Source organism: Natronorubrum texcoconense, from assembly GCF_900100335.1.
GTDB lineage: Archaea > Halobacteriota > Halobacteria > Halobacteriales > Natrialbaceae > Natronorubrum > Natronorubrum texcoconense.
Map to the genome: position 1 here is coordinate 733,937 of NZ_FNFE01000001.1, position 112,079 is coordinate 846,015.

At 64.7% G+C, this 112,079-nt stretch carries 111 protein-coding genes (2 of these 111 running past the window's edge); 65 read left to right on the plus strand and 46 right to left on the minus strand.

Going from position 1 to position 112,079, the window contains the following annotated elements:
* Positions 1–443, minus strand: partial view of a pyridoxal phosphate-dependent aminotransferase gene (locus tag BLT08_RS03470; protein WP_090303375.1) — the 5' portion only. It extends 658 nt beyond the left edge of the window; only the first 443 of its 1,101 coding nucleotides appear in the window; it begins with the start codon at positions 441–443; its stop codon lies off the left edge, out of view.
* A 107-nt stretch (positions 444–550) separates the two neighbouring features.
* On the opposite strand from BLT08_RS03470, the gene BLT08_RS03475 reads away from it, so the two are divergent.
* The 4 genes from BLT08_RS03475 (at position 551) to BLT08_RS03490 (ending at position 3,563) form a co-directional block, all read left to right on the plus strand.
* Positions 551–1,063: a CinA family protein gene (locus BLT08_RS03475; protein ID WP_090303376.1), complete on the plus strand. Its 513-nt coding sequence runs from the start codon at positions 551–553 to the stop codon at positions 1,061–1,063.
* Between the two features lie 129 nt (positions 1,064–1,192).
* Complete coding sequence (locus BLT08_RS23325) at positions 1,193–1,909, plus strand: hypothetical protein (protein WP_090303377.1); 717 nt, start codon at positions 1,193–1,195, stop codon at positions 1,907–1,909.
* A gap of 163 nt (positions 1,910–2,072) precedes the next feature.
* Complete coding sequence (locus BLT08_RS03485; RefSeq protein WP_090303378.1) at positions 2,073–2,558, plus strand: metal-dependent hydrolase; 486 nt, start codon at positions 2,073–2,075, stop codon at positions 2,556–2,558.
* Between the two features lie 132 nt (positions 2,559–2,690).
* Positions 2,691–3,563, plus strand: a complete 873-nt coding sequence (locus tag BLT08_RS03490; protein ID WP_090303379.1) for a type II CAAX endopeptidase family protein — start codon at positions 2,691–2,693, stop codon at positions 3,561–3,563.
* A gap of 134 nt (positions 3,564–3,697) precedes the next feature.
* On the opposite strand, the gene BLT08_RS03495 is transcribed toward BLT08_RS03490, so the two are convergent.
* Positions 3,698–4,699 carry a cell division protein CdpA domain-containing protein gene (locus BLT08_RS03495; protein ID WP_090303380.1) on the minus strand — a complete coding sequence of 334 codons (1,002 nt, stop codon included), beginning with the start codon at positions 4,697–4,699 and terminating at the stop codon, positions 3,698–3,700.
* Positions 4,700–4,894: 195 nt separating this feature from the next.
* On the opposite strand from BLT08_RS03495, the gene BLT08_RS03500 reads away from it, so the two are divergent.
* Both BLT08_RS03500 and BLT08_RS03505 read left to right on the plus strand, forming a co-directional pair.
* Positions 4,895–5,179 (plus strand): DUF5789 family protein, encoded by a 285-nt coding sequence (locus BLT08_RS03500; RefSeq protein WP_090303381.1) that lies wholly within the window; start codon positions 4,895–4,897, stop codon positions 5,177–5,179.
* A gap of 6 nt (positions 5,180–5,185) precedes the next feature.
* Positions 5,186–5,884, plus strand: coding sequence for a CPBP family glutamic-type intramembrane protease (locus tag BLT08_RS03505; protein ID WP_090303382.1), 699 nt, complete (start codon positions 5,186–5,188; stop codon positions 5,882–5,884).
* Positions 5,885–5,958: 74 nt separating this feature from the next.
* Here the strand turns inward: BLT08_RS03505 and BLT08_RS03510 are convergent, their stop codons facing one another.
* From BLT08_RS03510 to BLT08_RS03525, 4 genes are all read right to left on the minus strand, one after another.
* Positions 5,959–6,660: a DUF7345 domain-containing protein gene (locus BLT08_RS03510; RefSeq protein WP_090303383.1), complete on the minus strand. Its 702-nt coding sequence runs from the start codon at positions 6,658–6,660 to the stop codon at positions 5,959–5,961.
* Positions 6,661–6,662: 2 nt separating this feature from the next.
* The gene (locus tag BLT08_RS03515; RefSeq protein WP_090303384.1) at positions 6,663–7,487 is read right to left on the minus strand and encodes a putative sodium/potassium/calcium exchanger; all 825 of its coding nucleotides are present in this window, start codon (positions 7,485–7,487) and stop codon (positions 6,663–6,665) included.
* 294 nt (positions 7,488–7,781) lie between these two features.
* Positions 7,782–8,873, minus strand: coding sequence for a helix-turn-helix transcriptional regulator (locus tag BLT08_RS03520; protein WP_090303385.1), 1,092 nt, complete (start codon positions 8,871–8,873; stop codon positions 7,782–7,784).
* A gap of 112 nt (positions 8,874–8,985) precedes the next feature.
* A complete protein-coding gene (locus BLT08_RS03525) occupies positions 8,986–9,246 on the minus strand; it encodes a hypothetical protein (RefSeq protein ID WP_090303386.1) in 261 nt (86 codons plus the stop codon).
* A gap of 239 nt (positions 9,247–9,485) precedes the next feature.
* On the opposite strand from BLT08_RS03525, the gene BLT08_RS03530 reads away from it, so the two are divergent.
* Together BLT08_RS03530 and BLT08_RS03535 are read left to right on the plus strand one after the other, a co-directional pair.
* Entirely contained in the window at positions 9,486–9,950 is a 465-nt protein-coding gene (locus BLT08_RS03530) for a DUF302 domain-containing protein (protein ID WP_090303387.1), read from the plus strand.
* Positions 9,951–10,203: 253 nt separating this feature from the next.
* Positions 10,204–11,280, plus strand: coding sequence for an AI-2E family transporter (locus BLT08_RS03535; RefSeq protein ID WP_090303388.1), 1,077 nt, complete (start codon positions 10,204–10,206; stop codon positions 11,278–11,280).
* Positions 11,281–11,357: 77 nt separating this feature from the next.
* Here BLT08_RS03535 and BLT08_RS03540 read toward each other — a convergent pair whose 3' ends face one another.
* Complete coding sequence (locus tag BLT08_RS03540; RefSeq protein WP_090303389.1) at positions 11,358–11,552, minus strand: hypothetical protein; 195 nt, start codon at positions 11,550–11,552, stop codon at positions 11,358–11,360.
* 140 nt (positions 11,553–11,692) lie between these two features.
* Complete coding sequence (gene nreA, locus BLT08_RS03545; protein ID WP_090303390.1) at positions 11,693–12,994, minus strand: DNA repair protein NreA; 1,302 nt, start codon at positions 12,992–12,994, stop codon at positions 11,693–11,695.
* A gap of 100 nt (positions 12,995–13,094) precedes the next feature.
* Between nreA and BLT08_RS03550 the strand changes: the two genes are divergently transcribed.
* The 4 genes from BLT08_RS03550 to BLT08_RS03565 all read left to right on the plus strand — a co-directional run bounded on the left by BLT08_RS03550 (position 13,095) and on the right by BLT08_RS03565 (position 17,187).
* Positions 13,095–14,975: a cation:proton antiporter domain-containing protein gene (locus tag BLT08_RS03550; protein ID WP_175529226.1), complete on the plus strand. Its 1,881-nt coding sequence runs from the start codon at positions 13,095–13,097 to the stop codon at positions 14,973–14,975.
* A gap of 236 nt (positions 14,976–15,211) precedes the next feature.
* Positions 15,212–15,391, plus strand: a complete 180-nt coding sequence (locus tag BLT08_RS03555; RefSeq protein WP_006090569.1) for an HVO_2753 family zinc finger protein — start codon at positions 15,212–15,214, stop codon at positions 15,389–15,391.
* A 7-nt stretch (positions 15,392–15,398) separates the two neighbouring features.
* Complete coding sequence (locus BLT08_RS03560; protein WP_090303392.1) at positions 15,399–15,665, plus strand: elongation factor 1-beta; 267 nt, start codon at positions 15,399–15,401, stop codon at positions 15,663–15,665.
* A 205-nt stretch (positions 15,666–15,870) separates the two neighbouring features.
* Positions 15,871–17,187 (plus strand): MFS transporter, encoded by a 1,317-nt coding sequence (locus tag BLT08_RS03565; RefSeq protein ID WP_090303393.1) that lies wholly within the window; start codon positions 15,871–15,873, stop codon positions 17,185–17,187.
* A 112-nt stretch (positions 17,188–17,299) separates the two neighbouring features.
* On the opposite strand, the gene BLT08_RS03570 is transcribed toward BLT08_RS03565, so the two are convergent.
* Both BLT08_RS03570 and BLT08_RS03575 read right to left on the minus strand, forming a co-directional pair.
* On the minus strand, positions 17,300–17,740 hold the full coding sequence (locus BLT08_RS03570) for a hypothetical protein (RefSeq protein WP_006090574.1): 441 nt from the start codon (positions 17,738–17,740) through the stop codon (positions 17,300–17,302).
* An 86-nt stretch (positions 17,741–17,826) separates the two neighbouring features.
* Entirely contained in the window at positions 17,827–18,516 is a 690-nt protein-coding gene (locus tag BLT08_RS03575) for an MBL fold metallo-hydrolase (protein WP_090303394.1), read from the minus strand.
* A gap of 133 nt (positions 18,517–18,649) precedes the next feature.
* Here BLT08_RS03575 and BLT08_RS03580 point away from each other — a divergent pair, with 133 nt between their 5' ends.
* The 3 genes from BLT08_RS03580 (at position 18,650) to BLT08_RS03590 (ending at position 21,170) form a co-directional block, all read left to right on the plus strand.
* Complete coding sequence (locus BLT08_RS03580; RefSeq protein WP_090303395.1) at positions 18,650–19,645, plus strand: terpene synthase family protein; 996 nt, start codon at positions 18,650–18,652, stop codon at positions 19,643–19,645.
* 157 nt (positions 19,646–19,802) lie between these two features.
* Positions 19,803–20,432, plus strand: a complete 630-nt coding sequence (locus BLT08_RS03585; RefSeq protein ID WP_090303396.1) for a phospholipase D-like domain-containing protein — start codon at positions 19,803–19,805, stop codon at positions 20,430–20,432.
* 6 nt (positions 20,433–20,438) lie between these two features.
* A complete protein-coding gene (locus tag BLT08_RS03590; RefSeq protein ID WP_090303397.1) occupies positions 20,439–21,170 on the plus strand; it encodes a phosphatase PAP2 family protein in 732 nt (243 codons plus the stop codon).
* Between the two features lie 18 nt (positions 21,171–21,188).
* On the opposite strand, the gene BLT08_RS03595 is transcribed toward BLT08_RS03590, so the two are convergent.
* The gene (locus BLT08_RS03595; protein WP_090303398.1) at positions 21,189–22,373 is read right to left on the minus strand and encodes a cystathionine gamma-synthase; all 1,185 of its coding nucleotides are present in this window, start codon (positions 22,371–22,373) and stop codon (positions 21,189–21,191) included.
* 69 nt (positions 22,374–22,442) lie between these two features.
* Positions 22,443–23,129, minus strand: a complete 687-nt coding sequence (locus BLT08_RS03600; protein ID WP_090303399.1) for a helix-turn-helix domain-containing protein — start codon at positions 23,127–23,129, stop codon at positions 22,443–22,445.
* A 277-nt stretch (positions 23,130–23,406) separates the two neighbouring features.
* Here BLT08_RS03600 and BLT08_RS03605 point away from each other — a divergent pair, with 277 nt between their 5' ends.
* The 6 genes from BLT08_RS03605 (at position 23,407) to BLT08_RS03630 (ending at position 27,896) form a co-directional block, all read left to right on the plus strand.
* Positions 23,407–23,715, plus strand: coding sequence for a 50S ribosomal protein L21e (locus BLT08_RS03605; protein WP_006090583.1), 309 nt, complete (start codon positions 23,407–23,409; stop codon positions 23,713–23,715).
* A 6-nt stretch (positions 23,716–23,721) separates the two neighbouring features.
* A complete protein-coding gene (locus BLT08_RS03610) occupies positions 23,722–24,078 on the plus strand; it encodes an RNA polymerase Rpb4 family protein (RefSeq protein WP_090303400.1) in 357 nt (118 codons plus the stop codon).
* 347 nt (positions 24,079–24,425) lie between these two features.
* Positions 24,426–25,022: a DUF655 domain-containing protein gene (locus BLT08_RS03615; RefSeq protein ID WP_090303401.1), complete on the plus strand. Its 597-nt coding sequence runs from the start codon at positions 24,426–24,428 to the stop codon at positions 25,020–25,022.
* Positions 25,023–25,086: 64 nt separating this feature from the next.
* Positions 25,087–25,938: a 16S ribosomal RNA methyltransferase A gene (locus BLT08_RS03620; RefSeq protein WP_090303402.1), complete on the plus strand. Its 852-nt coding sequence runs from the start codon at positions 25,087–25,089 to the stop codon at positions 25,936–25,938.
* A 108-nt stretch (positions 25,939–26,046) separates the two neighbouring features.
* Positions 26,047–27,264 (plus strand): mechanosensitive ion channel family protein, encoded by a 1,218-nt coding sequence (locus BLT08_RS03625; protein WP_090303403.1) that lies wholly within the window; start codon positions 26,047–26,049, stop codon positions 27,262–27,264.
* Positions 27,264–27,896 carry a HemK2/MTQ2 family protein methyltransferase gene (locus tag BLT08_RS03630; protein WP_090303404.1) on the plus strand — a complete coding sequence of 211 codons (633 nt, stop codon included), beginning with the start codon at positions 27,264–27,266 and terminating at the stop codon, positions 27,894–27,896. The genes BLT08_RS03625 and BLT08_RS03630 overlap by 1 nt, the downstream gene beginning before the upstream one ends.
* Before the next feature lie 147 nt (positions 27,897–28,043).
* On the opposite strand, the gene BLT08_RS03635 is transcribed toward BLT08_RS03630, so the two are convergent.
* A complete protein-coding gene (locus tag BLT08_RS03635; RefSeq protein WP_090303405.1) occupies positions 28,044–29,465 on the minus strand; it encodes a GntP family permease in 1,422 nt (473 codons plus the stop codon).
* 251 nt (positions 29,466–29,716) lie between these two features.
* Here BLT08_RS03635 and BLT08_RS03640 point away from each other — a divergent pair, with 251 nt between their 5' ends.
* The 5 genes from BLT08_RS03640 to BLT08_RS03660 all read left to right on the plus strand — a co-directional run bounded on the left by BLT08_RS03640 (position 29,717) and on the right by BLT08_RS03660 (position 34,718).
* The gene (locus BLT08_RS03640; RefSeq protein ID WP_090303406.1) at positions 29,717–30,718 is read left to right on the plus strand and encodes a 5-methyltetrahydropteroyltriglutamate--homocysteine methyltransferase; all 1,002 of its coding nucleotides are present in this window, start codon (positions 29,717–29,719) and stop codon (positions 30,716–30,718) included.
* Positions 30,715–31,791, plus strand: coding sequence for a methionine synthase (locus tag BLT08_RS03645; protein ID WP_090303407.1), 1,077 nt, complete (start codon positions 30,715–30,717; stop codon positions 31,789–31,791). Before BLT08_RS03640 ends, BLT08_RS03645 begins: the two co-directional genes overlap by 4 nt.
* A gap of 322 nt (positions 31,792–32,113) precedes the next feature.
* Entirely contained in the window at positions 32,114–32,731 is a 618-nt protein-coding gene (locus tag BLT08_RS03650) for a nitroreductase family protein (protein WP_090303408.1), read from the plus strand.
* 91 nt (positions 32,732–32,822) lie between these two features.
* Complete coding sequence (locus BLT08_RS03655; protein ID WP_090303409.1) at positions 32,823–33,605, plus strand: class I SAM-dependent methyltransferase; 783 nt, start codon at positions 32,823–32,825, stop codon at positions 33,603–33,605.
* An 84-nt stretch (positions 33,606–33,689) separates the two neighbouring features.
* Complete coding sequence (locus tag BLT08_RS03660; protein ID WP_090303410.1) at positions 33,690–34,718, plus strand: DUF7972 family membrane protein; 1,029 nt, start codon at positions 33,690–33,692, stop codon at positions 34,716–34,718.
* Positions 34,719–34,762: 44 nt separating this feature from the next.
* On the opposite strand, the gene BLT08_RS03665 is transcribed toward BLT08_RS03660, so the two are convergent.
* A complete protein-coding gene (locus tag BLT08_RS03665) occupies positions 34,763–35,599 on the minus strand; it encodes a DUF8054 domain-containing protein (RefSeq protein ID WP_090303411.1) in 837 nt (278 codons plus the stop codon).
* A gap of 200 nt (positions 35,600–35,799) precedes the next feature.
* Between BLT08_RS03665 and BLT08_RS03670 the strand changes: the two genes are divergently transcribed.
* The 14 genes from BLT08_RS03670 (at position 35,800) to BLT08_RS03735 (ending at position 49,785) form a co-directional block, all read left to right on the plus strand.
* Positions 35,800–36,876, plus strand: a complete 1,077-nt coding sequence (locus BLT08_RS03670) for a TrmB family transcriptional regulator (RefSeq protein WP_090303412.1) — start codon at positions 35,800–35,802, stop codon at positions 36,874–36,876.
* Positions 36,877–37,149: 273 nt separating this feature from the next.
* Complete coding sequence (locus tag BLT08_RS03675) at positions 37,150–38,619, plus strand: extracellular solute-binding protein (protein WP_090303413.1); 1,470 nt, start codon at positions 37,150–37,152, stop codon at positions 38,617–38,619.
* Positions 38,616–39,629 carry a carbohydrate ABC transporter permease gene (locus BLT08_RS03680; RefSeq protein ID WP_090303414.1) on the plus strand — a complete coding sequence of 338 codons (1,014 nt, stop codon included), beginning with the start codon at positions 38,616–38,618 and terminating at the stop codon, positions 39,627–39,629. Before BLT08_RS03675 ends, BLT08_RS03680 begins: the two co-directional genes overlap by 4 nt.
* A 1-nt stretch (position 39,630) precedes the next feature.
* Entirely contained in the window at positions 39,631–40,635 is a 1,005-nt protein-coding gene (locus tag BLT08_RS03685) for a carbohydrate ABC transporter permease (protein WP_090303415.1), read from the plus strand.
* A gap of 2 nt (positions 40,636–40,637) precedes the next feature.
* Positions 40,638–41,852, plus strand: coding sequence for an ABC transporter ATP-binding protein (locus BLT08_RS03690; protein WP_090303416.1), 1,215 nt, complete (start codon positions 40,638–40,640; stop codon positions 41,850–41,852).
* Positions 41,845–42,048 carry a DUF8005 family protein gene (locus tag BLT08_RS03695; protein ID WP_090303417.1) on the plus strand — a complete coding sequence of 68 codons (204 nt, stop codon included), beginning with the start codon at positions 41,845–41,847 and terminating at the stop codon, positions 42,046–42,048. The genes BLT08_RS03690 and BLT08_RS03695 overlap by 8 nt, the downstream gene beginning before the upstream one ends.
* 63 nt (positions 42,049–42,111) lie before the next feature.
* A complete protein-coding gene (locus tag BLT08_RS03700) occupies positions 42,112–43,188 on the plus strand; it encodes a Gfo/Idh/MocA family protein (protein ID WP_090303418.1) in 1,077 nt (358 codons plus the stop codon).
* A gap of 159 nt (positions 43,189–43,347) precedes the next feature.
* On the plus strand, positions 43,348–44,316 hold the full coding sequence (locus BLT08_RS03705; protein ID WP_090303419.1) for a sugar phosphate isomerase/epimerase family protein: 969 nt from the start codon (positions 43,348–43,350) through the stop codon (positions 44,314–44,316).
* A 91-nt stretch (positions 44,317–44,407) separates the two neighbouring features.
* Positions 44,408–45,001, plus strand: a complete 594-nt coding sequence (locus BLT08_RS03710) for a class I SAM-dependent methyltransferase (RefSeq protein ID WP_090303420.1) — start codon at positions 44,408–44,410, stop codon at positions 44,999–45,001.
* An 88-nt stretch (positions 45,002–45,089) separates the two neighbouring features.
* Positions 45,090–46,217 (plus strand): Gfo/Idh/MocA family protein, encoded by a 1,128-nt coding sequence (locus BLT08_RS03715; RefSeq protein WP_090303421.1) that lies wholly within the window; start codon positions 45,090–45,092, stop codon positions 46,215–46,217.
* A gap of 46 nt (positions 46,218–46,263) precedes the next feature.
* Complete coding sequence (locus BLT08_RS03720) at positions 46,264–47,100, plus strand: alpha/beta fold hydrolase (RefSeq protein WP_090303422.1); 837 nt, start codon at positions 46,264–46,266, stop codon at positions 47,098–47,100.
* 115 nt (positions 47,101–47,215) lie between these two features.
* Positions 47,216–48,544, plus strand: coding sequence for a cation:proton antiporter (locus tag BLT08_RS03725; protein WP_090303423.1), 1,329 nt, complete (start codon positions 47,216–47,218; stop codon positions 48,542–48,544).
* A 39-nt stretch (positions 48,545–48,583) separates the two neighbouring features.
* Positions 48,584–49,006, plus strand: coding sequence for an SHOCT domain-containing protein (locus BLT08_RS03730; RefSeq protein WP_090303424.1), 423 nt, complete (start codon positions 48,584–48,586; stop codon positions 49,004–49,006).
* An 83-nt stretch (positions 49,007–49,089) separates the two neighbouring features.
* A complete protein-coding gene (locus BLT08_RS03735) occupies positions 49,090–49,785 on the plus strand; it encodes a creatininase family protein (RefSeq protein WP_090303926.1) in 696 nt (231 codons plus the stop codon).
* A 63-nt stretch (positions 49,786–49,848) separates the two neighbouring features.
* On the opposite strand, the gene BLT08_RS03740 is transcribed toward BLT08_RS03735, so the two are convergent.
* The 6 genes from BLT08_RS03740 to BLT08_RS03765 all read right to left on the minus strand — a co-directional run bounded on the left by BLT08_RS03740 (position 49,849) and on the right by BLT08_RS03765 (position 57,756).
* Positions 49,849–51,393 carry an ABC transporter substrate-binding protein gene (locus BLT08_RS03740; protein WP_090303425.1) on the minus strand — a complete coding sequence of 515 codons (1,545 nt, stop codon included), beginning with the start codon at positions 51,391–51,393 and terminating at the stop codon, positions 49,849–49,851.
* Between the two features lie 14 nt (positions 51,394–51,407).
* Positions 51,408–53,642: a dipeptide ABC transporter ATP-binding protein gene (locus tag BLT08_RS03745; RefSeq protein ID WP_090303426.1), complete on the minus strand. Its 2,235-nt coding sequence runs from the start codon at positions 53,640–53,642 to the stop codon at positions 51,408–51,410.
* Between the two features lies 1 nt (position 53,643).
* Positions 53,644–54,573, minus strand: a complete 930-nt coding sequence (gene nikC, locus BLT08_RS03750) for a nickel transporter permease (RefSeq protein ID WP_090303427.1) — start codon at positions 54,571–54,573, stop codon at positions 53,644–53,646.
* Positions 54,570–55,517, minus strand: coding sequence for a nickel ABC transporter permease (gene nikB, locus BLT08_RS03755; protein ID WP_090303428.1), 948 nt, complete (start codon positions 55,515–55,517; stop codon positions 54,570–54,572). The genes nikC and nikB overlap by 4 nt, the downstream gene beginning before the upstream one ends.
* 495 nt (positions 55,518–56,012) lie before the next feature.
* Positions 56,013–56,270 carry a hypothetical protein gene (locus BLT08_RS03760; RefSeq protein WP_090303429.1) on the minus strand — a complete coding sequence of 86 codons (258 nt, stop codon included), beginning with the start codon at positions 56,268–56,270 and terminating at the stop codon, positions 56,013–56,015.
* A 274-nt stretch (positions 56,271–56,544) separates the two neighbouring features.
* Complete coding sequence (locus tag BLT08_RS03765) at positions 56,545–57,756, minus strand: S8 family peptidase (RefSeq protein ID WP_090303430.1); 1,212 nt, start codon at positions 57,754–57,756, stop codon at positions 56,545–56,547.
* 225 nt (positions 57,757–57,981) lie between these two features.
* On the opposite strand from BLT08_RS03765, the gene BLT08_RS03770 reads away from it, so the two are divergent.
* Both BLT08_RS03770 and BLT08_RS03775 read left to right on the plus strand, forming a co-directional pair.
* Positions 57,982–59,214, plus strand: coding sequence for an HD domain-containing protein (locus tag BLT08_RS03770; RefSeq protein WP_090303431.1), 1,233 nt, complete (start codon positions 57,982–57,984; stop codon positions 59,212–59,214).
* A gap of 366 nt (positions 59,215–59,580) precedes the next feature.
* On the plus strand, positions 59,581–60,285 hold the full coding sequence (locus BLT08_RS03775; protein WP_090303432.1) for a hypothetical protein: 705 nt from the start codon (positions 59,581–59,583) through the stop codon (positions 60,283–60,285).
* A gap of 66 nt (positions 60,286–60,351) precedes the next feature.
* On the opposite strand, the gene BLT08_RS03780 is transcribed toward BLT08_RS03775, so the two are convergent.
* A complete protein-coding gene (locus BLT08_RS03780) occupies positions 60,352–61,122 on the minus strand; it encodes an SDR family NAD(P)-dependent oxidoreductase (RefSeq protein ID WP_090303433.1) in 771 nt (256 codons plus the stop codon).
* Positions 61,123–61,235: 113 nt separating this feature from the next.
* Between BLT08_RS03780 and BLT08_RS03785 the strand changes: the two genes are divergently transcribed.
* From BLT08_RS03785 to BLT08_RS03795, 3 genes are all read left to right on the plus strand, one after another.
* Positions 61,236–62,249, plus strand: coding sequence for an alcohol dehydrogenase catalytic domain-containing protein (locus BLT08_RS03785; protein WP_090303434.1), 1,014 nt, complete (start codon positions 61,236–61,238; stop codon positions 62,247–62,249).
* Between the two features lie 268 nt (positions 62,250–62,517).
* The gene (locus tag BLT08_RS03790; RefSeq protein ID WP_090303435.1) at positions 62,518–63,285 is read left to right on the plus strand and encodes an NAD-dependent epimerase/dehydratase family protein; all 768 of its coding nucleotides are present in this window, start codon (positions 62,518–62,520) and stop codon (positions 63,283–63,285) included.
* Between the two features lie 91 nt (positions 63,286–63,376).
* On the plus strand, positions 63,377–63,592 hold the full coding sequence (locus BLT08_RS03795) for a DUF7535 family protein (protein ID WP_090303436.1): 216 nt from the start codon (positions 63,377–63,379) through the stop codon (positions 63,590–63,592).
* A 282-nt stretch (positions 63,593–63,874) separates the two neighbouring features.
* On the opposite strand, the gene BLT08_RS03800 is transcribed toward BLT08_RS03795, so the two are convergent.
* Together BLT08_RS03800 and BLT08_RS03805 are read right to left on the minus strand one after the other, a co-directional pair.
* Positions 63,875–64,882, minus strand: coding sequence for a glutathione S-transferase family protein (locus tag BLT08_RS03800; RefSeq protein ID WP_090303437.1), 1,008 nt, complete (start codon positions 64,880–64,882; stop codon positions 63,875–63,877).
* A 76-nt stretch (positions 64,883–64,958) separates the two neighbouring features.
* Positions 64,959–66,035 carry a calcium/sodium antiporter gene (locus BLT08_RS03805; protein ID WP_090303438.1) on the minus strand — a complete coding sequence of 359 codons (1,077 nt, stop codon included), beginning with the start codon at positions 66,033–66,035 and terminating at the stop codon, positions 64,959–64,961.
* A 185-nt stretch (positions 66,036–66,220) separates the two neighbouring features.
* On the opposite strand from BLT08_RS03805, the gene BLT08_RS03810 reads away from it, so the two are divergent.
* Complete coding sequence (locus tag BLT08_RS03810) at positions 66,221–67,294, plus strand: DNA methyltransferase (RefSeq protein ID WP_090303439.1); 1,074 nt, start codon at positions 66,221–66,223, stop codon at positions 67,292–67,294.
* 206 nt (positions 67,295–67,500) lie between these two features.
* On the opposite strand, the gene BLT08_RS03815 is transcribed toward BLT08_RS03810, so the two are convergent.
* Together BLT08_RS03815 and BLT08_RS03820 are read right to left on the minus strand one after the other, a co-directional pair.
* Entirely contained in the window at positions 67,501–68,163 is a 663-nt protein-coding gene (locus tag BLT08_RS03815; RefSeq protein ID WP_090303440.1) for a potassium channel family protein, read from the minus strand.
* A gap of 90 nt (positions 68,164–68,253) precedes the next feature.
* The gene (locus tag BLT08_RS03820; RefSeq protein ID WP_090303441.1) at positions 68,254–69,612 is read right to left on the minus strand and encodes a glycerate kinase type-2 family protein; all 1,359 of its coding nucleotides are present in this window, start codon (positions 69,610–69,612) and stop codon (positions 68,254–68,256) included.
* 322 nt (positions 69,613–69,934) lie between these two features.
* Here BLT08_RS03820 and BLT08_RS03825 point away from each other — a divergent pair, with 322 nt between their 5' ends.
* Together BLT08_RS03825 and BLT08_RS03830 are read left to right on the plus strand one after the other, a co-directional pair.
* Positions 69,935–71,371, plus strand: a complete 1,437-nt coding sequence (locus tag BLT08_RS03825; RefSeq protein WP_090303442.1) for an NCS2 family permease — start codon at positions 69,935–69,937, stop codon at positions 71,369–71,371.
* A gap of 99 nt (positions 71,372–71,470) precedes the next feature.
* Positions 71,471–71,716 (plus strand): glutaredoxin family protein, encoded by a 246-nt coding sequence (locus BLT08_RS03830; protein WP_090303443.1) that lies wholly within the window; start codon positions 71,471–71,473, stop codon positions 71,714–71,716.
* Between the two features lie 119 nt (positions 71,717–71,835).
* On the opposite strand, the gene BLT08_RS03835 is transcribed toward BLT08_RS03830, so the two are convergent.
* Positions 71,836–72,807: a transcriptional regulator gene (locus BLT08_RS03835; RefSeq protein ID WP_090303444.1), complete on the minus strand. Its 972-nt coding sequence runs from the start codon at positions 72,805–72,807 to the stop codon at positions 71,836–71,838.
* Between the two features lie 215 nt (positions 72,808–73,022).
* Between BLT08_RS03835 and BLT08_RS03840 the strand changes: the two genes are divergently transcribed.
* Entirely contained in the window at positions 73,023–74,300 is a 1,278-nt protein-coding gene (locus BLT08_RS03840; RefSeq protein WP_090303445.1) for a tRNA(Ile)(2)-agmatinylcytidine synthase, read from the plus strand.
* Positions 74,301–74,358: 58 nt separating this feature from the next.
* Here BLT08_RS03840 and BLT08_RS03845 read toward each other — a convergent pair whose 3' ends face one another.
* Together BLT08_RS03845 and BLT08_RS03850 are read right to left on the minus strand one after the other, a co-directional pair.
* On the minus strand, positions 74,359–75,657 hold the full coding sequence (locus tag BLT08_RS03845) for a hypothetical protein (RefSeq protein WP_090303446.1): 1,299 nt from the start codon (positions 75,655–75,657) through the stop codon (positions 74,359–74,361).
* 238 nt (positions 75,658–75,895) lie between these two features.
* Entirely contained in the window at positions 75,896–76,099 is a 204-nt protein-coding gene (locus BLT08_RS03850) for a VNG_1110C family protein (protein ID WP_090303927.1), read from the minus strand.
* Positions 76,100–76,409: 310 nt separating this feature from the next.
* Between BLT08_RS03850 and BLT08_RS03855 the strand changes: the two genes are divergently transcribed.
* The 4 genes from BLT08_RS03855 (at position 76,410) to BLT08_RS03870 (ending at position 80,699) form a co-directional block, all read left to right on the plus strand.
* Complete coding sequence (locus BLT08_RS03855; protein ID WP_245724140.1) at positions 76,410–76,682, plus strand: PRC-barrel domain-containing protein; 273 nt, start codon at positions 76,410–76,412, stop codon at positions 76,680–76,682.
* A 228-nt stretch (positions 76,683–76,910) separates the two neighbouring features.
* A complete protein-coding gene (locus tag BLT08_RS03860) occupies positions 76,911–78,020 on the plus strand; it encodes an OBG GTPase family GTP-binding protein (protein ID WP_090303448.1) in 1,110 nt (369 codons plus the stop codon).
* Positions 78,021–78,188: 168 nt separating this feature from the next.
* On the plus strand, positions 78,189–79,862 hold the full coding sequence (locus tag BLT08_RS03865) for a Na+/H+ antiporter NhaC family protein (protein ID WP_090303449.1): 1,674 nt from the start codon (positions 78,189–78,191) through the stop codon (positions 79,860–79,862).
* A 48-nt stretch (positions 79,863–79,910) separates the two neighbouring features.
* Positions 79,911–80,699, plus strand: coding sequence for a VOC family protein (locus BLT08_RS03870; RefSeq protein ID WP_090303450.1), 789 nt, complete (start codon positions 79,911–79,913; stop codon positions 80,697–80,699).
* A 141-nt stretch (positions 80,700–80,840) separates the two neighbouring features.
* On the opposite strand, the gene BLT08_RS03875 is transcribed toward BLT08_RS03870, so the two are convergent.
* Positions 80,841–81,938 (minus strand): hypothetical protein, encoded by a 1,098-nt coding sequence (locus BLT08_RS03875; RefSeq protein WP_090303451.1) that lies wholly within the window; start codon positions 81,936–81,938, stop codon positions 80,841–80,843.
* A gap of 539 nt (positions 81,939–82,477) precedes the next feature.
* On the opposite strand from BLT08_RS03875, the gene BLT08_RS03880 reads away from it, so the two are divergent.
* Both BLT08_RS03880 and BLT08_RS03885 read left to right on the plus strand, forming a co-directional pair.
* A complete protein-coding gene (locus BLT08_RS03880) occupies positions 82,478–84,799 on the plus strand; it encodes a BGTF surface domain-containing protein (RefSeq protein ID WP_217636364.1) in 2,322 nt (773 codons plus the stop codon).
* Positions 84,800–85,361: 562 nt separating this feature from the next.
* The gene (locus BLT08_RS03885) at positions 85,362–86,873 is read left to right on the plus strand and encodes a sugar transferase (RefSeq protein ID WP_090303453.1); all 1,512 of its coding nucleotides are present in this window, start codon (positions 85,362–85,364) and stop codon (positions 86,871–86,873) included.
* Positions 86,874–87,075: 202 nt separating this feature from the next.
* On the opposite strand, the gene BLT08_RS03890 is transcribed toward BLT08_RS03885, so the two are convergent.
* From BLT08_RS03890 to BLT08_RS03930, 9 genes are all read right to left on the minus strand, one after another.
* Positions 87,076–87,621: a hypothetical protein gene (locus BLT08_RS03890; RefSeq protein ID WP_090303454.1), complete on the minus strand. Its 546-nt coding sequence runs from the start codon at positions 87,619–87,621 to the stop codon at positions 87,076–87,078.
* 2 nt (positions 87,622–87,623) lie between these two features.
* Complete coding sequence (locus BLT08_RS03895; RefSeq protein ID WP_090303455.1) at positions 87,624–88,742, minus strand: DUF4330 family protein; 1,119 nt, start codon at positions 88,740–88,742, stop codon at positions 87,624–87,626.
* Between the two features lie 102 nt (positions 88,743–88,844).
* Positions 88,845–89,336, minus strand: coding sequence for a metal-dependent hydrolase (locus tag BLT08_RS03900; RefSeq protein WP_090303456.1), 492 nt, complete (start codon positions 89,334–89,336; stop codon positions 88,845–88,847).
* Complete coding sequence (locus BLT08_RS03905; protein ID WP_090303457.1) at positions 89,329–89,844, minus strand: OB-like fold-containing membrane protein; 516 nt, start codon at positions 89,842–89,844, stop codon at positions 89,329–89,331. Before BLT08_RS03905 ends, BLT08_RS03900 begins: the two co-directional genes overlap by 8 nt.
* 59 nt (positions 89,845–89,903) lie before the next feature.
* A complete protein-coding gene (locus BLT08_RS03910) occupies positions 89,904–92,360 on the minus strand; it encodes an MFS transporter (RefSeq protein WP_090303458.1) in 2,457 nt (818 codons plus the stop codon).
* Positions 92,361–92,460: 100 nt separating this feature from the next.
* Complete coding sequence (gene glmS, locus BLT08_RS03915; RefSeq protein WP_090303459.1) at positions 92,461–94,254, minus strand: glutamine--fructose-6-phosphate transaminase (isomerizing); 1,794 nt, start codon at positions 94,252–94,254, stop codon at positions 92,461–92,463.
* Positions 94,254–95,456 (minus strand): sugar phosphate nucleotidyltransferase, encoded by a 1,203-nt coding sequence (locus BLT08_RS03920; protein WP_090303460.1) that lies wholly within the window; start codon positions 95,454–95,456, stop codon positions 94,254–94,256. Before BLT08_RS03920 ends, glmS begins: the two co-directional genes overlap by 1 nt.
* A 244-nt stretch (positions 95,457–95,700) precedes the next feature.
* Complete coding sequence (locus BLT08_RS03925) at positions 95,701–97,026, minus strand: FAD-dependent oxidoreductase (RefSeq protein ID WP_090303461.1); 1,326 nt, start codon at positions 97,024–97,026, stop codon at positions 95,701–95,703.
* A gap of 82 nt (positions 97,027–97,108) precedes the next feature.
* Positions 97,109–98,404 (minus strand): TIGR00341 family protein, encoded by a 1,296-nt coding sequence (locus BLT08_RS03930; RefSeq protein WP_175529243.1) that lies wholly within the window; start codon positions 98,402–98,404, stop codon positions 97,109–97,111.
* Positions 98,405–98,569: 165 nt separating this feature from the next.
* Between BLT08_RS03930 and BLT08_RS03935 the strand changes: the two genes are divergently transcribed.
* From BLT08_RS03935 to BLT08_RS03950, 4 genes are all read left to right on the plus strand, one after another.
* Positions 98,570–98,854 carry a DUF357 domain-containing protein gene (locus tag BLT08_RS03935; RefSeq protein WP_090303463.1) on the plus strand — a complete coding sequence of 95 codons (285 nt, stop codon included), beginning with the start codon at positions 98,570–98,572 and terminating at the stop codon, positions 98,852–98,854.
* A 360-nt stretch (positions 98,855–99,214) separates the two neighbouring features.
* Positions 99,215–100,186, plus strand: a complete 972-nt coding sequence (locus BLT08_RS03940; RefSeq protein WP_090303464.1) for a transcription initiation factor IIB — start codon at positions 99,215–99,217, stop codon at positions 100,184–100,186.
* Positions 100,187–100,306: 120 nt separating this feature from the next.
* Positions 100,307–100,486, plus strand: coding sequence for a DUF7836 family putative zinc-binding protein (locus BLT08_RS03945; RefSeq protein WP_090303465.1), 180 nt, complete (start codon positions 100,307–100,309; stop codon positions 100,484–100,486).
* 266 nt (positions 100,487–100,752) lie between these two features.
* Positions 100,753–100,989: a UPF0058 family protein gene (locus BLT08_RS03950; RefSeq protein WP_006090682.1), complete on the plus strand. Its 237-nt coding sequence runs from the start codon at positions 100,753–100,755 to the stop codon at positions 100,987–100,989.
* A 202-nt stretch (positions 100,990–101,191) separates the two neighbouring features.
* Here BLT08_RS03950 and BLT08_RS03955 read toward each other — a convergent pair whose 3' ends face one another.
* Complete coding sequence (locus BLT08_RS03955) at positions 101,192–101,683, minus strand: DUF555 domain-containing protein (RefSeq protein ID WP_090303466.1); 492 nt, start codon at positions 101,681–101,683, stop codon at positions 101,192–101,194.
* A 165-nt stretch (positions 101,684–101,848) separates the two neighbouring features.
* Here BLT08_RS03955 and BLT08_RS03960 point away from each other — a divergent pair, with 165 nt between their 5' ends.
* Positions 101,849–102,730, plus strand: a complete 882-nt coding sequence (locus BLT08_RS03960; protein WP_090303467.1) for a DNA-3-methyladenine glycosylase family protein — start codon at positions 101,849–101,851, stop codon at positions 102,728–102,730.
* Positions 102,731–102,805: 75 nt separating this feature from the next.
* Here the strand turns inward: BLT08_RS03960 and BLT08_RS03965 are convergent, their stop codons facing one another.
* On the minus strand, positions 102,806–103,054 hold the full coding sequence (locus BLT08_RS03965) for a hypothetical protein (RefSeq protein WP_090303468.1): 249 nt from the start codon (positions 103,052–103,054) through the stop codon (positions 102,806–102,808).
* Between the two features lie 102 nt (positions 103,055–103,156).
* Here BLT08_RS03965 and BLT08_RS03970 point away from each other — a divergent pair, with 102 nt between their 5' ends.
* Positions 103,157–103,435 carry an acylphosphatase gene (locus tag BLT08_RS03970; protein WP_090303469.1) on the plus strand — a complete coding sequence of 93 codons (279 nt, stop codon included), beginning with the start codon at positions 103,157–103,159 and terminating at the stop codon, positions 103,433–103,435.
* A gap of 40 nt (positions 103,436–103,475) precedes the next feature.
* On the opposite strand, the gene BLT08_RS03975 is transcribed toward BLT08_RS03970, so the two are convergent.
* Positions 103,476–103,973, minus strand: coding sequence for a hypothetical protein (locus BLT08_RS03975; RefSeq protein WP_090303470.1), 498 nt, complete (start codon positions 103,971–103,973; stop codon positions 103,476–103,478).
* Positions 103,974–104,359: 386 nt separating this feature from the next.
* Between BLT08_RS03975 and BLT08_RS03980 the strand changes: the two genes are divergently transcribed.
* From BLT08_RS03980 to moaC, 3 genes are all read left to right on the plus strand, one after another.
* Positions 104,360–104,833 carry a hypothetical protein gene (locus BLT08_RS03980; protein WP_090303471.1) on the plus strand — a complete coding sequence of 158 codons (474 nt, stop codon included), beginning with the start codon at positions 104,360–104,362 and terminating at the stop codon, positions 104,831–104,833.
* Positions 104,834–105,010: 177 nt separating this feature from the next.
* Positions 105,011–106,438 (plus strand): NAD(P)H-hydrate dehydratase, encoded by a 1,428-nt coding sequence (locus BLT08_RS03985; RefSeq protein ID WP_175529227.1) that lies wholly within the window; start codon positions 105,011–105,013, stop codon positions 106,436–106,438.
* Complete coding sequence (gene moaC, locus BLT08_RS03990; protein WP_090303473.1) at positions 106,431–106,961, plus strand: cyclic pyranopterin monophosphate synthase MoaC; 531 nt, start codon at positions 106,431–106,433, stop codon at positions 106,959–106,961. Before BLT08_RS03985 ends, moaC begins: the two co-directional genes overlap by 8 nt.
* A gap of 13 nt (positions 106,962–106,974) precedes the next feature.
* Here moaC and BLT08_RS03995 read toward each other — a convergent pair whose 3' ends face one another.
* A complete protein-coding gene (locus BLT08_RS03995; RefSeq protein ID WP_090303474.1) occupies positions 106,975–107,379 on the minus strand; it encodes a VOC family protein in 405 nt (134 codons plus the stop codon).
* 132 nt (positions 107,380–107,511) lie between these two features.
* Between BLT08_RS03995 and BLT08_RS04000 the strand changes: the two genes are divergently transcribed.
* Positions 107,512–108,537 carry a DUF7351 domain-containing protein gene (locus tag BLT08_RS04000; protein WP_245724141.1) on the plus strand — a complete coding sequence of 342 codons (1,026 nt, stop codon included), beginning with the start codon at positions 107,512–107,514 and terminating at the stop codon, positions 108,535–108,537.
* 22 nt (positions 108,538–108,559) lie between these two features.
* Here BLT08_RS04000 and BLT08_RS04005 read toward each other — a convergent pair whose 3' ends face one another.
* From BLT08_RS04005 to phaC, 4 genes are all read right to left on the minus strand, one after another.
* On the minus strand, positions 108,560–109,312 hold the full coding sequence (locus tag BLT08_RS04005) for an archaeal proteasome endopeptidase complex subunit alpha (protein WP_090303475.1): 753 nt from the start codon (positions 109,310–109,312) through the stop codon (positions 108,560–108,562).
* 1 nt (position 109,313) lies between these two features.
* A complete protein-coding gene (locus tag BLT08_RS04010) occupies positions 109,314–110,111 on the minus strand; it encodes a proteasome subunit alpha (protein ID WP_245724142.1) in 798 nt (265 codons plus the stop codon).
* A gap of 171 nt (positions 110,112–110,282) precedes the next feature.
* Positions 110,283–111,026: a beta-ketoacyl-ACP reductase gene (locus tag BLT08_RS04015; RefSeq protein WP_090303477.1), complete on the minus strand. Its 744-nt coding sequence runs from the start codon at positions 111,024–111,026 to the stop codon at positions 110,283–110,285.
* 143 nt (positions 111,027–111,169) lie between these two features.
* A protein-coding gene (phaC, locus tag BLT08_RS04020) for a class III poly(R)-hydroxyalkanoic acid synthase subunit PhaC (RefSeq protein WP_090303478.1) crosses the window boundary here: on the minus strand, positions 111,170–112,079 show its 3' portion. It continues 668 nt past the right edge of the window; only the last 910 of its 1,578 coding nucleotides appear in the window; its start codon lies off the right edge, out of view; the stop codon is at positions 111,170–111,172.

The following is a 112,079-nucleotide window of genomic DNA, read 5'->3' on the forward strand; positions in this document are numbered from 1 at the left end:
TCGCTTGCGGCCTCGCGAACGTCGGCGGGATCGAGTTGCCCCTCGTCGTCCGTCGCGACGAATCGCTGGGTCCCACCCAACATCGTCGTCTTGCCGGGATAGTAGGGGTAGACCGGATCGGTGAGGATGACCTCGTTCCCGCGGTCGCGCTCTAACGCCCGCGCCATCGCGAGGTAGTTCGCCTCACCCGCGCCGTTCGTGATTACCACCTGCTCGGCGTCGACGCCCCGCCGAGCGGCGATCTCCTCGCGTAACTCGAGTAATCCCTCGCTCGGCGGGTACTGGAACTGTTCGGGCTCGAGGTCGGCGTACTCGTGCAGGCCGTCCCGAAGCGCCTGGGGCGGCTCCCAGTCGGGGTTCCCGCTGACCATGTCGATGACGTCGCGGTCGGCCCGCTTGGCGTACTGCATAACGTGGAAGAACAGCGGCGTCTCGTACTCCATGTAGGGTAGACTGGAGCCACGGACCGTCGTTCTTTCCGTTCGAACCGCGGATCCGCTCGCGCGAAACCCGTGCTTTGACACGTCGTCGGCCCCTCGTCTCGAATACGATGAACGACGACATCGACCGCGAACTGCCGATGGCCGTCGCCGACGCGCTCCGGGACCGCGAGGAGACGCTCGCCGTCGCCGAGTCCTGTACTGGCGGGCTGATCGGCGCCGCGATCACGGCCGTTCCCGGTGCGAGCGACTACTTCGACTCCGGCCTGACGACCTACGCCTACGACGCCAAACGCCGGCATCTCGGCGTCAGCCGCGAGGCGCTCGACGAGTACGGCGCCGTCTCCGAACCCGTCGCGTACGAGATGGCCCGCGGCGTGCGAGACGTCGCGGACGTCACGTGGGGGATCGCGACGACCGGCGTCGCCGGCCCGACCGGTGGCACGGAGGAAGATCCGGTCGGTACCGTCTACATCGGCGTCTCCTACGCCGGTCCGTGGGGGAGCGAGTCCTCGTTTTCCGCCGTCAACCGGTACGTCTTCGACGGCGACCGGGCGACAGTCCGGGCGAAGACCGTGAATCGGGCGCTCGAGGATCTGCTCGAGGCGATCGACGCTCAGTGATCGTCTGCTCGGTCGGTGAGTGTGTCCATCAGTCGCGAGGGTGTTTTCCGTCGACGATTTCGGCCGACCGGCGAGCGTTTTCGACAGCTAGACCAGAACCGGTTTTTGAATTAGCAGACTAGTGGCCGCATGAACCGTCAGCACGCCGTCTTTGCAGCAGGCGCTCTCGCACTCTTTACTGCGATCGTCCACCTGGTGTTCGGGATGGTCGATCTGTACAACTGGCTCGTCAACGGCGACTCCGTCTCGATACTGCCGTTTGCGTTCGTCGCGTTCTCGCTGATCGTCTTCCTCCTCATCTACACGTACTCCAAGGGACTGCTCCGAGAGGCGCAGGCGTACGCCGCGGGTGCGGCGGTCATGTTCCTCCCGATCGTCGGCTACGCCGACTGGCACGCGGCGGGAATCACCGAATCAGCCCTCGGTCTCGACGATGCCGGACTGGGACACGAGCACAGCCACGATGGGGATGGTCACGATCACAACGGGGATGACGACCACAGCCACGACGACGGTCACAGCCACGATGATGATCACAATGGTGACGACGGCCACAGTCACGATGACGACCACGACCACAACGGCGACGACGACCACGACCACAACGGCGCCGACGACCACGATCACAACGGAGACGATCACAGTCACGATGACGACCACGACCACAACGGCGACGATCACAGCCACGACGGCGACGCTGGCCACGAACACAGCCACGACGACGAGGGTGGTGTCATCGAGGTGACGATCGACCACCTGCGAGACGATATGATGGCCCTGTCGACCAAAGTCGCCGAGTTCGCGGCCTTCGTCCTCTTTACGGCGCTCGCGATCGCGGAACGATAACCGGATTCGGAATAGGCTGCCTCGAGCGAGCCGACGACACCGGAACTCGAGACGAGAACGGACTCCGACTTGCTCCCGTCTCGCACGTCACGACCAACCGACACGAGCCGATGACAGTCCTCGAGAGAAACCTTTTCGGCGGTCGCCTCTCCAGTAGCGATAGATGAACAAGAAGGGACACGTTCTCAACGCCGTTCTTCTGAGTCTCGGACTGGGCTACCTCCTCGAGCCGGCGGGCGACCTCGAGACGTTTCGGGCCATTATTATGATCGGCGTCCCGGTGACGCTGGGGGCCCTCTTTCCGGACGTCGACACGGCGTTCGGCAAACACCGGAAAACGCTGCACAGCCTTCCGGTACTGGCCGGCTTCATCGCCTTCCCGTACGTCTTCGGAAACCTCGAGTACGTCTGGATCGGCGTGTTGACCCACTACGTGCTCGACGTGGCGGGGAGCAAACGCGGCATCGCGCTGTTCTACCCCCTCTGGAAGAAGGAGTTCGGGCTACCAGTCGGCGTCGCGGTCAGCAGCAAACACGCGACCGCGGTGACGGTCGTTATCACCGTTCTGGAACTGGTGCTCGTCGCGGCGGTTCTCTACGAGGTTCCTCAGTGGGGCCTCGAGCTAGGGCGGCAGACGCTCGGCATCTAGCGAGTCCGTCGACGCTGCGTACCGAACACGGCCCCGCTGGAGGACGTTCGTGAGCGGTTACGAGTACTCGAGACGGACCTGGTGACGTCGGGGCGTAGCGCACGTTAACCGCGTGGGTGCAGTACGTAACGCATGACCACTACATCGCGTCGAACGATCGGTAACACGGCCGTCGCCGTCGGAAGCCCGTGGTTGTTCTTCGCCGTGTCGGTGGGGGCGACCTGGCTGTTCTGGCTGTCGGCTATCGCCTTCGGTCTTCGATTCGACAGCGCCGCGGGAATTCTGTTACTGCTGGCGGGACTCGCCGCTCCCGGGGTCGCCGGCATCGGGTTCGTCTACCTCGTCTACGGAACGCGAGGGCGAGCGGATTTCTGGGCCCGGATCACGGAGGTGCGTCGAATCGGAGTCCGGTGGTTCGCCATTATTCTGCTACTCCCAGTCGCGGTGACGCTCGTCGCAGCGGCCGTCGATCTGCTGCTGGGCGGTTCAGGCCTCGTGTGGGGCGAGGGAGTGAGCGAGTTCGGGACGAATCCGGCGGCGATTCTGCCGGCGCTGTTCTTCGTGACGCTCCCGCCGATACTCGAGGAGCTGGGGTGGCGAGGCTACGCGTTAGACCGGCTGCAACTGCACTGGTCCGCACTCGGCGCGAGCCTGATCCTGGGCGTCGTCTGGTCGCTCTGGCATCTCCCCCTATTCTTTATTCCGGGGTCGTTCCAGCACGATATGGTTGGGTTCGGGACGATCGGGTTTTGGCTGTTCACGATCGGAATCGTCTCGCTCTCGCCGGCGTTCACGTGGGTGTACAACCACACCGCGCGGAGCATCCTCGGCATCATCCTGTTGCACGGCTGGGTCAACTTCACCGCCGAAACGCTCGAGGTCGCGGATCCCGCCTACTACCTCCACTGGATACTGTTAGCCGTTGTGCTCACGGTGATCTGGGGGCCGAAGACCCTGACGAGGGCGGACGACGTACCGCATCCGCCGACCGATTCCGAGCGGTAGGTCAGCCGGTCGACAGGCTACTCTCACCCTCGCATCGGGTGGTGATCCGCGACCGTTACAGCCGCCATACGAGTTCGTGGTGGTCGGTTCGTCCACAAAGCGAAGGGCTCGAGTGCGAATCGGCGACCGGAAAATCAGTTGTTCGGCGTCCACTCCCGGCAGGCGTCCATGTCGTCCATCGCTTCGTCGTGGCGGCCGCAGTACGGGACCATTCCCTCGGACGAGCGAACGTACTCGAAGTGGCCGCAGTTCCCGCAGTACTGGTCTGTCGGTTCGTTCGGCGTGGCCGGCTCCGAGCCGACGATTTCGGCGTCGCGGCCGTCACCGGCGTCGAGCGGCGAGGAGAGATCCGACGTTGCCGTCCCGCCGTCGCTGGTCGGGGTACCGGCGGTCGGCGCTCGAGGACGTGCCGAGCCACTGGAACGGCCGGTGCCGGCACTGGTTCCCGTCGTCGACCGTGATTTCGATTCGGAGGCGGTCGAGGATTCGTCGTACGACAGTCGTGTTCCGTCGGACTCTGAATCGTTGGTCTGCGTCTCGACGTCGCCGTCCGGCGTGCCGCCGAAGAAGCCGATGCCGCCGAAGCCGGTCGACTCGTTCGATTCGGTGACTTCGACGACGGTCTGGTTGTGCCGGGTGACGTTCATCTCGAGTGCGCCGCCGGGGTCGTTGCGGGTCTTGAAGTTGACGACGGCGGTGAACAGGCTCCAGAGGGCCGTAAACAGGCCGAGCAGGTAGATTGCGGAGACGCGGAGCGTGTGGTCGTCGCCGTAAGATCGCCAGTCGTTGGGGTAGGCGCCCCAGAAGAGGACGACGCCGAGCAGACACAGGCTCACGCTGATCGCCGCGGCGGCCTGGACCCGACGGCCGGCCGGAAGGACGATGAAGACGCCGACGAGCGCGGCCGGGACCCCGAGGCCGGCGAGCACGCCGGCGACACGGATGGACGCGTAGTGGGCGTCGATGTTCGGAGAGAGCGATGCGGCGAGCCCGCTCCAGAGGTCGGTCGTCGCCACGAGTACGGCCGCGACCGCCAGGATCGCGCCGACGAGGACGAGTGCCGTCCCCGCGTACAGACGCTGGGGGCTCGCCACCTCCCCTGCGCTCCCGTCGTAGGCCTCGGTCAGGCTTGTCATGCACGGGTGTTCGGACTCCCACCACAAAACGATACGTCAGACACACGTCGTGCGATAGAGCGGTCACACGACGCCGAACCGTCGGGATTCCCACCGCTGTCGGGCCGATCGGCCGGTGAAGCGAACCGCCGACTCCGGAACCGCCTCCCCTCCGGAAACGAAAGCTTGAATCGACGCGCTCGCAAACCCCCGTTCATGAGCGACGAGGACGACGAGGAGCCAGCCGTGACACTCGGAGAGCCGACCCCCGTCGAGGGTGCCCCCCTCGCCCGCGTCACGTCCCGGCTGGTCTGGCCCAAAGAGAAAAGCGAGATCGATCGACTCGAGGGCGACAGCGTCGTCCGAACGCCCGACGGGCCACAGGAGCTGTCGACCATTCTCGAGGAGATCGACGAGACGTACTTCCAGCGCCACCAGGAGTTCGAAAATCACGTTCGAGCGGTTATCGGCACCGGACCGATCCCGACGGCGGACGAGTAAGTAGCCGTGGCGACCGAGGGTGCCCGGAGCGGCGGTCGGTGGCTTCGCGACCAGTTCGATCGGCTCTCGTGGTTCCAGAAGTCGCTGCTGACCGGTGCGATCCTGACGATTCTGTGGATGAACTACGTCCCGGGCGACCTCGAGCGACGGGTCTGGGTCGACGGACTGTTACTGATCGGCGGCCCGCTCGCTCTGGGCCTCACGCACGGGAACCACATCGGCTGGAACATCAACCGCGTCGCCGTCCGGAACGCGGTGTTGCTCTCGCTGTTCGTCCTCCCGTTCTACCTGATCGGCTCGACGCTGCCGACGATCCGAGCGTTCTATCCGATGTGGGAGACGTCGGCCGCACTGGGCGAATTCGTGCCCCACGCGGTCCAGCTATTCATCCTTGCGCTGGCCGCCGAGACGTACTATCGCGGCCTGCTCTGTGTCGGCGTCAGGGAGATCGGGTTCAAGGCAGTGCTCATCAGCCCCGTCGTCTACATGATCCACCACGCCGGGAAACCGCCGATCGAGTTCTTGCTGTCGGGACCGACGGACATCCTCTTCGGCGCGGTGGACTACGAGTCCAACTCCATTCTCCCCTCCGTCATCGCCCACGGAGCCGGGCTCGTGTTGCTCGACTGGCTCGTGGTTCACGATCCGCTGTTCGATCCGACGTCGGCGTTGCAACACCTCGAGTGGCTGCCGGTTCCGTTGTGACTCGAGTTCACAAACGAAGAAAATTCGTCGCGACCGATACCGGGACGGTCACGGTCCGATCAGCGATCGACCGATCAGTGACGATTCGCGGCGAACGAGGCGACGGCGAGACCGACGGCGACGAGTGCAACACCTCCAGTGAATCCGGGAGTTCCGTCGCTCGCGTCGTCGCTCGCCGTCGTCGCTCCCGAAAGCGTCAGCTCGAATCCGTCGAGATCGGTTTCGGCGTCCCACGTCGCCCGAGTCTCGTCTTGCGTCGTCGGTTCCGGTGTCGACGACTCGATCGTCGCCTCAGTTGGTGCGGTCACGACGAGTGATCGATCGGCGTCGAATCCGCTTGCGAACGGTTCCGTGACGACGAGCGTGTCGTCTTCGACTGCCGCCAGTCCCTCCCAGGTCACGGAGAGCGTCACGATTCCGCGGTCGTCGGAGACGGAAACGTCGGCCGATTCGGTAGCCACCGTCATCTCGCGCCCGACGTTGGCTTCCGCGTTTGTCGCAACTGAATCGAACCGATCAGCGCCCCGGTCCAGTAACTCATCTTGTGCCGATTCGTCCTCCCGAAGCGTTTCGAGCGCATCACGTTCGTCCGGGTCAGTGAGGTCGTAAATCGAAATCAACGACACGGTGGCATCTCCGTCTGCGTCGAGGTCGACGTGAACCGCTGATTCCTCGACGGACTCTCCGCTGTTCGAACTCGATGCGGCGACTGGCAGTGCGAACGCGCTCACGAAGAGGAGCGAAATGACGCCTACGGTAGCGAGTTCGCGCTGCATCGTTACTCGTCACCACTGTGGCTGTCGGTTTCTTCGTGCTCGGCTTCGTTCGCGGTTTCCGAGTCGTCGCTACCGGATTCTGGTTCGTCTGTTACGTTTGCGTTGTCGGTCGAATTGGTTTCGTCCGCGTCCTCGCCAGCCGATCCGTCATCGGCGTCGCGGTCTGGAGCGGTTTCGTTCTGCTGTGGGGCATCGTTGCCCCGATCCGTGCCCGGCGTGTCTATCGGTGCTCCCGGTTCACGGTCCGCGAAGGGTGACTGGCCGACGCTGTCACCGGCGATCGACTGTGCGATCGCGGCGACATCGCCACCGCCGAGTTCGGCGGCATTGGTTCGGAGCTCTGCAATCGCGCTCGCGTTGATCCCTCGGTCCTCGAGGACGGACTCGTTCAACTCACCCGCGGTAGCGCTGGCGTCTCCCGCGACGCGTTCGACCGTGGCCGTCTCCGCGGCGATCGTCGCGACTTCAGCTCGGTACTGTCCTTCGCTAATCTCGCCGGATTCGCGGGCTTCTTCGAGCGCTTCGAGGCGCTCTTCGTGTTCAGCGAATCGCTCTTCGGCGTCGGCGAACTGCTTTTCGACGACGTCCGCTCGCTCGTCGTCGGATTGTGCGTTCGCGAGCGCGATGCCGTAGGTTCGCTCCGAGAGCTCACCCTGAAGCTCCGCTTCCTGTACGCCGATGGCACCGGTTAGCTGTTCGCCGGGGGCAATCGATTCGTCGTCGCTCTGGTTCTGTTCGTTCGCGAGGGCACCCGCCGCGCCGAGTGGCATCGCTGCCAGCGAGACGACGAGTGCGACCGCCAGTATGATCGTCGTGAGTCGGTTCATGACAACTCATCCTATGGAGTAACCGGTGATATACACTCGAGTTGATTACTCCGGTTCAACGACCGTTTCCGACGTTTTCTCCCATTTTCGATCCGTTGCAGTCTGGCGATTTCTCGAGTTGGTCGGTCGAAGCGCGAGTGCGTGCTCGCCGGCGTCAATTTCCTCGAGAGCAGTTCGTGACCACTCCACTGCGTTTCTCAGATCGACGCCGACAGTACCGGCCGCTCACCGCTACCGGCGGCCCCAACCGTGGAATCCGTCGGTAACGGCTGGCGCCTCGTCGCCGACGATCGCTCACCCGTTTTGGATCGAGTCGGCTGCCGTATCGGAGGCCTCGTCGTCCGCCGGAAGCGACAGCACGTTCTCGCGTCCGAGACGGAACGACTCCAGTTCGCCCTCCTCGCGGAGGGTGCTTACGACCTTACTCGTCTTCGCGTCGGTCCACTCCAGTTCCTCGACGACGGTCTGCTGTTTCATCCGCCCGCCGTACTCCTCGAGCAGGCGGAGAACCTGTTCTTCGTTGCTGAGCAGGTCGTCCCGCGGATCGGGAGTGTCGTCGGTCCCCGCTGTCGCCGTCCGGGCATCGGCGTCGCTCGCCTCCGCAGCGGAGGGTGACGTGGGGGCGTCGGCGGGTTCGTTCGTGGCGGACGAACGAGTTCGGTACCACCAGATCCCACCGGCTCCGACGGCGACGACGACCGCGGCCGCACCGATGGCTATCGTTCCGAAGCCGAGTCCACCGGAAGAGACGACGACGCTGGGCTCGCCGGAGACGAAGTCGGTCTCGCTTCCGTGCCAGATGACGGTCCGGTCACGTTGGTCGTCCGGGTCGGGTTCGGCCGAGACGAGTTCGTACGCCTCGGGCCACCCGATCGACAACCGCGTTTCGTCGTCGAGGTACAGTCCCTCGATCGCGTCGCCCGCGTGGAGTTCGTCGCCGTCGACCGCGGCGAAGCCGTGCCACGTGAACGTGTATCTGACAACCCCGTACTCGGCACCGAACGACTGACGGGCGGTTTCGACGGTGAACTCCTCGGCCGACATCTCCCGATCCGTTGCGCTGACCGCCGTCGCCACGGTGTCGTCGATTCGATCCGCGAACTGGTCCCTGTACGCGTCCGGGTCCTCATCGATATCGTCTCTGATGGATTCGAAGGCTTCGGTGCTCTCGTCGTCGTCGAGACGAACCCAGAACTCGACGGACCACTCGGCGCTGCCGTCTTCCTCCAGCGAAATATCGAGCCGCGTCTCGTCGGCGTCGATCTCTTCCGGCTCTCCCGCGACGGAGACCGACTCCGAGCTGCTCGGTTGGGCGACCGCCATCGGCGTGGCAGCGACGGTCCCGACGCCAACGAGGAGGACCACCAGCACGACGCGGAGATTCATACGCCACCGTGCTACCAGCGGTGCTTAAAATAATCGGTCCTCGATAATTCTTGTCAAAACGGTAGCCAACGTGTTAGATGTTTCAACCCTCGGTACCCGAATCTACGACCGTTTACGCTCCGGATGGTGGAGCATCGCCGGCACCCGGAACGAAACGTTGGATGGCCTCGCCGAGTGCGGAGAGGACGCCGCTAACGAAGTCGTTAACCGACTGAAGCAGACCCGTCACGAAATCGGGAACCGGGTCGGGCAAGTCGACCGGCGGCCCCTCGCCCTGGGCTGTCGCCCCGTTAGTTGGCTGTGCCGTCGCTGCAACCGTCCCCCCGACGAGGACGACGAAGGCGATCGTGAGCACGAGTAAGTATCGATTCATCACACCAATTCGACGGACCCTCACCGGCATTAACCGGTCAGTTCGTTACCTCGGCTTGCACCGATTCTTCGGCGGTTTGTCGCCCGTTTTCCCCGGGTTTCCTCGAGATGCGTCGGTCAAGATCCGCACCGAGTGAGACTCCACAAACCGCGTCCGGTTCGCGCTCGCGGACACGAATCTACCGACTGCCAGCCGCGTTTCGACCACACGTATTTGAGCCACGACGGTGAAGAGTGGGTATGTCACTGCCAATAGACCCCGCGACGATCGACCCGGAGGATTTCGGCGAGAAACAGGCCGTCCTCGAGATGGACCACGAGGACGCGATCGAACACGTCCGCGAGGTCTGTGAGGACGTCGGCTTCGGCATTCCCGTCGAGTTCTCGCCCTCCGAGCTGCTCAACGAAAAGGTCGACGCCGACCGTGATCCCTACTACGTGCTCGGGGCCTGCAATCCCAACATCGCTGATCAAGCACTCGACGAGACGATGAAAATCGGCGGTCTCTTTCCCTGCAACATGATCGTCTGGCAGGAGGAGCCAGAACGCCAGCGGGTCTACCACCTCTCGATCATGAAGGTCGCCCGACTGCTGGGTACGGCACCGGACAACGAAGCGTGGGACGACATCATCGATACCACCGGCGATCTCACCGAGGAGGTTTTCGAGCGGCTCGACTCCGTTGATACCGAAGTCACCGACTGATACGGTCTGCTGTACCGATTTACCGGTGCAACCGCAGGACGGTTTCGGTTGCACCGGAACTGACTTCCAGTAGTCCGTACGACGCTGCGAGCGCCTGTCGACTGACAACCGCACTCCCGCTTGCGCTATCTCTGTACCGCCGCTCGCCACTGTTTCCACCGAGTCGACTCGCTCGAGCCGCCGTACTCGTGATTTCGAATCCGTTTGCGCCCCAAATGTCAATCTTTACGTATTGTTCGCCTCACGTGACAGTATGGACGCTCGAACCGCATTTTTCGCCCTCCTGCTCGTCGCTCTCGGCGTGATCTGCGCCCTGTTGGTCGCCCCGCTGTTGCAGTACGTGCTGGCTGCGGGCCTCCTCGCGTTCGTTCTCTACCCGGCCCACGAGCGACTCGAGAAGCGACTCGGTGCTCGTCTCTCCGCGCTCGCGCTCACCGCGTTCGCGATCGTCGCCGCCGTCGTCCCGCTGATCTACTTTTCGATCGTCGTGCTCCAGACCGTGTTCTCCTTTCTGGACGATTTCGACGAACTCGCCGCCGTCGAGGAACTCAGGGCCGCAGCCCTCGAACTCGGGATCGAGGCGGAGGTGCTCGACGAACTCGAGTCCGAACTCCTCGCGGAGATCGAAGGCTCGCTCTCCGGTTCCGTCGAGATCGTCCTACAGGAGCTGATCGGGCTTTTGAACGCGAGCATTCGGATGAGCTTCGGGCTCCTCGTGCTGGTGTTTCTCCTGTACTATCTGTTGGTTGACGGCGACCGGTTCGTCGCCTGGGTCAGCGACATCGCACCGCTCGAGGACGACGTTCGAGACGAACTGTTCGACGAGATCGAGGTCGTCACCTGGGCGGTGATCTACAGTCACGTCCTCGTCGCCGTCGTGGAAGGGCTGCTGGGTGGACTGGGCTTTTACTTGCTCGGCGTCCCGAACGTGGCGTTCTGGACCGTGGTCATGATCGTCGTCTCGTTCCTGCCGGCGGTCGGCGTCTGGCTGGTCTGGGGGCCGGCCGTCGTCTACCTCGCCATCACGGCAGATCCGCTTACCGCGGCCGTAATGCTCCTGTACGGGATTGCCGTCCTCTCGATCGTCGACAACTACCTGCGGGCGATCTTCGTCGACCGCGGCTCGGGACTGCATCCGGCGGTGGTCCTCGTGGGCGTCATCGGCGGGATCTACCTGCTCGGCATTATGGGACTGTTCCTCGGCCCGGTTCTGCTCGCGGTGTTCAAGGCCGGACTGAACGTCTTCAACACGATGAACCTGACCGTCGAAGAGGGTGACTCGCAGCCGGCCGATGCGGAGTCCGACGGACAGCTCGCGGAGGCGGAGTAGTCGTAGCGAGAATCTGGCGTCGTCGTCAGTCGCGTCTCGAGTCGCGTGCTCACTACCGCTCGTTCTCCCGGTCCCACTCACCGCCGTTCGTCGTCCCCGCCGACCTGCTCGCCCTCGCTCGCGTCGACCTCCTCGAGGTACTGTTCGGCGTCGAACCGAACGTACGCCGAGAAGACCGCGATCACGCCGACGACGAACAGCGGGACCCCGACGAGCAACGCGAGCATCGCGATCACGGTGAGCAGTTCGGTACTGACGAGTGCGAGCCACATACCCGATCGTACGGCGCTGGACGGTTTAGAGGCGCGGGTTCTCGACGGCGTGTTTCGAGGAGAATCATCCTGTCAGAGCCACTCGAGGAAGCAAAAGCGGTTCAGATCGAGTGGGATGGGTGGGCCGCCGGTCGTCGAGACTACCCGCCTCGAGAGAACGCGCTGAGGTTCGACTGCAACCCGGCGGCGAGTTCGGACTTTCGCCGGAGTCGGGCGTAGGAGACCGGTAACTGCGTCGAAACCTCGGCGACGGCCTCGTGGAACGTCTCGGCCTCGCCGTACTCGCCCTCGAAGGCGTTTCGGACGCTCTCGCGGACCTGCCAGACGCCGACGGGAGCCCAGTAGTCGTCGCTCACTTCCCGGAGGACCAGACACTTCGCCTGGCGGCCGATCGACTCGAGGTACTCCAAGACCCCCAACCGGGCGGCGTAGTAGGCTCCGGCCGTTTCCTCGACGTAGCTCGAGCGCCCTTCGTACCCCTCGCTCGCGCTCTGGAGCCAGACATCGTCGCCAGGATTGGGGTTCCAGATGCTGCCGGGGGCTTTCATTTCGACGAGCTCGAACTCCCAGTTGCCCGGCGCAAGCACGACCCAGTAGCGGTTTCCCATGTACTCGTTGGCCCAGACCTGCACCTCGTCGATGCTTGGTTTGCTTCGGATGCCACCGCGCAGGTACTGGCCGATCGTATCGTCGACGGCGGTGATCGACCAGCGCGTGGGGACGAGGCGGCGCTGTTTCGTCTCGCCGAGCGCGCCCGCCGAGAGGATCGAGTTGATCTCGTAGACGTCGAAGCCGCGACGATAGAGGTAGGTCATCGCGCCCTGGGCCTGCCAGTCGTCGTCCTCGAGAGTCTTCTTGACCTGCTTGGGGACGTAGGGATTTTCCCGCAGTTCGGCGTTGCGAGCGTTAGCACGGGGGCCGCGGGGCGTCGCGACGTCCGTCCCCGCGTCGAGTCCCAGATCCGGCGCGTCGTCGAGGCCGATCTCGAGGTCGACCGGCTTGCCGGCGATGGCGATCTCCCGCTGGACGCCAACGAAGCCGTCCCAGGTGTCGTGGACGGAGGGAGCCATCCGGCTCGCGATGCTCGGTGAATCGACGTTCGCGCGCTTGCTGGAGTTCAACAGCCCCGTGCGGCGCTGGAGCACGTCCGGAATGTCGTACCCCTGCTGGTACCAGTTGCCGTCGGTGACGTACTCCTCGGCCGCGTCCTCGTCGCCGACCGGCGAGAGGAGTCCCACGGGGATGTCGGGGTAGTTCGACCGGCCGACGAAGATCGACGGCGCCGTCGATCCCACGAGGGAGTCGCCGCTGAGCGCGCTGTCGAACCGTTGCTCGAACTCCTCGAGATGGTCCGTGATCGCGTAGGACTTCTCCTTCGCGAGGCGGCGTCGCTCGGCCTCCTCGTCGGGCTCGAGATCCTCGATGTAGTCGTCGAGGCGCATTCGGTTGCGTGTAGGAACGGACCGGGTTTGAATGTTGAGTTGCGAGCCGACGGTCGGCCCCAATCGGACGGTTTCAGGGACCGAAATCGTCCGAGTCGTTATGTACTGCTTCGTGGTACACCTCCGCACACCCGTGGATCTTCTGTCAGTCGTGATCGCGATCCTCGCGCTCGGCGTCGGCGCGCAGGTGCTCGCCAAACGCCTGCAGGTCCCCAGCGTGCTCTTTCTCATCGTCATCGGCGTTATCGTCGGCCCGGAAGGCTTCGGATTCGTCACCATCGAGACCTTCGGGGACGGACTCTCGACGGTCGTCGGCGTCAGCGTCGCCATCATCATCTTCGACGGCGCCTTTCACCTCCGGCGCGAGAAACTCGAGCAGGCCCCACAGGCCGTGGTCCGACTCATGACGATCGGTGCGGCGTTGACGTTTATCGGGACGGCGCTCGCGGTTCGATTCTTCCTCGGCACCGAGTGGGACGTCGCCTTCCTGATCGGCGCGCTGTTGATCGCGACCGGCCCGACGGTGATCACGCCGCTGCTCGAGGTGCTCACGCTCCGGGAACACGTCGGCACCGCCCTCGAGGCCGAGGGGATATTCAACGACGTCACCGCCGCCGTGCTCGCGATCGTTATCTTCGAAGTCCTCGTCGTCGGGGACTCGCCGGAGCTGATTCCGCCGGCGTTCCTCCAGCGGCTGGCGGCGGGGATCGGTATCGGGATCGTCATCGCGCTTCTCGTCCGCACGATTCTCGTTCACGCGACGACGCCGGCGGGGAACGCGCCGCAGTTGGCCCGGCTGGTGACGCTCGTCGGCGCGCTCGCCGCGTTCGGTCTCGCCGAGTCGGTGTTCTCCGAAACCGGCGTGGCCGCAGCCGCGACGGCCGGTTTCGTCCTCGGTAACGTCGACCTGCCCCACCGGGAGGAGATCCTCCAGTTCAACCGCGACCTCACGCTGATCGTGCTCTCGTTCGTCTTCATCTCGCTCGCGGCGCTGATCGACGTCGACTCGCTGCTCGGACTCGGACTCGGGGGTATCGCCGTCGTCGTGGCGGTCACGCTCGTCATCCGCCCCATCCTCGTCGCGCTCTCGGCGACCGATCGCCAGTTCAGTCGCGACGAGCGACTCTTCCTCTCGTTCGTCGGTCCCCGAGGGATTATTCCGGCGTCGGTGGCGACCCTGTTCGCCATCGAACTCGAGGCGGCGGGCCAGTTCGAGGCCGCCCAGACGCTCGCGGGCACCGTCTTTCTCGTCATCTTCATCACAGTCGTCCTGCAGGCGGGGCTCGCCCGCCAGATCGCGGAGTACTTTCAGGTCATTCCAATGCGCACCATCATCGTCGGCGGCGGCCGGGTCGGCCGGTCGCTCGCCACACGACTGGAGAATCGCGGAGAGAACGTCGTCCTGATCGACGAGAACCCGGACATCGTCGAGGATCTCCGACGGGACGGATTCACCGCCCACGAGGGCGACGGCACCGACGACGAAACGCTGCGAGAGGCCGGCATCGAGGACGCGAAGATCGCCGTCGCGACGACGGCGGACGACGACACGAACCTGCTGGTCTGTCAGCTCTCCCGGACGAAATACGACGTCGAGACCGTCGTTGCGCGGGTCAACACGCCCGGAAACGTCGACGCATTCGAGACGCTCGACGTCCGGGCCATCGACGTCTCGAGCGCGACCGCGTGGTCGCTCGACAATCAGATCGAACGACCCGCGCTCGCCCAGTGGATGACCCAGATCGGGGAGGGCCACGACGCCCAGGAGATCTCGGTCACCGCCAGCGATTTGGTCGGTTCGACCATCGCCGAGCTAGACGCCGAGATCCCCGACGGCTGTATCGTCGCCGTCATCGCGCGCGAGGGGGAGACGTACGTCCCCGGTGCTGACACGGTTCTCGAGGAGGGAGACAAGGTGACGTTTCTCGGGCGCGAGGATGCGGTGAAAGCAGCCGTCCGGCGGTTTCATCCGCACGACTGACGGCTGCAGTTTCGACCGCAGAATGTCAGAGGCAGAGGTCCGGGCTGGCGTTCACCAACCGAACCTCATCCTTCCCTTTCGGCTGGAATATAAAGTACCCAGCCGGGTGTTTTCTGGCTCAGAAAACGCTGGGGTGAATCGTCCCATACCACTCGTCAACACGCATCGTGGATAGCGTACCGGTCTCGAGCCCCCAAAAGACAACCGTTAAAAACGGCGGGCGGAAAGGGAGGGGTATGAGTACGACGGACGACAAGCAGACCCGATCCTGCGTCTCCTGCGGGATCAACATCGCGGGCACGAACGCCGCTGCGTTCAAGTGTCCCGACTGTGGCGCCCAGATCTACCGCTGTGCCAAGTGCCGCAAGCAGAGCAACCTCTACGAGTGCCCCGACTGCGGATTCACCGGCCCGTAAGATACCCATGGGAAAAGTAGCTGCCAAAATCAAGGTCATGCCGGACAGCCCAGAGATCGACCTGGACTCGCTCCAGGAGCGTCTCGAGAGCGCCCTTCCAGAAGGCGCGAAGATCAACGGCGTCGAACGCGAGGACGTCGCCTTCGGTCTCATCGCGCTCTACCCCACCGTGATCGTCCCTGACGGCTCGGGCGGGACGGAGACCGTCGAGGAGAACTTCTCGGAAGTCGAGGGCGTCGAGAGCGTCGGCGTCGAGAACGTCGGCCGTATCTGATCCGGTCTTCGGCCGAATTCTTCAGCAACCACACACGCCGAGGAGCCGTCGGCATCGCGCCGTTCGTTGCCGCCCCGTGACTCGTGAGTCGCCGTAGCGTGGCTCGAGAAACAGCCGCTGACGTGACGCTCTGGCCTCGAGTCGCACTCCTCCAGCCGCGCGGATCTCACAATTCTTACCATCCCGCCTGAGAAAGAGTGTCGACGTGAACGTCCTGTCGGATCCGACGAAACGCCGGTGGCTCGCGTGGGGAGCGCTAGTGATCGTCTTCCTGCTCGTCAATCTTCACCGGCTGTCGACGGCCGTGCTGTCGGAACGGCTGACTGCCGACTTCGAGACGACGGCGGCACAGCTCGGCACGCTGCACGCCTCGTTCTTCCTCATCTACGCGGCGATCCAGATTCCCACGGGCGTCCTCGCCGACCGACTCGGGCCGCGGTACGTCGGCTCGGCCGGTGCCGTCGTCCTGAGCGTCGGGGCCGTGGGCTTCGCGCTCAGCACTAGCTACCTCGCGGCGTTCGGGTCGCGCGCGCTCATCGGCCTGGGCAGCGGCGTCATCTTCGTCTCGATTCTGCGATTCTGTGCGAACTGGTATCGCGCAGACGAGTTCGCGACGATGACCGGATTGACCGGCAGCGTGGCCGGCCTCGGTGCGATTCTCGCGACGACGCCGCTCGCGGTCACCGTCGAACTGCTCGGCTGGCGGGAGACGATGTTCGGCCTCGCGGGCGTCGGGTTCGTCACGGCCGGAGCCGTCTACGTCCTCGCGCGTCAGTCGCCGGCCGACGCCGGGCTAGAACCGATCGAGGGCGTTCCCGAACAGCCGTCGGTCACGCTCGGAGAGATCGGCGGCCACCTGCGGACGCTCGTGCGAGACCTCGATCAGTGGCTGCTCTCGATCGTGTTCTTCGCGGGCAACGGCGCGATGCTGACGCTGGTGGGGATGTGGGGCGTCCCCTACATCGTCGTCGTCTACGACCTGAGCGTCACGACGGCGTCGTACTTCACGCTCCTCGCGTCGATCGGCGTGCTGTTCGGCCCGACGACCATCGGCTGGCTCTCCGACAGACAGGGCCAGCGGCTGCTGCCGATGACCGTCGGAATCGGGCTGTTCGCGGTTGCACTCGCTGCGGTTCCCGTCTTCGGCCGACCGCCGCTCGCCGTCGTCGCCGTCTCCTATCTGGCGTGTGGCTTCCTCTTCGGCGCCGCGATGCTCTCGCTGTCGGTCGTCAAGGAACGGTATCCGGCCGGCGCCAGCGGCGTCGCGACGGCGACCGTGAACACGGCGGGGTTCGTCGGCGGGACGATCCTCCCGACGGTGATGGGGGTAGCCCTCGACGCCTATCAGACCGGAGAAACCGTCGGCGGCACCGTCGCTTACACAGAGTTCGGCTACCGGATCGCCTTCGGCATCCTCGCTGGAACCGTCGCCGTCGGCTTCCTGTGCTCGTGTTGGTTGCTCGTCCGAGATCGTAGAGAGGAGGTGTCGCCGCCGAATCAGGCAGCCTCGAGTTCGGACTAGCGGTATCGGAGACAGTCGGTCGGTTCGATTCGGCCGTTACACCTCGACTCGAGCCGCCAGCGAAAAGCGGTTGCCGGAGCCGACCTCCCCGAGTCGACCGACCCGACGGACGCTACGGTTGTTTTTCGCGATCCGCGCCGAGACCGGCGCTGGAGATGATCTCCGCACCCTTCGGCGAGAGATCGACGGTGACGTCGCCGGGGACGGCCTTGCTGATCTCGTCGACGTTGCCCGCGAGCACCGTCAGAATGTCGTCGGGGTTCGCGTACAGCAGCATGTTTCCGTCCTGGCCCTCCGCGACGAGTTGCGTGTCGTTCAGGACGATCTGGTTGTTCTGGATCGTCGCCGCGACGACCGGCAGCGCCTCGGGTTTTCCCTGCTCGGTATCTTTGACCTTCCGGATGTGGACGTCCTCGAGGTCGAGGACGTCCTTGTGCTCTTGAATCACTTCGGCACAGGCGACCATATCCTGGAGGAGTGCCGACTTGTGGTGGCCGCCGTGTCCGTCGTCGCCGTCGAGACAGTGCTGGCAGACGCGAAGTTCGATTCGCATTGTGCGAGCGTTGTCGCTCGAGCCCGATGAGAATTCCGTTTCGGGGGCCCGGGACCCGAGAGCCGGATGGGGTGAGCCCGAAGCACTCACTCGCGGTGGCTCTCGGCGATCTCTCCGATCGCCTCGGAGCCGCGGTCGACGTAGCCGCCGTGGAAGCAGACGACGTGTTCGATCTCGAGGGCAGCTAGGTCGGCGACCGATCCGAGCGCGCGGTCCATATCCGGTGTGAACTCGGCCTTTGGACCGTCTATCGGGCTGCTTCCGTCCGCGACGAGCGCGTCACCGGCAAGCAGTAGGCCGTCTTCGGGGAAGTGTAACGAGACGTGGCCCGGCGAGTGGCCGGGGGTGTCGACGATGTCCATCGCTCCCGCGAGCGTCGGGATTCGGACGCCGCCGACGAGTTCCAGATCGACGGCCACCGGCGGATACCGATCGCCGTCGCCCTTGATCGGATCCCGTTCGCCCGTCACGTACGGCGCTTCCTTCCGGTGGGTCGCGACGACCGCGTCGACGTGCTCGAGCAGCTCCGCGAGACCCCCGGCGTGGTCGCCGTCGTGGTGGGTCAGGAGGACGAGCCAGATATCCGTGAGTTCGTAGCCGAGCGATCGAAGGTGAGTTCGGATGGCGTCGATCGTCCCTTGCGGGCCGACGTCGATCAGGACCGGCCCGCGATCGGTCTCGACGAGCGTCGGGGTGATCGTTAGCTCTCGGCCGCCGTAGTCGACCGTCATCGGAAGCGTGTGAACGCCCGCATCGCGATCTTCGTTCGTTCCCATACGCCAGACGTTCACCGCCAGAACGAAAGCGTTGTTCGTCGCTGACTGCAGTTCTCTTACCCGAACATATTCTGTGCGTGCGCTGATGCAATGATGAAAAATGATAAGTCCAATACGTTATATTGTTATAGTAATGAAAAATATATCCGACCGTCCTCTCCTCGAGGTCGAGACAGATCCGTTCGCCGACGCTGCTTCGCAGTCGCTCCCGGAAACCGTTCGGCCGATAGCCGACGCCTACGACGAGCGCATCGCGGATCGAGACCGCTCCCTCTGGCGCTGGTTCTACCGGGCGACGGCCGAGTTCGGCCTCTCGTGTGTCGATGCAGATTGCGTCCGGCGAACTCGCAGCGCGAAGACTCTCGCCACGATGTTCATCACCGTCGTCGACGACGTCGCCGAGCGGTACGGCGACCGGGAGACGCTCGCGGAACTGTTGAAAGTCCCCTTCGAACATCAGGACGCGGATCCGACTCGAGCGGGCGTCGCGGGCGAGTACGTCCGATTTCAACGGGAGCTCTGGGCACAGCTGCGAACCCTGTACGACGACGGGCCGCGGGCCGAAGAGTTTGCGGAACTGTTCCGGTTCGATCTCCGGCAGGCGTTCCAATCGGTCGACTACTCCGCGTTGGTGGCCCAGCATCCCGGGCTCGCCTCCGAGCGCGAACTCTGGACGTACGACGCGCACAACATGATGGTGCTCTGTTTCGCCGATATCGATCTCGCGTACTCGTCGTCGTTCGACGCGGCCGAACTCGCGGCGGTTCGGGAGGTCGTCACGCGGGCACAGCGGATGGCCCGGGTCGGCAACTGGATCGCGACGTGGGAGCGTGAGCTGGCCGAAGGCGACTACAGTTCGGGCGTCGTCGTCCGCGCGCTCGAGTCCGGTGTTATCTCGATCGACGAACTACGGGCACTCGAGGCGCGGCCGACGGACGACGCTGTCGAACCGATCGTGACGGCGATCCGCGAGTCCGATATCGAGGCCTATTTCGTCGATCGCTGGCGCTGCGAGTACGACGAGGCGGCGCAGTTCGTCGGCGCGGCTGAGAGCGTCGATCTCCGCGCGTATCTCGAGGGGTTCGAGACGATCTTTCGGGCGCAGTTAGCGAACCGCCCGTCGAACTAATCGCGGGGACGAACGGGAGAACGCTCCCTGGACAGTTGCGGAGTCGATCGACTTCCGTCTGCGACTCTGTGCCATTCATTTCAACGAAACAAAAAGTATATGCCGACAGAATCGAAGGTTGCTACACTGAATTGGATAGCTGAATGAGGTATCTCGAATGGAATTAATTAGTAACCAGTGCGGTGATACGACGGTCGTAGATGGGATTACACGGCTCTTCGACGAGGACGGAACGATCTATCTCGTGACCGGCTACTTCACCAACAGCGCGTACCGACTCATCCGCCCCGATATCGAGCGGTTTCTCTCACGGTCCCCGGAGAACGAACTCGTCGTCGTCGTGAGTCCGACCGCGGATCAGTTCACGCCCTCGATCGCCCGTGACCTCCAGCAACTCGACGACAGGATTCAGCTGTACAAGTATCCACACGGCTGTCTCCACGCGAAACTCTACGTTCGGACCGGCGACCACCCGACCGCGATGGTCGGCTCGATCAATCTCACGCGGGTCGCGTTCGAGCAAAACATCGAATTGAGCGTGCTCGTCGAGTCGGACGACGGCGACGCGGATATCGAGCCGTTCGTCGAGTGGACGGACGAACTCCTTTCGATCTGCGAACCGTTTCGGAAGCGGGACCTGTTCCGGCCGGTGATGCTCCTGAACACGATTTCGGTGTGGACGAACAAGGCGCGACTGCTCTCGGGACGCACCGTCGTTCACCAGCCGTCGGTGTACGTCGTCCTCGCGCTCCTCGGACTGTTCGTGCTCATGTCCTGGACGACCTGACCAGCCATGGCACGTGACTTCGGCGAGGTCGACGCCCTCCAGGAGATCGTCCCGGAAGCGCTGGCGTTTCCGACTGCGATGGCGACTCAGCTCGGCGCGATCTGGTTCGCGACGCTGCTCATCTGCTGTCTCTACTGGTTTCACGACCGCAACGACGCAGTTGTGACCGCCGGCCTGCTGGTCACCGGCACGGGGATCTGGCGGACGATCAAGATCGTCGCTCCCGTACCGCGTCCCGAACAGCCCCTGGTCGCGCTCGAGGCGCTCCCCTCGCTCCTCCGGCCGCTGTACGAACTGGCCGTCGTCGACAGCGGTGCGGGCTTTCCCAGCGGCCACGCGGTGACGACGACGATCGTCTACCTGTCGCTCGCGAGGTATCTCTCCGTCGGCAGCCGACGACAGCGGTACCTCGGCGCGCTCTCGATCGTCTCATTGGTCGGCCTGACTCGGATGACCCTCGGCGTTCACTACCTCGTCGACGTGATCGCGGGCGCGGTGATCGGCAACGCGGTCCTCCTCGTCGGCTTCTGGCTCTGCTCGAGGTATCCCGAGCGCCGAGTAGCGATCGCACTCGGCGGGGGCCTTTGCTCCGCCTCGGTGTGCTTGCTCGCGAGTCTGTTCGTCGGACCGTTCAGCTTCTGGGAACTCGGCCTCTTCGTCGCCGGCGTCGGCGGCTTCCTGTGGTGGCACGTCGCCGCAACGGACCGTCGGCCGGTCGGCGTCGGAGATCCCTCCTAACGACGCGTCGCGACTGGATCAGTCGAGCGCCGACTCGATCGCCCCGTCGAGGTCGTCGATCAGGTCGTCGACGTGTTCGATGCCGACGCTCACCCGGATCAGGCCGTCCGTGAGACCGGCGGCGATGCGTTCTTCGCGGGGGATCGCCGCGTGGGTCATCGGCGCGGGCTGTTCGATCAGGCTCTCCACGCCGCCGAGACTCTCCGCGAGCGTGAAGATCTCGGTGTTCGAGACGACCTCGCTCGCCTCCTCGAGGCTCGCGTCGAGTTCGAAACTCAGCATGCCGCCGAAGTCGTCCATCTGCTCGGCGGCGATCTCGTGGCCGGGGTGAGAGTCGAGGCCGGGGTAGTACACCCGGTCGACGTCGGGATGGTCGTCAAGCCACGCCGCGATCGCGCGGGCGTTCTCGCAGTGGCGGTCCATGCGGACGGGCAGCGTCTTGGTGCCCCGGAGGACGAGGAAGGATTCGAACGGACCGGGCGTCGCACCGACGGAGTTCTGGTAGAAGCCCAGTCGTTCGTCCAGATCCTCGTCGTTCGTCAGGAGGGCACCGCCGACGACGTCCGAGTGGCCGCCGAGGTACTTCGTCAGGGAGTGGGAGACGATGTCGGCGCCGAGATCCAGCGGTCGCTGGAGGTACGGCGTCGCGAACGTGTTGTCGATGGCACACAGCGCGTCGTGTGCGTGGGCGATCTCGGACGCGCCCGCGATGTCGACGATCGACATGAGCGGGTTGGTCGGCGTCTCGAGCCACAGCAGTTCCGTATTCTCCTGAAACGCGCCCTCGATCTCGTCGAGATCGGTCATATCGACGAACGTGAACTCGATATCGTACTCCTCGTACACTTGCGTGAAGATACGGTGGGTGCCGCCGTAGACGTCGGTTCCCGTGACGACGTGATCGCCGGCGGAGAGGAGGTTGAGGACGGTGTTGATCGAGGCCATGCCGCTGGCGAACGCGCGGCCGTAGTCGGCGTTCTCGAGGCTCGCGAGGTTCGCCTCAAGATCGGTTCGGGTGGGGTTCCCCGTTCGCGAGTACTCGTAGCCCCGATGCTCTCCGGGCGCGTCTTGCTCGTAGGTCGAGTTGGCGTGGATCGGGGTCATCAGCGCGCCCGTCTCCGCGTCGGGGTCCTGTCCGGCGTGGATCGAACGGGTCTCGAGTCGGTACTGGTCGTCGTCGCCGTCGCGCTCGCGGTCGTCCATACCGGGCCCAACGGACTGCAACGGGGTTACTCTTGCTTTCGGCGGCGATCGGAACGGTGTCGCCGGAACCTACAGTTGCTGGGGTGGCGTCGACTCGGAGATCGGTTCCGAGACGACGTGATCGACGAGTTTCGCCTCGATCTTCCGGAGGTGCTCGCCGACTGTGCCGCCGGCGATGCCGACCTCGCGGCCGATCTCGTCGTAGGTCGTCTCCCGGGGCGAGGCATAGTAGCCGAGATCGATCGCGGTCCGAAACAGTCGGCGCTGTTGGGAAGTGAGCGTCGCGAGGAAGACGTTCTCGTCGGGTTCGAACGGCTGTTTCGTCTCGAGTACGACGTCGACGCCGTCTGGAACGACGGCCATCGCCCGCTGGAAGGACGGCTCCGTCGCGAGGTAGGTCACCCGCAGGTCGCCGTCGCGGACGTAGGTCATCGGCGGATCGAGGAAGACCTGAAACTCACGGGTAATCCGGAGGAGCGCGCGAACGGTTTCGTTCGGGACGAACTGCGAGCAGAGCAGAATTCGGTCGCCGAAGGCCTCGAGCCAGTAGTCGAACGAGCCGAGTTCGTCGTCGACGAACGCCTCGACTCGGTCGAACTCGCCACCCAGTTCGTACAGCATTACCCCGAGTTCGTCGGTCGCCAGGCGGATCCGCTGGATCGCGACGCGTTCGACCCCCTCGCACTCGTCGATTCGCTTCTCGAACGGGTGAAACCACCCGTCCGCCGGGGAGAGCCGAACGTCGTAGTGGCGCATATCTTCTCAACTGGAGCCATCACGCATAACTATCCGTCCACAAACGGGCGGTTAAGTCGTGGTTTCCCGAACCGGCGAAACGATCCGTTTCGATAGCCAGAACGGGAGAGGACGGACGGATATCGGCTCGAATTGGACCCCCAGTGGGAGCGACGCTGACATGAGAGCGTCTGACCATTCCGGAGCGGCGGGTCCGTGTGAACGAGGGCCGAGGCGGAACTGGTAGCCGAAAGACGTGCGTTTTATAACGATCAGCGCTCAAGAGGGCCGTACGACTATGCCACACTCTAATGGCCCTCGTCAGGGAACCCGGAGGAAACTCGCGAACGCTCCTCGAGACCGCGGCACGTCGCCGCCACAGCGAGCGATTCAGGAGTACGAGAACGGAGAGAAAGTCCACCTGAAGATCGACCCAAGCGTTCCGAACGGACGTTACCACCCGCGCTTCGACGGACAGACCGGCGAAGTCGTCGGCAAACAGGGCGACGCCTTCAAGGTGCAGATCAGCGACCGCGGCAAGGAGAAGACGCTGATCGTCACCGCGGCACACATGCGCGCACAGAACCAGGACAAGAACCGGATCTGAGTTAGGATGACGATCTTCAAAGAGATCGTCGACGAGGAGTTCCTGACGATCTCGGAGACGAAGGAGCTGCTCGCCGACATCGAAGCCGAACGCGCGATGGACGAAGAGCGTGAACTGCGCTACGAACTCGCGCGAGCGATCGAACACGTCAACCGATTCACCGTCTTGGAGCCGGAAGAGGCCCAAAACCTCGTCGACGACCTGCAGGAACTCGAGAAAGTCGACGAAGCGACTGCGTACAAGATCGCGAACCTGCTGCCGCGCAACCGGGACGAACTCCGCTCGGTGTACGCCCAGCAGCGCTACACGCTCTCGGGCGACGAACTCGACGAGATTCTCAACGTCCTCGCGCAGTACGTCTGATACTGTCTGCTGTGAGTTATTTTCGGTGGGACTGCGAACCGTCCTGCGGTCCCACCGATACATCGGTACAGCAAACCGTCTGAGCCAGCGCCGTTCGAAACGTGCGTTTTCTGACGACGACGGTTCAGTACGACTCGACCAGTTGCATCTCGATCCGTTGGCGGCGACCGGAGTCGCTGCCGGTCGGTTCGATCGCCGCGTCCGCGAGCGCCCGGCGGATCGACCGCGCTGCTCGACTCGATCGGGTGTGCAGTCACGTTCAGTGGCTCCGATAGCCGGGCACGGCGCTTCCCGTCCCACGATGGCGGGCCGACTCTTTAAGTACGCCCTCGACGTATCCAAAACCAATGAGCGAAGCCGACAGCGACGGGACGGATATCCGCCGCGCAGTCGTGTTGGACTATCTCGCACACGGGCTCTCGGACGACGGCCGGCCACAGTACGAGAAGTCACCAGCAGGGTACGCCCTCGGGATCGACGATTTCCAGCTCTATCAGGTCGCCTTCGACGAGGAAGAGCGACTCACGATCGGGAGCGAAGTCGTCGTGGAACCACCCAGTGAGCGCGAGATCGTCACCGAAGCCCACCGGGTCGACTACGAGGATCTCTCCTCGGGCGCCCAGTCGGAACTCGAGTACGTCGTCGCCGATCTCGTCGAGGAGAACGAGCAGCGATTCGTCGACTTCTACAACGACGCCCAGCCGATCACGCTGCGTCTCCACCAGCTCAACCTCCTGCCGGGGATCGGAAAGAAACTCCGTAACGGCATCCTCGACGAACGAAAACGCAAGCCCTTCGAGAGCTTCGACGAACTCTCGGAACGCGTCTCCGGGCTCCACGACCCCGACGAGGTGTTAGTCGAGCGCATCCTCGAGGAGCTGCGCGACGACGACCTCAAATACCAGACGTTCGTCGGGCGGCGCGAGCAGGAACAGAATCAGTAGCTCATTTTCGCCGCCGAATCCGCGAGACGGTGCGTTTACACCGCCCCCATCCGTAGCGCCGGCAATGAGAGATCCAGACGGACTGATCGCCCGGGCGGGCGTCCGGGGCGATCCGGACCGCGATCAGCACTTTCTCGTCGACGACCGCGTCCTCGATCGACTGCCGACCCACTTAACAGAGATCGACGCCGACACCTCCCACCTGCTCGAGATCGGCGGCGGAACGGGCGCGCTGACGGACCGCCTGCTCGCGATGGGCGACGAGGACGACGAGGTGACGGTCGTCGAACGCGATCGAACGCTCGCCGCGTTCTTGCAGGAGGAGTTCCGCGAGGAGATCGATGCCGGACGGCTGACGGTCATCGAGGGCGACGCCCTCGAGGTCGACCTCCCCGATTTCACCGCCTCTGTCTCGAACCTCCCGTACGGCGTCTCGAGCGAGATTACGTTCCGACTCCTGCCCGAAAAACGGCCCCTGGTACTGATGTTTCAACAGGAGTTCGCCGAGCGGATGGTCGCCGAACCGGGGACGTCCGAGTACGGCCGACTCTCCGTCTCGACCCAGCACTACGCGGACGCCGAACTCGTCGAGTCCATCCCGAAGGAGGCGTTCTCGCCGCCGCCGGCCGTCCAGAGCGCGGTCGTCAGACTCGAGCCGCGCGACCCGGACTACGAGGTCGACGACGAGGAGTTCTTCCTGCGGTTCGTCAAGGCGCTGTTCACCCAGCGCCGGAAGACGATCCGGAACGGGATTCGAAACACGGCCCATATTTCGGGGCTCGAGGAGCCCGACGCGGTCGTCGAGGCGGCAGACGAAGCGGTCCTCCAGAAGCGTGCCGGTGCGATGGCACCGGCGGAGTTCGCGGCGCTGGCCCAGCTCGCAGCCGACGTCAGCGCGGTGGGTGAGGGACAGTAAGGCCGTGACGGCCATTTTCGGACGACCGAGAACTGTTGGCAGTGTCGACACCGACCGACGGATACTCGTAGCTACGCGGACGACAGCCTCGAGAGACGACGACTACCTATGTCCGAGATACTGACGGGGTTCGACTGGCTATCGAACGTCTTCGAGACGACCAACGGCAGGCTCGCGGTCACGTTCGCAGCGGTCGGTCTCCTCCTCATCGTTCTCCTCTCCTATCGCCAGCTACAGGACTGGCTCACCGAGCGCACGCGACCGCTGTACAGCGATATCATCTCGATGGGCGTGTTGATCTCGACCTGTCTCCTCAGTCTGGCCATCGTCCTGGGCGTCTGGGACCAGACCAGCGAAATTCAATCGATTTACACGGATCAGGATCTCGGCAGCGACGTCATCGCGCGCGGTGTGTTCACGTTCGTTCTCGTTATTGGGACGCTCATCGTCACTCGATTCGTCCGCCGAGTGCTCCGCGAGGTGCTCGGCTCGGCGACGGCCGTGACCGACCACCAGCGAGAGATCACGCACCGCCTCTCGCAGGTGCTGATCTGGTCGGTTTCGCTCATCATCGTTCTCGGCGTCTGGATCGACGACCTCGGTGGCCTGCTCGTCGGGGCCGGGTTCGCCGGTATCGTCATCGGTATGGCCGCCCGACAGACGCTCGGCACGGTTATCGCGGGCTTCGTCCTGATGTTCGACCGGCCGTTCGAAATCGGCGACTGGATCGAGGTCGACGACGAGGAAGGGATCGTCACCGACATCTCGATCGTCAACACCCGTCTCCAGTCGTTCGACGGCGAGTACATCATGATTCCCAACGACCTCATCTCCTCGAGTATGGTGACCAACCGCTCGAAACGCGGGCGACTCCGCGTCGAAGTCGACGTCGGCGTCGATTACTCGACGGACGTCGAGCGAGCCGCCGAGATCGCGAGAGCGGAAGTCGAGGCGCTCGAGGAGTCGCTGACGGCGCCGTCGCCACAGGTTATCACGAAGGAATTTGCCGACTCGGCGGTCATCCTCGGCGTGCGGTTCTGGATCGACAACCCAAGCGCCCGCCGATTCTCGAAGTCGAAGACGGCCGCGATTCACGCGATCAAGCACGGCTTCGAGGACGAGGGAATCAAGATCCCGTACCCGCAGCGCGAACTGACCGGCCGGGCCGAAACCGGCGGCCTTCGAATCGCGGAGGACGAGAACCGGGACGCGGGAGAATCGTCGCTGGATCCCCAGGACAACGATGTCGACGACTCGTCAGCGGACGACGAGGCCGAGGAACCGAAACGAGAGAGCCAGGCCGGAACGCCCGCGGAGGACGACTGATGGGGCTCGAGGACCGACGCGGCGTCGACACGGACGTCTACCAGCCAGCGGAAGACTCCCGCCTGCTCGCGCAGGCGGCCTGCGACCGACTTGCGGGGGCCGACGACGAGACGCGAGACAGCGAACCGCGAGGCGACGAACCACGAGACGGAGATACCGGACCGCTCGTCCTCGAGGTCGGCACCGGCTCCGGCTATGTCGCGGGTCGGATCGACGCGGAGACGAACGCGCGCGTGATTGCCGCGGATCTGAATCCCCACGCAGTTCGACAGGCCCAGGAGCGAGGCCTCGAGGCGGTTCGCGCCGATCTCGTCGCGCCGTTCGCCGACGGCGCGTTCGACGCCGTCGCCTTCAACCCGCCGTACCTCCCGACCGACCCGGAAAACGAGTGGGACGACTGGATGGAGCGCGCCCTGTCGGGCGGGGAGGACGGCCGGGCCGTGATCGACCCCTTCCTCGCTACCGTCGGTCGCGTGCTCGCGCCCGACGGCGTCGTCTACCTGCTCGTCAGCAGCCTGACGGGGGTCGACGAGGTCGTCGAAGAGGCCGGCGAACACGGGTTCAGCGCCGTCGCAATCGCGGACGACTCCTTCCCCTTCGAGACGCTGACGGTGCTCGAGTTAGTTCGATAAGTATCGGATTCGTTCGTCGCTGACTTCTCGTCGAGTCGGCCGATCGATACGGAGAGACGAGACGGTAACGCAGCCGGTCGCCACCGACTATCGGGCATCTGTCTACCGTTCGTCGAAATGAGTGGCGACGGAAACCGTCCGAATCGATCAGGCCGGCACGTTCGGAATCACCGTCGCCATTGCGATAATGATGATGAACGCCGTCACCGAGATGATCGTGGTCAGCACCGTCCAGATCTTCACCGTCTCGGCCTCCGTGAGCCCACCGATCTCCTTGATGAGCCAGAACCCGCTGTCGTTGAACCACGAGCAGATGTTGCCGCCGGCACCGATAATTAGCGCGAGGTAGACCGCGCTCACGCCGAGCTCCGGTACCTGCGGCGCCATGATCCCCGCCGTCGTGATCATCGCGACCGTCGCGGAGCCCTGTGCGATTCGAATCGCCGCCGCGATGACCCACGCCGAGATCAGCACCGAGATACCGGCGCCGCCGACGCTGATGAGTTCGACGATGTGATCACCGATACCGGACGCCGCGAGCAGGGCACCGAACGCACCGCCGGCGGAGGTGATCGCCGCGATGTGACCGCCGCTTTTGAGCGCCTCGACGAGTTCGTCGTTCCAGACGTCCCGATCGAGGTTCCGAATGCGCAGGTAGGTCAGTGCGGCCACCAGCGCGGCAGCGGTAAGCGCGAAGTTCGGATCGCCGACGAAGGCCGCGGCCGGCTGTGCCGCCTCGAGTGGTCCGTGGATCAGGTCGAACGGAAAGACGCCGGCATCGGCCAGATCGATGAAGTAGTCGATCGTCGTGTTCGACGCGACGAGGACGACCGCGAGCAGGATCGGCAGCGAGGCCTCGAAGACGCCCGGCAGCGCCGAGATGTCTCGTTCCGCGAGTTCGTGTGCCTCCTCGGCGGTCGATCCGACCGTCTCACGGAGCGGGATATCGTCGAGGCGTCGATTGATCCACTTACCGTAGAGGATTCCCGAAACGATCGCCGTCGGGATAGCGACGGTCGCACCGATAATCATCGTCCACAGGAGATCGGCTCCGAGCTCGAGCGAGACCGCGAGCGGGCCCGGCGTCGGCGGGACGAGGACGTGCGTCGTCGCCGCACCGGCGCCGATGACGGCGATGTACAGCGCGTAGTCGCGGCCGGTGCGGGCCCGCATCGATCGCGCGAGCGGGGTCAGCAGGAAGAACACGTTGTCGAAGAAGACGGGAATCGACAGCGCGGTACTGCTCCCCCACAGCGCCAGATAGGAGCGATCCTCGCGGAGCCTCGACTGGAACGCCCGAACGATCCGTTCTGCAGCGCCGCTCTCCATCATCGCTTTCCCGATGATGGCCGCCATCAGAATCGGAATCCCGACCCCTTCGAACGTCTCACCGAGGCCGACGGCCAACTCGGACGGGACGTCACCGAGCGGAACCTCGGCCGTCGCGATACCGACGATGAGCCCGGCGATAACGAGACCAAGCACGGCGGGTAATCGAAGCCACACGAGTAGCGCGATTACGGCAATCAACCCGATTGCAAAGACAATCAGGGGATTTTCGAACGCCATACGCTGCCATCCAGAACCGGGTTAATAACAACTAGGTAATCGAGACTGTAAAATTAGCTAACCGTTCATATTAATATAACAATGGCTCACGGATCCTCGTACGCTGCTACGATGTCGATCCCGCGTCGCTGATGGACGACAACGGTGACTGTGGAAGCGATATCGCACTCGATTATCCTCCTGGAGATTACTGCCACGTATTTATTGATATGGAAAATATTAAGCGTCGGTATAGCCTAGCCGAATCCACGATGACTGAGTACGTTTCGACCACGCCGGGGCTCTTTCCGCTCCCGGACTGGGCGAAAGACGACCTCTCGGACCTGAAAGGACACCAGAAACACGACCTCATCGGCGGCGACGAGGGCGGAGAGATCGCCGCGGCCTACGAGAACGCCCGCAGCGACGTGATCGAGGACCAACAGAACGCTGGACTCGACCGAATCGTCGAGGGACAGCTCCGGTGGGACGACATGCTCGCCCACCCGCTGGCCGTCCACGACGCCGTCGAAACCCGCGGAATCGTCCGCTACTACGACAACAACAACTTCTATCGAGAGCCCGTTGTCTCCGACGACCTCGAGTTCTCCGGTGACGTCGCGGACGAACTCGAGGCCGCGAGCGAGTTGACCGACGGCGACCTGCAGGCCGTCCTCCCCGGTCCGTACTCGCTGGCCGATCTCGCCACCGACGAGCAGTACGGCGACGAGGCGGCGTTCCTCGACGCCATCGCCGACTTCCTCGCGGGCGAGGTCGACGCCTTCCCCGCCCACGAGACGCTGTTCCTGCTCGAGCCATCCCTCGTCGAGGAGCCGCCCGAAGACGGCGCCGACGAACGAGCGAGCGAGGCGATCGATCGCGTCGCGAGCGCAACCGACGCCGACGTCGTCGTCCAGCCCTACTGGGGCGCACTCGAGGAGAAGGTCTACGCCCACCTGCTCGACGCGGACATCGACGCGGTCGGCTTCGACTTCGTTGCGAATCAGGACGATAACATCTACAACATTCAGGAGTACGGCGCGACCGGCGACATCTCGCTCGGTCTCGCCGACGGCCAGAACACGCTCGTCGAGGATCCCGAAGCGATCCGCGACCGCGTCGACTGGGTCGAAGACCAGCTGCAGGTGACCGAGTTCGAGACGGTCTACCTGACCACGAACACGGAGACGTTCTACCTGCCGTACGCGAAGTATCAGGAGAAACTCGAGGCGCTTGCCGAAGCCGCGGACCTCGCGGAGGTGACAGCCGCATGACCACGAACGAAAACCGAGACCAGTTCCGACCCGAGGACCACGAGAACGACCACTTCATTATGACGAGCGTCGTCGGCAGCTATCCGAAGCCAAAGTGGCTCAACCGTGCGAAGGAGCTGTACCAGGACCCCGATCACAGCTTCGACGAAGACGATTATCAGGAGGCCAAAGACGACGCTGCTCGCCTCATCACGAACGAACACGAGCGTGCGGGGCTCGATACCGTCGTCGACGGCGAGATGCGGCGCAACGAGATGGTCGAGTTCTTCGCCCACCGCATCGAGGGCTACGAGTTCAACGGCCCCGTCAAGGTCTGGGGGCACAACTACTTCGACAAACCCTCCGTCGTGTCGGAGGTCGAGTACACCGACTCCTGGCTCGTCGACGAGTACAAATTTACCGCCGAGGCGGCGGACCGACCGGTGAAGGTGCCGATCACCGGGCCGTACACGCTCGCCAACTGGTCGTTCAACGAGGCCTACGAGGACGACGACGAACTCACCCTCGCGCTCGCCGACCTCGTCAACGAGGAAGTCGAGAAGCTCGTCGACGCCGGCGCGCGCTACATCCAGATCGACGAGCCCGCGCTCGCGACCACGCCCGACGACCACGCCATCGTCGGCGAGGCGTTAGAGCACATCGTGGCCGACATCCCCGAAGAGGTTCGCATCGGTCTGCACGTCTGTTACGGCGACTACTCGCGGATCTACCCCGAGATCCTCGACTATCCCGTCGACGAGTTCGACCTCGAGCTCGCAAACGGCGACTACGATCAGCTCGACGTCTTCAAAGACCCCGAGTTCACCGCCGACCTCGCACTCGGCGTCACCGACGTCCACGTCGCGGAGGTCGAATCCGTCGAGCAGATCGAGGAGAACATCAAGAAGGGCCTCGAGGTCGTGCCGCCGGAACAGCTCGTCGTCTCCCCGGACTGCGGTGTGAAGCTTCTGCCCCGTGAGGTCGCCTACGGGAAGATGGCGAACATGGTCGAAGCAACTCGAAACGTCGAGGCCGACCTCGACGAGGGCAACGTCGATATCGAACGCGGTGCGCCGACGCCCGCCGACGACTGAACGCTCGAGCGGTTCGTTCACCGTAGCTTACTTCCCGTTTTTCGGCGGTTCCAGCGGTCAACCTATTTCCATAGCTTGTTGCATTTCGATCGTTGCCATCTCCATCGGTCACGACGATGGTCGGTGGGCTCTTGGACGGCCCAGTCAGGCGGAGCAAGCCGATCTGGGACGTTCGATCGACGGGTTCGGATCGGTAATTAGTATTTGAACAGACAGTTACGTACCGGTTGCCAAATGAACACACGGGACGGGGACGTGACCGTTACCTGGTAGCATCCATGTCTAAAAATAAATATGTAGTGCAGCTGCGAACGAGCGCGTAATGCAACGAACCGCACCGACGCAACCCGACCTCCGCGAGGAGGCCGCCGAGCACCGCGACCCCGAACACGACGTCGCTTCGCTCTTCGTCGATCGCTGGTCGCCGTACGCGATGACCGGCGAACCGCTCGAGGAAGCCGACTACCTCCCGCTGTTCGAGGCCGCTCGCTGGGCGCCCTCGGCGTTCAACAACCAGCACTGGCGGTTCGTCTACGCCGCTCGCGACGACGACGAGTGGGAGACCTTCGTCGACCTGCTCACCGAAGGGAATCAGGCGTGGGCAACTGACGCGGCCGTACTCGGCGTCATCGTCTCGAAGACGACGTTCGACCACAACGACGAACCGGCCCCGACGCACTCGTTCGACACCGGCGCGGCCTGGCAGAACCTCGCGCTCGAGGGCGCGCGCCGAGGCCTGGCGGTCCACGGAATGGCCGGCTTCGACTACGAGCGCGCGGCCGACGAACTCGAGGTTCCCGAGGAGTTCGCGGTCGAGGCCATGTTCGCAGTCGGTGAGCACGCACCGCCCGAAACGCTGTCCGAGGACCTTCGGGAGCGCGAACGGCCGAGCGGCCGCAAGGATCTCGAGGAGATCGTCCACCGCGGACGGTTCGAGTGACAGTCGTCACATCCTGAGGGACTTCCCGTGCCGTTCCCAGCGACCTCGGCCGAGGGCAATCGTCAAGCGTCCTCGTTCGGTTGTCTCCGGTATGGTCGACGAGACAGCCGACTCGAACAGGTGGGACGCCGACGACTACGACGGGAACCACTCGTTCGTCTCCGAGTACGGAACGGACGTGCTCGATCTTCTCGAGCCGACGGCCGACGAACGGATCCTCGATCTCGGCTGCGGCACGGGCCACCTCACGGCCCGGATCGCGGCCACCGGCGCGGCCGCAGTCGGCGTCGATAGCGCCGCCGAGATGATCGAACGGGCCCGCGAAGCGCATCCGGACACGCAGTTCGTCCGCGCCGATGCTCGCACGATGTCGTTCGACACTCCGTTCGACGCGGTCTTCTCGAACGCCGCTTTGCACTGGATTCCCGACGAGGAACAGGACGCTACCCTCCGGGCTGTTCGCGATGCGCTCCGACCCGGCGGTCGATTCGTCGCCGAACTCGGCGGAACGGGGAACGTCGAGCGGATCGTCGACGCGACGCTCGCGGAACTCGAGAGCCGCGGCTACGACGCCGAGAGCCCGTGGTACTTCCCGAGCGTCGGCGAGTACGCCGGACGGCTCGAGGACCACGGCTTCGAGGTCCGCTTCGCGCGCCTGTTCGATCGGCCGACCGAACTCGAGGCGGGCGAAGACGGCCTCCGGAACTGGCTCGAGATGTTCGGCGACAGCCTCTTTTCGTCGGTGCCAGCCGATGAGCAGGCGGCCGTGATCGGGGCCGTGGAGGATCGACTCGAGGAGCGGCTGTACGATCACGGGGAGGAGACGTGGACGGCGGACTATCGGCGGCTGCGGTTTCGCGCCGTCCGTCTCTGAGCCGTTCTCGCCGGCTCGTCCGACGGTCGCTCGAGCCCGCGATTCAGGCTCAACCGCTTTTCGGCCGCGTCCCGAACGGCCCGTATGGACGATCCGTTCTCGACCGATACGCTCCGGGGACGAACCGGCGAGAGCCGGGTCGCCCACTGGTTCCTGCTCGATGCGAACCGATGGCTCCTCGCGGGGCTGCTGTCCGTCGTCACGTTCGCCGCCTTCGTCGGGCTCGGTGCAGTCGCCGTGCCACTTCGCGAGGCGATGGCCCACGGGACGCCGGTCAACACGGCGTTCCAGGCGCTGATCGCGGCGATTCTGACGGGCGTGACGCTGGTCGTCTCGATCAACCAGCTGGTCCTCTCACAGGAACTCGGACGGCTGGGCGACCAGCAGCGGTGGATGGACGAGGCCATGGAGTACCGACGCAACGTCGAGAACCTGTTCGGATCGGTCGGCCCGCCCGATCCCTCGCAGTTCCTGCAGGCGCTCGTGAAGACGAGCAGCGATCGGGCCGAGGACCTGGAAGCAGCCGTCGCTGACAGCGACGACGACGTCCTCCGCCGCCGGACCGAGCGACTGGTCGAGAACGTCTGCCGGAACTCCGACGAAATCTACTCGCAGCTCGAGACGTCCGATTTCGGAGAGTTCGACGTTCTCCGATCGGGGTTGAACTACAACTACTCCTGGAAGATCTACGCCGTTCGGCGGCTCCGCCACGAGCACGAGGACACGCTCGCCGACGACGAACACGTGGCATTCGACGAACTGATCGACGTCCTGACGCTGTTCGGACCGGCGCTCGAGCACTTCAAGTCGCTGTACTTCCAGTGGGAACTCGTCCACCTCACGCGGTCGATCGTCTACGCCGGACTGCCGGGGGTGGTCGTCGCGACGGCGACGGTGCTCTACCTCGATCCGACGTCGGTTCTGGGGGCGACGCTCGGCGTGGACAACATGGTGTGGGTCGTCAGCGCCAGTACGACCATCGCGCTCGTCCCGTTCTTCCTGCTCGCGGCCTACGTCCTGCGGATCGCGACGATTTCGAAGCGGACCGGCTCGCTCGGGCCGTTCATCCTCCGCCACGCGGAACGAACGGACGCGATCGACTGGGAGGAGTAGGCGGCGGGTTCGATCGGCGGTCGCCGCTCTCGATCACACACTGATCAGCGCTCGGGGTCCTCGAACGTGTAGAACCGTTCGTCGCAGGCGGGACAGACCAGCTTCTCCGACGGGAGGCTACCGGCCGGCGTCACCTCGCCACAGCAACTCGAGCGACTGATGGTCACCGCCTCGTCACAGAGGGGACAGCGCTCGAGGACCGTTCGGAGCGGCCGACCCGCGGCGCGACGGATCGCGTCGGACTCGACGCGGGACTCGAGGGCGCGCGCGGCGGCGAGTTCGGCGATGGCGATTCCGCGCGAAAGCGTGACGGGGGCACCGGTCTCGGGCATGAGGACGATCACGGACCGGCCCCAACTGCGCCGCGACTGCGCGTCGACCGACGGGTCGGTTTGACGGTCGGCGACACTCGTGAGGTCGGCGAGATCGGTCTCGCGAAGCGTTCGCATCTCCCGTCGCCAGTCGTCGCGAAAGTCGGGATCGAGGGCGATCTCGTCGCCGTGAAACTCGACGACGCCGGCCTCGACGAGTCCGGCGACGATCTCCTCGCCGGACGGCTGTGCTCGCGTCGCGTCGTCGGGTTCGCCACCCGCATCCGAGAGCGAGCCGTCGTCGGCCGACACCTCGCGGTGGAACGGGTCGATCGGGAGCGCAGCGACGAGCCGCGGGGCGAACCGGGGCGTGTACGGCAGGACGTAGCCGCGAAGCGCGATTGCGGCAGCCCCGACGACGGCGACCGCACCGGCGAGGCGTCGACGCCCCCGGAGCGCGGCGACGGCGACGAGGACGGCGAGCACCACACCGTTGGTGATCGTACACGGCCAACAGCGATTCTCACCGGTGTACTCGGGTCGCCGAATCGGCTCGAGCGGATCGGACATACGCCGTGCGTACCGATCGAATCCCCTTCAGTGTACTGTCTCAACAACAAGTTTTTACAACACCTGTTATATTTGACTGCACATGGACGAGTACGCGAAGCGTATCAGAGAACACGTCCCGGCTGTACGCCAACGGCTCCGGCCGGCCCGCCGACGGTGGTCGAGCGAGTCGCGTGACGGCTTCGGGAGGATGAGAGCCGATGGACGCTGAGGAACTCGTCGAGACGCTCGAGGACGCGGGGCTGTCGCCGTACCAGGCCGACGCGTTCGTGACGCTGCTCGAGCTCGGCTCCGCCTCGGCGACCGACATCGCACAGGCGAGTTCGGTTCCCGATCCGCGGATCTACGACGTGCTGCGCGGGCTCGAGGAGCAGGGGTACATCGAAACCTACGAACAGGACAGTTTGCACGCCCGTGCCCACGATCCGGCGGAAGTGCTCACGGACCTCCGATCCCGCGCCGACCGGTTCGAGACGGCGGCCGGCGAGATCGAGGATCGCTGGAGCCAACCCGATATCGAGGAGCACAAGGTGAGTATCGTCAAGCGCCTCGACACGGTGCTGGCGCGGGCCGACGAACTGATCCGCGAGGCCAGCAATCAGGTCCAGATCGGCTTGACGCCCGGACAGTTCGCCGATCTCTCGGACGCCCTCGCGACGGCCCGGGAGAACGGCGCCGACGTCAAGGTGTGTCTGTTTCCGGAGGTCGGTACCGAGCCGGCGCTGCCGCCGACGGACGCGCTGGCCCACGCCTGTACGGAGGCGCGCTACCGCGACCTCCCGTCGCCGTTTCTGGCGTTGATCGACCGATCGTGGACCTGCTTTTCCCCCCACGGCGACTCGACGAACGAGTACGGCATGATCGTCAACGATCGGACCCACGCGTACGTCTTCCACTGGTACTTCCTCACCTGCCTCTGGGAGGTCCACGAGACGATCTACTCGGCCCGGCGCGACGAGCCGCCGATCACGTACGTCGATCTGCGGCAGTGTCTGCGGGACGTCGAACCGCTGCTCGAGGCGGGGGTGACGATCGAGGCGACGGTCGTCGGGTTCGAAACCGGGACGGGGCGGGAGGTAACGAAACGGGGGACGATCACCGACGTCGCGTACGCCGGCGTCTCCGCCAGTGACGAACGGGTGATGCCCCTTTCACAGCTCGCAGGGAAGGCAGCGATCACGATCGAGAACGGCGACGAGCGCACCACGATCGGCGGCTGGGGCGCGATGCTCGAGGATCTCGAGGCGATTCGGATTACGATCGAGTCGCTCGAGTAGTTCGTCAGTCGGTTCGATCACTGGTTTTCACGACTCGAATGCGGCTCCAACCCGGCGCTGTACGCGAGTTCTATTAGCGATACCGGCCACTAGAGCGGGCGCTAATCGGAACGCTGTGTTCGTATTCCGGGTGGATAAATCCGTCTGAGAGCCTTCGAGACGCACGAAACTCGGAGATAATCGCCTTCCAGTGAGTGTGTTGGTTGCGATTAACTACACCTGTTGTACACTGACCATTAAATATAAATAGTAATATCTATCATGTCTCCTTATATGTCTGGCAAGCACTCACAGGGGAGTCGTCGAACCGACTCGAACGTCTCGCGGCGAACGTTCGTCAAGGCAGCAGGTGCAGGCGGGGCCGCCGTCGGCCTGGCGGGCTGTATTTACGGGAGCGAGACGTCCGAGGACGCCGTCGTTTGGGGGATCGACCCGAACGCCGAGGAGGCGGTCGGCGACGAAATTCTCGACTTGCTGGCGGAGAACGGTGCCGACGGGATCGACGTTCGGCTACAGCCCGGCGACGAGGACACGGGCGACCGACGAGATGCCTACACGAACCTGCTTCAGGCCGAAGAAACCCAGCCGGACCTGTTCCTGATGGACAACGGCTGGGTGAACGTTTTCATCCAGCGCGGACAGATCGCCAACCTGAGCGAGGAACTCGACGACGAGGACCTCTCGCAGGTCGACGACGAGTACTTCGAGTCGTTCACCGAGACGGCTCGAGATCCGGACTCAGGCGATCTGTACGGGGTCCCGATCTTCCCGGACTACCCGACGATGCAGTACCGCAAAGACTACGCGCGGGAGGCGGGGTACGACGACGAGGACTTCGACGAGTGGGCCACCGAGCCGATGACCTGGTCGGAGTGGGCCGAGATCACCGAAGAGATCGTCGAGGCCTCCGACGCCGAGTACGGACTCGCGACCCAGTGGGACCAGTACGAGGGCACCGCCTGCTGTACGTGGAACGAGGTCATGTCCTCGTTCGGCGGCGCCTACTTCGGCGGCTTCGACAACCTGTTCGGCCCGGTTGGGGACCGCGACGTGACCGTCGACGAACCGGAGTTCGTCGAAGGGCTGGAGATGATGCGGACGTTCGTCGCCGAGGAGGCGGACGACTATACCCTCGAGGACGAGTACCCCCTCGGACTCGCGACGTCGAACATCACCTCCTGGCAGGAGGAAGACGCCCGCGAGGCCATCCTCGAGGGCGACGCCGTCATGCAGCGCAACTGGCCCTACGCGATCAATTCGAACCTCGAGAGCGAGGAACACGACCTCACGGTGGACGACTACGGCGCGATGCCGATGCCCTACGCCGTGAGCGAGGACGAGGCCGCCCAGCCGGGAACCGGCGGATCGACGTCCGCACTCGGCGGCTGGCACATCGTCCTCAACCCCAACTCCGAGAACAAGGAGGAGGCCCTCGAGGTCATCCGGGCGACGATGACCGACGAGTTCAACCTCGGCATGTTCGACCTCTGGGGCTGGATCCCGCCGAAGCCACACCTGTTCGAAACCGAGGAGGCAGAACAGGTCGAGCCGATGGGCAACTACATCGACACCCTTCGCGTGGCCGGTGAGAACGCCATGCCGCGTCCGGTGACGACGGTGTGGTCGAACCAATCCAGTCGAATCGCCGAGGAAGTCAACCTCGCCGTCGCCGGCGACAAGAGTCCTGCGGACGCCGCAGCGGATCTCCAGGACGCACTCGAGGACATCGAAGAGCAAGGATGAGCACCGAAGACCGGACGACCGGCCCGGCTCGACAGTCGAACCGCTCCGGGCCGGTCGTCGCGATCACGCGCTGGATGGAGAACCTCGGCGAAACCGGGTTCGCGTACCTGCTGTTGACGCCGGTAATGCTCCTGCTCGGTGCGGTCGCGCTGTATCCGCTCTTGCGGACGTTCGAGCTGTCGCTGTACCAGAACGTCCTCTCCGATCCGGAGTTCGTCGGCCTCGAGAACTACGCGCAACTGCTCACGGGGACGGCCGACTCGCGGTTCCCCGGATCGACCACGTTCCTTCCCGGCGTCAGCACCAGCGGGAGTTTCCCGTTCGTCCACTTCGAGGGACTGCTCCGGAGCGCGCTCGCGGTGACGATCATCTTCACCGTCGTGAGCGTCTTCTTCGAGACGATCATCGGCTTCGGACAGGCGCTCGTTCTCGATCAGGAGTTCCGGGGCCGCCGATGGGTCCGCGCTGCGATCATCATCCCGTGGGCGATCCCGATCGTCATTCAGGGGATGATCTTCTACCTGATGTTCCATCCGAGCGCCGGCTTCCTCACGGGGCCGCTGTCCGACTGGGGGATCATCGCCGGATCCAACACGCTCAACGATCCGTTCAGTTCGCTGCTGATCATCACGGTCGCCGACATCTGGAAGACGACGGCGTTCATGGCGTTGCTCATCCTCGCCGGTCTCCAGAGCATCGACCGAAGCCTCTACGACGTGGCGAAGGTCGCCGGCGCGTCCAAGTGGCAGCAGTTCAGGTACATCACGTTCCCGCTGGTTCTCCCGGCGCTCGGTATCGCGATCCTGTTCCGAACGATCGACGCGATGCGGATCTACGGGCTCATCGACTCGGTGTCGGGCTGTACGACCGTCCCGTCGCTGTCGTGTATGGTCGTCGCGACGTTCGACACGAACCGCGGTCTCGCGGCCGCCGTCGCGTTCGTGACGGCAGGGATCATCGGCATCGCCGTTCTGGGCGTCATCTACCAGCAGTACAGGGAGGGGTTCTGAAATGACGACCGCATCCGAACCGGCCGAGCAGTCGACGGATGAGATGGGGCCGCTCGAACGGTGGACCCACGGCGTCGTCAACGAGCCCGAAAAGCGAAAGCGGCTGTACCGGGCCCTGTTCTACGTCGCGGCGGCGTTTTTCCTCGTCACGACGCTGTTCCCGTTCTACTGGCTGTTGGTGCTGGCACTGACCCCGAGCGGCGCGATTACGCGTGGCGACTGGAACGTGACCGTCCCGCTTCTCGGCGAGATCCCGTTCCCGACGCCACAGGGATTCAACGTCGCCTCCTTCGTGGAGGTGTTCCAGCAGGTGCCGTTCCACCTCTACGTGTTCAACAGCTTCGTGCTCGCGACGGCGACGACGGTCATCGTCCTGATCCTCGCGAGTCTCGCGGGCTACGTCTTCGGTCGACTCGAGTTCCCCGGCCGCGGGCTGATGATGCTCGGCATCCTGGCGGTCTCGTACTTCCCGCCGGCGGCGTTCCTGATCCCGCTGTTCGACGCGTTCCTCGGGAACGCGGTCGTCGTTCCGTTCCTCGGGATCGAACTGTTCGAGCCGCCGCGGCTGGTCAACACGCCGGGCTCGATGATCATGCCCTTCAGCGCGCTGTTCCTGCCGTTGGCAATCTTTATCCTGACGACGTTCTACGCACAGATCCCCGACGGGTTAGAGGACGCGGCGCGCGTCGAGGGGACGACCCGACTCGGTGCGCTGTTCCGCGTGATCATGCCGCTGTCGGCACCCGGCGTCGCGACCGCCGCCGTGTTGACGTTCATCGCGGTCTACAACGAGTACTTCTTCAGCTCGATCATGGCGCTCCAGAACCAACCCGAGCAGTGGTCGCCGCTGGTTGGCGGGATCCTGAGCTACCAGACGCAGTACACGACGGATTTCAACCTGATGGCTGCAGCGAGCATCGTCGGCGTGTTGCCGATGTTGATCCTCGTGGTCGTCGCGCAGGAAAAGATCGTCAGCGGACTCACTGACGGAGCACTCAAAGAGTAACAATGGCACGAGTACGACTCAACGACGTTACGAAACGCTACGAAGACATCGTCGCCGTCAACGAGATGAACCTCGATATCGAGGACGGCGAGTTCATCTGTCTCGTCGGCCCGTCTGGCTGTGGGAAGTCGACGACGATGGAGACCATCGCCGGGCTCACGAAGCCGTCCGACGGGACGGTCCACATCGGCGACACCGACGTGACGAAACTGCCGCCGAAAGACCGCGGGGTCTCGATGGTGTTCCAGAACATCGCCCTGTTTCCGCACATGGACGTCTACGAGAACATCTCGTTCGGCCTCCGACTGCGGAAGTACGACACAGACGAGATCGACCGTCGGGTCGACCGGGCGTCCGACATCGTCCAACTCGAGGGGATGTTAGACCGGATGCCGAACGAGTTGTCCGGCGGCCAGCAACAGCGGGTCGCGATCGCTCGCGCGATCGTCCGCGAGCCGGACGTCTTCCTGATGGACGAGCCGCTGGCGAACCTGGACGCGAAACTCCGCGTCCACATGCGGACGGAACTCCAGCGACTCCACAAACAGCTGGACACGACGATCATCTACGTCACCCACGACCAGGCCGAAGCGATGACCATGTCCGATCGGATCGCGGTCATCAACGGCGGGAAACTCCAGCAGATCGACCCGCCGCTGGTCTGTTACAACGAGCCCGCGAACCTGTTCGTCGCGGGCTTCATCGGCTCGCCGTCGATGAACCTCGTCCGGGGAGAACTCGCCGCTAACGGCTTGCGGACCGATCACTTCGATCTCGAGTTCGCCGCCGACGGCCTCGAGTCCGCCGTCGGGGACGGCGTGACGATGGGGATCCGACCCGAGGATATCTACCTCACGAAGAACGCGGACTCGGTCGACAGCGCGTCCGAGGTGATCGAGGCGCGAACGGACGTCCTCGAGCCGATGGGCGACGAGATTTTCGTCTACCTCTCGCTCGACGACACGAGCAGCGAGATGATGACGAGCGAGGAGGTGTCGACGGCCTCGAACCAGTTGCTGATGAGCGTCGATCCCGACACCGTCATCGACGCGGACGAATCGGTGTCGGTCGTCTTCGATCGCTCGAAGATCCACCTGTTCGAGACGGCGTCGGGGACGGCGATCACGCACGGCATCGCGGACCTGTCGTCTCGGCCGACGGCCGCCGAGGCGGAGCCGACGCCGACGGAAGCGGAATCGGGTGGGCAGCATGAGTGAACTGGTGCCGATCGTCTACTACGGCGGACTGACCGTCCTGTTTTTCTTCTGGATCTACGGGATCGTCTCGTTCGCCCTCGACGTGAGGAACACGATCATCCCGGGACTCAGGCAGTATCGTCGCGGACGAAAAACGCAGAAACAGCAACAACGAGAAGACAATGAACGCAAAGAGAACGAAGAGCAGTTGTACTGAGCAGAACGCCATCGCCCGCCGTCACGCGGCCGCCGTCGACCGAACTCCCCTCACGGAGGACCGATGACGCGGGAATCGACGTCGCCGGCGGTTCCGACCGGAATCGTCGGTCTCGGAAACATCGGCCACCACCACGCCGAGCGACTCGTCGATCTCGGCGTGCCGCTTGTCGGCGGAATGGACGTCTCCGCGGAGGCGCGAGAGCGGTTCGCGACCCAATACAGCGCCACAAGCTACGCCGACCACCACGCGCTCTACGACGACGTCGACGCCGTCGTCATCACCACGCCAAACAAGTTCCACGAGGAGTACGCCGTCGCCGCGTTCGAACGCGACCTTCACGTCCTCCTCGAGAAACCGCTGGGACACACCGTCGAGAGTGCGGCGCGGATCAGCGAGGCCGCAGCGAAAAGCGACGGAACGTGCATGATCGGCTTCAACAACCGGTTTATGAACGCCGTGAAACTCCTCGAGAATCGGATCGAGCGCGGCGACCTCGGGAAGGTAACGCACGTCGAGGCGAACTACGTGCGTCGCCGAGGCATTCCCGGCCGCGGCTCGTGGTTCACTCGCGGAGAGATCTCCGGCGGCGGCGCGCTCATCGATCTCGGCGTGCACGCCATCGATCTCTCCCTGTACCTGCTCGGCTACCCCGAGGTCGAGGAGGTCTCGGGCGTCACCCGCTCGGAGTTCGGCTCCCGCGAGGAGTACTCCTACCTCGAGATGTGGGGCGACGACCAGGGCGCCGCCGCGTTCGACGTCGACGACTCCGCGAGCGCGTTCGTCCGCTGTGCCGGCGACCGGACGATCTCGCTCGAGGTCGCGTGGGCGACGAACCGGCCGCCGACCCACGAGTTCGTCGTCCGCGGAACGGAGGCCGCCGCGCGGTTCGACCTCCTCACGAACGAGCTCACCATCCACTCCGCGAGCGCGGACGTCACCGACCACATGCTGGATACGACGGTCGAGACCCGCGAGAACGACACGCACGGTGACGAACAGGCTGCGTTCTTCGACGCGATCGAGAACGGCGGCGACGCGGGCTCGTCCGTCGAGGAGGCGTTGACCGTCCAGCGGATCGTCGACGGGATCTACCGCTCGAGCGAGAACGGCCGATCGGTCGCACTCGACGACGCCTGACGGTTCGAGGGAGCCATCGCAGACGGCCGACATGGACCGTCGATCGATCGGCCGACAGGGACCGTCGGCCGATCGACAACGGCGTAGTCGCTACTGCGGATTTGTTTTTTACTACAAACGATGGAAATATATTTGCCAGTGGCGCCGCTACCGATTCGTATGGACATCGGTGTACACACGCCACCGCTGGCGGACGAATCGCTCGAGGGTGCCCTCGCCTACCTCTCCGATATCGGCGTCGACGCGATCGAACCGGGCGTCGGCGGCTATCCCGGCGACGACCACCTCGTTCGACGGGAGTACCTCGACGACGACGACGCACAGGCCGAGTTGGCGGAGCTGCTCGAGACCTACGGGATGCGAATCAGCGCGCTCGCGACCCACAACAATCCACTGCATCCGGACGACGAGCAGGCAGCCACGGCGGACACCGAACTCCGCGAAGCGATCGAGTTGGCCGACCAGCTCGACGTGAACACGGTCACCTGCTTTTCCGGGCTGCCGGCCGGCGGCCCCGACGACGAGGTCCCGAACTGGATTACGGCACCGTGGCCCTCCGAACACGCCGAGGCTCACGAGTACCAGTGGGACGTCGCCGTCGACTACTGGTCGGATCTCGCCGCCCACGCCGACGAGCACGGCGTCGACCTCGCCATCGAGATGCACCCGAACATGCTGGTCTACGAACCCCACGGGATGGCTCGGCTGCGCGAGGAGACGAACGAGCGCGTCGGCGCGAACTTCGATCCCTCACACCTCTACTGGCAGGGAATCACGATCAGCGACGCGATCCGGTATCTCGGCGAACGCGACGCAATCCATCACTTCCACGCGAAAGACACCAGAGTCTACGAGGAACAGGCCCGCGAGAAGGGCGTCCTCGATACGACGGCCTACGACGACGAGCCGAATCGATCGTGGCTGTTCCGGTCGGTCGGCTACGGCCACGGCGAGGGCCACTGGAAGGAGATCGTCTCGACGCTCCGCATGGTCGGCTACGACGGCGCGTTGAGCATCGAACATGAGGACTCGCTGACGAGTTCGCGCGAAGGACTCGAGAAAGCCGTCGATCTGCTCGACCGAGCGGTGTTCCGAGAACAGCCCGGCGAGGCGTACTGGGCCGAGTAACTACGGGTGACGCACGTCCTGCCCAGTACGGGGACGGACGTATCGGTCACCTCCGGTGAGATTTATCGCCGTGTGGTCGTAAGCCGTGTTCATGGACCGGTTTCGGAACACGAGACAACCCGATTGGGACTGGTGGGGAAAACTGTGGCCCACACCGGGAGAAACGCTCCGCGAACTCGGCCTCGAATCCGGTGACACGGTTGCCGAGATCGGAAGCGGAAACGGGTATTTCGCGCTCCCGGCTGCTCGAATCGTCGCGCCCGCATCGGTCTACGCGTTGGACATCGACGAGTCACTATTGGCGGAGCTATCGCACCTCGCCGACCAGCAAGCCATCGAGAACGTCACCGTGCTCACTGGTGACGCTCGAGAGCTATCACAGCACCTTCCCGAACCCGCCGATGTCGTCTTGATTGCCAACACCTTCCACGGCATCGACGAGCCGGACACGTTCGTGCAGCAGGCGTACGAATCGCTTCGCTCCGAGGGACGATTCATCGTCATCAACTGGACGGACCGCCCTCGGGAGACGACCCGAATCGCCGGTGAGCCGCGCGGACCGCCGACCGAGTTGCGGCTTTCTCCCGAAGCAACCGAACGGACGGTTCTCGACGCGGCAGCGTTCGCTCTCGACGAGACCGTCGAACTCCCGCCGTATCACTACGCGCTCGTGTTCGAACGATAAGTCGAGTGTGCGCGTCTTTCCCGAGTGTCCTGCGGAGAACGCCCCCGCGACGAAAACTTCTAACTACACTCGTTGTGAACGAGTACGTATGTCACTCGAAGTCGGGGTTCTCGGCTATCGGTTCATGGGCAAAGCACACGCGAACGCGATGGCGCGGCTGCCGATGTTCTTCCCGGACGCGCCGGACGTCGAACGCAGCGTCCTCGTCGGCCGCGACGAGGCGGCGTTGACCGACGCGGCGGACCGACTCGGCTTCGACTCGATCGCGACCGACTGGGCCGAGGTCGTCGACGACGTCGACGCCTTCTACAACCTCGGGCCGAACCACGTCCACGCCGAGCCTTCGATCGCGGCGCTCGAGGCCGGGACGCCGGTTTTCTGCGAGAAGCCACTCGCGCCGACGCTCGAGGAGGCCGAATCGATGGCCGAAGCGGCCCGGAACGCCGGGAGCGACGTGCCCGCCGGCTGTGCGTTCAACTACCGGTTCGTCCCCGCGATTCGGTACGCAAAACGGCTGCTCGAGGCCGGCGAACTGGGCGAGATCCACCACGTCCGCGGACGCTACCTGCAGGACTGGCTGGTCGATCCCGAGGCGCCGTGGTCGTGGCGCAACGACGAGGAACTGGCCGGCTCGGGCGCGCTCGGCGACCTCGGCGCGCACACGGTGGACCTGCTTCGATTCCTGGTCGGCGACGACGACCTCGCCGGCGAGATGGTCGGCGTCAGCGGCCACCTGCAGACGTTCGTCGACGAGCGGCCGGTTCCGGATTCGGACGAGACGCGAGCCGTCACCGTCGACGACGCCTACTCCGCCCAGATCGAGTTCGAAAACGACGCGATGGGGACGCTCGAAGCTTCTCGCTTTGCTACCGGCCATAAAAACGACCACACGATCGAGATTCACGGCTCCGAGGGGAGTCTGCGGTTCTCGCTCGAGCGACTGAACGAACTCGAGGTGATGCGAACGGACGCCAATCGCGGCTACGAGACGATTCTGGTCACCGACGAGGACGACCCCTACGTCGACCACTGGTGGCCGCCGGGCCACGTGCTCGGCTGGGAGCACACGTTCGTCCACGAGAACTACGAGTTCCTGAGCGCAGTCGAGAGTGGTGGCGAGTTCGAGCCGAGTTTCGAGGACGGCCTCGCCGCCCAGCGCGTGCTCGCGGCCATCGAGGAGAGCGACGAGGCTCGGGAGTGGGTCTCGCTCGAGTAGGGCCGTACCGAGAGTGCTTTGGCGCTTCCCATAACCGATACTTGGTATGGCGCACGACGAAGACGAACGGTACTGGGGTCGGCCGGCCGTGCTCGAGCGTGGCGGCTCGCAGATTCACTACTGGGTCGTCGGACCGGAAGACGGGCCGCTGGTCGTTTGCACACACGGTGCGACGATGGATCACCGGCTGTTCGATCCGCAGCTAGAAGCGCTGGTCGACGCCGGATACCGAGTGCTGGCGTGGGATATCCGGGGCCACGGGATCTCTAAACCCCTCGGAACGGACTTTACGGTGCCTCTCGTCGTCGACGACCTGATGGCGATCATCGACCGCCTGGGTGACGAGGAGTTCGTCCTCGTCGGACAGTCGTTCGGCGGGTACGTCTCACAGGAACTCCTCTTTCGGTATCCGGAGCGCGTGACCGCGCTCGGAATCATCGGTTCGACGGATCTACTGACCGTTCCGCCGAGGCTCGAGTATCTCGCCCTTCGACTCACGCCGTTCCTCTTTCGGCTCTGGCCCGCCGACCACCTGCGAAAAGTCATTGCGGAGAACACGGCGGAAACACCGGCGGCGAAACGCTACGCGTACAATGCGACCTGTCAACTGTCGAAGCGGGAGTTTCTCACCGTCTGGAAGGCGGTCGCCGTCTGCCACCACGCCGAACCCGGCTATCGTATTCGGAGACCGTTCCTGTTGACCCACGGTGAGCACGACGGGACGGGAACCATCGCGCGCGATGCACCCGCGTGGGCCGAGAGAGAACCCGACTGCCGGTACGAGGTGATCCCCGATGCCGGCCACAACGCGAACCAAGACAATCCCGACGCGTTCAACGAGATACTGCTCGAGTTCCTCGAGGATGTAGTCGAAACCGGGTAGCGCCGCCCGTTACACCGACTCGTCGCATCCCGATTCGTCTCGACGGACCCGACGAAGATCCGATCGTGGATACGCAAGCCGCTTCGTTTCTTCGCTGCCCGTCATACCGGCCTCGATGGACGGCTACGACGTCGCGCTCATCATCGTCGCGATTGGACTGCTGGGTGCGATTCTCTTACCGCGATTGCTGGCGAGCCGCCCGCTCTCGCTGCCGATGTTCTACGTCGGTCTCGGAGTCGCTCTCTTCGCGATACCGGGGACGCCGTCGATCGATCCCGTCGGCAACTCGGTCGCGACCGAACACCTCACCGAACTCGTCGTGATCATCGCGCTGATGGGCGCGGGACTGAAGATCGATCGCCCCTTCGGGTGGCGCAACTGGACGGCGACGTGGCGGCTGCTCGCCGTCACGATGCCCCTGACCATCGCAGCTATCGCGGTACTCGGCTGGGCGCTGCTCGGACTCCACCCGGCAACGGCGACGCTTCTGGGTGCGGTGCTCGCCCCGACGGATCCCGTCCTCGCCTCCGACGTGGATGCGGGCGCGCCGCTGACGGAACTCGAGGACGAACGCGCGTCCGTCCACCGATGGGGCTCCGTTCGATTCTCGCTCACGTCGGAGGCGGGGCTCAACGACGGCCTGGCGTTTCCGTTCACGTACCTCGCGATCGCCATCGCCGCGGCCGACAACGTCGCGGGTCGAACGTGGCTCCTCGAGTGGGCGCTTCTCGACGGACTGTACAGGATCGGTGCGGGGCTCCTGCTAGGGTACGTAATCGGCCACCTGATGGCCAGGCTCGTCTTCAACGCGCCGGTCGAAACCCATCGTTCGGAAGTGCTGGCGGGCGCGGAGGCGATCGTGACGACGCTGTTGGCCTACGGCGTAACGGAACTGCTCGGCGGCTACGGCTTTCTCGCGGTGTTCGTCGCGGCGCTGGAACTCCGACGCTACGAGTGGGAACACGACTATTACCGGGAACTCCACGACTTCGCGTCGCTCGTCGAACGGCTGCTGATGGCGGTCGTGCTCGTCCTGTTCGGCGGTGCGATCGCGGACGGGCTGTTGGCGGCGTTGACCTGGCCCGACGTCGCGGTCGGACTGGCGGCGATACTGCTCGTTCGGCCGCTCGCCGGCCTGCTCGGGTTCGTCGGCTCCGATGCGCCGCTGGGCGATCGTATGATCATCTCGGCATTTGGCATTCGCGGCATCGGCTCGTTTTACTATCTGGCGTTCGCGCTCGCTCACGCCTCGTTCGCGGAACTCGAACTCGCCGTCGCCGCCGAACGGCTCTGGGCGATCGTCGGCTTCGTCGTCCTCGCCTCGCTTTTCCTCCACGGCGCGACCGCCAGCGTCGTGATGGGCGCGTTCGACGCCCGCCGCGACCGAACGCTCGCGACGGACGATGGAACCGGCGACGAACGGACGGACGATCCCGGGCCGTAAGAACCACTTTATACAGTCCGGACGAATTGTTTGATCAGTATGGCAACCAGACTGGCGGAGTTCGTCGCCGAGGAGCTCTGGCTCCTGATCGGCGTCGTGACGTTCGCGCTCGTCAGCCTCGCCGGAATCGCCGGCTTCGCCGGACTTGCCGGGGCGATCTCGGTCGTTGGCTGGTTCCTACTCACACCGATCTTCCTGTTCTGGGGCGAAGAGATCACGGCGCTGCTGTTCGACGATGCCGACGAGTCGTCGGAGCCGTCGGCTCGAGCGACCGAGCCCGGTGCCCTCGAGGAACTCAAGCGACGGTACGCGGAAGGCGAGATCGACGACGAGGAGTTCGAGCATCGACTCGAGCGACTCGTGGCGGTCGAGAACCTTCCTGACGACCTCTTCACCGAAGGGGCGTCGACGAACGCCGACGAACACGGAGGTCTCGAGCGCGAGTACGAACGGGAACGATAGGCGTCCGCCCGCGGGTCGGTCGCGACTTTTCTCGCGAACTCGGATCGATATTTCTTATGCGGCGTCGCGAGTACCGAACGTCGATGCAACTCGAGACGAGTTCCTGGACGGACGTCGAGGACGCGGCACCGACGACGGCGCTTCTGCCTGTCGGCAGCACCGAACAACACGGCCCCCACGCGCCCGTCGGCACCGATACGATCATCGCGCGGGCGATGGCCGCCGAAGCGGACCGACGGTGTACAGTCGAGTCGGCCGTGCTGCCGACGCTGCCGGTCGGTATCGCGCCGTACCACGGCCACTTCGCGGGAACGCTGTCGGTCTCTTCGGAGACGCTTCGCCGGTACGTCCGCGACGTCGTCGAGTCGCTGGAAGACTCGAGCGTCGAGACGGTCGTGTTCGTCAACGGCCACGGCGGCAACGGCGGGACGCTCGGGAATCTGGCCCGCGAGATCGCCGATTCGCCGGCACTCGAGCTCGAGGCGTACTGCTGGGAGTGGATGCGCGCCGTCGACGAGCACGTCGGTCACGCGGGCGAACTCGAGACGTCGGTTCTGCTCCATCTCCGTCCCGACGACGTCGGGGAACCGGTCGCAGGCGATGCCGAAGCGTGGGACGATACCGTCGACGGCGGCGTCGTCCACCGATTCACGGAGGAGTTCAGCGAGAACGGTGCGGTCGGCGACGCGACGGCCGCCTCAGCCGAAACGGGCGAACGGGTGTTCGAGACGGCCGTCGACGCGCTCTGCTCGTTCGTGAATCGAGTCGAGGGGCGCTGATCGGACGCCGTCGACGGCGTGCCGGCCGAGTGACGCAAGGGTTTTCGACGGCGGTCCGTCAGCTTACTCGGAATCGTACTCGAGCGACTCGAGGCCGTATCGCGACTCCGTCGGGTGCGGTTCGTAGCCGCTCACGCCGGCTGCGGTCGCGACGACGTTCGCGTAGTCGGTGAGAACGACGATCGGGGCCTCGTCGACGACGATCGATTGAACCTCGTGATAGCGTTCCAGCCGTTCGTCGCGATCGGTGAGTTCGCGACCCTCCTCGAGCAACTCGTCGACCCTATGGTTCTCGTAGCCGTGATGGAGCGTTGCATCCGTCGAGTGAAACATCTCGGAGAGTCGATCGGGATCGGGATGCCAGAGCGTCCCCCAGGAGGTGAGATAGGCGTCGAACGCGTCCTGGCCGACGCGGTCGACCATCGCGCTGTACTCCATCGTCGTGATATCGACGTCGAACCCGACGTCGGCGAGTTGGTCCTGAAGCGTCTGTCCGATCAGCGGGAGACTCCTGGCGTCGAAGGTGACGAATTCGACGGCCAGCTCCTCGCCGTCTCGGCTACGAACGTCGTTCGAGTCGGCCGACCACCCGGCTTCGGAGAGCAGCGATCGAGCGCGGTCGGGGTCCGAGGAGTGGTCCTCGAGATCCGGGTTCGCCCAGTCGGTGACGGTGGGGGAGAACGGCCCGACCGCGGGGTCGTCGATCCCGTCGAGGATCGACTCGGTGATCGACTCACGGTCGACGGCGTAGTGGACGGCTCGCCGAACGCGCTCGTCGTCGAACGGCTCGGTTGTCGTATCGAACGTAAGGAACCTGATTCGCGGAATTTCGGGCGTGTAGACGTCGATATCGTCCTCGGCTTCGAGATCGTCGACCATCTCGTTCGGAAGGACACGAGCCATCTCGAGTTCGCCGTTCTCGAGTTTCATCCGCCGCGTCTGGTCGTCGTCGACGACCTCGTAGCGAACGGACTCGAACGACGGCGTCTCCCCGTAGTAGTCGTCGTGTCGAACGATTCGAACCTCGGAACCGGACCGAAACGACTCGAGGGCGAACGGTCCGGTGCTGATCGGATCCGTGATCGAGCCGTCGGCTTCGATCGCGTCAGGACTGAGAAGGACGGCCTCGTTTCGCGAGAGGTGCGACGGGAGCGGCGAGAACGCGGTCTCGGTCTCGACGTTGACGGTCGATTCATCGACGGCCTCCACGGTTTCGATCGGGACGGCCGCGAACGCCGACGAGTCGACGGTGCGGCGCAACGACTCGACGGCTGCCGCCGCGTCGAGGGACGTTCCGTCGTGAAACGTCACGCCCTCGCGCAGGTCGAACTGCCACCGTCGGTCGTCGAGTCGCTCCCAGTCGGTCGCGAGGCCTGGGGCCGGATTCGCCTCGTAGTCGACGGCGACCAGCGCCTCGGTGATCCCGAGTCGTCGAAGCGAGCTCCCCCCGTCGTGGGGATCCCTGTTGGGCTCCCAGGGGCCGCCGATTCGAAAGTCGGCCGTTTCGGGCTCGTCGGAGAGACAGCCGGCGACGGCCAGGGCCGTGGCTCCGAGCGTCGTCTTCAGTGCGGTGCGTCGGTTCATGTGGTAGTTCGTGTCGTGAGTCATGTCTCAGTCAGGTCTCAGTCAGTGTCGTGAGTCGGTCGTTCGACGGGCGGTTCGCCGGAGCGGTCGAATTCGGTCTCGGAGCTGTCGCTCTTCGCGGTCGCCTCGAGTCCCGTCCGCTCCGCGTCCGCCAACTCGCCGGCGTACAGACATCGCGAGCGAGCCTCGCCGACGGACTCGAGCGCCGGCTCGCGACGGGCGCACTCCTCCGTGGCGGCTGGACACCGCGGGTGGAACGCACAGCCCGACGGCGGATCGGTCGGACTCGGCGGCTCTCCCGCGAGCGCGTCTTGGGTCTCGGTCGCGATCGATCCCGCGTCGAATCGCTCTCCCGGCGTCGAATCCAGCAGCGTCTGCGTGTACGGGTGGGTCGGACTCGAGAGCGTTCGACGCGCGGGGCCGACCTCGACGAGTGTCCCGAGATACATCACCGCGACGCGGTCGGCGACGTGGCGGACGACGCCGAGGTCGTGAGAGATGAACAGGTACGCGAGATCGAGGTCTGCCTGCAGTTCGGCGAGCAGGTTGAGGATCGTCGCCTGCACCGAGACGTCGAGGGCGGCCGTCGGCTCGTCTAAGACGAGCACTGACGGCTCGAGTGCGAGCGCGCGAGCGATCGCGACGCGCTGACGCTGGCCACCAGACAGCTGGGTCGGGTACCGATCGACGGCGGCGGGCGAGAGTCCGACGAGCGAGCAGAGATCGTCGACGCGGTCGTTCCGCCGATCGGGCTCCCAGCCGGCCTCGAGCAGCGGTTCGCCGATCGACTCCCCGACCGTCCGCTTCGGATTGAGGCTCGCGCCGGGATTCTGGAAGACGACGCCGATCTCGGATAGCTGGTCGGCCGTCCGCGATTCGGCGCCCCCGACGGGGTGGCCGCGAAGTCGGACCGTCCCGTCGGTCGGCTCCTCGAGTCCGACGGCTACCCGCGCGAGCGTCGACTTCCCACAGCCGCTCTCGCCGACGAGGCCGACCGTCTCTCCCGGTCGAAGCTCGAGCGAGACGCCGTCGACGGCCGGGACGCGCTCGTCGGTTCCGAGGAGTCGATCGACCAGCGCGTCCGACCGTCGGAACGATTTTTCGACGTGCTCGAGTTCCAGCATCGGTCGGTCGGCAATCGCTTCGCCGTTGCCGTCCGTCGGCGCCTTCGTCGTCGTTTCAGCCTCGCTCCTGTTGCCGTCCGTCGCCGCCTTCGCCGTCGCTTCCAACTGCTCGACCATCGACTCGAGCGAGGCGTCGCGGGCGTCCGAGACGCCACACCGGACGATGTGGTCGTCGCCCATCGAGACGATCGGCTGCGCCGTGGCGCGACAGTCGTCCGTCGCGGACGGACAGCGGTCGGCGAAGACACAGCCCGTCGGCGGCGGCGCGCCGTCCGGCGGCGTGCCACCGATCGCCGGCAGCCGCGACTGGGGCTCCGAGCGGTGGGGGAGACAGCCGAGCAGCGCCTTCGTGTACGGGTGGGCCGGATTCGAGCGCAGTTCGTCGGCCGGCCCCTGCTCGACGACGACCCCGTCGTACATGACGACGATTCGATCGCACAGCGCCGAGACGACGCCCAGATCGTGACTGATCAGCAACACGCTCATGTCGCGCTCGGCGTTGAGTTCGGCGAGTCGCTCGAGGATCGCCGCCTGCGTCGTCGTATCGAGCGCCGTCGTGGGCTCGTCGGCGATCAACACCGACGGCTGCCGGGCGAGCGCCATCGCGAGCGCCACCCGCTGGCGCATCCCGCCGCTGAACTGGTGTGGATAGGCGTCGATCCGCTCGTCCGGACGCGGGATGCCGACCGTCTCCAGCAGTTCGAGGACGTCCGCTCGCAGCGCCCGCGAGCGTAGTCGCGAACCCGCGCCGATCGCGAGCTCCCTGAGGAAGGGCTGGTGGTCCGGATCGCGGCGGACTCTGAGCGCTTCGGCGATCTGCTCGCCGACGGTGTACACCGGATTGAGCGTCGTCGACGGGTCCTGAAAGACCATCGCGAGCTCCCGACCGCGGAGCCGTCGCAGCGTCCGGTCGTCGGCGGTCGTCAGCTCGCGGCCGTCGTATCGGACGCTCCCGCCGACGATCTCGCCCGGTTCCTCGAGTCGGACGATCGATCTCGCCGTGACGGACTTCCCGCAGCCGCTCTCGCCGACGAGACCGACGATCTCGCCGGGCTCGACCCGGAACGTCGCGCCGTTGACCGCGTGGACCGATTCCGAACCCGTTCGGAATCGGACGCGGAGGTCGTCGATCTCGAGTCTCGAGTCCATCTCAGGTTCGCCTCCGTTCGCTGTCGTCGATGTGGTCTGGATCCAGCACGTCCCGCAGGCCGTCGCCGAGGACGTTGAAGCCGACGACGGTCAACGCGATCGCGACGCCGGGGGCGGTGATGAGCCACGGCGCCGACCGGAGGTAGTTCCGGCCGTCGGCGACCATCGTCCCCCACTCCGCCGTCGGCGGCTGTGCGCCCAGCCCGAGAAAGGACAGCCCCGCGGCCGCGAGGACGACGGTCCCGAGGTTGAGCGTCGCGAGGACCACCACGGGTCCGGTGACGTTCGGCAACAGGTGTCGGGTGACGATCCGTCGCCGGGGCGTCCCGTAGAGCCGAGCCGACTCGACGAACGGTCGATCCTTCACGGCGAGGATGCTCCCGCGAACGACACGGGCGTACGTCGCCCAGCCGACGACCGAGAGCGCGATCACGACGTTGGTCAGGCTCGGTCCGAGCGTGCCGGCGATCACGAGCGCAAGCACGAGTCCGGGGAACGCCAGCTGGGCGTCGACCAACCGCATCAACGCGGCGTCGACCAGCCGGCTGCCGGTCGCCGCGAACAGACCGATCGTCGTCCCGATGCACAGCCGAACGAGCGTCGCGACGACGGCGAGTGCGAGCGAGATTCGCGCCCCGTAGGCGACTCTCGTCGCGACGTCGCGACCGAGCGCATCCGTCCCGAGTGGATGGGCGAGCGACGGTCCCTCGAGTCGAGCGCCGAGCGCCTGTGCCGTCGGATCGTACGGCGAGACCAGCGGGCCGACGATCGCGACGACCGCGAGCAGGCAGACGATCCCGCCGCCGAAGCGGAGTTGCGCGTTCGTTCGGAGTCCGCGGTCGAACCGACGTCGGAGCAGTCGTCGACTGCGCTGGAGGAGCGTCCGCGGCTGACCCGTCGACCTCGCTGGGCCGGCCTCGCGGTCGCTCATCGCCGTTCACCCCGTCCGCGTTCGATCCGCGGGTCGAGCGCGACGTACGCGAGGTCGACGAGTTGATTCGTCGCGACGAAGGCGAACGCGGTCACGAGCACGACGCCCTGCACGATCGGATAATCGCGCGCGAAGACGGCGTCGACGAGCAGCGTGCCGAGCCCCGGTCGCTGGAAGACGACCTCGACGACGACGGCCCCGTTCAAGACGAAGCCGAACTGGAGCCCGACGATCGTCACGACGGGAACGAGCGCGTTGCGTAGCGCGTGCTTGTAGACGACGAGCCGTTCGCGGACGCCCTTCGAGCGTGCGGTCACGACGTAGTCGGCCTCGAGGACCTCGAGCATCGACGTACGCACCAGACGGGTGACGATCGCGGCCATACCGGTGCCGAGCGTGAGTGCGGGGAGCACGAGGTGGCCGAGCGTACCGACGCCGGAAACGGGCGTCAGCCCCAGCCAGAGCGAGCAGACGAGGATCAGCAGGTAGCCGAGCCAGAAGTTCGGGATCGAGACGCCGATCAGTGCGGCGAGCTGGCTAGTGCGGTCGATCCACGTATCGCGGTGGACCGCGCTGAGGACGCCCGTCGGAACGGCCAGCAGCAGCGAGACGGCCATCGCCGCTAGCGCGAGTTCGAGCGTATTCGGCAGGTACTCGAGCAGCAGCGACGCGACGGGTTCGGACCGATAGTACGACGTTCCGAGGTCGCCCCTGAGGACGTCGCCGAGCCAGGAGAGATACTGGACGACGAACGGGTCGTCGAACCCGTGTTCGCTACGGAACGCCTCGACTTCGCGCTCCGACGGCGGACTCTGTCGTTGCTCTCGAAGGATCGTGTACGCTGGATCGCCCGGCGTCAGGAAGACGAAGCCGTACGTGACCAGTGAGACGAGCGACATGACAGCCGCGAACGACCCGAGCCGCGCGAGGAGCGTCCGGATCATGGCTGGAACGCTCGTCCGTGCGCGTCGCGCCGAAAGGTGGGTCGCCGTTCGACGCTCGAGTCACCCACGACCGACACCGGCGGGCCGTCGCACGCGCATGAACCATTGGTCGACTCCGGTGGGACCACTACTCGGGCGGCTCGGCACGTAGCAGTCGTCTCGATATGCACGGACTCGTACGACACTGACATCAACTCACATTTCATTACTGAAATCGAGTTTGTATATGTTGGGGATTTCGAGCGATCGGGACTGTCATTCTGTTGGCGGCGCCGGAGCCACGAACCCTGTCTGCCGGCGCGGTGTTAGTAAAAACTCTAGCCCTATTAATAAATAATGCTATTTGCGCCCTCTACTACAATAACTGAACGGAGTAAAACCACTCTCGTCGAAGCGGGGCGCGTTCGCGGGACGCCGTTGCTCGTCGGCGATAGGCAACCGAAGAATGCGGGACGGCTTAGCGTCGGAACGACGGTTCGAGGCGTCTCGCGTCGGTTACTTCTCGTCGGCCGTCTTCGCCCTGATGACCGTATCGATCTCGTCGTAGCGGATGCTCTTGTTCTCCGGCGACTGGCCGTCGATCTCGAGGTATGCCGGCTCGAAACTCGTCACCGCTCCCGAGTGTTCCGGATCGTCGGCGTCCGTCCGTTCCCGCTTCCAGATTTCGACAACGTCGCCGACGGAAATGTGCTCTCTGACGAGCGCCGCTGCTTCCTCTTCGTCGGCGTCCGGCGGGACAGTGAGTTCGGTCATGTCTCCGAAGAGACGACGGCGACGCGGGTAAGTGACTCCGCGTCAGTTGACGGTCGCTTTTATGTCGTCCGGCGGTAGTCGGCGAGTTCCATCGTCGCGGCGATCCCCTGAGGCAACGGTTACGGACCACCCTCGCCGAGATGGTCGATACGAGGGCGTAGGCGCGGAGAGTCGGCGTGGGGGCGCCGGCCGATGTCGTCCGTTTCGTGCCGAACGAACGCGCATCTAGGCACGAGTCGGCTCGAACTGAGGACCGAAACGGTTGCCGGTTCGGTTACGTGAGCGAGACAGTTTCGAGCGCGTCGATCCGCCCGGCACCGGTCTCTGGGTCGCCGCGTCCGCTCCCCTCCGCACCGCGTTCGATCACGTTCTCGACCTGGTTGACGGTGGCGCTAGGGTCGAGTTCGCGCACGAGCGCGGCGAGTCCGGTGACCTGCGGTGCGGACATCGACGTTCCGGAGGCGCTCGCGTACTCGGCTCCGGGAAGCGCCTCGTTGTCCGGGTCGAACGTCGAGAGGATACCGGCCCCCGGTGCACCGACCGAAATCTCGTTCGCCCCGTAGTTCGAGAACTCCGCGAGTTCGTCGTCTTCGGTCGTCGCGCTGATCGAGGAGGCTCGAGGGATACTTCCCCAGAGGCTGACCCACCCACCCTGCTGCAGGTTCTGGCTGTCGTTGCCCGCGCTCACCACTACCGACGTCCCTCGCTGGGCGACGCTGCGAACCACTCGCTGGCGAGCGATGCGGTATCCCTCCTGATTGTCTCGCGGCGGCTGCGGCGGGCTTCCGATGCTCATGTTCACGACGTCGAGTCCGCGCTCGGCCGCGTAGTCGAGGGCGAGGAGGGAGTCGCCCACGGTGGCGAGAAGGTCACCTTCCGCCGGAAAGACCCGGAGCGAGACGATCTCGGCGTCCGGGGCGACGCCGGTCACGCCCGACGCTCCGGTCGCCGCCGCGATGCCCGCGACGTGAGTGCCGTGATACTGTACGTCGCCGGTGTGATCGGACTCCTCCCAGTCGACGAACGTCCGACTGGCGTCCGTGTCGACGTTCCCCAGATCGGGGTGGCCGTCGTAGACGCCGGTATCGATAATCCCGATACGGGTACCCGATCCGGTCGCGTGCTCGTGTGCATCGAACGCGTTGATCAGCCGCTTGTCCCACTGCTCGTCCTCGAGTTCGCCCTCGGTGTCCGTCGCTGTCGGGCCTTCGGGGACGTCGAGTCCGTATGCGAAATCCTCGAAGGCGGCATCGACGCCGTTCGCGTTCGACGGGTCCTCGTTTTGGGGCCCCAGGACGAGGTACACGTTCGCCCCTGTAATCTCGTGGACGACCGTGAATCCCGCTCGCTCGAGCTGATTCGGATTGCCACCGCTGACGACGTATCGGGCTCGCTCTTCGTCCGCGCTCGCGGTTCCGATCGCCGTGAGGCCGATCGCAGTCGGTATTCCTGCTACCACCGTACGCCGGTTGGGATTGTGTGACATACGGAACGGACGATAAAGTTGTCGAAATATAATTATTTACTTGATAACTATTTGTAGTTAGCATCTTCTCTGAACGTGTGTGAAGGTAGACGGGTACAAACGTCATCACGGGGTCGTCGCGCGGCGAAAAGCGCGTGTGAACTGCGTTCCTCGGGTCCGTCGAAGGGAGCCGGACCACCGGGATTCAGACGACAGTTTTTGTAGGATAGCGCCGAACCGGGGGGTATGACCACGATCAAGGACAGCGTCCACGACCACATCCGGGTCGACGGCGTGGCGCGCGACCTCCTCGATACGCCCGCCGTCCAGCGGCTTCGGAACATCCGCCAGCTCGGAACCGTCTCGCTGGTCTACCCTTCCGCCAACCACACCCGATTCGAACACAGTCTGGGCGTCTACCACCTCGCTTGCGAGGCCCTCGAACACCTCGGAATCGACGGCCAACAGGCCGAACACGTCCACGCCGCGGCGCTCCTGCACGACGTCGGCCACGGCCCGTTCAGTCACAACCTCGAGGCGGTCACCCACCGACGGACAGGTCGGTATCACGACGACGTCCACGGCCTGTTAGCGGAGGGGGACGTCGGCGACGTCCTTCGTAGCCACGACCTCGAGCCGGCCGCCGTTGCAGACCTCGTCGCGGGCGAAGGCCGGTTCGGACAGCTCGTCTCGGGCGAACTCGACGTCGATCGGATGGACTACCTGGTGCGAGACGCCCACCACACCGGCGTTCCCTACGGCACCATCGATCACGGCCGCCTCGTCCGCGAACTCACCTTCACCGACGGCGAACTCGTGCTGGACGAGGGGAACGTCCAGGCCGCCGAGAGCCTGCTGGTCGCCCGGGCGCTGATGAACCCGACCGTCTACAGTCACAGCGTCGCCAGACTCACCAAGGCGATGCTCCGGCGCGCGAGCGAACGGTTGCTCGAGTCACCCGAGACCGATGTCGACGCCGGAACGCTCCAGCGGATGGACGATCACGACCTGATCGTCGCCCTGCGGACGTGTGCGGAGACGACCGAGTTCTCGCGGCGGTTAGACCAGCGTGACCTGTACAAACGGGCGGTGTGGGCTGAGATCGACGACGTCCCCGGCGGGATCATCGAGTCCGATCACGAATCGATCCGGGAGTTCGAACGCGAGATCGCCGATACGGCGGACGTCGATCCGGAGTGCGTGATCCTCGACGTTCCCGGACGGCCGTCGATGACGGAGTCGACGACGCGCGTGCTGGTCAACGGCGACATTCGTCGGCTGGGCCAGCAGTCGCCGCTCGTCGAGGCGCTGCGGGCCGCCCAGTACTCCCAGTGGCGACTCGGCGTCTACTCGCCACCGGAGATGCGCGAGCGCGTCGGCCGCGCGGCCGTCGACGTGCTGGGCCTCGATATCGAGGGGGCGCTCGTACGCGAGGTCCGAAACGGGCTGGACGCGACGCTCGATCAGTTCGTCGACTGAGGTCGCCGATGGCGAACGGGGTTCGAACCGCTGCCGAACTCCTCCGCTGAGTCATCGCTCTGACAATTCAACGAAACGAAAATACGGGATTGACGGACAGTAGTGACCGCCATCCGGATCGTTTCGTCGACGATTCGGCTCCCACAGCCGTCAGGTCATCGCCGTCTATCCCGGCTACGGTCGCCGAAAACACGACTACGACTGTCGGTTATTAGCGGTCGGCGGTCGAGGCATCTCGAGAACTCTCAGCCGAGAGTGACCTCCGTTCGTTACGAACTGATTCGCCCACTAACTCCAGAGTAATCGGTTCCTGTGGTAGTGTAACGGTCTGGTAGCTTTTCTACTCTTATCGTGGCGAGACCAGTCATGGACGAACACAGTCCACAGCGACGAACCGTTCTCAGAGCCGGTGCGGTGGCAGCCTTACTCTCGGTCGGCGGGAGTTCCGCGATCGGCGCACAGGAGACGGCTGGCGACAACGAACGAGCTGCGAAGATGCTCCGGGAGTTCTACGACGGCTACCTCGAGGGTATCAGCCAGGCGGTCGCAACGGACGTTCAGATGGAGGCCTCGATGATCGAGGACGGCCGTGACGAACCGTGGCCGCTCGCGGTCTGGGACGACGTCGAAGATGCGCGCAGCGAGGGGATCACGCTGGGCGCAAGCGAGGGCGGTTCGCAGCCGTTCTGGGACGAGTACCAGTCGTTCGATCGCGACTTCGACGGCGGTGACGGCGGCGATGATACCGACGACGATGTCGGCGACGGCGAGATATCGGTCGCCCTGCTCGAGACCAACGACCCCGTCCCCGCGGGTGAGACGCTCGCGGTGACGGCCGAACTCGAGACCGACGCTGATTCGGCGACTACGGCCGAGGTCGAACTCGTCGTCGGACACGATCCGACGGTGGTTGATACCGCATCGAGAACGGTCGATCGGACGGAGACGGTGACGCTCGAGTTCGAGACCGCAACGGTCGCGAACGGGCAGACGTTCCCCGTTCGGGTCGAGGGATCGGACGATTCGGCGGAGACGTCGATCGACGTGATCGGAACCGACGAGACGGTGTAGACCGCCCTCGAAACTGGCGAACTTCGGTGGGCGGATCGTCCAAATCCGGCCGAGAACCGTTTCCCCTCAGTACCAGGCGCCGCCGGAGGAGACGTTGATATCCTGCCCCGTCACGTGCCGAGCGTCCGGACTGGCGAGTTGGACCGCCAGCGCGGCGACCTCCTCGGGCGGAACCAGTTCGCGGATCGCGAGATTGTCGAGCACGTCGTCTTTGGCCTCCTCGAACTCGACCCCCCGTTCGTCGGCCTGTCGCTCGAAGACGCTCCGGATGCGCTCGCCCTCGACCGGACCTGGACAGATCGCGTTCGCCGTGACGTCGTCTTCGGCGAACTCGAAAGCCAGTGCGCGCGTCAATCCGATGACGCCCATCTTCGAGGCCGCGTAGGGCGTCCGATTGGGGTAGGGCCGTTTGCCGCCGATCGAAGAGAGGTTGACGATGCTGCCGTGATCGGACTCGCGGAGGTGTGGCGAGGCTTCCCGAACCGCTCGAGCGATGCCGACGACGTTGACGTCGAGCGTCTCGAGCCACTCCTCGTCGGTCGTTCCCTCGACGGGGGCCGTCGGTCCGGCGATGCCGGCGTTGTTCACCAGACAGTCCAGCCCGCCGAACTCGTCGACGGTGGCCTCGACGGCGTCGGCGACGGAGTCGGCGTCGGTCACGTCCGTTTCGACCGCCAGCGTTCGTTCGGGCGCGTCGATCACCGCTTCGGTTTCGTAGATCCCGTCGCTGCGGGCCGCGAGGGCGACGTTTGCACCCGCGTCGGCGAACGCGACGGCGATTTCGCGGCCCAGTCCCTGACTCGCACCGGTGACGAACGCTGTGGTATTCTCCAGCATACTCGAGTCGTCGGGTAAGAGCCTCTAAAGCGTTCCTGCCGGCGAACCGCCACGTCGCTATCGACGTTCCGCGGCCCTCACGGTCTTTACCCTCGAGACCGACTCCTGTACCGATGCGAGCCGCAGCCTTCACCGATCTGATCGGCCCGGACGGCGTGAGCGTGATCGACCAGCCGGAGCCCGACCCCGGTCCGGACGAAGCGATCGTCGACGTCGAAGCGAGCGCGATCAACAGACACGACCTGTGGATTCTCGAGGGCGACTCGGCGATGGTCGACGCGGCCGATCTCCCGTTCGTCACGGGGCTGGACGTCGCGGGCGTCGTCGAGGACGTGGGCGACGGCGTCAGGAACGTCGAACCGGGCGACAGGATCGTGCTCTGCCCGAACGAGACCTGTGGCTCCTGTCGATTCTGCAGCGAGGGTCCCGAAAACACGTGCGAGCGGTTCTCGCTGTACCACGGCGGGCTAGCGGAGCGGGCTCGAGTGGAGGCCGATCGACTCGTCGTCTTGCCGGACGGTGTCGATGCGACCGCGGCCGCCGCGCTACCGACGGCGTACATGACCGCCTATCACATGCTCCGACGGGCCGACGTCGGGCCGGGCGATCTCGTCTTCGTTCCCGGTGCGACGGGCGGAGTGGGCGTCGCGACCGTCCAACTCGCCGATATCCTCGGCGCGCGAACGATCGGTACCTCGTCGTCGGAGACGAAACTCGACCGCGTCGCGGAACTCGGCCTCGATCACGCGATACAGGCGACGAACGTCGACGTCATCCGGCAGGAACTGGCGGACATCGGCGACCCCGACGCGGTCATCAACCACCTCGGGGGCGAGTACACGAAACTCGGCCAGCACGTACTGGCCCGCGGCGGAACGATGGTGATCTGCGGCCGCACGGCCGGCAACGAGTCGACCATCGACGTGACGAACCTCTTCCTCGGACACAAGCGCATCGTCGGCTCGACGATGGGAACCCAGGACGACCTGCGACGACTCGTCGAGTTGACGGCTTCAGGAGAGCTGTCGCCGGAAATCGATCGCACGTTCTCGCTCGAGGAGACAGCCGACGCCTTCGCGACGATGCAGGATCGCGAAAGCATCGGCAAACTGGTCGTCCAACCGTAGTTCAGCACCCATCTTTCAGAGCGTTTCGGCTGCCCGGCCACCCACCGCCGGGTGGGAATGAAAGGGGCTTCCGCTCTGGACGAACCCGGGCGACGTAAGCACGCGACCGACGGGAGCGCGCGCAGCGAGCCCCGGGAGTCCAGAGCGGAAGGGGCTTTCAGGGTGTTCGCGTCCGCGTTCACGCAATCGGTATCAGTTCACATCCCCTCTAGTACTAGCCGGAACGCGCTGGCCGGAGCTATTTCCGCCGCCCCGATGTCGACCGTCTATGACCGATATCGCCATCACCGGCGCGTCAGGACGGGTCGGGAGGGAGGCTATCGAGGCGTTCTCCGACGCAAATCTCACGCTCTTTTCGCACAGCGAGAGCGAGGATCTGGACACGACGCCGATAGACGTCGCGGACCGCGAGACGTTCGTCGACGCTCTCGAGGGCCAGGACGTCCTGATTCACCTTGCGGCCAACCCGAACCCGCGGGCGGAGTGGGACGAGCTCTCGGGACCGAACGTCGACGGGGCGTACAACGCGTTCGAGGCCGCAGCGGAGAACGACCTCGAGCGAGTCGTCTTCGCGAGTTCGAATCACGCGGTGAACATGAAAAACACCGTCTCGCCCATCCGGCCGGAGTCGACGGTCGGCAAGCCCGAGATCGTCCGACCCGACGACGAGATGGATCCGGACACCTACTACGGCGTCACCAAGGTCTTCGGGGAGGCGATGGGCCACTACTACGCCAAGCGCCACGGGATCGACGTGGTGAACCTGCGGATCGGCTGGCTGCTCTCGGAAGCCGAACTCGAGCAAGAGGTCGCAGACCGAGACGGCGCGGGCGAACGTTTCGCTCGCGCGATGTGGCTCAGTGACGGCGACTGCCGCCGGGTGATCGAGGCCGCGGCGACGACGAGCCTCGAGTCGAATCCGACGACCGCCCACGGTATCTCGGACAACTCCGAGCGGTTTCTCTCGCTGTCGGAGACGATGCTCGAGTTGGGGTATCGCCCGCAGGACGACTCGGCGAACGTGTTGGGAGAGTGAGGTGACGGCGGACTCGAGGCGAGTGGGCCGTTCGGTGTCCGCCGATTCGCGGACCGTAAGACCGATTAGCGACTGGTCCGTACCGAGACATATGACACGGGTACGCGAGTCGACTGGCTACGGACCGAACACCCAGATGTCCCTGTTCGGGTACATCATGGCGGCAATTCTCGTGATGATCGCGCTCCCGTTGCTGCCGGTGCTCATCCCCGCGTACATCATCTGGCGGGTGTTCTACGCCGACGAACCCGAGCACAGCTTCGAGTCGTGGCGAAAGGAGCGGGGACGACCGCCGAGCAGTTCGTAAGCGGTCAGTACCGTCGCAGTTCTCACGATCTCCGCTGCGATCCGAGAACGGAGGCGAGCGGGACGCTGCTCACACTGGCAACTATGAGGGCCACGCCCTCCCCAACCGATTCGCTCGGTCACTTCGTTCTCTCGCTCATCCACAGGAAGACGCTTCGCGTCTTCCACGCCTTCGCTCACAAGTTTGCGAAGACCTCGCGCAGTGGTATCGCTCCCCCTCGCTATCGCTCGGGCGGAGCGATAGCGTGCGCCACCGTACCGCACGCGGGGCGTCCACCGAGTCTCAGTCGTCCGCGCTCGCGCCAGCTAACGCCGACGGCGGGCCGCCGGGCAGTTCGTCGCGATCGTGTGGGGCCTCGAACGCGAGATCCGGGCCTCGAGCGATGATCCGGTTCGGATTCACGTCGGGGTGGGTCGTGTAGTAGTGTTCTTTGATGTGGTCCATGTTCACCGTCTCTGCAACGCCTGGCGTTTGATAGAGGTCGCGCAAATACGGCCAGAGGTTCTCGTACTCGCGGACGTACTGGACGTTACACATGAAGTGCGTGTGGTAGACGTTGTCGAATCTGACGAGCGTCGTGAACATCGCGATATCGGCTTCCGTCAGCCGATCACCGGCGAGATACCGCTGGTCCGCCAGCACGTCGTCCCAGTGGTCGAGCGCGGCGAACAGATCGTCGACCGCGTCGTCGTAGGGTCCCTGTTTCGTCGCGAAACCCGCCCGGTAGACGCCGTTGTTGATCGGCTCGTAGATCTCGTCGATAATTCGGTCCACATCGTCCTGCAAGTCCGCCGGGTAGAGATCGACGTCTCGGTCGGCGACCTCCCCGAACTCGGTGTCGAGCATCCGCATGATCTCCTTCGACTCGTTGTTGACGATCGTGCCCTCCTGGGTGTCCCAGAGGACGGGCACCGAGACGCGGCCGGTGACATCCGAATCGGCCTCGACGTACAGCTCTCGCAGGTAGTCGGCGTCGAGGACGGGATCGCGCGTACACCCCTCTTTGTCCGGGGTAAACTGCCAGCCGTCTTCGTCGCGATAGGGGTCGACGACCGAGACGGAGATGGCGTCCTCGAGCCCTTTCAGCGCTCGCACCACGAGCGTTCGGTGCGCCCACGGGCAGGCGTAGGAGACGTAGAGGTGGTACCGGCCCGCTTCGGGCTGGAACCGGGCGTCCGGATCGTCGCGGATCCGGTCGCGAAACGTCGTCTCCTGGCGTTCGAACGAGCCGTCGTCGTCGGTGTACTCCCCAGCGTCCGTTCGCCACTCGCCGTCGACGAGCATGTTCATACGCGTGGTACGGCTCGAAGGTACAAAGCGTCTCGCTGACATCTGTGTTACCACCAGGAAAGGTCACTGCCGGCGGTCAGCTCACGGCAGTCGCGACCCAGTAGCTCACGCCGATAGCGACGAGGAGCGCGCCCTCGAGTCGCGTTACGCGTCTGCCGGTCGCGAGCAGCCCCGTCGCGACGGCGGTCAGGGCGACCAGCCAGACGACGCCGGGAAAGACGGCGGGATCGACGGTCATCGGGCGCACGACCGCCGCGAGTCCCAACACGCCGAGGCAGTTGAACACGTTCGAGCCGATGATGTTGCCCGCCGCGATGGCGACCCCGCCCCGTCGGGTCGCAACGACCGACGTGACGAGTTCCGGTAGCGACGTTCCGCCGGCGACGATCGTCACGCCGACGAGCCACGGCGAGATCCCGAGCGAGAGCGCGATGGTCGTCGCCGAGGTGACCAGGACGCGACCGCCGACGACGACGAGTGCGAGGCCGACGAGCAGGCGAACGCTCTCGCGACCGAACCGTACGGGATCGTCGGCTGTTGCGGTCTCGTCGGTGACGGGGCCGTTCTCGTCCGCCGTCCCGCCGATCGCTTCGATCTCGGGACTCTCGATCGCCTCGATTTCCTCGATCTCCCCATCCTCCTCGATTGCCGCCCCACCGTCCGAACTATCGGCCTCCGTGCTCGAGTCCGTACCCGACGACCGACGGATCGCCACCCCGAGCGTCACGAGATAGCCGAGCAAGAGGACGAGGAGGAGCGCACCCTCGAGTCGCGACACGGACTGATCCGCCAGTACGAGCGCGGCGACGACGGTCGCACCGGCCATCACGAGCGCGTCGCGCCGGAGCAGCGTCGTCGTGACCCGGAACGGGGCGAGGACGGCGACGAGCCCGAGGATCACACCCAGGTTGAACACGTTCGAACCGACGACGTTCCCGACCGCGACGTCGCTCTGACCCTCGAGCGCCGCGGTCGTCGAAACGGCAATCTCCGGCGCGGAGGTGCCGAAGGCGACGACGGTGAGACCGACGACGAGCGGCGAGATCCCGACCGATTCGGCGAGCTTCGAGGCGGCCGCGACGAGCCACGCGGCACCGAGCCAGAGGGCAGCCGTACCGACGACCAACAGTGCGACGCTCTCGAGAACTCCCATCAGTTCCTCCCTCTCCCGGAACCGACAAAAGCACCGGGTCAACTCGATGGCGGCGGTCTGCGGTTCGCCGACGGACGGGCCGGCTCCGCCACCCGGTGGCTTCGGTTCGGATCACGCCGTCTGCGGTCTATCGTTCCTCGAGGAGAGACAGGCATTTATGCGGCTGCAATCCTCACTCGAGGTATATGGCAGACGACGGGGGCCGGCACCGACAGAGTCGCCTGTTCACGGACGACGACGGTTCGTTCGACGCCGAACGCGCTCGAGACGAGTCGCTCCCGGTCGAGGGCGGCGAACTGATCGATACCGACGAACTCGCCGACCACCAGCGCTACGTCGAGGGGCGGGGGATCTACGACGAGCGCAATCGGGTCAACGACCTCACGGGCAAGGAGTGGAAGTACGCGACGAAGTCGGTGATCGCGGAGAGCTACCCGCCGGACGTCCAACACGACCTGCGCAGCGAACACGGCGGCCAGAAGCCGCCGCGGCTCTGTGCCGACCTGATCGATCGGTTCAGCAAGGCCGGCGACACCGTCCTCGACCCGTTCGCTGGCGTCGGCGGCACCCTGCTGGGCGCGAGTTTCTGCGAACACGAGGGGACGGGACTGCGCGAAGCGATCGGCTTCGAGCGCACCGAACGCTGGATCGAGATCTACGAGACGGTCCTCGAGCGCGAGAACGAGGCGCGACGGAGTCGCGGCGAGCCGCCGCTTTCCGAACAGGACGTGCGCCACGGCGACTGTGGGGAGTTAATCGAAGCGGTTCCGGAGGACTCGGTCGACCTGCTCCTGACCGACGTTCCCTACTGGCACATGGACGAACTCGAGCAGACGCGAAACGAGCGCGCGACCCGGGAGAGCAAACTCGGCGCGTTCGATGTCGGTGACGACGCTGCGACCGACTCGACGGACGCGGTCGCCGACGCTGAACGCGACGGCACGCCGGCCGACGAATCGGACACGCAGACCAAAGCCGAGTGGCTGGCCGACATGGCCGCGAAGTTCGACCGCTTCGCCGACGCTGTCGCCCCCGACGGCCACCTGGTCGTCTTCATCGGCGACATGTATCGCGAGCAGTCCTACGAGTTCCTCTCGGCGGATCTCGCTCGAGCGATCGAGTCGACCGCGCCGGTGACGCTCGCGGCGAACCTCATCTGGTACGACCCGACGAAGGATCTCCACGTCTACGGCTATCCGTTCTCGTTCGTCCCGTCGATGGTGCACCAGAACGTCCTCGTCTTTCGGCCGGACGATTGACATTCTCGCGAGCTGACCCGTGTCATTCGGGCGTCTGACGCGGTTTTATTGGCTCTCGAAACCATTGGTTCAACTGGCGCGCTCTGGCGGAAATCGCTCCCCATCCCACTCCAACCCACCCCATCCGCGCGCCAGCATTCCTCCCCTCTCGCTTTCGTAAGGACGATCGACCACTCCAGAGACGGCTGTCTCCGCGACGAAGCCCGTCAGGCGCTCGCCGGCAACAGCGCCGACCGAACGTCGTCCGCCCGATCGGTTTCGGTGATGATCGCGACCTCGTCGCCGCTCGCGAGCTCCGTTCCGGGCAACGGAATCGTCAGCGACTCGCGTTCGCGACCGTGCGCGTAGATTCGCGCGTCTGCGGGTAAGTCGAGTTCGCTGATCCGCTTGCCGACGGCCGGGGAGTCCTCGGTGATCTCGAGGACGGTCAGTTGGAGGTTCGCGGCGAGGTCCGCGACGACGTTGAAGTCGCCGCCGAGCATGGCCGTCTTCGCTCCCGCCGCGCCGAGTCGCTCGGGGTAGACGATCTCGTCGACGTCGGCGGCGTACCGCTCGTAGATCTCCTCGCGGTAGTCCTCGTCGATCCGCAAGACGGTGCGACAGCCGTGGTGTTCGCCCACCATACAGGCCGCGAAGTTGACGTTGAGATCCGGCGTGAACGCGCCGATGGCGTCGGCGGTATCGATCCCCGCGTCGATCAGGACGTCCTCGTCGGCACCGCTTCCCTGCGTCGTCTCGAACCCGTCGCCTTCCGCGCGCTCGATACGATCGGGATCGTTGTCCACGATTATCGCTTCGTGACCTTCGTCGCTCAGAATGCGTGCCGTTCGCGAACCGACCCGTCCGTAACCCACGATGACGAATCTCATGGTACAGTAGTACACGCCCCGAGGTGAAATACGTTGGCTCGAGGACGGGAAGACCGAACGCAAGCACCGTGTTGTCCGTAATCGCGCCCGTCAGTCATCGCTCGTCGACGCCGACTCGACGACGACCACCCGTAGATCGTTCAGATTCGTACCGGTCGCGCCGGTTCGGATCAGTTCGCCCCGCTCGGCCAGATACGGCGAGACGTCGTTGTGTCGTAACGCCGCTCGAGCGGTCGCTCGCTCGTCGACGGTCGTCTCGTCGACGAGCGCCCCCGCGGCGTCGGTCGCGCCGTCGATCCCGTCCGTGTCGACGGCTGCAACGGTGATCCCGCCAGTGAGTTCGATCGCTGCACTCGTCGCGAACTCCTGGTTCGGCCCGCCACTCCCGTCGCCGGTGACCGTCACGGTGGTCTCGCCGCCCGAGAGGAGGACGGCCGGCGGCGACAGCGGGACTCCCGTGGCCAGCACCTCTTCCGCAACGGCGACGTGAGTCGTGGCCGCTTCGCGAGCCTCCCCGCGGACGCGCGAGGAGAGGACGAGCGGTTCGTAGCCGCGGTCGACGGCGACGTCGCGGGCCGCCTCGAGCACCGTCATTCCGTCGGCGACGACGTGCGTCGAGACGGCGTCGAAGGCGGGATCCTCCTCCCCCGGCGTCTCCGGAATATCGCCACCGTCGCCGCGCTCGAGCCGATCGGCGACCGCTCCCGGAACGTCGATTTCGTACCGCTCGAGCACCGCGATCGCGTCCGCGTACGTCGATCCGTCGGGGACCGTCGGTCCGCTCGCGATCACGCTCGGATCGTTGCCGACGACGTCGCTCAGGAGCAACGAGACGACGGTCGCGGGGGCTGCGCGACGAGCCAGTTGGCCCCCTTTCAGCGCCGAGCAGTGTTTTCGGACCGCGTTGATCTCGCGGATGTCCGCACCGCTCTCGAGCAGCGCGGTGGTGACCGTTCGAAGATCCTCGAGCGAGACGTCTCCCGCGGGCGCGGGCATAAGTGCGCTTCCGCCGCCGGTGATCGCCGCCAGCACGAGCGTTCGTTCGCCCGCGGCGTCGGCGGCCGCGAGCAGTTCGCGCGTGCTCTCGACGCCGCGCTCGCTCGGCACCGGGTGGTCGCCCTCGAGCACCGCGATGCGGTCGGTCTCGACCGGATCGTCGGTGACGACGACGCCGCCGTCGATCCGATCGCCGAGGACGTCCTCGAGCGCTACAGCGACGTGTGCGGCGGCGTTCCCGCCGCCGAGCACGGTGATCTCGTCGTACTGGGTGAGGTCGTACTGTGCGAGATCGTCCGTCCCGTCAGCGACGCGAAGGCGATCGCGTCCCTCGAGCGAGACGCTCTCGCGGATCACTTGCCGCGGATGGCCGGCCGCGATTCCCGCTTCGACACAGTCGAGAGCGAGGTCGCGAGCGTCGGTCGTCGCCAGCCGGTTTCGGTCCTGGATCACGGGCGATCACCAGGCGAACGGTCCGATGGCCGTCGCAGCAAACGGTCCGGTAACCGTCGCCGTGGTCGGTCGTCGATGTGGCGCGGTGCGATAGCCGAATCGCCGGCGAACGGCTCGTATACCGTCTCCTCCATAGTCAGGCGTTTCTCCCGGAGCCGATAAAGCTGATCCCGATCCGGTCCTCTCGAGCCTTCGTCGGAAGCCCGACCGGGAGTCGTCGAACGCGGTTACCGCGGAATCATTGCACGAACGTGTCTATTAGCTATCGACTTTCGGACGGGAAGCTTTAACTAATCGCTCTTGTTATGCTCGATCGTCCAATATGGGGGCTTCCGATACACTCGCGGCCTACTTCGGATTCGACGAACACGAGACAGACTATCGAACTGAGACGCTCGCCGGCGTGACGACCTTTCTGGCGATGGCCTATATCATCGTGGTCAATCCCGCGATTCTGGCCGAAGCCATCACGATCGACGGCTACACCGACGCCCAGACGCGGGACGTGATCGCGATCGCGACGATCCTCGCCTCCGTCCTGGCGATCGGCGTGATGGCGTTCTGGGCGAATCGCCCGTTCGGACTCGCCCCCGGGATGGGGCTCAACGCCTTCTTCGCGTTCACCGTCGTGATCATCCTCGGCGTGCCGTGGGAACTCGCCCTCGCCGCCGTCTTCGTCGAGGGGATCATCTTCATCGCACTGACGGCCGTCGGGGCCCGTAAGTACATCATCGAACTGTTCCCCGAACCCGTCAAGTTCGCCGTCGGGGCCGGTATCGGTGTCTTCCTGCTCTTTCTGGGACTCCAGGAGATGGAGGTCGTCGTCGGCTACGACGCGACGCTGCTGACGCTCGGGAACGTCCTCGAGAGCCCCGTCGCGGCGCTCTCGCTCACCGGTCTCGCGCTCACCTTCTTCCTCTACGCCCGGGGCACCCGCGGCTCGATCATCATCGGGATTCTCACGACCGCGGTCGCCGGCTGGCTGCTGACGCTCCTCGACGTCGTCTCTCCCGGCTCGCTGGTGCCGGAACCCGCCTACGATCAGGCGACGAACGACGGGCTTCTCAGCATGCTGCTCTCCGTCGAGTACGACATCACGCCGCTGATTTCGGGCTTCGTCGACGGACTCGGAATGATGGCCGACGATCCGCTCGTCTTCGCGCTCGTCGTCTTCACGTTCTTCTTCGTCGACTTCTTCGACACCGCGGGGACGCTCATCGGCGTCTCCCAGATCGGTGGCTTCCTCGACGACGAGGGTGACCTCCCCGAGATCGAGCGCCCGCTGATGGCCGACGCGGTCGGGACGACGTTCGGCGCGATGATCGGGACGTCGACGGTGACGACCTACATCGAGTCCTCGACGGGTATCGAGGAGGGCGGCCGAACCGGCTTCACCGCACTGATCGTCGGCGTGCTCTTCCTGGCGGCGCTGCTGTTCGTGCCGCTCATGCGAGCGATTCCGCAGTACGCGACGTACATCGCGCTCGTCGTCGTCGGGATCATCATGCTCCAGGGCGTCGCCGACATCGACTGGCAGGATCCCGTCTGGGCCATCTCCGCCGGTCTGACGATCACGATCATGCCGCTGACCGCCTCGATCGCGAACGGACTCGCCGCGGGGATCATCAGCTACCCGCTCATCAAGGCGGCTATCGGTGAGGCACGCGACGTCAGCCCCGGTCAGTGGGTACTCGCCATCCTGTTCGTCGGCTACTTCGCGATCTACTTCGCCGTCGAAGCCGGCCAGATCACGTTCTGATCGGCTCGCGCCGTTGCTTTCTGCCCGTTCGTCTTCGATTCCGGCAATTCGACACCCGACCAGTGGTCTCTTAGGGCTCAGTCGACTATCCGTATCCATATGGCCGACATTACGATGTACGAACTTCCCGGCTGTCCGTACTGTGCGAAAGTCCGCACGAAACTCGACGACCTCGAACTCGAGTACGACATCATCGAAGTCCCCCGGTCACACGGCGAACGGACCGAAGTCGAGAAAGTCAGCGGCCAGACCGGCGTTCCCGTCATCACCGACGAGGCAAACGGCGTCGAGGGAATGCCGGAGAGCGACGATATCGTCGAGTACCTCGAAGAAACGTACGCCTGAATCCTCCCTACCGTTCGATCGTTCGAATCGGGTTCCGGTCTTGTGTCGACTCGTGAGCAACGGCTCGCGCGTCGTCTCGAAGCCGCCCATCGAACTCGGACCGCGTCGCAAAAACCGATTCAGGCCGCCTCTTCGCGTTCGGCGCGCTCCCGGATGACCTTCCGGAGCTCCGCGGCGTCGCGAAGCTCCTCGAGTTCGTCGCGTTCGACCAGCGCGGTGCCGTCGACGGATTCCTGTTTCGCCCGATCGACGACGTAGACGGACTGCGTGTGGGTGACGTGGCCGATGGAGCTCATGATCCGAGCCCGTTTCTCGGCGGCTTTCGTAAACTCGGAGTGGCCCGTGAGCACGACCTCTTCGTCGTCGTCCTCGTCGTCGCGGCTGACGGCTTTGAACGGCGAGCGTAGCGTCGGGTGGACGCTGTAGCCGGCCCGGGTGAGGACGGCGACGACCTGTTCGTCGTCCGGATCGGCGTCGGGGTCGTCCGGCGTCGAGTCGCTCTCGTGGACCTCGTCGGCGCCGTCGAGCACGTCGACGGGGCTCGTCAGCGGCGCGTCGAACAGTTCTTGCAGGGTCATCGCGACCTCGACGGAGGCGTTCATCCCGTCTTCGTACTTCGAGACGGTTCGCCGGGAGACGCCGAGTTCGGTCGCGAGTTGGCCGAGACTCCACTCTCTGTCCTGGCGTTCGTCGGCGAGTAAGTCGCCGTCGATGTTGACGTAGAGGCCGCCGGGTGCGGCGTAGATCAGCGGCGGAACCTCCTCGATAAACAGGTTGTACGCGGTATCGGGACTGAGGACGGGGACGCCGTGGCGGAAGTAGGTCACGTCGGGTTTGAGATCCTCGTCGCGACTTCGGAGACCGATGACCAGCGGCGTCGCCCGAAGGTAGGTCCCCAGACGACGCATCTCGTGGCCCGTGGCCTCGTTGAACGCGTCGATGTTGCCGAGGATCTTGACCAGAATGAGGTCTTCACCCCGGCGTGCGGCGATATCGAAACTCTTCGGTCGGATCGCACACCGGTCGCTCACCACGAATCCCGCGTCCTCGAGCATCGCGGTTACGTTGCCGACCAGTGCGGAGCGGGACATACGGGGATGTAAGCGATTCCTCGTATAAGACGTTTTCCCCGGGACATCCGGGTGCCGTGTCGCGGTTCGGATACGTACCGGCAGTATACTTTTATACTGGGTATCGGCCCCGCCGGTGATAGGTCGCTTCCGTTGATCGGTTCGATCTATTTCGAGCGGGCGACTCGAGGAACCATCCCGAAAGCGGTTACTCGCTCCCGTCCCAACTCCGGGCGATGACCGTCGTCGGCCTCGACGATACCGACTCCCGCGAGCGCGGGATGTGCACGACCTACGTCGCCGCTCAGATCGCAGCGCGACTGCGCCGACAGGGAGCGACGGTTTCGAGACTGCTGCTCGTTCGGCTCAACCCCGCCGTGCCCTACAAGACGCGGGGCAACGCCGCGCTCGCGGTACACACCGACGCCGATCCCGATCGGGCGTTCTCGATCGCTCGAGGCCGCCTCGAGTCGCTCTCGGAGACGGCCGACGAGCGCACCAATCCGGGGCTCGTCGTGGCCGAAGGCGGGATCGAGGACGTTTCGGACGACGTGAGCGCGTTTTCCCGTCGAGCGATCCGCGAACACCTCGAGATTGCAGAGGCGGCGACAGTGGTCGAGCGCCACGGCTACCGCTCGTGGCACGCGGGCGACGGACGCGGGCGGATCGGCGCGCTGGCCGCGATCGGCAGCCGGCGGGCGCTCTCGGAGTGGACGTACGAACACATCTCCTACAGAGACTCGAGCAGATGGGGAACCCCACGCGACGTCGACCGCGAGAGCGTCTTCGACGCGGCCGACTGTGGCTACCCCGACGTCTGGGACACCGTGGACCGCGGCGAGAACGAGACCGTCTGCGTGCCCCATACCCCCGGCCCGATCCTGTACGGCATCCGGGGTGACGACCCCGGCACCGTTCGCGATGTCGCCGGGATGATCGAGAGCGAACCCGCGGCCTCGAGCCAGCTGTTCGTGACCAATCAGGGGACGGACGTCCACCTGCGAGAGGGGGACCTCGAATCGGTCGCGGACGGCCGGGCATATCGCGTCGACGGACGGGTCGCGAGCGAGCCCGAAACGCGTCGCGGGGGGCACGTCTTCTTCGATCTGGCGGCTGGGTCGGCCGACGCCTCTCGGCTCGAGTGTGCCGCCTTCGAACCCACGAAACGGTTCCGTGACCGCGTGCGAGCGCTACGGGTCGGCGATCGGCTCACCGCCTGCGGCGAGGTGTCGCGGGGAACGCTCAAACTCGAGAAGTTCGCGGTCCGCGAGCTGGTGACGACCGAGCGCGTGACGCCGACCTGTCCCGACTGCGAGCGAACGATGAAAAGTGCGGGGCGGAATCAGGGCTATCGCTGTCGGGACTGTGGGACCAACAGGGACGAAAAAGTCGAACGAGGACTCGAGCGCGACCTCGAGACGGGCTGGTACGAAGTGCCCCCGTGCGCACGGAGGCATATCTCGAAGCCGCTGGTCCGCGGCGGGTTCGATGCGCCGACCCACCCCGAGCGCTAACCCGTTCGTTGGCGGATTGGGTTCGTCATCGCGTTCTCGCCCCGACCGAATAACTCGATCAGATCCGCTTCTTGAGCGATCCGTAGACGGGGTACAGCGAGTTGTAGACGGGATACGGAATGTTACGCGCGACGCCGCGGATGACCTTGCGGTGTGTCGCTTCGGTGGCTGACTCCGTGATCGAGTCGATATCGACGGTTTCCAGCCACTGGAAGAATTCGGTCGCGCTATCGACCGGGAACTCCCGATCGTAGCGAACGTGGTCCTGAATGTCCCGCCAGTGGAAGACGGTGTGATCGTCCATCACGAACGTTCGCCGTTCGAAGCCCTCGCGAACCTCGTGGAACGTCCGCTCGTCCATCTCGTAGCCGAATCGGTTGGGATCGAGCCCCGCGAGGACCATCCCGACCATCGTCCGGTAGCACTTCTCGCACTCGTTGCAGTTGCCGCCGCGGTCCGCGTGCACGCAGGTTCGTATCGGGAACGTCTCCGCTTCGGTCTCGGCGTAGTCGGCGATGAGTTCGACCTTCTTCTGTCTGCTCAGTACGTAGCCGTCGTGGTTACCGCTCGTGTACGTCCAGCGGACGTTGTCGTCGATGCTGGGGTGTGATCCCCAGGGCTGGTCGAACTCGTCGGTGTGGCTCGAGGCGATGTGGATCGTCCCCAATCCGAGCGCGTGCGACAGGGGGGCACAGAGCGCGACGAGGCCGATGCCGTGGCCGACGGAGCTGTACCACGCGCCGTCGACGTAGCGCTTGTAGTGGGCCTGCAACATCGGCATGTCCAGACAGGAGAGCATGTTCGAACGGACGTTCTGCACGTCGAGGCCGCGATCCGCCGCGAACGTGTCGATATGCGTCATGGCTCCTTCCCACCGATCGTCCTGTTCAACGCCGACGACCCAGCCCTGAATGCTGATCAGGGTCGGCGTCTCCTCGCGTTGTCGCACGTAGCTCGCGACCGAGTCGATACCGCCGCTGAACAGCAGTCCGCTGTCGTCGAACTCGTCCGGCGAGCGGTCGGCTCGCGTGTCGACGACCTCGCCGACGCGAATCTCGCCGCCCTCGATGAACGACGGATACATCCGCCCCAACACCTCGCGGACTTCCTCGAGCGACTGGAGGAAGGTCTCGTCGACCGCCGACACCTCCACGTCGACGCCGTTAGCCCACGCGACCGGGCAGACGTGTGCGAGTGCGGGGATCGTCGCGATCTCCGTCGGCAGGCCCTCGAGATCGACGTCGTACTCCACGCGAAACGGCTCGCCGCTGAAGAACCGTCGCAGGTGACGCGGCGGGGTGATCTCGCACTCGATCGTCGAGCCCTCGACCGTGGGATCGTGTACGACGAGGCTCATCGGTGGCTCTGTCGTCGACTGTGCTCTGTGGCTCGCGACTGAATCGATCTCTCTGGTACAGGTATTGTCATTACAACCGCCGTCGAATGTCCAGTCTCGCTATACGCACTAAGTTAGCGGCGAACTACGCAATGTATTGATACGGACTACATATTACTGAGGAAACAGGACGAACAGGACGATCCGTTTCGCCGGGTATTGCGATCGGTTAGGCCCGTTGGCGCGTGTCGGTGATATCTCACTGCACCGAGATTCCGCGACGAACGAGAAACTCGCTGGCCGCTTTGATCTCGACGGGGCTGCCGATGATCCGACACCGATCCTCGCCGTCGGCGACGATGGTCACGGTAAACTCGTCGTCCAGCGGCGGCTCGAGGCCCTCGAGGACCGCTCGAGGGAGCACGATCTGGGTGCTATCGCGCAGCCGCGCCGCGTTTGACATCGTGTGAACGGTGCGTCGCGCGTCGTTTATTTGTGTCGAAGTCGTCGCCGTCGGTGCCGGAATCCGGTGGTAGTACCGCGTGTCGTTCGTGGTGTCCGTAGATACCATCCCGTTCGATGCGTCTCACCGACGAGAACGGTCACCAGTGTTCGTCCCGAAACTGGACCGGAGCGTCTCGCTCACCGCTCGCGCCGGCTCTTCAGGGCCGCCATCGTCGCTGCCGTCGATCCATAAGGCCCTCATATCGTCGCTTTCGGACAGTGAAACTGTCGAGTGAAACCGTTGCACCGTCCTAAGCGTCCGGGTAGTTATGAGTGATACCGACGGCTCGAGAGTCATGGTCGAACTGCTCGCGAAATCGCTGACGAAGAAGTCCGTCGTCGGTGTCGACGGCGTCGACTTCGGAACCGTTCACAACCTCACGCTGAACACGACGTCCGGGAAGCTCAACGATCTCGTCGTCGACCCATCTGCGCGGATCAAGTCCCGGTCGCTCGACTTCGAAACCGACGAGAACGGTCGGCTGCTCGTCCCCGTCGATCGGATTCGAGTCGTGAAAGATACCATCGTCGTCGACTACTGATCGAAGCGGATCGGCTCGGAGTTCCCAACGCCCGCCCTCGAGCGGCGATGTCGCATCGGCTGATCGCCGGTCCGAAGAGAACCGTCACGTCGGCCGCCAGTCCGCCAGAAGAGCGGCGACTACACGGCGAAGGCGGTGTGCGACGATCGAGCGCACGACGGCGCCGCCGCCACCGCACTGCGGAGGGGTCGAAAGTGTTTTTCGGCACGGGCGGTTGGGTACAGACAAATGGGGCTCGAGGAGGAGATCGAGAAGATCGAAGACGAAATCGCCAACACGCCCTACAACAAGTCGACGGAGGCCCACATCGGCCGGCTGAAGTCCAAACTCGCGGAGAAAAAGGAGAAGCTCCAGAATCAGAGCTCGGCCGGCGGCGGCACCGGCTACTCCGTCGAGAAACACGGCGACGCGACCGTCGCGCTGGTTGGCTTCCCGAGCGTCGGCAAGTCCTCGCTGTTGAACTCGCTGACCAACGCCGAGAGCGAGACGGGCTCCTACGAGTTCACGACGCTGGACGTCAACCCCGGCATGCTCCAGCACCGCGGGGCGAACATCCAGATGCTGGACGTGCCCGGACTGATCGAGGGCGCAGCGACGGGGAAGGGTGACGGCCAGCAGGTGCTGGCGGTCGTCCGGAACGCCGACCTGATCATCTTTACCCTCTCGGTGTTCGAGATCGAGCAGTACGATCGGCTGCAGGAAGAGCTGTACGACATCAACATCCGCGTCGATCAGGAACCGCCGCGGGTGACGGTCCGTCCGAAGATCAAAGACGGCATCAAGATCACCTCGAGCACCGAGCAGGACTTAGACGAGAAGACGATCTCGGACGTGTTGCGCGATCAGGGCTACGTGAACGCGGACCTCAACCTCCAGGAGAACGTCGACATCGATCGACTGGTCGACGGCCTGATGGAAAACCGGGAGTACATCCCGTCGATCACCTGCGTGAACAAGGTCGACCTGATCGAACCCTCCTACAAGGAAACCGTGGACGAGCAACTCCGCGAGCGCGACTTAGATCCCGAGGAGGTGACGTTCATCAGCGCCGAGGAGGAGAAGGGACTGGACGTCCTCAAAGATCGGATCTGGGACAACCTCGGACTCATTCGGGTTTACATGGAGAAACCCGGGCGCGGCATCGACTGGGAGGAGCCGCTCGTCATCGAAGAGGGCGCCACAGTCGAAGAGGCCATCGACAAACTCGGCGGCGAGATGGAAGAGCGGTTCCGCTTCGCTCGCGTGACGGGGCCCAGCGCGACTCACGACCAGCAACAGGTCGGCAAGGACCACGTGCTCGAGGACGAGGACGTGCTGAAACTGATTCTGCGGCGATAGCCTCCGCGGTGTCGAGACGGTCCAGACGTAGCGGTGGTTTCGTCCGATGGTAGTGTGGACTCGAGCGACTGTCCACTCGATCGTTCAGTCTCTCAGGAATTCATTAGCAAGACGAGTGTACCGTTCCGATCGACTAGCGTTATTCGCCAGCACGATGGCTCGTCTACTATGTCCGAATTCGGTGCACTGTCGCTGGTTCCGCCGCTGCTCGCGATCGTCCTCGCGATCGTGACCCGGCGGCCGATGCTCTCGCTGTTCCTCGGCGTCTGGTCGGGGGCCGTCATCTACACCGAGAGCCTCGGTATCGCACAGACGTTCGACTGGATCGTCGGCGCGATCATCGCCGACGAGGGCTTTCACGTCCAGATCCTGCTGTTTACGATCCTGCTCGGCTCGGGCGTCGCGCTCATCTGGCGCCTCGGCGGCGCGACTGCGGTCCGTAACTGGGCGACGGCTCGACTCGAGACCCAGCGGACCGTCGGGTTGACGACGTGGGTGCTTGGGCTGCTCATGTTCTTCGACGACTACGCGAACACCGCGATCGTGGGGAGTACGATGCGCGAGATCTCGGACCAGTTCCGCATCTCCCGCGAGAAGCTCTCCTACATCGTCGACTCGACGGCCGCGCCCGTGGCGACGATCGGACTCTCGAGTTGGGTCGCCTTCCAGCTCTCGCTGATCGCCGCCGGCTACGACGACCTCGGCGTCGAGGAGGAGGCGCCGACGGCGTTCGAGACGTTCGTCTGGTCGATTCCGTACAACACCTACTCGCTGCTCGCGATCGCGATGGTCGGCATCGTCGTCTACACCCGCCGGGACTTCGGCGAGATGCTCGACGCGGAACACCGCGCGTGGACGACCGGGAAGGTCAGCCGCGAGGACGCCCAGCCGCTACAGGAAGTCGAGAAGGACCTCGGCGAACCGATCGACGACCGGCCGATGCTGCGGACGTTCTTCGCCCCCGTCGTCGTCCTCATCGCCGTCACGCTGGCCGGCGCGCTCTGGACCGGCTACGACGGGTGGACCGCCGAGCAGGCCGAGGAGGGGGCGCCGACGGCGGTCGGCGCTGCCGCGGGCGAGGACGGTTGGCTCCAGGTGCTCGTCGATATCGTCGGCGCGGGGGACTTTGCGGGTGCACTGGTCTGGGGCTCGTTCGCCATGGTCGCGACCGCGATCGCGATCGGCGTCGCCTACGACCTCTTCGATCTCGGCGACGGCGTCGACACCGTCATCGACGGCTTCCGGCTCATGGTGACCGCGGTCACGATCCTCGTCCTCGCGTGGGCGATCAGCGACGTCGCGTCGGCGCTCGAGACGGGCGACTACGTCGCGGGCGCCGTCGGGGATGCGATTCCGATCGCGCTGTTCCCGATCGCGATCCTCCTCGTGGCGGCCTTCATCGCGTTCACGATGGGATCGTCGTGGGCGACGATGGGGATCGTGACGCCGCTCGCGATCGAACTCGCGTACAGCCTGACCGGATCGTTCGACCTCATGCCGGTCGTCGTCGGCGCCGTCTTTTCGGGGGCGATCTTCGGCGACCACACCTCGCCGATCTCCGACACCTCCGTGCTGTCGTCGACGTTCACCGGGGCCGACCTGATCGACCACGTGCGCACGCAGATCTACTACGCCTCGACCGTCATGGTCGTCGTGATCGTCTGCTACCTGCTCTACGGCTATCTCGACGTCTCGCCCGTCTTCTTCCTCCCGCTGGGGGTCGCACTCCTCTACGCGCTCGTCCGCGGGCTGTCCGAACTCGACGGCGCGCGCAAGGGACTCGATCCGATCGCGTCGCGAACGGACGCAGAGCGCACCGACGGCGACCGCGGGGGCGAGTAGACCGCCGGCTTCGCCACGCTTTTTGATCCCGCAGGCGTCGTGTCGCGTATGGACGGAACGCTCGACCACACGATGATTCGCGTCGAGGATCTCGAGGAATCCCTCGACTGGTATCAGACGCACCTGGAGTACGAGGAGAAAGACCGCTACGAGGGCGACGGCTTCACCATCGTCTACCTCGGGCCCGAGGAGATGCACGAGGAGGGCGCGATGCTCGAGCTCACCCACAACGAGGGTGCGGACCTCGAACTGGGCGACGCCTGGGGGCACGTTGCGGTTCGCGTGCCCGAAGGCGAACTCGAGGAACACTACGAACAGCTGATGGACGGGGGCGTCGAGGACTACCGCGATCCCGAGAGCTGCGGCGGCCGCTACGCGTTCGTCAAAGACCCCGACGGCCACGAGATCGAGATCGTCCAGCGCGATCAAGGGGCGACGTGGTCGCTCGACCACACCATGATCCGCGTCGAGGACGCCGACGAGGCCCTCGGCTTCTGGACCCGGAAGTTCGAGTACGACGAGGTCGGTCGCTGGGAGTCCGACTCGTTCGCGAACTACTTCGTCGAGCCGTCGGACGCCGCCGAGGAGGCGATGTCCGTCGAACTGACGTACAACTACGACGGGCGAAGCTACGAGATGGGCGACGCCTGGGGCCACCTCTGCGTTCGGATGGACGACCTCGAGGAGGACTGGGACCAGTTGCTCGAGCGGGAGGCCGAGGACTACCGGGACCCCGAGAGCAACGACAACATGTACGCCTTCACGAAGGATCCAGACGGCCACGAGATCGAACTGATCGAGCGCGACCTCGAGGCCGACTCGCTGTTCCCGTTCTGAGCGGCGACGCGTTCGGAAGGACAGTCGATCGGGACGGCAAGACGGAGACTGACGCTATTTTTGCGAGGATACTCGAGCCGTCGACGAACCGTCGGTGCGGCGACGAGCGCGGTTCGACCTCGAGGCGAGGTGACTCTGTGACTACTCGAGCGCCTCGTTATCCGCGTCCCACGACGCCCACGCGGTGACCCGATCGTCCTCGATATCGAGGGTTCGGTCGTCGGCCGTCGCGCCGAGTTCGGTCTCGAGTTCGCTTTCCGTTTCGTCGTCGATCGTCTCGAACGTCGCCGCGAAGTCGCCCTCGGCGCCGCCGTCCGCGTCGAACGTGAGCGAACTGACGATCGTGTTCGCCTCCTCGACGTCGTCGAGATCCTCCTCGCCGCCGTACCCGCCGAGGACGACGTGGCCCTCGCCGGCCGTCTCGAGGGTCCAGTCGAACTCCTCGCGCTCGTCGGTCGCACGCTCGCGGTCGCCCTCGGCGGCCTCGAGGACAGATCGAACGTGATCGACGCCGTCGACGTCTTCGGAGTCGTTGGCGAGAAGTATCGCGTCCGCGCCGACGGCCACGGCCTGACTCGAGGCCGCTCCGAACCCGTCGTCGTCGGTCTCGCTCTCGTAGAGTTCAAAGTCGCCGACGTCGTCGACGTGGTCGAACGTCGCTCCGGCGGCGTACGGATCGTCGTCAGGCTCGGTGAGCGCGTCGACGACTTCGTCGGTCGCGACGTCGCCCAGGAAGAGCAGCGTCTCGTTGACGAACAGCAGTTCGTCGAGCGTCGTTTCGGCGTCGTCCGCCGCCAGCGTGTCGTCTTCCAGATCGACGATCGGGCCGAGTCCGGCGCTCGGAGCCGCAAAGCCCGCAGACATCGCCGCGATGAGCGCGCCGACCATCGGCAGTTCGATCATCGGATCCTCCACGTCGGCGTCGTCCTCGTCCGGTACTGGTTCGTCATCGTCGTCCTCGAACTCGCCGAGCCCGGCCCAGTCGACGTAGCTGAACAGCAGTTCGCCGTCGGCGTCGCTCGTCAGCCACCGCTCGTAGTCGTGGAGTCCGGCGGACTCGCCGGTCTCGTCCTCCGAGTCGGTTTCCGTCTCGGTGTCGCCGTTTTCGTCGTTGTCGTCGGCCCCGTTTTCGTCGTCATCATCGCCGTCGTCGGCGCTCGTACAGCCGGCCAGTGCGGCCATCGAGGCGGTCGCGGTCGCCCCGGTGAGTCGTAGCACGCGTCGTCGGTCCAGATCCATAGCGTCCGTGTTCCGAGGGAGTTAGTAAAACGATTCTGGTCAGGACTGTCTCCGTTCGTTACTAGATCGAAGCGGTATCGTCGCGACGATTGTAGGTTGGTGTCGCCTCGCTCGAGGCAGGGGTCAGTTGTCGTGAACGAAACTGGTGTTCGTGTCGGTTCTCGAGGTAGTAATCAGAAGTTAGGCGAAACGGACTCGCGAGTGTGGGGCGATCAGAACGAGTAACAGTGAGTGAATATCTACACCAGCTCGAGATAGTCAGAATTCTTTATGAGTAATACTGGGTTAGAATCGATGTTCACGAGGTGGTATCAATTGGTGGCTCGAGCCACCGACAATCGCCACGTCATGCGATTTCGTGTAATTACACTCGAAGTAATCGAACACTGAGTGTTCCAGAAAGCTTATTACGTGATGCTTTATACATTTCTGATACCCCTACCCGGTGCGAGACAGTGCGGCGGTTTGCACTGGTCGCTCACTCGCACTCCTGTCGTATCGATCGCAGACCAACCAACACAAAACACAAGACAACATAAATGACAAACGAAATCTCATATCGCGAAAAGGGACGCGCAGTGTTCCTGGCCGCGCTTATGGTTATGTCGGTTGTTGCCATGTCCGCAGCGTTTGCGGGGGCAGCGGCGGCAAACCATGCTGACGAAGAATACGAAGTCAGCGACAACGGTACCGCGTGGCAAGGACAAGCAGTTCTCGTAACTGGCGTTGACGAAGGCGACGGAACTGCCGATCTGTACCAAGGCACTCCGGATAATGGCGGCGACTTCATCCGTGAAGTTGACGTGGATTCCGATGGTGTCGAACTTGACACGAGTGACCTTGAACAGGATAGCTATTACATCACAGGTGACGATGGGGAAGATACGGTATTCAACATCCGAGGTCAGAGTCTGGATGCCTCCTTCGATGTTGACTCTGTCTCTGCAGATGGTGACGCAACTCTGGACATCGACTCCAACCGTGGTAATTTCCACGCTGAAGTGAGTTCAGAAGCGTTCAGCCAGAGTGAACTCAGTGACCTGTTCGAGAGCTATAACAGCTCGGCAACTGATGAACACGACGATGAAGATTACATCGTTGTCGACGCACGTGACGAGTTTGACCTCGACTTCAGCAATGTCGATGTCGACGATGGTGATGAGATCGAGTTCACCATCGAAGCAGCCGACACGACTGCTGAAGACACTGCCTCGGTTCAGATCATCGACGCAGATATCGATTACTACTTCGTCGACGTTGACACCGTCTCTCAGGGAGACCTCGCTGAGATCACCATCGGTGTCGAAGGTACTGACGAAGCCGCTGTGATGCTCGGTTACGAGGATGACTTCTCGACGGTCGCTAACATCACTGGAATCGAAGACGACGAAGTCGTTCTCCAGTACAACACGTACAACACTACCGACGCGTGGAGCGTCGTTGAGGGTGCAGACGGAATTGACACCCAGAACACGAGCGGTCAGCTCGGCGAGCACGAACCACTCCCTGCATGGGACTGGAACCTGAACGTCGGTAACGCACTGGACGAGTCCGAGACCGGTCTCGAAAGCGATTTCGACCGTGACCGTCTCATCGTTCAGGACCGTGAAGACATCGGTGGTGTCTCTACCCACACCGCTCCAGCTGACGATGATGTCTACGATGGATTCGACAACTACGATGATGCAACGGTCACTGAGACCGACACGTTCGCAATGGAAGATGGCATCATCTTCGTTCTCGAAGATTACGGTGCAGCGGGCGGACTCGATAACATCGAGAACGAAGGCATTAGCTTCGAGGCTTCACCACAGAGTACTGGTCCTGTCGACAGTAGCGAACCCGTCGACCTTGACCTTGAACTGCTCACCGACGACCTCGAAAACTACGATGGCGACCTGGTTTACGCTGTCAACCTGACAGCGGCAGACCTTGTTGCTGGTCAGACCTACGACGGTGAGCTGACCATCGATGCCGACGCAAACACCTTCATGAGCGCAGACGATGACAACGTCACTGAGGAATTCGAGTTCTCCGTTGTCGACCGTGAACTCGAGTGGGACGACATCGACTCGCTCCCAGCTGACTCGGATGCAACCGCAACGGGTACGACGACGATCGCACCCGGTACGGTAATCGACGCTAACGCAGACTCCGCAAGCGATCAGGGTGGATTCGTTGACTACACCGACACTGTCGTTGACGATGACTACGCGTTCGCTGCCGAGTTCGATCTCGAAGGCGAAGAAGTCGGTGTCCTCTTCGACATCACCGCCGAAGACCTTACGGTCGATAACAACGCAGATGACGCGGTTCTCGAGGGACTGACTCTCACTTCGCCATCTGATGAGGATGCATCCGGCATCGACCTCGGCGCTGACTACGACGCAGAGATCACCACCGAAGAGTCGACCGACATCGACGCAGTCGTTACGAACAACGACGGCGACGAAGTGACGGTCGACCTCGAGCTCGAGCTCGACGGTGAGGTCTACACGGACGAAGTGACGGTTGACGGAGACGACTCCGAGACCGTGACGCTCACCACCGCCGACGGCGCAGACCTCGGCGAGGGTGACTTCGACTTCACCATCACCGCAGAGAGCGGCTCTGACGACGCCTCCTACGACGGTACGCTGACCGTCACCGAGGCTGACGATGGCGAAGACGACTCTGACGACTCGGACGACTCCGACGCTGACGACGGCGACGCCGACGACGGCGACGCTGACGACGGCGACGCTGACGACTCCGACGACGACGCTGACGACGACGATGACGGAACGCCCGGCTTCGGTGTCGCTGTCGCTGTCGTCGCTCTGCTCGCAGCCGCCATGCTGGCCCTGCGACGCCAGAACTAAGTCAGCTGACTAACCACCGGACTTCGTCCGGCTCCGACGCACTTTCATTTCTTTCGGACGCTACACCACCCAGCGACAGCCATCGCTGTCGGCTCTGGTTCGTCTCGAAATTTGATCTTCTTCTCGGATAGATTCGCTACTGCTCGAGTCAGTCCAGCGTACCAATTTCGAACCGGATACGCGAGCCGAGTCAACTCGAGTGCTCGAGCCCGCCGCGTCGATCGAACCACTGTTTTCGATCCGAGACTCGAAGTCCGTCGCCGACGACAGCGGAGCGCGCGGTTCGGCCACGCTCACCGTCCGGCGACGATAATTCTATCACATTGGATACTGATAAAACATGTTTGGTTATTGGTGTACTGCATCCGTGGGATGAATAATTACCGTGTCGAATTTCCAGATGGTTGCGTTAGTAGCCTTCTACCTTCGACGGAGGCCACTGTAGATGATTCGGATCACTCAGAACGGTGCCCGAAAAGCGACCGTTGTGACACCGACCCATTCCCGGATTGACACTGCTTTCAACAAAGTTATGACACTGCCGACTCGTTCATCATAACGAATGCTTACTGGGTGGCGGTATCGGATCGCGAGCGTCCTCGGCGTGGTCGGGTTGACCATCGCCGCCGTGGTCGCCACCAACCACCCGTTCGCCCAACACGTCTTCACGACGTACGTCCCGCTGTTCAATCGCCTCGAGGTAACCGTCCTCTCCGGCGGCTCGCTCTACTGGGCGATTGCCCTCTCCGTCGTCGCCGTCACGGCGTGTCTCCTGCCGCTCTATCGACCGCGGCCGCGCCGACTCCTGGATACCGTCGTGCTAGCCCAGAAACGGCTGCTGGTCGCCGGACTCGCGCTCGCGGCCCTGGGCTACTTCAAGTGGTCCCATAGGCTGCCTCGAGCGACGCTGGTCATGATCGTCGGGCTCCTGGCGATACTGATTCCGGCGTGGTTCGTCTGGATCCGTCACCGACCGACCGAGTCGGACGGCCGTACGCTGTTCGTCGGCGACGATCTGGCCCAGATCGAGCGCATCGCGCCGGCCGTCGACGCCCCCGTGTTGGGCTACCTCTGCCCGTCGAACGTCGGCTCCTACGGCTTCGACGAGGACGATATCGACGGTCACACCCCCCGAGCAAGAACCGGTGACGTCAGGGCCGACGGTGGCGTCGCCGTAGAACGCCGCGAGTCGATCGGTGGCGCCGGACCGAACGACCGGCTCGAGTCGACGCCCGACGAGCCGCGAGCGCTCGCCGGACTGGCACGACTCGGTGGGCTCTCGCGACTCGAGGACGTGCTCGTCGAGCGCGACGTCGACACCGTCGTGCTCGCGTTTCGAGAGGCCGACCGGGCGGAGTTCTTCGGCGCGCTCGACGCCTGTCACGAGCACGGCGTCAACGCCAAGGTCCACCGGGAGTACGCCGACAGCGTGCTCGTCTCCGCGGGGGACGTCGGCGAACTGGTCGACGTCGATCTCGAGCCCTGGGATCCGTTGGACCACCTGTTCAAGCGCGTGTTCGACGTTCTGTTCGCGACGGTCGGGTTGCTCGTCTTCGCACCGCTAATGCTGGTGATCGCCGCCGCGATCAAGTACGACAGTCCGGGTCCGGTCCTCTACAGCCAGGATCGGACGGCCGGACTCGGCGAGACCTTCTCGGTCTACAAGTTCCGGTCGATGGTTCCCGAGGGCGAGGACGCGACGCCCACCGACGACGAAACCAACGACCGGATCACGCGCGTCGGCCGCGTGCTGCGGAGGACGCACCTGGACGAACTGCCGCAACTGTGGTCGATCTTCGTCGGCGACATGAGCGTCGTCGGCCCGCGCGCCGTCTGGACGGAAGAGGAGGTGTTGCTCGAGCGGGACGCGCCGGCGTGGCGCAAGCGGTGGTTCGTAAAGCCGGGGCTGACCGGGCTGGCACAGATCAACGACGCGAACAGCACCGATCCGAACGCGAAGCTGCGGTACGACCTCGAGTACATCCGCCGACAGTCCTTCTGGATCGACGTAAAGATCGTCCTCCGACAGGTTTGGAACGTGCTCGCTGACGTCCGGGAGATGATCCGCGGGTAGCCCCGAATCGAACCGGAATACGAGTTTACTGACCCCGAGGAGAGACGGCTCGATACCGGCCACCGATTTTGCGGATCGCGTCCCCCCGAATATCGACGGCCGTCTCGAGCCGCGTGTGACGACGTCAGTCGTTCGAAAACGAGGGTCGGTTCGAGAGCGGATGTCCGGGGTGGTCGGGGCGTATCCGCTCGTGATGGTGACTCTATCGCTTTTCGGGCGGCTCGGGTGGCTCGAACGCGGCAGCGAGCACCGTCCACGCCCGCGTTTCGGTAAGTTCCTCGAGCGTCCGCTCCGAACGCAGACCCAGAAGTGAAACCAACACGAGGGCCGCGTGTGTGACGAGCAGCGCCGTCCCCAGTCGACCTAGCGCGACGGAGACGAGCAGCGAGACGAGTACTGTCACGGCCGTCGCGAGTCCGACGACCGTCAGCGGCCGATTCCGAAACGCCGTCTCGAGTCGAGCGACGACGTCGGCCGTTTTGGAGTCGGTCGCGGCGTCCGAAAGCCCCTCGAGACAGCGGTCGAGAAGTCGGATGAACGGGCCAACCGTGTACGTCTCGCGAAGGTCGATGACGATCACGTTCGGCTCGGGCTCGGTCGTGAACCAGCGGTAGAGCCGCGAGTGGCGAACGAAGCGTACGAGCGTTCGAACGCCGCCGCCGAGCCGTGACGCCGAAAGTCCCTGGCGAACTCGGTCTCCGAGGGTTTCGAGCGTTGATCTGGGAGTTCCGGGGTTCGAATCGACCATGGTCAGCCCTCGACGAGCCAGATCCGTTCCTCGATAGACGTCACGCCGAAGTCGAGGTAGACGGTGTCTCCGTTGTTGAGAGACGCGCCCTGGAATCGGGGCCCCAGTTCGGTGTTTCGAGTCTGTAGCTCGACGGTGAGCGTCACGTCGTCTCGCGTCGGATGGTCGTGCTTCTGAAGCTCGCCGTCTTCGCTTTCGACGACGACCGACGCGGGTTCGCGCTCGACGTCCTGGATCGTCGCCCACGTCTCGCTGCCGGCGGTCTCGGTCAGCCCGGGTTCGAACAGACTCGCCTCGCGGTCGCTCAGTTTCTCGAGGTCGATCTCGACGGTCGTCGTCGCCGGTTCGCCGGCCTCCTCGATGACCCCCGTCTCGAGCACACCGAGCGCGAGATCGTAGTCCGCCGTCGAGATCGGAATCATCGATTCGGATTCGACTGGTACGTGTCCGTACCGGAGATCCGCTCCACGTTCGAGCGTCGTCAACGTCGCGCCGACGAACACTCGGTGGTGCTCGTCACCGACGGGGTAGACGGAGACCGTTTCGACCGTCGCGACGGTCTCCTCACCGAACGCGACCTCGTCGCCGGCCCGAACGTCCGCGGCGGCGGACGGCGAGAGCGTCGCCTCGAGCAGCACATCGGTCTCGGTTCGCGGGAGTTCGGCTCCCTCCTCCTCGACGGTCTCGATGCTGCCAGTCGTGGCGTACTCGCCGGTGTCGATCGAGACGTTCTGTCCGGCTGTGAACTCGTCGTCGCCGAAGGCGTACGCGCCGTTCTCGAGGTGGGTTCCCGAGACCTCCGCGCGGACGGTTACGTGGGTCTCGCCGCTCGAGACCGGCGGCGCGTACACGTCGGTGACGGTGAGCGTGTGGGGGTGGTCGTCGTGAGCCATCTCGTCGCCGACCGAGACGTCCTCGGCCGTCGACGACGGCTGCGTCCCGAGGTCGATGGTCGCGTAGCGGATCTCGTTCGCGGAGTCGTCATCGGCGTCGGCTCCCCCTCCGAGCGCCCCGACGGCCGCGACGCCGGCGACGAGGACCGCGAGGACGAGACAGACGGCGAGCGCATCGACGACGTTGACGGTCCCGAAGAGGTTCCCGTTCTCGTCGATTAGCTCCATGGCACACCCGAGTCGTTCATATCAGTGGTGAGTTTCTTGCATCCACATAGGTATTGTGACCTGACGGGAGACGCGGCTTCGCGTCCGTTCCGACGACCGCACCTACCGCTCCTCGCCTCGAGTGCGGTCAGTCCACCAGACGAGAAGCGCCGTAACGCCGACAACCGCGAGGACGGCCGGATCGGACGAGACGTATAGGTTCGGGGTCGGGTGGCGGGCCCAGGTCACGGGATAGAGCCACGCGCCGGCAGCACCGTCGGCGTACGCCTTGACCGCGTCAACGAGCAGATGCGAGAGCGCGCCGGCGAGCAACACGCCGAACACCCGCCGGTGCTGGTCGGCGACGACCATCGCGCCGATAGCCGAAAGCAGAACGACGCCACCGAGCGTGTGGATCGCGTCGACACTGAAGGGGACGCCGAGGACGCTCTCGAGCGTCGCATCCGTGACGAAGAGTCCGATGCGGTTGAGATCCGGCAGGAGCGCGCCGATCATCGCGACGGCGACCCAGCGCTTTGTCACCCACTCGAGACGCCAACTCACGACGGTACCGAGGGCGTAGGCGGCGAGGACGTGCGAGAGGAGTTCAGCCATCGTCTGCCCCCTCCACGAGTTCGGTGGTCTCCGTCTCTCGCGGTTCGACGGCGAGCGTTCGCGGGTTCACGGTCCAGTGGCGACCGAAGTAACCGATCGCGAGCAGGACGCCGACGATGGAGGTCCCGAGTTTGTAGCCGTACGCGTTCGCGTCGCGGTCGACGACGACCGTTTCGTCGGCCGTCATCGTTCGATCGGACTCGAGCACCCCGTAGACCTGGACGGTCCCGCCGGGGGCCACCGGCTCGTCGACGCCGTCGATCTCGAGTTCGGCCGCGACCTCGTCGGCGGAGTCCGTGACGTGAATCACGATCGTCTCGCCGTCGACCGACTGGACGCTCCCGATCAACAGGACGCGTTCGCCCGCGTAGGCGTCGTACTCCGCTCCCAACTGATCGCCCGTCGGATGGGGCCAGTTGTCGTCGTAGGCCCCACCGTAGTGGACACAGAGGCCGAAAAGTGCCGCAAGTAAGAGCGTGGAGACGACGATTCTGACGACGAGACGCATTCGTCTCCGTGTTGGGCCGTCGTCGTCTTGATGATATCGATCGAATCGCGATCAGCGACTCAATTCGAGTCCCCGTCGCCGTCCGCACCGACCTCGAGGACCGCCCCTTCCAGCACGTCCGACTCGCTGACGTCGACGTCGTCGTCGCCGACCGCGTACGTCCCGTCGTAGGGAACCGTCGCCTCGAGTCGGCCGTCGTCTCCGACGGTCACGTCGCGTTCGTACGTGAGCGACTCGCCGTCGACCGAGACGGACGTACTGACGGTCACCGTCTCGCCCGGTTCGGCGTCCGCTTCGATCGTCGCCCCCGGAACGACGGCGAACGCCGCTACGGACCGATCGTCGTCCGCGTAGAGCAACTGGTAGTGGACGAGCGCCTCGCCGCCGTCGCCGCCGGTTCCGAGGTCCTCGAGCAGTTGCGCGTGCGTGCTCTCAGCCGGTAACTCGGTCTCTCGCTCGGTTACGACGACGTAGCCGACCCTGTCCTCGAACTGGCTGTAGTTGCCGTCCGGATCGTCGCCGAACCGGAAGTCGTCGAAGTTCGCCATCGCGTACGCGTAGCTTTCGGACTCCCCACTCGCGTGATAGTTGTACATTCGGTTGTCGCCCCACTCGCTCAGCACGAAGCTGTCGGGGTATTCCCGATCCGCGCCGGCCGCGTGCTCGTCGATCGTCAGCGCGGCCTCGAACGCCGAATCGTCGTGGGCGACCTGCCCGGAGAGTCCGGGGACGTAGAGCAGACTAAAGCCGCAGACGAGGAGCCCGATGCCGAGGACGTACCCGAACTTCCGTGCGTCGGGCAGCGTGATCGAGGGCTCGTCGCGGCCGCCGTCCGCGGCCACCGCGTTCGGTCGTTCGGTCCCTCGTCGGAACGGGAGCGGTCGCCGCGCGAGGTCGACCGTCGATAGGGCGTAGACGAAGCCGACGCCGCCCAGAACGGACAGCGGAACCGCGAACTGTGCGGCGAATCGCACCTGAATCGCGGCGAGTAGCATGAGAGTCGACGTGTACACCGCGAGAAGCAACCACGCCGGTTCGTACTGTCGAGAGACGTGCCAGACGGCCCAGATCAGTACCGCGACTCCGAGATAGAAGCCGACCCCGAGCTGGATCAGCGGTCCGAAAATCACCGCGTACTCGGGAGTGAACAGCGACGACGTCTCCGTGATGCCTTCCCGGAGGAGCAGATCGTCGGCTCGAGACCGCGCCTCCGCCCAGTCGCCCGGTCGAAGCCGGCGGAGCGCGTAGAGTCCCGCAGCGACGACGGCCGCCTCGAGCGCGAGGAGTCCGCCGACGTGGAGCTCGAACTGTCGCCACAGATCGCCGAGCGCGAGCACAACGACGGCACCGCCGAGGACCATCGCGGGCGTGTAGGCGACGAAACCGGAGTGCCAGCCCCAGTTGGTGTGGAGCCAGACCGAGATCGCCGTTCCGATTCCGATCCCGACCAATACGGGGAGGTTCGCCAGCGTCGGCGAGATGTCCTCGCGGGCGTCGATGACGGCCCGAAGCCCGACGTAGGCAGCCAGCGGCACGAACAGCAGGGAGGAGCCGCCCCACAGATGAGCCGACGCACCCAACGCCACGCCCAGCCCCACCGCGACGAGCCACGTGGCCGGCGACGAGAGGTGGTCGCGAACCGCGTCCCGATCGGCGCTCGTCTCGCGTCGCCGCGTCAGATCGACGGCGAGCCACGCCAGCGCGAGGAGCGTCGCACCGAGCCAGAAGTACTGGTGGAGCCGGTGCTCGAGGAATCCCACCTGCGTGTACACGGCGTGGACGGGCGTAACCGCGAGCAACACCACGGAGGCGATGCCGACCCTGACGTCTCTCGTCACCACGACCGCCAGCGCGTAGATAACGACCGCGAGCGCGACGGAGGCGACGACGGGGAGCCAGGCCGCGACCGCGTCGGCGGCCCACTGGTCCCCGCCTAGCAGCGTCGCGAACCACCAGTTCAACGCGTGGGTCAGCGGCCGCCGAGCGGCGGCGCCGGCCGGCAGCTCCGCGAGAACGCCGATATCCGTCGGACTCGTCGACTCGGCCAGTAACTCGTTCGTCCAGTACCGGTAGTAGTACGGATCGTTCCCCGGCGAGACGACGTGGTCGCCGCGGAACACCGACCGAAACTGCGTGAGCCGCATCGCGACGACCAGCAACAGCGCGCCGGCGAGTCCGGCGAGGGCCCGTCGATCGCCCCAGATTCCGAGGTCGACTGCCGAACGGAAGTCGCGGGAGCCACTGTCGCCGGTATCCGACTCCACGGCCTCCCCCGACAGCACGGCCCGGACGACCGCCGCGTCGGCGACCCGGTACTCCCCGTCGGCCTTCTCGACGATCCCTCGAGAGACGAGTTCACCGAACGTTCCCGAGTCAAGGGGAACGTCGTCGAACGTCCAGGTTTCGGCTTCGGAGTCGACCTCGAGCACGGTCTCGAGCGCCCGTTCCGCCTCGTCGTGATCCGCGAGAAACGAGGCGGTCGCATCGGCGAGCGCGCTCGAGTCGGCGTCGGTCATTGGCCATCATGTGAGTGTACGGACTCATCACGTTTTCGCTCCGAGTCGGTAGCGACGACCGCGTTTCGCCGCGTTAGGGCGAGGACTTCAGTCCGAGCCATCACTCCACCGTGACGCTCTTCGCGAGGTGTCGCGGTTTGTCGATCGACCGACCCAAGCGATGGGCGACCCAGTAGGCGAGCAACTGCAACTGGACGTTCGCGGTGACCGCCGCACCGATCTCGTTCGACGCCGGTACCTCGAGGACGTGATCCGCGTAGCGTTCGACGTCGGTCCGGCCGTCCGTCACCGCCACGACGGGCGCGTCGCGAGCCTCGACCTCCTTGACGTTACTGACCGTCTTGCGCGCCTGTTCGTCGTCGCCAGTGACGAGCGCGAACACCGGCGTCTCCTCGGTTACCAGTGCCAGCGGGCCGTGTTTCAACTCGCCCGCGGCGAACCCCTCGGCGTGGCGGTAGCTAATCTCTTTCAGTTTGAGTGCACCTTCGAGCGCGACGGGATACTGGTAGCCCCGGCCGATGAAAAAGAAGGCGTCCGACTCGGCGTACTCCGCGGCGATCTCGGTCGCCTGCGACGTATCGAGGACGGTCTGGACCTGATCGGGAACGTCGCGCAACGCACGAATCACGCCGTGGCACGACCCGTTGCTCAGCCGACACGCGAGCAGCGTCAACGCCACCTGCTGGCTCGCGAACGTCTTGGTCGCGGCGACGCCGATCTCCGGTCCGGCACGAATGTACAGCGCGTGGTCACACTCCCGCGCTGCCGAACTCCCAACGGTGTTCGTCACGGCGACCGTCTCCGCGCCGGCGCGGTTCGCCTCGCGTAACGCGCGCATCGTATCTGCAGTCTCGCCGCTCTGCGTGACGCCGACGACGAGCGTCGACGGGTCGACGGGAATCCGGTCGGTCGAGTACTCGCTGGCGAGAAACGACTGAGCTGGAACGCCGCGGTCGCGTAACAGCGTGGCCCCGAACAGGGCGGCGTGGTAGGACGTTCCGCAGGCGACGAACTGCACCGGCGACGACGACTCGAGCGCGTCGAGTTCCTCGAGCGTCACCGTCCCGGTCAGTTCGTCCACGCGACCGCGAAGACACTGCCGCAGTGCCGTCGGCTGCTCGTGGATCTCCTTGAGCATGTAGTGGTCGTACCCGCTCTTACCCGCGTCCTCGGCGTCCCACTCGATCGTCTCGACGGACGGTTCGACGACGGTCCCGCTCGAGTCCGTGACGACGACCGCCTCGGGCGAGAGTCGAGCGAACTCACCGTCTTCCAGATAGACGACGCGGTCGGTGTACTCGATAAAGGCCGGCGCGTCGCTCGCGAGGTAGTAGCCGTCGTCGCCGATACCGAGCACCAGCGGAGATGCCTGTCGAGCGGCGTGAATCGTCTCCGAACCGGCGAAGACGGCCGCGACGGCGTAACTCCCCTCGATTCGATCGATGGCGGCGCGAAACGCCGTTTCGGGGGCCATCCCCTCCTCGAGGGCGCGGGCGATCAGGTGGGGAACGACCTCGGTGTCGGTCTCGCTCTGGAACGTGACGCCGTCCGCTGTGAGTTCGTCGCGCAGCGACTGATAGTTCTCGATGATTCCGTTGTGGACGACGGCGACTCGTCCTTCGCCGTCGGTGTGCGGATGCGCGTTGAGGTTCGAGGGCGGCCCGTGCGTACTCCAGCGCGTGTGACCGATGCCGATCGAGTGTCCGCGCAGTTGTTCGGTCGGCAGTGCAGACTCGAGCGCGGAGAGCTCGCCCTCCCGCTTGTGAACCGCGAGCGTTCCGTTCGCCAGCGCTACACCTGCAGAATCGTAGCCGCGGTACTCGAGGCCGGAGAGCCCGTTCAGCAGAACGTCGATCGCGTCGTTCGATCCGACGTAGCCGACGATGCCGCACATCAGGACCGAACCTCCGTCTCGGAGTCGATCGTCCCGCTGACGGTCGTTCCGGGGCCGATGACGGCGTTCGAGCCGACGATCGTTCCCGGCGCGTACGTCACGCCGCCCCCGTCGCGGACGCGGTCCGCGATGAGCGCGCCGAGTCCCTCGTTTCGGTGGATCCGATCGCCGACGTGGACGTCGCCCGGCCCGCCGACGACGGTCGAGCCGGCGCCGATCCGGACGCCGCGGCCGGTCACGCAGTCGACGAGCGTGGCGTTCGGACCGATCCGCGTATCGGCGTCGACGACGCTGTGCTCGCAGACGACGTTCGAGCCGACGGTGACGTTCTCGCCGAGACAGACGTTGGGCCCGATCACCGCGCCGGGCCCGACCACGCAATCGTCCGCGATGACGACGGGGCCACGGATCGTCGCGCGCTCGTGAATTCGAGCGGACGCCGCGGTCGTGCTCTCGACGCCGCCATCGCTCTCGAGGAGGGCGTCGGCAACCTCGAGTAAGTCCCAGGGATAGGTCGCGTCGATCCAAATACCCTTCGAGCGCACGCCTCGAACCGGCTCGTCGCCGTCGATCAACGCGGTGAGCCCGTCTACGAGCGAGTGTTCCCCACCACGTGAGTTCGCGCTCCGGACGGTATCGAACGCGCGCGTCTCGAGGGCGTAAACGCCCGCGTTAAGCAGATAGCTTCGGTCGTCGGTCGGATTCTCGACGATTTCGGTGACGCGGCGGGACGAGACCCCCGCGTCGTCGGGCTCGAGGAGGACGCCGCCGTACTCGGAGACGTCGCGGTGCTGGATCGTGCCGATGGTCGCCGCGGCGTCGTCGGTCTCGCCGTGTGCGTCGATGACGTCCTCGACGATCCGTCGGTCGACGAGCTGGTCGCCGTTCACGACGAGGGTCGACCCCGACACCGTCGATTCGGCAGCCGCCAGCGCGTGACCGCTCCCGAGCTGTTTCTCCTGGGTCACGTAGGCCACGGGGACGTCGCGGTACGTCGGGCCGAACTGCGACTGGACGCGGTTCCGTCCGTAGCCGACGACCACCGTCAGCTCCGAGATTCCGGCCGCGATCAGCGCGTCGAAGACGTGGGCCAGTATCGGCTCGGTGGCGGCGGGGAGCATGGGTTTCGGTCGGTGTTCCGTCAGCGGTCGGAGCCGCTTTCCCTCCCCCGCGGCGAGGACGATAGCGGATCGAACAGTCATGTAGCTCCCTCGTCACACGGTCGGTGTAGGTCTTCCGGTCTTTCGACCGACGAACGGCCGTAAACCCTATCTATCGGGCTTGAAACGCCGTCTCGACCGGCCGACGTCGAGTTCACAAGCGTCGTCGAGACGACTCGGCAATTTCGCGCCGTCACCCCGCTTTCACTCGTCCGCTCCGGTAGCAGTTCCTCGCGAGTCATCGGAATCCGACGCAAAAACAGTCGTTCGGGGGCTCGACGGCCGATCAGTCGTCCGCGGCGACGGCCTCGCCCTCGCTCGTCGACTCCGCGCGTTCGAGATCCTCGAGATACTCGTCGGCGTCGAGTGCGGCCTTCGATCCCATTCCGGCGGCCGTCACGGCCTGCTGGTAGTGGAAGTCGACGACGTCGCCGGCGCCGAAGATGCCGGGGACGTCGGTCTCGGTCTGGCCGCCGCCGTCGCCGCCCTGGGTCCGAAGGTAGCCCTCGTCGTCCATCTGGACGCCGGTGCCCTCGAGATACGCCGTGTTCGGCGTGTGGCCGATCGCGAAGAAGACGGCGCCGACGTCGAACTCGAACTCCTCGGTCTCGGGGTCGTCGAGGCGGTCCGTTGGGTGGCCCTTGTCGTTGCGGACGAGGGTGACGTGGTCGACGCCCTCCGCCTGCGAGCCGTGGAGCTCGGTCACTTCCGTGTTCTTCATGATCTCGATCTCGCCCGCGTCGACCTTCTCCTGGACGCGGTTGACCCAGTACTGTTCGGCGCGGAACTCCTCGCGTCGGTGGGCGATGTAGACCGTGTCGGCGAACTTGGTCAGGAAGGTCGCCTCCTCCATCGCGGCGTCGCCGCCACCGACGACGAGCATGTCCTCGTCGCGGAAGAACGCGCCGTCACAGGTGGCACAGGTCGAGAGACCGTAGCCCATCAGTTCGTCCTCGCCGGGGATGCCGAGCGTTCGCGCGCTCGCACCGGAGGCGGCGATCACCGCGTCGGCGGTGTAGACGTCGCCGTTGGTCAGTTCGACGCGGAACGGCTTGGTGTCCGCGTCGACGTTCTCGATGATGCCGTTTTTCAGGTCGGCGCCGAACTGTGTGGCCTGCTCTTTCATGTTGTTGACCAGTTCCGGCCCGCTGATCCCCTCGGGGAAGCCGGGGTAGTTCGCCACGTCGGTGGTCAGCGTGAGCTGGCCGCCGGGTTCGTCGCCCTCGATGACCAGCGGCTCGTTGTCCCCGCGGCCGGCGTAGATCGCTGCGGTCAGTCCGGCGATTCCGGTCCCGGCGATGATGAGTTTGCGGTGTTCGAGGACTTCACCGTCCTCGGTGTCGCTTTCGATCCCGAGTTTCGCGTCTAGTTCGCCCGTCTCGTCGAGCGCGCTGGTTTCGTCCCAGCCGCCGATCAGTTCGTCGTCGATGAACACTTCGGGAGCCGTCTTGCGACCGTTCGCTCGCTCGACCATCTCCTCGAACAGGTCGTCGTCGCCCGTGACGTTGTACGTCTCGTACTCGACTCCCTTCGCGTCGAAGAGATCCTTGGCTTTGTCGCAGTACGGACAGTCCTCTTTGGTATAGATCTCGACTCGAGGCTGTTCGCTCATGAGCACGAGTTGGGACAGAGTGCCTAAACCGCTTGCGTTCTCAGCAACGCGAGGATGGCTCCTGTGACGTGCTGTGGCATCGTTAGGCCTCGGTAGACCGCCCCGCGTCGACGAACTCGACGACGACGGCGACGTCGCGGTCGGTTCGATCCTCGAGCGTCGTCTCGAGATCGGCGACGAGATTCGGGTACGGCGCGTCGGCGGGCCGCTGAACGACGACCGTCACCGCCGATTCGTCGTCGACGCCGACGCCGACGAATTCGGTTCGCACCTCGACGAGTTCGAGGTCGGCGTACTCGTCGTCGTCGAGAACGGTGCGAACTTCGTCGTTGACGCTGTTCTCGTAGAGGACGTACTGCCCCAACACGAGCCCGCCCATGGAGAGCACGATCACGCCTAGAACGACGGCAACGGCGAGCGTGTCGACCCACTCACTGGAGAGATTCTCCCGAATCGAGCCGCGGGTCCAGCCGTCGGGTCGATATCCCAGATACCAGAAGACGGCGAGCCCGGAGAACAGGATCGACGTGGCGTTGACTGCGACCAGGACGAACGCGCCGAGGGCGACCGAGGGGTCACCCCAGGCCATCCCGATACCGACCGCCGCGGCCGCCGGGATGAGTGCGACAGCGATCATCACGCCGACCAGCGAAACGGGGATCGCCGTCGCGAGACCGAACGCACCCGCTGCACCGGCACAGATCCCGACGACGATCGCGAGTAGCCCGGGCGAGATTCGGTTCTGGACCTGGACGATGGCCGTGATGTCGATCGTCGACGGGACGACGCCGCCGGAGCGAACGATCCAGGCGAAGACGAACGCACTGACGATGGCGACGCCGAGCCCGAACGCCAGCGACGTGAGCCCGTCGATGACCATCTCGCGGTCGTCGAGCACGAGGCCAACGGTGCCCGTCAGCGCCGCGCTGACCTGCGGGGCGATCACCATCGAACCGACGACGATCGCCGGCGAGTCGAGGAGGAGTCCCGCGGTCGCGACGATCGCGCTCAACACGGTCATCGCGTAGTACGTGACCCGACCCGGCGTCATGTTCATCGCTCGAGACCGGATCTCTTCGTGGGCGATGCTGTCGTCTTCCTCCTGGCCGTTGACGTACCGCTCCTCGAGTTCGTCGATCCGCGGCGTTCGCGCCGTCTCGATCGAGGAAACGACGACGAACTGGTCGTCGATTCCGGCCTCACGAAGTGACGACAGCACGCGTTCGACCGCCTGGGGCGGAAGCGGGAAGCTCACGAGTTCGCCGTCGGTCCCGTCGCCGGCTTCGGCGGTCCGAACGTAGTCGATCCCCTCGTCGTCGAGGACCGACAACGCGTCGTCGGATCTGTCGTCCGGCACGAACAGTTCGATCTGGCGCACGCTCGAGTACAGCACGCCCGGTTTCAAACCTATGAAGGCGTTAACGCCGTTGAACGTGTTCCCTACGTGTTTACGGTCGAACCGTTCGGTATCTGGGACCGTCCCTGCCACTGGGACGCGACTCGCTGACGACACTGTTACGGTGCCCACGGCCGATCACCGGGTATGGCTGCGGATCTCGAGGAGAAAACGGATCGCTACGGGGAGTTACTCGCGGACGCGCTCGAGGAAGCGTCGGTCGCCCCGCCGGACGGAACGCCGATGGCCGAAGCGGCCGAGGAGTGTTACGAGATGGCGGCCTCGTATCTGGAGGACGGTCAGCACTTCCGCGAGGAAGGCGACCGCGTCAACGCGCTGGCGTCGTTTTCCTACGGCCACGCGTGGCTCGATGCCGGCGCGCGCGTCGGATTGTTCGACGTTCCGACGGAGGGACATCTGTTCACGGTCTGAGTTCGAGCGCCGTCCTCACGGGACGGGACCGGGTCGAAGCGGTGACTCCCAACATGTTTTGACGATAGCTTTCTGTAGCTGGTCGACGTTGGGTTGCGTGACGTGACGGCACGCCGAGTCGGACGGCGTTCACGATCGCCGGTCTGCAGCGGCCGCGAAGGCGAGTAGTCGGCCGCTGCGATACGCATCGATAACGATTAATCGCTATATAACCAAAGCGTATATAAAAGTTTTCCCGATTAGTTTATAAAGGAGACGAAATCTTTATATGCCTTCCGGCCTAACTATACGTTAGCCGAGGCGACCGGGTTTCTTCTGGTTTCCCCACCCGGGAGCCCCGAGTAACCGTCCCGATACACCATGACAGACACGACAATTAGAACCTATACGAGCGAGGAAGAGCGCGAAGAAACGACCGAGGAGTCGGGTGAGCGAGAGACCTGCCCCGAGTGTGGCGGCCGAGTCCTCTCGGACGCCGAACACGCGGAGACGGTCTGTGAGGACTGCGGACTCGTCGTCGAGGAAGACGAGATCGATCGCGGTCCCGAGTGGCGCGCGTTCGACGCCGCCGAGAAGGACAAGAAGTCCCGCGTCGGCGCGCCCACGACGAACATGATGCACGACCAGGGGCTGTCGACCAACATCGGCTGGCAGGACAAAGACGCCTACGGCCGCGCCCTCTCGAGTCGTCAGCGCCAGAAGATGCAGCGGCTTCGCACCTGGAACGAGCGCTTCCGCACCCGCGACTCGAAGGAGCGCAACCTCAAGCAGGCCCTCGGCGAGATCGACCGGATGGCCAGCGCGCTCGGCCTTCCGGAGAACGTCCGCGAGACCGCCAGCGTGATCTACCGCCGCGCCCTCGAGGAGGATCTCCTCCCCGGCCGTTCGATCGAGGGCGTCGCGACGGCGTCGCTGTACGCCGCTGCGCGCCAGGCGAGCACGCCCCGCAGTCTCGACGAGATCTCGGCCGTCAGCCGCGTCGAGAAGATGGAACTGACCCGAACCTACCGGTACATCATCCGGGAACTCGGTCTCGAGGTCAAGCCCGCTGACCCCGAGCAGTACGTCCCGCGGTTCGTCAGCGATCTCGACCTCTCGGACGAGACCGAACGTATGGCCCGCGAACTGCTCGAGTCCGCGCGCCAGGAAGGCGTCCACAGCGGCAAGTCGCCGGTCGGCCTCGCGGCCGCCGCCGTCTACGCCGCCGCGCTGTTGACGAACGAGAAGGTCACCCAGAACGACGTCAGCGAGGTCGCGAGCATCTCCGAGGTCACCATCCGAAACCGCTACAAGGAGCTCCTCGAAGCCTCCGACACGGCAGCCCCCGCGTAACCGACGTCGTTCGGGGATCTGTCATCGGTGGTATCGGTGTGACGTCGGGAGGTGCGGATCGGTCGTTTCGTGAGTAACCGTGCGGCAACACTTTTGAGGCGTGGTGTGTAATACCGTGCCATGGACCAGACGACCGTCCAGCTGTTGTGTCCTGAATGTACGAAAGAGTGGCAGATTACTCCGGGTGACCTCCCTGGATCCACCTCGATGTTTCACTGCCCGAACTGTCACGCATCCCGACGGCTCTCCGAGTTCATGCGAACGGACCGTGATCTCCAGACGCTGAAACAACTCGGCTAACGGCGATCGACGTCACCACGTCTCGCGTTCGGTCCAGCAGTAGTGACCGTTTAACTCTCCGAAGTAGTGCCATTGGAAACTGAGACGAACTTGTGATTTACGACGGTAATACTTGCTTGTAGCCGCCCCCTTCGGGTGGTTTTCGAGTGGTAGGGACGACCTTCGTTGTCATCTAGCCGGTGACATACCCTCGTCCAAGTACGGGTTGCGTGTTAACGCGACTCAAGATAATAATATAACCCTGCAGTGGGTAGGATTGGATGGTTATGAAGAAGCAGGAGCTCATTCACCTTCACGGCCTTCTCGCGGAGGTATCGAACCAGTGTGCGGCGTGGGACGACTGTCAGATTGATCTCGAGGAGTACGAAACGCTCGGGATCCGACCGACATCGATTCACAAATCGAAAACAGATCACAAAGCTGCTGTCTTTGCACTCGCGGGGGGAATCACGATGAACATGCGCGAGGGGGAGCAGGAAGCAGTTGCCGCTACTGCAGACTGAGAAACACGTCGTCTCCTTCGGGTACGCAATAATTGACTGACGAGACGTATCTTCTGATCGACCGTTTCGGTCGGTTTCGTCGACGATATCCAGTTTTGGTCCACTCAATTCGAGTCAACGGATCGTTCCAGCAGGCAACGATCGATGGCCCGACGAAAAACGAGGCTCGGGTACTCACTCGATCCGCGTACTCGGGAACGACTTATTCGACTAAATCTTCGAACTCGGGAAGGATCTCGTCGTCATCGTCGTCAGTCGCTTCGGAGCTCCCCTCGGTCGACGTCGATTCGTCCGATTCCGTCTCGTCGGTCGATTCCGTCTCGTCGTCCGTCGTCGACTCGTCGTCGTCTTCGTCCTCGTCCTCGAACTCCTCGATACTAATGACCTCGAGCGGGATGTTCTCGAGTCGCTGTCCGATCTCCTTGCGAGCGATTCGCGAGGCGTGTTCCTCGCGCTCGACGTTGAAGACGGACATCTCCAACTCGAGTGCGACGAGTGCTTCGTCGGCCGCGATGAAAGCGGGCGGCAGCTCCTCCCCCGATGGAGTCGTGCGCTCGCCCATGTTGATCTCGACGTAATTTAAATCAGGGTTCAACATCTCGCCCGTCTTCGAGATGGCGATACGGATCGCCTCGTCTTCCGTCTCAACGTCGAACACCGGCACGGCGGCTTCGACGACGACCCTGCAGTGCATACCTAGACATTGTGTCGCCTGCAGTATGAAGGTTCGCCTCATTTCAGTCCGATTCCACGAACGGCTGCGCCGTCCCTCGGTCTACGCTTCGATCACGACGACCGACGACGTCGGTCGCCGGCCAGTTCGAAAGGCAAAAGCCTCCGCTCCCGAAGGGTCGGACAGATGGACACAGGGACGATTCCGGTCGACAGCCTCTCCGGCGGGCTCGACCTGTACCGGACGCTCGAGAGCGGCCAGAGCTACTGCTGGCGACGCAGCGACGGCGAGATGTACCACGGCGCGGAACCGGAGGACTCGTGGTACGCCACCGTCGTCGACGGGGACGTAATCCGTATTCGACAAGAAAATGGCATCCTCGAGTGGGAGTCGACCACCGACGCCGAGGCGGCCGTCCGTCGACTGGTACGGCTGGACGACGACCTCGAGGCCATCGTGGCGGCCGCGCCGGACGATCCGCTCCTCCGGGACGCCTACGACGCCCATCGGGGGATGCGACTGGTCGAGGACCCGCCCTTTGGCTGTCTGATCTCGTTTATCTGCTCCGCCCAGATGCGCGTCAGTCGGATCCACACGATGGTCTCGACGCTGGCTCGCGAGTACGGCGAGCCGATCGAATTCGACGGTAAAACCTACCACGCGTTTCCGACGCCGGACCAGCTCGCGGCGGCGACCGAAGCCGAACTCCGGGAGCTCGGTCTGGGCTATCGTGCGCCGTACGTCGTCCGCACGGCCGAGATGGTGGCGAGCGGTGACGCGGATCCGGCTGCGGCTCGAGGGTTCGAGTACGAGGCCGCCCGGGACTATCTCACGCAGTTCGTCGGCGTCGGCGACAAGGTAGCCGACTGCGTCCTGTTGTTCTCGCTGGGCTTCGACGAGGCCGTTCCGCTGGACACCTGGATCAAGTCGGCCATCGAGGAGTACTACCCCGACTGCGATCGAGGCTCCTACGCCGACACGTCGCGGGCGATCCGCGAGCGATTAGGCGGGGAGTACGCGGGCTACGCCCAGACGTACATCTTCCATCACCTGCGAACCGGGGAGTAACGAACCGGTCGGTCGCGCTCTCGGTGTGACAGATGCTGAAGGGCCTGTTAGCCAATTTGTCTGCACCGCGAGAAGCTACTTTCTGTAGTCGTCGCGCCCGGTCGCGGCCCAGTACGCCTGCGAGACGAGCGTGACGGCGAAGATCACCGCGAGAATCGCCGTGACGGCGAGGGCGACAGTTCGGCCGAGCAGATAGTACGCGAGAACGCTCGCGCCGAGTACGAAGACGATCGAACCGACGAACAGCTCGAGTAACTCACGAATCGTCGCGCGGCTACTCGAGACGTCGAGATACTCGTCCTCGAAGCGGTCGATGATGCCCATCTCTCGTCGTCGAGTGTGTAGCGCCCGGCGTATATCGTAATCGCCTCGATACCGGGGTGACGCGAAGCCGGATTTTTGACGGTCGCGGTCGATGGCTTGCACATGACAGAGCGAATCCGCGCGCACGTCTTCGTCACGGGCACGGTCCAGGGCGTCTACTACCGTGCGAACACCCGCGATACGGCACGGGAGAAGGGAATCGCTGGCTGGGTGAAGAACCTCGAGGACGGCCGCGTCGAGGCGATCTTCGAGGGGCCCGAAGACGCCGTCGAGTCGATGATCGAGTGGTGTCAGACGGGGAGTCCCGCGGCCGAAGTCGAGAACGTCGAGGCAGAGTACGAGGAGCCACAGGGCGAGGACGGGTTCGAGATTCGGTACTAGAAGCCACGGCGACGGACGAGTACGGCCTTCTGGCGATCGATCACTCGAGGTCGGCCAGATACCCTGCGAGCCACGGCGGCTCGTCGCAGTAGTTCCACTCGGCCCAGTCGGCCTTCTCGCCGGCGTAGTAGGCCCGGTAGGCCGCGACCGGATCGTCGGGTCGCCTGTACTCGTCGGGCATCGCCTGCGGGCGAGGCGTCGGCTCGTCGCTCGGAAACGCGATTCGATCGGGATCGATCCGCTCGATCACTTCCCAGGAAGCGTGGTCGTCGTCCTTCTCGTATCGTTCGACGAACTCCGCGTTGAGCGCCTCGGCGTGCTCGCGCAGTCGGAGCCAGTTGGCTCGAGACTCGATCGCCCACTGCGTCACCGGATGACCGGTGTGGGTCGGTTTGTAGAGAAAGTCCGCCTCGAAGCCGTTCTCGCGGGCCGCGGTACAGAGCACTTGGGCGGCCTCGAGCAGCAGTTTGTTCACGTGCTGGTCGCAGTGATACCGCGCCGCGAGCCGCGGGTCCTCGTCGAGCCAGAAGACGTTCACAGCGGTGCTGGGGGACACGAGAACTTGAGCGTATTGGCGATGCAAGTAGGCCAATCGCGCGGTTTGGTGTGTCGAGCGGTGTTCGGCGATCGATTCGGTTCGGTCGACCAGCGGCGCTCAACGGTGTGGATCGACACCGCCGTCCGCACTCTTCGGCGGGCGGCCGATGAATCTAGAGGGCTGTCGGTCTCGTACCGATTTTCGTGAAGTGTCGTGAAGAGCGTCTCTACAGGCTCGAACAGCATGCCCATAGTGCGCTGATTACGTTGCTATTCCCACAACAGAATATACTTAAATGTTGACGTATTGTATTGAACATGAATCGGCGAGCACTACTGTCGATCACTGTGTCCAGTTTCTCTATCACAGTAGCAGGGTGCCAATCAATGGATGATTCGGAGAGCGATCGTTCTTGCCCGGAACCAGATATCGAGGAAGGCGACACGTTGTCCTACGAAACGCTGCATTTCGAACATCTCGACGATGATTGGATAGGGGTCTATCTGTTCACCGAGCGAGAGCAGCTATCGGAAATCGATCTTCTCGATGAACGAGATCTCAGTACCGAAGAGAGGCAGTGGATCGACGAGACGGATTTCACACAGCATTCCATTCTTGCGATACAAGTCGCCCCGTCAACTGACTCGAGTGAATTACAGCCAATCGATGTAACGCGCGAGGAAATTATTGGCGACCACGATTCGTACAAAATGCACGCATATACGTGTATTAGCGACCCAGGAGACGATGAAAATCGGAAACGTTCCGCTCGGCTTCTTCGGGTGTCGCACAACGGCGAAGCGCCGAGTGACGCCGACCTCACACACTGGAAAGGTGACAGCTCGGTTTTCTACGCGTAGATTTGTCGAGCCATCTCCCGCGCTGGACGCGGTTGAGGAACTGTTCTGCACCTCAAATACAGTTGTAAGGTCAATTTGTGATTTGTTGAGAAATTAACGTCAACCGAGTTGAAAGGGTGGGTGAAATCCGGCGTGTCGTCCGCAATCTTCAACGGTCGGCCCGTCGAACGCTTCCGCATGATTACTGGCGAGCGGATGGCCGCCGTCGACGAGAACGCCGCGGCGCTCGGCGTGGCACAAAAGCAGCTGATGGAGTCGAGCGGGCACGCGGTCGCCCGCGCGGTTCGGGAGGTCGCCGAACCGGGCTCGAGCGTCGCCATCGTCGCCGGCCGCGGGAACAACGGCGGCGACGCGTTCGTCACCGCGCGGTTTCTGGACGATTACGACACTACGACCCTCCTGCTCGGGAAGTCCGAGACCATCGGAACCGAGATCGCTCGCGAGAACTGGGACGCCCTCCAGCAAAGCGAGTACGAGACGCGGGAGCTCACGGACTCGAGTCAGTTCAACCTCCCCGACTGCGACGTCGTCGTCGACGCGATGCTCGGCACCGGAATCAGCGGCGACCTTCGAGAGCCTGCCGCGACCGCAGCCGAGGCGATCAACGACGCCGATGCGACCGTCGTCGCCGTCGACGTCCCCTCCGGCTTCGACGCGAACGAGGGTGACCACGCGGACAACGGTGTCGAGGCCGATCGGGTCGTCACCTTCCACGATACGAAACCGGGGCTCGAGGAACTCGACGCCGACGTCACCGTCGCGGACATCGGCATTCCGGCCGCGGCCGAGCGCTACGTTGGCCCGGGCGATATCTCGCTCGCCCGACCCGACGGTCGAGACGGCCGACCCTACGTCATCGGCGGCGGTCCCTACACCGGCGCGCCGGCGCTCGCCGCGCAGGGTGCGCTTCGAGCCGGCGCGGAACTCGCCTTCGTCGCCGCCCCCGACGCTGTCGCGGGCGAGATTCAGGGCTACAGCGAAGACCTCATCGTCCAGCCCTACGCGGAGGACGTGCTCACGCCCGAGCGGGCCGAAGAACTCCTCGAGACCGCCCAACAGTACGACAACGTCGTCGTGCTTGGGCCGGGACTGGGTATCGCCGACGAGACGCTCGAGGCCGCAGCGAAGTTCCTCGAGTCCTATTCCGGCCGCGTCGTCGTCGACGCGGACGCCTTGCGGGTCGTGCCCGACCTCGAGACCGACGCGACGCTGGTCTGTACGCCTAATCGCGGCGAGTTGGCCCGGATGGGGGGCCCCGATACCGACGATCTGGCCGCCGCAGCGGACGAGATCGAATCCTTCGCGGCCGAGCTGGGTCACATCGTCCTCGCGAAGGGCGCGACCGACGTGATCACGGACGGCGAGCGGACACGGATCAGCCGCTCGGGCACCGTCGGCATGAAAGTCGGCGGGACCGGCGACACGTTAGCCGGCATCGTCGCGGCCTTGATGGAACACGCCGAACCGTTCGACGCCGCGGCGGCGGGCGCGCAGGTCAACGGCCTCGCGGGTGAACGAATCGCAAGCACTGAGACGTTCGGCTTCCTCGCCTCCGATATGCTCGACGAGATTCCTGCGGCACTCTGGGGTGGGGACGATGAGTGAGACACCTGACGAACCGTCGAACGCGGCGGGGTCGTCCGAGGCGGCCGCGGCCGACGAACTCACCCACACCACCGACGACGGCGACGTTCAGATGGTCGACGTCGGCGACAAACCGGACAGCGAACGCCGGGCCGTCGCGGTCGGGGAGATCCACCTCCAGCCGTCGACGATCGAGGCGATTCGGGAGGATCAGGTCGGCAAGGGCGACGTGCTCGCGACCGCCCGCATCGGCGCGATCCAGGCCGTCAAACACACCTGGGAGACGATCCCGATGTGTCACCAGATTCCGATTACCAACGTCGACACCGATTTCTCGCTCGCAGAGGGCCGTATCGAACTCGAGGTTGGCGTCGAAACGACGGGGAAAACGGGCTGCGAGATGGAGGCGCTCGAGGGCGTGACGACGGGCCTGAACGTCGTCTGGGATATGGTGAAAGCCGTCGAGAAGGACGACGACGGACAGTATCCCTCGACGGGCATCGAGAACGTGCGGGTGCTCGCGAAGGAGAAAGAACGGACCTGAGCCGCGGTTACCGTCAGTCCAGATACTCGAGCAGTTCGATCCGCGTTCCCGCGGGGTCCTCGAAGAACGCGACCTTTAGCTCGCCGAAGACGGTGGGTTCCATGACGAACGAGACGTCGTCTGCGAGATCCGTGACCGCCGCATCGACGTCGTCGACGGTGTAGCCGAAGTGGAGCACCCCGTACGGTAGCTCGTCGACCAGTCCTGCGGCCTCGTACGGTGCTCGATCGAAGACGTAGAGGTGTTTGTCGCCGATCATCAGTGCGGCGTGCTCGACGGCTGTCGCGCCCGTGGCTTCCTCGTCGGGTTGTTCGTGCTCGATGAGGTCGCCGCCGAGAGTATCGCGATAGAACGCGACGGCGTCGCCGACGTCCGGGACTTTCAGTGCGACGTGATAGAACGCGTCTGGCGTGACCATACTGGACACTTTTCGTCCCGTTTGATAAGTGTGCGCACGGGTGAACGCGAGCCGACGTTAGCCACGATCGACAGTCCGATTCACTTGCCGCACGCGGAACCTACTTTGGTACTCGGACCCAAACCCCGCGGCATGTCCTTCGAGGACACGGACGAGCCGTCGGCTACCGCAGAAGGGAACAAATCCGGGACCGAACCGGTGGATTCGCCTCTCGGGCCCGACCTCGAGACCGCCCGGACCGAACAGTTATCGACTCCAAGCGACGCCTTCCAGGCGCTCGGCAACGAGATCCGGATGGGAATTCTCGAGACGATGCTCGAGCGAACCGACGGCGACGAGCCGTCGCGAGCCACGTTCTCGAACCTGTTCGACGCCTCCGAGGTAGACACGTCGGCCGGCTTCGCCTATCACCTCGAGCAGCTCGTCGGTCCGTATCTCCGAAAGGACGCGGCGGACGAACGCGAGGGGGCCGGTGAACGCACGGCGGGCTACGAACTCACCTACGCCGGACTGCAGATCGCCCGGGCGATCGCAACCGGTACCTACACCCACCGGGTCGACCACCCGCCGATCGCGCTCGAGGAGGCGTGTCCGTTCTGCGAGCGCGACGCGCTCGAGGCCGAGTCGACCGACAACGTCGTGACCGTGGCTTGTGCCGACTGCGAGCGCCGACTGGTTCAACTCGGCTTCCCGCCGTCGGGACTCGAGGCCCACGGACGAGAGTTTCCCGAGGCGTTCGACCGCCACCACCGTCACCGGCTCGCGCTCATGCGCGACGGCGTCTGCCCCGAGTGTGCCGGCGCCGTCGACACCCGACTCGAAACGCCATCGGCTGCGGTCGCCGACGAGTTGCCATCCGAGCACGCGGATCACGTCCAGGCCGTCCTCGAGTGTTCCACCTGCGGCACCGAAGCGCGCTGTCCCGTCACGCTGGCGCTGCTCGAACAGCCGGCGGTCGTCTCGTTCTACCACGAGCACGACCGGAACGTCGGCGACCGCCCCATCTGGAACGTCGGCCACGAGTGGGCCGAAACGGTGCTCTCGGAGGATCCGCTCGCTGTTCGGGTCGTCGTCGAACTCGAGGATGCGGTACTCCCGCTGTACGTCGACGACGGGCTCGACGTGGTCGACGTCCAGCGGGCGACAGTCGAGGGATAAGCCAGGGTCTCGAGCAGTTCGGCTAGGACTCGAGTTCAGCCAGTACCGCCGCGATCTCGTCGGCGGACAGCCGCTCGACCGTCGCCGCGTCCGAATCGATCGTCCACACGTCGAGGCTTTCCGGCTCGAGGTCGCTCTCCGCCGTCGTCGCGAGCGCCTCGAGTGCCGTGGCTATTCCCCGTTGCGTCTCTCCCGGGAGGTCGCCCTCGAGTCGGTCCTCGAAGAATCTCCTGATCCCGTCGGTGCCGTTCCCGATCGAGACGGCCCGCCAGCCGTAGGGGGTGCCGCTGGGATCGACTTCGAAGAGCCGCGGCTGCCCGACGCCCTCGCCCGGTCGGCCGGGATCGACGCCCCCGACGAGCAGCGCCGCACCGAACGGACGCGAGCCGCCCGTCTGGGTGTGCTCCTGAACGTGATCCGCGAGGTGGGTCGCGAGCGATTCCACGCCGACTGGCTCGCCGTATCGTACCCGGTGGTGCTGGGCGACCCGCCGCGCGACGTCGACGAGCTGTCGCGCGTCGGCCGCGTGGCCCGCGGACGCGATCGCGAGGTGGTCGTCGACCTCGTGGATCTTCTCGATCGTGTCCGCCTCGAGCAGCGGCGAGCGAACGCGCTTTCGCGCCGCGAGGACGACGCCGTCGTCGGTCACGACGCCGACGCTCGGCGAGCCGCGTTCGACGGCTTCGCGAGCGTACTCGACCTGGTAGAGCCGGCCGTCTGGCGAGAAGATCGTATTACCGCGGTCGTAGGCCTGCTGTGGTGCACTCGAGTCCATCTCAGCGCACCTCCTCGTCGGACTCCTCGATCGCGTTCGGATCGTTCGACCCGACGTTTCCAGCCCCGTCGCCCGTCGACGCGACGCCGTCGGCGACGCTCCCGAACTGCTCGAGGTCGAGCGAGTCGGCGGTAATCGTCGCGATCGTCATCCCATCGCCGCTGGCGGTGTCGCGTTCGGTGGCACTCTGCACGGCGATCGCAACGACGCGACGGAGGTCCGCAAGCGGGAGGTCGGGCTCGTAGCCCCCCTCGAGCGAGCCGTAGGCGAGTTGCATGCCGCTGCCGCTGGCCGCGTACGCGGTGTCCATGACGCCACCGCCGCCGCCGATCTGGTAGACCGCCGGGCCGTCGTCGACGCCGGCGAGCACGAGGTCGAGGATTCGGTAGGGACCCCGTCGAACGAGATCGCCGGCCACGGTCGCGGCGGTTTCGACCGACGCGGCGTCGCCGTGGCGCAACTCGTAGCCTCGGAGTTCGGCCCGGAGGTGGCGAACGAACGACTGTGCGTCGCTGACGCTGCCCGAGAAGGCGACGGCCGTTCGGTCGGCGACGGGTTCGATCTTCCGTGCCGACTGATTCGTCACGAACTTTCCACCGAGGCTCGCCCGCCTGTCCGCCGCGAGGACGACGCCGTCCGTACCGACGGCACCGACCGTCGTGGTTCCCGTCGTGATCTCGTTCGGTAGGGTGTGCGGGTCGGTCCCCCCGTCGTCTCGGTCGGATCGTCTCCCGTTGCCGCTCGGCTGGATGCCGCTCGACCCGAGGAAACTCGTCTTGACGTTCATTGGTGATTGCATCAGTAACGAAGAGGAGTCCCGACGGAATAGATGTTAGCTAAAATATATTTTAGCTGCGAGGGTGTACGAACTCGTCTCGAGCGTCGAACGGAATCAACAGCGCACGAACGACGGCAACCGAACACCGTACGCGCTCGACAACTCGGGAGTAAATCCGCGTTACGACGCCGGCTAGAGGTCCATCCCGCCGTTGACGTCGATCACTTCGCCCGTCACGTAACTCGAGTCCTCGCTGGCGAGGAAGCGAACGACGGCGGCGATGTCCTCGACTTCCGCCAGCCGCTCGAGCGGAATGCCCGAGATGATTCGCTCGAGGACGTGATCCGGAACGCTCTTGAGCATATCAGTCGCGGTGAAGCCGGGCGCGACGCAGTTGGCCGTCGACCCGCCTTTGGCGAGTTCGAGGGCGATGGTGCGGGTGAAGCCGAACATCCCACTTTTGGCGGCGGCGTAGTTGGCCTGTCCGAAGTTGCCCTGTTTGCCGACGACGCTCGAGATGTTGACCAGTCTCCCCTCGTCGGCGTTCCAAATGTCGTCGTAGAACTCCTGGGTACAGTTGAACATTCCGCCGAGGTTGACGTCCATGACTCGATCCCACTCCTCGCGGGTCATCTCGGTGAACTGTTCGTCGGCCGTGATCCCGGCGTTGTTGACCAAGACGTCGGCCGGGCCGAACGCGTCGTGACAGACTTCACGCATGTGTACGACCTCCTCACGGTCGGCGACGTCGGCCCGTGCGGTGACGGCGCTCCCACCCGCCGATTCGATGGCGTCGACCGCCTCGAGCGCCGATTCCTTCGACGATCGGTAGTTGATCACGACGTTTGCACCCTCCGCGCCGAGGTACTCCGCGATACCGCGTCCGATCCCGCGCGCCGAGCCGGTGATAACACAGGTTCGCCCATCCATAGACATGGTACACCCGTTCAACGTCCGGCGATAAATAACAACATGTTGGGTATCAGGAGATACAGCGACGAGAGGAAGTGACGACACACACGCGAGGGATGGTTCGATAGCACGGTGCGGTCACGCAAACCGTCGGCTATTACCGTATGCTACCGGTTCTGGGCCTGCTCGATCCAGTCTTCGATTCGGCTGGGCGAGATACCGGTTTCGGTGGCCAACTCCGCGGTGTCGGCATCGGCCAACTGATCGAAGGTTTCGATACCGGCTTCGGTGAGATCGTCCGCGTACGCCTGCCCGACGCCGCTGAGATCGGTCAGATCGTCGGTCTCGGACTCGATTTCGGAGGCGGCGTCCTCGCCGGCGACCTCCTCGACGACGTCTTCGTCGACGGCCATCTCGCCCGGCTCTGCGGGCGCTTCCTGAACGTCGTCTTCACCGCGCGCGGCGACTTCCGCGTCGGTTCGATCGGTCGTCTCCGCGTCGATGCCGGCCGATTCGGTCTCGACACCGGCGTCGGTTTCGACCGCCGCGCCGCCGTCCGTCAGATCCGCAGGACCGGATTCGTCTCCGGCGACGTCCTCGGCGAGTGCGGCGTCCTTTTCCTCGGGCTCCGGGGTCTCCGGTTCGGCCTCGATATCCGTTCCGTTCGAGCGCGCCTCGAACCACTCGCTGACCTGCGGCCAGAGTTCGTCGTGGCTTCGCGAGGAGACGGACATCCCGATGTGGCCCGTCGCGAACTCGAGGATCTCGGTGTCCTCGGAACTGACGACGTCGTTGAACGGTTTCGACGCCTCCGGTGGGATGAGGTGGTCGTACTCCGCGACGATCTGGAGGACGGGCATGTCGATCTTCGTGAGGTCGACGTGTTCGCCGTTCAGGTAGAGCTCGTTCTCGTAGAGCTTGTTCTCCTGGTAGATGTCACGGATGAACTCCTCGTAGGCCTTGCCGGCGACGTCGATCCCCTCGTCGAGCCAGCGCTCCATGCGGGCGAAGTTCTCGACGAAGTCCTCGTCTTCCATGTTGTCGTAGAAGCGGACGTACTTCGTCATGTTGTTCGCG

Coding starts and splice junctions, on each gene's coding strand:
- BLT08_RS03475 (WP_090303376.1), top strand. CDS start 551: ATGAACGACGACATCGACCGCGAACTGCCGATGGCCGTCGCCGACGCG.
- BLT08_RS23325 (WP_090303377.1), top strand. CDS start 1,193: ATGAACCGTCAGCACGCCGTCTTTGCAGCAGGCGCTCTCGCACTCTTT.
- BLT08_RS03485 (WP_090303378.1), top strand. CDS start 2,073: ATGAACAAGAAGGGACACGTTCTCAACGCCGTTCTTCTGAGTCTCGGA.
- BLT08_RS03490 (WP_090303379.1), top strand. CDS start 2,691: ATGACCACTACATCGCGTCGAACGATCGGTAACACGGCCGTCGCCGTC.
- BLT08_RS03495 (WP_090303380.1), bottom strand. CDS start 4,699: ATGACAAGCCTGACCGAGGCCTACGACGGGAGCGCAGGGGAGGTGGCG.
- BLT08_RS03500 (WP_090303381.1), top strand. CDS start 4,895: ATGAGCGACGAGGACGACGAGGAGCCAGCCGTGACACTCGGAGAGCCG.
- BLT08_RS03510 (WP_090303383.1), bottom strand. CDS start 6,660: ATGCAGCGCGAACTCGCTACCGTAGGCGTCATTTCGCTCCTCTTCGTG.
- BLT08_RS03515 (WP_090303384.1), bottom strand. CDS start 7,487: ATGAACCGACTCACGACGATCATACTGGCGGTCGCACTCGTCGTCTCG.
- BLT08_RS03520 (WP_090303385.1), bottom strand. CDS start 8,873: ATGAATCTCCGCGTCGTGCTGGTGGTCCTCCTCGTTGGCGTCGGGACC.
- BLT08_RS03525 (WP_090303386.1), bottom strand. CDS start 9,246: ATGAATCGATACTTACTCGTGCTCACGATCGCCTTCGTCGTCCTCGTC.
- BLT08_RS03530 (WP_090303387.1), top strand. CDS start 9,486: ATGTCACTGCCAATAGACCCCGCGACGATCGACCCGGAGGATTTCGGC.
- BLT08_RS03535 (WP_090303388.1), top strand. CDS start 10,204: ATGGACGCTCGAACCGCATTTTTCGCCCTCCTGCTCGTCGCTCTCGGC.
- BLT08_RS03540 (WP_090303389.1), bottom strand. CDS start 11,552: ATGTGGCTCGCACTCGTCAGTACCGAACTGCTCACCGTGATCGCGATG.
- nreA (WP_090303390.1), bottom strand. CDS start 12,994: ATGCGCCTCGACGACTACATCGAGGATCTCGAGCCCGACGAGGAGGCC.
- BLT08_RS03550 (WP_175529226.1), top strand. CDS start 13,095: ATGTACTGCTTCGTGGTACACCTCCGCACACCCGTGGATCTTCTGTCA.
- BLT08_RS03555 (WP_006090569.1), top strand. CDS start 15,212: ATGAGTACGACGGACGACAAGCAGACCCGATCCTGCGTCTCCTGCGGG.
- BLT08_RS03560 (WP_090303392.1), top strand. CDS start 15,399: ATGGGAAAAGTAGCTGCCAAAATCAAGGTCATGCCGGACAGCCCAGAG.
- BLT08_RS03570 (WP_006090574.1), bottom strand. CDS start 17,740: ATGCGAATCGAACTTCGCGTCTGCCAGCACTGTCTCGACGGCGACGAC.
- BLT08_RS03575 (WP_090303394.1), bottom strand. CDS start 18,516: ATGGGAACGAACGAAGATCGCGATGCGGGCGTTCACACGCTTCCGATG.
- BLT08_RS03580 (WP_090303395.1), top strand. CDS start 18,650: ATGAAAAATATATCCGACCGTCCTCTCCTCGAGGTCGAGACAGATCCG.
- BLT08_RS03585 (WP_090303396.1), top strand. CDS start 19,803: ATGGAATTAATTAGTAACCAGTGCGGTGATACGACGGTCGTAGATGGG.
- BLT08_RS03590 (WP_090303397.1), top strand. CDS start 20,439: ATGGCACGTGACTTCGGCGAGGTCGACGCCCTCCAGGAGATCGTCCCG.
- BLT08_RS03595 (WP_090303398.1), bottom strand. CDS start 22,373: ATGGACGACCGCGAGCGCGACGGCGACGACGACCAGTACCGACTCGAG.
- BLT08_RS03600 (WP_090303399.1), bottom strand. CDS start 23,129: ATGCGCCACTACGACGTTCGGCTCTCCCCGGCGGACGGGTGGTTTCAC.
- BLT08_RS03605 (WP_006090583.1), top strand. CDS start 23,407: ATGCCACACTCTAATGGCCCTCGTCAGGGAACCCGGAGGAAACTCGCG.
- BLT08_RS03610 (WP_090303400.1), top strand. CDS start 23,722: ATGACGATCTTCAAAGAGATCGTCGACGAGGAGTTCCTGACGATCTCG.
- BLT08_RS03615 (WP_090303401.1), top strand. CDS start 24,426: ATGAGCGAAGCCGACAGCGACGGGACGGATATCCGCCGCGCAGTCGTG.
- BLT08_RS03620 (WP_090303402.1), top strand. CDS start 25,087: ATGAGAGATCCAGACGGACTGATCGCCCGGGCGGGCGTCCGGGGCGAT.
- BLT08_RS03625 (WP_090303403.1), top strand. CDS start 26,047: ATGTCCGAGATACTGACGGGGTTCGACTGGCTATCGAACGTCTTCGAG.
- BLT08_RS03630 (WP_090303404.1), top strand. CDS start 27,264: ATGGGGCTCGAGGACCGACGCGGCGTCGACACGGACGTCTACCAGCCA.
- BLT08_RS03635 (WP_090303405.1), bottom strand. CDS start 29,465: ATGGCGTTCGAAAATCCCCTGATTGTCTTTGCAATCGGGTTGATTGCC.
- BLT08_RS03640 (WP_090303406.1), top strand. CDS start 29,717: ATGACTGAGTACGTTTCGACCACGCCGGGGCTCTTTCCGCTCCCGGAC.
- BLT08_RS03645 (WP_090303407.1), top strand. CDS start 30,715: ATGACCACGAACGAAAACCGAGACCAGTTCCGACCCGAGGACCACGAG.
- BLT08_RS03650 (WP_090303408.1), top strand. CDS start 32,114: ATGCAACGAACCGCACCGACGCAACCCGACCTCCGCGAGGAGGCCGCC.
- BLT08_RS03655 (WP_090303409.1), top strand. CDS start 32,823: ATGGTCGACGAGACAGCCGACTCGAACAGGTGGGACGCCGACGACTAC.
- BLT08_RS03660 (WP_090303410.1), top strand. CDS start 33,690: ATGGACGATCCGTTCTCGACCGATACGCTCCGGGGACGAACCGGCGAG.
- BLT08_RS03665 (WP_090303411.1), bottom strand. CDS start 35,599: ATGTCCGATCCGCTCGAGCCGATTCGGCGACCCGAGTACACCGGTGAG.
- BLT08_RS03670 (WP_090303412.1), top strand. CDS start 35,800: ATGGACGCTGAGGAACTCGTCGAGACGCTCGAGGACGCGGGGCTGTCG.
- BLT08_RS03675 (WP_090303413.1), top strand. CDS start 37,150: ATGTCTGGCAAGCACTCACAGGGGAGTCGTCGAACCGACTCGAACGTC.
- BLT08_RS03680 (WP_090303414.1), top strand. CDS start 38,616: ATGAGCACCGAAGACCGGACGACCGGCCCGGCTCGACAGTCGAACCGC.
- BLT08_RS03685 (WP_090303415.1), top strand. CDS start 39,631: ATGACGACCGCATCCGAACCGGCCGAGCAGTCGACGGATGAGATGGGG.
- BLT08_RS03690 (WP_090303416.1), top strand. CDS start 40,638: ATGGCACGAGTACGACTCAACGACGTTACGAAACGCTACGAAGACATC.
- BLT08_RS03695 (WP_090303417.1), top strand. CDS start 41,845: ATGAGTGAACTGGTGCCGATCGTCTACTACGGCGGACTGACCGTCCTG.
- BLT08_RS03700 (WP_090303418.1), top strand. CDS start 42,112: ATGACGCGGGAATCGACGTCGCCGGCGGTTCCGACCGGAATCGTCGGT.
- BLT08_RS03705 (WP_090303419.1), top strand. CDS start 43,348: ATGGACATCGGTGTACACACGCCACCGCTGGCGGACGAATCGCTCGAG.
- BLT08_RS03710 (WP_090303420.1), top strand. CDS start 44,408: ATGGACCGGTTTCGGAACACGAGACAACCCGATTGGGACTGGTGGGGA.
- BLT08_RS03715 (WP_090303421.1), top strand. CDS start 45,090: ATGTCACTCGAAGTCGGGGTTCTCGGCTATCGGTTCATGGGCAAAGCA.
- BLT08_RS03720 (WP_090303422.1), top strand. CDS start 46,264: ATGGCGCACGACGAAGACGAACGGTACTGGGGTCGGCCGGCCGTGCTC.
- BLT08_RS03725 (WP_090303423.1), top strand. CDS start 47,216: ATGGACGGCTACGACGTCGCGCTCATCATCGTCGCGATTGGACTGCTG.
- BLT08_RS03730 (WP_090303424.1), top strand. CDS start 48,584: ATGGCAACCAGACTGGCGGAGTTCGTCGCCGAGGAGCTCTGGCTCCTG.
- BLT08_RS03735 (WP_090303926.1), top strand. CDS start 49,090: ATGCAACTCGAGACGAGTTCCTGGACGGACGTCGAGGACGCGGCACCG.
- BLT08_RS03740 (WP_090303425.1), bottom strand. CDS start 51,393: ATGACTCACGACACGAACTACCACATGAACCGACGCACCGCACTGAAG.
- BLT08_RS03745 (WP_090303426.1), bottom strand. CDS start 53,642: ATGGACTCGAGACTCGAGATCGACGACCTCCGCGTCCGATTCCGAACG.
- nikC (WP_090303427.1), bottom strand. CDS start 54,573: ATGAGCGACCGCGAGGCCGGCCCAGCGAGGTCGACGGGTCAGCCGCGG.
- nikB (WP_090303428.1), bottom strand. CDS start 55,517: ATGATCCGGACGCTCCTCGCGCGGCTCGGGTCGTTCGCGGCTGTCATG.
- BLT08_RS03760 (WP_090303429.1), bottom strand. CDS start 56,270: ATGACCGAACTCACTGTCCCGCCGGACGCCGACGAAGAGGAAGCAGCG.
- BLT08_RS03765 (WP_090303430.1), bottom strand. CDS start 57,756: ATGTCACACAATCCCAACCGGCGTACGGTGGTAGCAGGAATACCGACT.
- BLT08_RS03770 (WP_090303431.1), top strand. CDS start 57,982: ATGACCACGATCAAGGACAGCGTCCACGACCACATCCGGGTCGACGGC.
- BLT08_RS03775 (WP_090303432.1), top strand. CDS start 59,581: ATGGACGAACACAGTCCACAGCGACGAACCGTTCTCAGAGCCGGTGCG.
- BLT08_RS03780 (WP_090303433.1), bottom strand. CDS start 61,122: ATGCTGGAGAATACCACAGCGTTCGTCACCGGTGCGAGTCAGGGACTG.
- BLT08_RS03785 (WP_090303434.1), top strand. CDS start 61,236: ATGCGAGCCGCAGCCTTCACCGATCTGATCGGCCCGGACGGCGTGAGC.
- BLT08_RS03790 (WP_090303435.1), top strand. CDS start 62,518: ATGACCGATATCGCCATCACCGGCGCGTCAGGACGGGTCGGGAGGGAG.
- BLT08_RS03795 (WP_090303436.1), top strand. CDS start 63,377: ATGACACGGGTACGCGAGTCGACTGGCTACGGACCGAACACCCAGATG.
- BLT08_RS03800 (WP_090303437.1), bottom strand. CDS start 64,882: ATGAACATGCTCGTCGACGGCGAGTGGCGAACGGACGCTGGGGAGTAC.
- BLT08_RS03805 (WP_090303438.1), bottom strand. CDS start 66,035: ATGGGAGTTCTCGAGAGCGTCGCACTGTTGGTCGTCGGTACGGCTGCC.
- BLT08_RS03810 (WP_090303439.1), top strand. CDS start 66,221: ATGGCAGACGACGGGGGCCGGCACCGACAGAGTCGCCTGTTCACGGAC.
- BLT08_RS03815 (WP_090303440.1), bottom strand. CDS start 68,163: ATGAGATTCGTCATCGTGGGTTACGGACGGGTCGGTTCGCGAACGGCA.
- BLT08_RS03825 (WP_090303442.1), top strand. CDS start 69,935: ATGGGGGCTTCCGATACACTCGCGGCCTACTTCGGATTCGACGAACAC.
- BLT08_RS03830 (WP_090303443.1), top strand. CDS start 71,471: ATGGCCGACATTACGATGTACGAACTTCCCGGCTGTCCGTACTGTGCG.
- BLT08_RS03835 (WP_090303444.1), bottom strand. CDS start 72,807: ATGTCCCGCTCCGCACTGGTCGGCAACGTAACCGCGATGCTCGAGGAC.
- BLT08_RS03840 (WP_090303445.1), top strand. CDS start 73,023: ATGACCGTCGTCGGCCTCGACGATACCGACTCCCGCGAGCGCGGGATG.
- BLT08_RS03845 (WP_090303446.1), bottom strand. CDS start 75,657: ATGAGCCTCGTCGTACACGATCCCACGGTCGAGGGCTCGACGATCGAG.
- BLT08_RS03850 (WP_090303927.1), bottom strand. CDS start 76,099: ATGTCAAACGCGGCGCGGCTGCGCGATAGCACCCAGATCGTGCTCCCT.
- BLT08_RS03855 (WP_245724140.1), top strand. CDS start 76,410: ATGAGTGATACCGACGGCTCGAGAGTCATGGTCGAACTGCTCGCGAAA.
- BLT08_RS03860 (WP_090303448.1), top strand. CDS start 76,911: ATGGGGCTCGAGGAGGAGATCGAGAAGATCGAAGACGAAATCGCCAAC.
- BLT08_RS03865 (WP_090303449.1), top strand. CDS start 78,189: ATGTCCGAATTCGGTGCACTGTCGCTGGTTCCGCCGCTGCTCGCGATC.
- BLT08_RS03870 (WP_090303450.1), top strand. CDS start 79,911: ATGGACGGAACGCTCGACCACACGATGATTCGCGTCGAGGATCTCGAG.
- BLT08_RS03875 (WP_090303451.1), bottom strand. CDS start 81,938: ATGGATCTGGACCGACGACGCGTGCTACGACTCACCGGGGCGACCGCG.
- BLT08_RS03880 (WP_217636364.1), top strand. CDS start 82,478: ATGACAAACGAAATCTCATATCGCGAAAAGGGACGCGCAGTGTTCCTG.
- BLT08_RS03885 (WP_090303453.1), top strand. CDS start 85,362: ATGCTTACTGGGTGGCGGTATCGGATCGCGAGCGTCCTCGGCGTGGTC.
- BLT08_RS03890 (WP_090303454.1), bottom strand. CDS start 87,621: ATGGTCGATTCGAACCCCGGAACTCCCAGATCAACGCTCGAAACCCTC.
- BLT08_RS03895 (WP_090303455.1), bottom strand. CDS start 88,742: ATGGAGCTAATCGACGAGAACGGGAACCTCTTCGGGACCGTCAACGTC.
- BLT08_RS03900 (WP_090303456.1), bottom strand. CDS start 89,336: ATGGCTGAACTCCTCTCGCACGTCCTCGCCGCCTACGCCCTCGGTACC.
- BLT08_RS03905 (WP_090303457.1), bottom strand. CDS start 89,844: ATGCGTCTCGTCGTCAGAATCGTCGTCTCCACGCTCTTACTTGCGGCA.
- BLT08_RS03910 (WP_090303458.1), bottom strand. CDS start 92,360: ATGACCGACGCCGACTCGAGCGCGCTCGCCGATGCGACCGCCTCGTTT.
- glmS (WP_090303459.1), bottom strand. CDS start 94,254: ATGTGCGGCATCGTCGGCTACGTCGGATCGAACGACGCGATCGACGTT.
- BLT08_RS03920 (WP_090303460.1), bottom strand. CDS start 95,456: ATGACTGTTCGATCCGCTATCGTCCTCGCCGCGGGGGAGGGAAAGCGG.
- BLT08_RS03925 (WP_090303461.1), bottom strand. CDS start 97,026: ATGAGCGAACAGCCTCGAGTCGAGATCTATACCAAAGAGGACTGTCCG.
- BLT08_RS03935 (WP_090303463.1), top strand. CDS start 98,570: ATGGCTGCGGATCTCGAGGAGAAAACGGATCGCTACGGGGAGTTACTC.
- BLT08_RS03940 (WP_090303464.1), top strand. CDS start 99,215: ATGACAGACACGACAATTAGAACCTATACGAGCGAGGAAGAGCGCGAA.
- BLT08_RS03945 (WP_090303465.1), top strand. CDS start 100,307: ATGGACCAGACGACCGTCCAGCTGTTGTGTCCTGAATGTACGAAAGAG.
- BLT08_RS03950 (WP_006090682.1), top strand. CDS start 100,753: ATGAAGAAGCAGGAGCTCATTCACCTTCACGGCCTTCTCGCGGAGGTA.
- BLT08_RS03955 (WP_090303466.1), bottom strand. CDS start 101,683: ATGCACTGCAGGGTCGTCGTCGAAGCCGCCGTGCCGGTGTTCGACGTT.
- BLT08_RS03960 (WP_090303467.1), top strand. CDS start 101,849: ATGGACACAGGGACGATTCCGGTCGACAGCCTCTCCGGCGGGCTCGAC.
- BLT08_RS03965 (WP_090303468.1), bottom strand. CDS start 103,054: ATGGGCATCATCGACCGCTTCGAGGACGAGTATCTCGACGTCTCGAGT.
- BLT08_RS03970 (WP_090303469.1), top strand. CDS start 103,157: ATGACAGAGCGAATCCGCGCGCACGTCTTCGTCACGGGCACGGTCCAG.
- BLT08_RS03980 (WP_090303471.1), top strand. CDS start 104,360: ATGGATGATTCGGAGAGCGATCGTTCTTGCCCGGAACCAGATATCGAG.
- BLT08_RS03985 (WP_175529227.1), top strand. CDS start 105,011: ATGATTACTGGCGAGCGGATGGCCGCCGTCGACGAGAACGCCGCGGCG.
- moaC (WP_090303473.1), top strand. CDS start 106,431: ATGAGTGAGACACCTGACGAACCGTCGAACGCGGCGGGGTCGTCCGAG.
- BLT08_RS03995 (WP_090303474.1), bottom strand. CDS start 107,379: ATGGTCACGCCAGACGCGTTCTATCACGTCGCACTGAAAGTCCCGGAC.
- BLT08_RS04000 (WP_245724141.1), top strand. CDS start 107,512: ATGTCCTTCGAGGACACGGACGAGCCGTCGGCTACCGCAGAAGGGAAC.
- BLT08_RS04005 (WP_090303475.1), bottom strand. CDS start 109,312: ATGGACTCGAGTGCACCACAGCAGGCCTACGACCGCGGTAATACGATC.
- BLT08_RS04010 (WP_245724142.1), bottom strand. CDS start 110,111: ATGCAATCACCAATGAACGTCAAGACGAGTTTCCTCGGGTCGAGCGGC.
- BLT08_RS04015 (WP_090303477.1), bottom strand. CDS start 111,026: ATGTCTATGGATGGGCGAACCTGTGTTATCACCGGCTCGGCGCGCGGG.